Genomic DNA, 112,863 nt, shown 5'->3' with positions numbered 1-112,863 from the left:
GGCCCGCGGGCGCATACATCGCCCAGGACAGGCTGCGGTCGAATGCCACGCCCTGTTCCTTGTAACTGGCGATATCAGGCAGGCTCGGCGAACGCTCGCCGCAGGCGGCCAGCGCCTTGATCGAGCCGTCCTTCACCAGCGGCGTTGCGGTGGCGACGTCGAGCGTTGCCAGCGAGATGTGGCCGCCGAGCAGGTCGCCGGCGAGCTTCGCGATGCCGTTGAACGGCACATGGTCCATCTTGATGCCGGTCTGCTGCATCAGGATTTCGGCGCAGAATTGCCCGGTCGAGCCGACGCCCCAGCTGCCGTACTGGATCGGCTCGCCCTTCCTGGCCAGCGCGATCAGGCCCTTGATGTCATTGGCAGCAAAGTCCTTGGTTGCCACCAGCATGATCGAGGAGGTCCCGATGCGCCCGATTGTCGTAAAATCCTTGATCGAATTGTAGGGCAGCTTCGGATAGATCGCCGGCGCCAGCACATGCGTGGTCATGCCGCCGACGGTGATGGTGTAGCCGTCATTGGCAGACGTCGCCACCATCTGCGTGCCGAGCGTGCCGGCCGCGCCCGTGTGGTTCTCGATATAGATGCTCTGTCCGAGCGTTTTGCTCATCCTCTCCGCAAGCAGCCGGCCGACCACGTCGCCGCCGCCGCCGGCCGCATAGGGTAGGAGCATCTTGATCTTGCGCGTGGGGTAGGCAGCCGGGTCCTCGGCGCGTGCCGGTAGCGCGGCCGACAGCAATGTGAGCAATGAAAGCGTGACGGTCCTGAACTTCATGATGGTTTCCCCCTAATCCTCGAAACGAAATCGATAGGCCTCGCCGTGCCTGATCACGCGCCCCGCGGTCGGCGCCGGAAAATGACCGGTCAGCAGATAGCTCGACGTGTCTGCGAGCTCTTCCAGCAGCGCCATTCGCGTCGCGACCGCCGCGGCCGGATCGACGTCGGCGGCATTGGTCAGCCACGGCGCCGCGCACTGGATCGGATGATGGATGACGTCGCCCGACATCACCGCGTGATCGTGGCCGCCATTGAGGTGGATCTGCATGTTGCCGGCGGTGTGGCCCGGCGCCGGCGCGAAGCGTAAGGCGGCGTCGCGATCGTCGGACAAGCGGTGATCGGTCTCGACGAACTCGGCAAGACCCGCGGCGACCACCGGCAGCACAGAATCCACGAACGAGCCGTGGTTCACCGGGCTCTTTGGTCCGGCATTGTGCGCGGCCTCGAAATGCCGGTACTCCTCGCGTCCCATCAGATAGCGCGCGTTGGGGAAGGCCGGCACCCAGCGACCATCGAGGAGACGTGTGTTCCAGCCAACGTGATCGACATGCAGATGTGTGCACATCACGAAATCGACCTGTTCGGGCGCGACACCCAGCGCTTGCATGTTTTCGAGATACGGCTGATTGAGATCGTTCCAGGCCGGCACCCGCGGCCGCTTCTTATGGTTGCCGCAGCAGGTGTCGACAATGGCGGTCCAGCGCGGCGTGCGCACGAGATAGGAGTGGTGGCTGAGGATGAAGCGGCCGGTCTCCGGCTCGATATAGCGGTGATCGAGCCAGCTGCGGTTCTCCGCGATGTCAGCGTCCGTGACGTTGGCGAACAGCCAGGTCTTGTCGAAGGCGAGCGCGGGGATCTCGCTGACGAGATCGACCCGCATGCTGCCGATCTTGATCTGCCGCATGCTTCAGTTCTTCAGGAGATCGCCGAACGGCACCCAGCGCGTGCCGTCGAAACGGATCAATTGAAGGCTCGTCATCGGCGTGTACCGCTCGGGTGAATTGTTCACCGCGGTGCCATTGATCAGCATCGGCAGGCGCACGTCCTTCAGTGTGGTCGCCTGCTTCATGATGTTGGCGCGGGTGAGGTCGTTGCCTGATGCCTTCAGCACCGCCATCAGCGTCTGCGCGATGGTGTATCCGTAGACGTTGAGCCAGTCGCTTTTGTTGGCCTCGGGCAGGTACTTGTCCATGAACGCCAGCCATTCCTTGTAGCCGGCATCGTCCTTCAGCGCCGGGTCGGTGGCATCCTTCAGATACTGGCTGGAGATGACGCCGGTGGAATTGTCCTTGCCGGCCGGCTCCAGCACGCCGCTGATCGAGGCCGAGACGTTGGAGATGATGGTGACCGGCTTCCAGCCGATCTCGCCGATCTTGCGGATCGCCTGCGCCGCGAATTTCGGCGTCGCCGCGACCAGCACGACATCCGCGCCTGCAGTCTTTAATTGCAGGATCTGGGTGTCGACCGTGGGTGCCGAGGTCTCGTAAGCCGCCCGCGCGACGATGGCTTCGCCGCTGCCGAGTCCTTCCTCCAGCGCCTTCAGATAGTCCTTGCCGAGATCGTCGTTCTGGTAGAGCACGCCGACCCTGGCATTGGCGTGGCTGGCCTTGATGTATTTGGCGTAGGCGATCGCCTCGTCGCGATAGGTCGGTTGCCAGCCGACGGTCCACGGAAAGTTCTTGGGGTCGTCCCACTTCGCCGCGCCCGAGCCCAGGAACAGCTGCGGCACCTTGCGGTCGTTGAGATATTTGTGGACGGCGCTGTTGGTCGGCGTGCCGACGCCGCCGAAGATCAGCAGCACTTCCTCGCTCTCGACCAGCCGCCGCGTCTGCTCCACCGTCTTGGGCGGACTGTAGGCATCGTCGGCAATGATCATCTGGATGCGCCGTCCGTTGATGCCTCCCTCGTCGTTCACCTTGCGAAAGTAAGCCTCCGCCGATTTCGCGATCTGCGCGAACGCCGATACCGGGCCGCTGAGCGGCGCGGTGGTGCCGATCTTGATGGTCTTGTCGTCGGCGCCGGGATCGTATTTCGTGCTTTGAGCAGAGGCGGTGCTGGCCACGAGCAGCGGCAACAGGATGCAAGCCGCGGCCAGGCGAGGGCGGGCAAAGCGCGCCATAACGTCGTCTCCCTAAATTGCTCTCCGCCTCTCGATGGAGCGGAGTTGAAACGCGAGAACAGCGCCCGAAAGCGATCTTGCGGGCCGCGATCATTGCCGCCAGATCGGCGAAACGAACGATCGTTCGCCTGGTTGACTATCGAACGATCGTTCGTTAGTCAAGGCGCATGGCTGTCCACACCTCCAGCGCGGCGGAAGCGGCTGCGCCTACCACCCGCGAGCGCATCCTCACCGAGGCGCTCAATCTGTTCGCGCAGAGCGGTTATGGCGGCGCCTCGATGCGCGAGCTCGCGCGCCGCGTCGGCATCCGCGAGAGCAGCCTCTACAATCACTTCCCCGGCAAGGCCGCGATCCTGGAAGCGATCGTGAGCGAGCACGGTCCGGCAAGCTCGGCGAGCCGACTGGAGGAGCCGCGCTACAGGGAGCTCGCGCGCCAGCCCGCCGCATTCTGCCGGCAGTTTGCGCTCGACCTCGTCGAGCAATGGTCCGATCCGCGCGAGCACCAATTCCAGAAGGTCATCACCGCCGAGCGCAACCGCGTGCCCGGTATCCGCGCCAAATTCGCCGACCACTTTTACGCGCGTGAGCAGAGCATGATGACGGATTATTTCCGCGGCTTTGCGCTCGCGGGCCTGATCTCGACCACTGATCCGCGCGAGACCGCGCGGCTGTTCGCCGCCGGGCTGATCTACATCCGCCTCGAGCATTACGTGATGGGCGCGGTGCCGTCGCCGCGGCCGAAGGTGATCGAGGCGATCGACCGCTATCTCGCCTTTTTCCTGTCGCTGATCGCGGCGGGCAACGATACCGACAACAAGAAACGAAAGCCCAAGGGAGAGACGCGTGGCAAGGCTGCCCCTGATTGATCCGGAGACGACGAGCGGCGACATCCGCGCCTCGTTCGACCGCATGCCGGTCAAGCTCAACATCTTCCGCATGATGGCCCACGCCGAGGCCAACATGATCCCGGCGATGCGGCTCGGCAATTCGATCCTGCACAAGCAGAAGCTCTCTGCCGTCAACCGCGAGCTTTTGATCTTGCAAGCCGCCCAGCTCGAAGGCGGCGCCTATGAATGGCGCCAGCACGTGCCGATCGCGCTTGGCGTCGGCTGCACGCAAGCGCAGATCGATGCGGTGGAGCGCGCAGACTACGATGCCGTCGGCTTGAGCGATGCCGAGCGCGCGCTGCTGAAGTTCGGCCGCGAGGTGGTTGAGAACGTCCGCGTCCCCGAAGCGACCTTCGCGGTTGCTCGCGCGCATTTCAGCGATCAGGAGATCGTCGAATCCATTGTCGCCCTCGGCTTCTACATGATGATGGCGCGGCTCACCGAGGCGACCGAGACCGATCTCGATCCCGCCGCCGGCATGAAGGTCTATGACGGCGGCAAGAAGCAGGGCGGCTGAGATGACGGATACCGAGACCAAGCCGGAGCGCTACGTCCGTCCGCTGAGCGCGGAGTCCTCGGGCGAAGCGCCGGGCAGAGGACGCCTGAAGGGCCGCCGCATCCTGATCGTCGGCGGCGGCCAGCGCGTGTTCGATGCCGCGACCGACCCGATCGGCAACGGCCGCGCCATGAGCATTTTGTGCGCGCGCGAGGGCGCCAAGGTCGCGGTCGCCGATCTCAACCGCAGCTCCGCCGAACAGACCGTCAAGCGCATCACCGACGAAGGCGGCGAGGGCTTTGCCATCGCGGCCGACGTCACCTCGGAGGCCGATGTCGTCCGCATGATCGACGAAGCGCACCGCGCCATGGGCGGGCTTGACGGCATGGTGCTGAACATCGGTACCTTCGGCAAGACCGGGCTCGATGCCGTCAGCCCCGATGAGTGGAACAAGATCTACGACGTCAACGTCCGCGGCCCCATGCTGTGCTGCCGCGCCGCGATGCCCAGGTTCGACAATGGCGGCGCCATCGTCTTCATCTCATCCATCGCCGCGCTGAAAGCGGGATCGCAGATGGCGGTGTACGATTCCTCAAAGGCCGCGCTCGGCGGCCTGATGCGCAACATCGCCCATCTCGGATCGCACCGTGGCATCCGCGCCAACCTCGTCTATCCCGGCCTCGTCGATACCCCCAATGGCCGCGAAGCCGGCGCCGGCCGCCCCAACCGCGGCAAGGGCCACATCCCGTTCGGCCGCCAGGCCACCGCGTGGGAGATCGCCTATGCGGTGCTGTTCTTCCTCTCGGACGAAAGCGTCTACGTCACCGCGCAGACCCTCGCGGTCGATAGCGGCCTCAGCGGGATGTAGGATTTAGCTCGTAGCCCGGATGAGCGAAGCGATATCCGGGGCGACCGCTCCCGCATGTCGCTTCGCTCATGCGGGCTACGACCGGTGCGCTCCGGGCTACTGCAAACTACACCCACTGACGTCATCCTGAGGTGCTCACCTTGCGATGCATCGCATCGCAAGGTGAGCCTCGAAGGATGGGCCACAAGCGCCCGCGGCCCATCCTTCGAGGCGCGCAAGGGCGCGCACCTCAGGATGACGGTCGTGCGTGTGGATGCACGAAATCGCGCGCGTTCATCGCCCGTGCGACCGCGCGCGACAAATGAGATGGTCGAGCGAGATGTGCCCGGGCCCGTAAGCCATGAGGGCAAGTGCCATCGCCACCCAAGTGAGGTGGATCGGCCAGCCGTCGGGCACCGTGAGCTCGACGATCACAGTCATGACCAGCAGCCCGAGCGCTGCGAACCGAGTGCCCAGTCCCAGCACCAGCAGGATCGGGAACATGATCTCGCCGGAGCCCGACAGGAAGGCCATCACTGTCGGTGCCGGAAAGTGATAGGGGCCGCCAGGCAGATGCAGCATGAATTCGTCGCTGAACAGCGTCACCGCGGTGTCGTTGAGCTTGAGGAAGCCGTCCCATTTGAGCAGGCCCGAGCGCCAGAACGGCACGGCCAGCGCGAGGCGCAGCACGAGCTGGACCAGCGATGGCATCGCGAGCGCCTGCACCAGATGATTGGCCCTGTCGAGGAGCGCGCCGGGCGAGGGCAGGCCGCTAGCGGGCGTCATGTGATGGTCCGTGATCATGCTGGGTCTCCGCAACAGAGCGAGGTGAAGGCGCCGGCTTCGACCAGCCCGGCGATGTTCGCGGCGATGTCGAATTCGCTTGCAGCCTCCAGCGCCGCCGCCGCGGCCTCGCCGAGCGGCCGGCCCGACATGAGATGGTGCGCGAAGACCGCGCCGCCGGGTGGAAGGCGGCGCACGGCGACGTCGAATTCGCCTCGTGTGATCAGGGCATCCTCCGGCGTGGAAGCATCGATCCGCATGCCCGGTGCATCGTCGCGGTTCGCTGCAAAGATCGTCACGGCGGCGTAGTCCGAACGCAGGCATCGCGCGGCCGGGTGCGGAATGAACACCAGATCGGCCAAACAGTCGGGCGTCACCGCCGAGAGCCGGGCCGGCGACAGCGGGGCGGCGTCGGCGGCGTGATAGGCATCGAGCCAGGCCTGCTCGAGACGCGCGACGTCGGCGAGCCAGGGCATATCTCGCGCATGCTCATACTGCGCAATGAATTCCGGGAAATCGCGGCCGTATTCGAACAGCAGCGGCGATGTCGGCGGATTGCTGCGCACATGGAAGCGCGCCATCGCGCGGAAGAAGTCGGTGCCGGTGATGCGCTGCACCGCCGGATAGATCGCGGCGAGTGCGTCGATCAGGCTGACCGTCACGTTGTTGCGGTAGACGTCGTAGCGCCGGCTCGCGGCCTTGCCGTTTGGGCCGGTCACGATCTCGGGCGTGCTGCGTGCAGGATCCAGCAGCGGCGGCGCGAACGAAGCGGCGAAGGACAAGCCGGGTTCAGGCAGCATGACGGCCTCCTGCCGGCTCGGTGGACTGATGACGGTCGAGGATCACCTGGGCGGCGGAGGCCTCCGTTTGCAGCACCGGCCAGTCCGGAATCTTGCTGTCCCATTCGATCAGCGTCGGCACCGCGCCGCGGCGCCGGATCACGATCTCGTAGAGCTTCCAGACGGCGTCGGCGACCGGGCCGTCGTGGCTGTCGATCAACAGCAGGTCACCTTCGTCGTCGGCCTGCTCGGCATGCCCGGCGAGATGAATTTCCTCGACGCGCGACAGCGGGAAATCAGCGAGGTAGTCGAGCGCCGAGTATCCATGGTTGGTCGCGGAGACGAACACGTTGTTGACGTCGAGCAGCAGGCCGCAGCCGGTGCGCTCCGCAACCGCGCGGATGAATTCGGTCTCGCGCATCGAGGATTCGCGGAAGGCGAGATAGGTCGACGGGTTTTCCAGCAGCAGCGGCCGGCGGATCGCCTCCTGCACCTGGTCGATGTGATCGCAGACGCAGGCCAGCGTCGCCGCGGTATAGGGCAGGGGCAATAGATCGTTGAAGAAGCTGGTCTCATGCGTCGACCAGGCGAGATGCTCGGAGACCAGCGCGGGCTGATAGCGCGCGACCAGGCCACGGAAGCGCGCCAGATGCGCCTTGTCGAGCGGCCGGGGCGCGCCGATCGACATGCAGACGCCGTGCAGCGAGAGCGGATGATCGCGGCGGATCGCCTCCAGCGCGCGATGCGGCGGCCCTCCGGCGCCCATGTAGTTCTCGGCGTGGACCTCGAAGAAGCCGCGCCGAGGCTTTGCCTCGAGGATTCCGGGGAGGTGCTCGGGCTTGAAGCTCGTCCCGGCAACGCCGCCGATTGGCGTTACGAAGCGGAGCGGCAGCACTGCTGGTCGGACCGGCTTGATTGTGCTCATCGTGCTGCTCCGCTCGCGCTTCCCGTTGCGCCGGCCGTTACACCGGCTTCAGCGAACCCTTCTTGCCGCCCGGCAGTTCGATGCTGGTGCAGGTGCCGCCCTGCACGAATTTCCAGGCGTTGCCTTGGTAGTCGACGGTCGAGGTGCCCTGGCAGGTCGTGCCCGGTCCCGCCGCGCAATCGTTCTGGCCCTTCAGCGCGACGCCGAAGCACTTCTCTTTCTTGGCAGCGACAGCGGCATCGGCTTCGGCCTTGGTCAGGGGGCCGGCGGAGGCAAGGGTCGCGAGCGCGGTCGACACCGCACCGGCGAGGACGAGGGAGGTGACGGCATGTTTGGCAGACATGGAGGTTCTCCTGTTCGAGGTGGCATCGCGGGGATGCGCGCATGGTCTCCTTCGCTCCGCGCGCCGCCCGCGTTACCGGCGGGCTGTTCACGACTCCGTGAGACCGATTGGATCGGGCGCACGGGCGGTGCGCTTGGGTGGGGATTTAGCGGGCAAGTGGCGGCGTAAAGCCAATGCCTTGGCGCTATCGACACGTTAGCGCACACGCCGGTTTACCGACGCGCTCGCCGATTTCGAGGCCGTGTTGAAGCAGCGCAGCCACGATCGCCCGGCCGAGCTGATGCGGGACCGCTGCCGGCAGCTCGCTGAAGCCGCGCCTGATGCGGCCTGGCAAGCCGGTGGCGGCGTTGGCGTCGAAATAGCGGGTCATCGAGAAAAGGCGTGGAACAGCACGAGAAGCCCTACGATAAGCAGTATGCTCATAACTGAAGAGAACATGGATAATGCGTTGTCGTCTTGAGGGCTTTGCAACGGTCGCGCTGCCATAGCAGGGGGTTCATCTTGAGCGGCTTGCGACGGTCGCGCTGCTACAGCAGGAGGTTCATCCTCCGAAGCTGGTGATGCCACTAAAATGGGTGATGCAAACCGCTCAAGGGGAGGTAACAGATAATCTCGTCGACTCGCGACTTCGGCGGCAAACTCCCTCCGGACGACCAAGATCATGAAAACCACGCTGCTCAATCCTGAAAACTATACCCGCTCGCCCTGGAAGAACGGCGGCGGCATCTTCACCGACATCGCCGACGCTCATCGGGCCAATGCGCCGAAGGACTGGGACAGCCTGCTCTGGCGCTTTGCGTCGACGCCGATCGTCGCGCCCGGTCCCTTCTCCCATATGCCGGGCATCGATCGCTTGCAGATGGTCGTCGAGGGGCGCGGGCTGGTGCTGAAGGCGCCCACGCAGGAATTCGACGAACGTGAAGCTTTTACGACCGTGCGCTTCACCGGCGAGCTCGAGATCGTGACCGAGCTCGAGGCCGGTCCCGTCGAGGTCGTGAACCTCATGGCGCGTCGCGGTGCGGCGGAGATCGATCTCCTCGCACTGAAGGAGCCCGGCGACAGGCGGCTCGCCGCCGGCACGCATCTGGTCTACGCCCCGCGCGGCGCATGCCGCAGCCGCCTCGACAATGAGGATTTTGCGATTCCCCGCACCGGCACGCTGAAGGTCGAACTGGCCGGGCCATCGCAGCTTGCGCTCGTGTCGGGTCTGGCGGTGCTGGGGTCGATCCGGCTTCCCGGCTAGTCCCCAAACCGATGCGCACAATCCGTGCAACTGGCTAGGTTGACGCCGCGCGGCCGGCGCACGATATCTGCTTCGCAAAAGACCGCAGCTCGAGGGGCAGGATATGAACGCGCCACACAACCATGTCCCCACGCCGGCCGACGGCGTCATCGACTGGCTGACCAACGGCACGCGCGATGAGCGCTTCATCGATAATATCTTCGCGCAGATGTGCATCCGCCTGCAGCAGGCGGGCATTCCGGTGCAGCGTGCGACGCTCCACGTCCTGATCAATCACCCGCAGTGGCTGGGAGCCCGCATGATGTGGTCCGACGGGATGCGCGAGGCGGAGATTGCGCTGGTCGACTATGACGTTCGCGAGCGGTCCGAATATATCGGCAGCTCTGCCAGCGAAATCCATGACGGCGCCGCCGAGGTGCGTGAGCGGCTCGAGCAGGATTCCTCGCTCGGTCGCAAGCACGCCCTCTATGACGAGATGCGGGCCAAGGGCCTCACCGACTATGTCGCCTGGCCGCTCTACCATACCCTCGGCAAGCGGCACATCGTCACGTTCGCGACCGATCGGCCCGGCGGTTTCGACGATGCGCATATCGCCGGCCTCAAGAAGCTGTTGCCGGTGCTGTCGCTGGTCAGCGAAATCCGCATCAAGAACCGCCTGGCACGGACGCTGCTGGAGACCTATGTCGGCTCCCATGCCGGCGAGCTGATCCTTGCCGGCGCCACAAGGCGGGGCAGCGGCACGACGGTGCGCGCCGCGATCATGATCTGCGACCTCAGGGATTTCACCAAGATTTCCGACAACTGGCCGCGCGACGATGTCATCGACCTGCTCAACGACTATTTCGACGCGATGTCGGAGCCGATTGCGCGGCACGGCGGCGAGATCCTGAAATTCATCGGCGACGGACTGCTCGCCATCTTCCCGCTGAGCGCGCCGAACGCCTGCGCCAATCTGCTGCATGCCGTGGCCGAGGCCCGGCAAGCGATGGCCGCGCTGAACGAACGGAACAGCGCGACGGGCCGCGCGCCGCTGAACTACGGCATCGGCGTCCATGTCGGAGACGTCATGTACGGCAATATCGGATCATCGAGCCGGCTCGACTTCACCGTGATCGGCCCGGCCGTCAACATGGCCTCCCGCCTCGAAGCGCTGACCAAGAAGGTCGGCAAGAACGTGCTGCTGTCACGCGATTTCGCCGAGCTGGTGGAGAAGCAGTTCGAGCTGGAGCATGTCGGCAGCCACGAGGTGCGCGGCTTCAGCGATCCGATCGAGCTGTTTGCGTATCCGGGGTGAGGCATGGCTAATGCGCCTCACTATGTTTCAAGTCCGGAAAACACGCGTGACGGCCGATCGTTGCTAGGAAGATGAAGTCCCGGTCGATGGGGCAAGGTCAAGCGCCGCCAATGGCCCGAGTGATGGTGCCACTCCCGCCGCAGGTGACGCAGGGGGCGCCGTCGATGCGCCCCTTGCCATGACAGTCGGGACAGACGTCTTCGCCCGTACCCATGGTTCCGGGTGCCGCTTCATCGCCAGGATTGAGCGTTGGCCGGATCCCGGTCTTTGCGTCCTGCGCGTGGGAAGACTTGGTCTTGGTCATTTGCGCCTCCTCGAAAGGAGCGCAACGCGCCTTGCCGCAGGAAGTGCCAATCGGAGCCCGCGGCGCCACAGTCAACGGAACCGCGCGGCCTGTTCCTCCTATTTTTCGACCGCCCCCGACCAATCCTTGAAGCCGCCGACATTGTAGACCTTCTCGTACCCCATATCCTTCAGCACCTTCCCGGCCAGCGCCGATCTGCCACCGGACGCGCAGTAGAGGATGACGGTCTTGGTCTTGTCGAACGCCTTGTCGTGATAGGGCGATTCCGGATCGGCGCGAAATTCCAGCATCCCGCGCGAGACATGCACGGCGCCCGCAATCTTGCCGCTGGCGGCGACTTCCGGCGCATCGCGAACGTCGACGACCAGCGTGTTGCCGCTTCCGATCATCTCGGCCGCCTGCTCCGACGTGATCTTCGGCACTGCCGCGTTCGCAGCTTCCAGCATTTGCTTGACACTCGTTGCCATCGGTTCTCTCTCCTGTCGCCCCACGGGAGCATAGCACATCGATTTGGGCTGCGCCTCCTCCGGTCGATGGATGCCACGCCGCGCAAACGGGCGTTCGCCGGCCCCTCCATGTGCCGGGCCGCGCGTCGTGCGGATGCGCAATTGAGGGCGCCTTGGTGAAAGAGATCGCCGCGCAAGACTCGTAGGCTGGTTTCGTTGGCGGCTCGGACGACGAATGCCGCCCGCTTCATCGGAAGGCGAGGCAAGCCCCGATGCAACAGAAGAGGTGATCGGCGACATCAGGCGCGACAACGAGAGGAGACGTCAATGCCAACCTGCTCTGGAAGTTATCATGGTCGACCCGGGCGCTGTGCCGTCTGCGACGGCGGGTTCGGTCTCGTCAGGTATTACGCGTGGCGCAAGCCTCTCTGCTCGAGGAAGTGCGTCGAACGTTTCGCGACGCGCCGCCAGGACGACCGCGACTGGGTCGGCCATTTCCCGATCGCCTTCGACCTGCCCCCAGAGAACCGCGCGAGGATCCCATGACCCTGCAGATGTCACGACGAGGCAAGCAATATATGGAAACGGCGCAGAGCCTGCTGCGCGCGGCGCGGAGCATGACCGACGAGGTGGTTGCGACGCGGCTGAAGCTGCTGGCCGATGATTATCAGCGGCGCGCCGAAAAGGCCTCGAGCGCCGATGCCGCCAAATCGGTGACGCGCTCGGCCGCAAGGGCGGAATACGACTGGTCGAAGGAGCTCGCGTGAGATGATCAGGATCATTGCCGTGCTCTGCAGCCTCTCGTCGCCGACGAACTGTCGTGAACAAATCGTCACGACCTCGGACTTCGCCGACGTGACGATGCAGTCCTGCCTGATGGGCGCGCCGCAGCTCGCCGAATGGATGGCGCAGCATCCGGCCGAACGTCTGGCCGCATGGCGCTGCACGATCGGCAAGCAGGGCGGCGGCAGAGGAATCTAGGATGCGAGCTTAGGGTACGCAGGCAGAGCAGGCCAATCGCAATGGCATCTCCTCAGTGCGGGGCCAAGCGGCATCGGAGCCCGTTGAAACTGCTGAGTCCTGTTGCCAACGCCGGGTTGTCCGACTACGCTTTGCGACAAGCTACGCCCAAACGGTCTTTGGCCGCACGTTCATGCCGAAATTCCTTCGCATCGGGGTCCATCAGTCCAACGTCTCCGGGTACACGTCGAAGGCGTGGTGCGTCAGGCGCGTTGGCTCGGCAGTTTTCCTGAAGTGGGGCGCCGTGGAGGTGCACGGCGCCGGCGATGGGCGCAAGGTCTACTGGTCGCGTCTGCCGCAGGAGAAGACCGTTCGTTGCGGCACCGCGCAGCGCGCGCAGGACTACACGAAAGCCGCGATCGCCCGGCGCCGCAATCATCGCTACGAGCCGCTGACCGGCCCCATCGCGAACCGGCGCCCATCGGCCGCACGCAGCGCCGAGCTCAAGCAGGCACTCGCCACCATCCTGATCGTCGACATCGTCGGCTCCACCGCGAAGGCCGCCAAGCTCGGCGATGCGCGCTGGACCAAGGTGATGGGCCATTATTACGCCGCCGTCCGCAAGGAGCTGAAGAGCGCGCGCGGCAAGGAGGTCGTGACCACCGGCGATGGCGTGTTGGCGACGTTCAAGAGACCTGTAGCCGGCATCGCTTGCGCGACCGCGATTCGGAAAGCCGTGCGCACGCTCGGCCTCGAGATCAGGGTCGGCCTGCACGCCGGCGAATACACCATCAGCGGCGGCGAGATGGTCGGCCTCGCCTTCCACATCGGCACCCGCGTCGCCGCCAAGGCGCGCGCCGGCGAGGTGCTGGTGTCGAGCGCGGTGAAGGAGCTGATGAAAGCGCAGTCAGCGGTGAGCCTGAGGGATCACGGCGTGCACCGGCTGAAGGGCGTGCCGGAAAGGTGGAGGTTGTGGCGGGTGGAAGGGTGAGACGGCGTGCGGCAGCCTGCAGCGCCTTCAGCTTTCGAAAGGCCGCGGCGTGGCCAGGATCAGAAACACCGGGACCGAGCCTTCATGTGACATTGCCTATCATGGCCGCCCGGCTACCGACTGAGCGCGTTGGAAGCGACGCCATATGTCGGACTTGGGAATGATCGCTCAGAATGGAATCGTCGCGGTTGCATTCTGGGCCGCCATGGCTGCAGGCTTCGATGCCGTCGCGGTGGCATCCGCCTTGCGCCGTACCAATTCGTCTGCGAAGCGGGGCCCCTGGTGGAATTGCCGCTCGCTGATGAGGCGTTTCTGATTGCCGGCCCATCCGAACTCGCGCAGTCCTCGGCGGAACGCCTCCAGGGTGCGCCAGCTAACGGTCCCCCGGGCGTCCTCCTGGGCGCGCACACTCACCGGCAGTGCAACGGCCGGCTGCGGCCTGGGCTTGTTCTTGATCAAGTTCAGCAGCGTCGCCGTCATGATCATCGTCAGGACGCCACCAACGCTGAGCGTGATCTGCATCGCAAGCCCCGCCGATATGTCGAGCAGCGCCAGGAGGCTGACGAGCGTAAGCAGGACACCGAGGCAGAAGATTGGCAACGAGTGCTTGCCACAGAGGATGGCGCCGCGCATTACCGCAGTCGTCAATGCTTGTCGATTGGGCGGCACAAACCATACCGCCACAACCGCAAGGGCCAAGAAATGCAATAGACGCAACGGATCGAGATTCGATTTGTCCATCTGGTAGGCCAACTTCGTCAGCCCCTGCGGGATCAACGCTTCCAGAGGCTTGATTCTCCAGCTCAATACGATGACGAGGCTGAAGACCAGATAGAGAACGGCAGGCACGAGCGCCATGCGTGACGTTAGCCAGGGCCGCACTCTTTCGCCCTCGATTATGACCCACGCGCCAAGGACCACCAGCAGCTGCCAGGCCAGTGGATTGAAAGCCCAGTTGCCGTTTGGCCACGCCGGCAAGGACCAGCCGAACATGTGCACCAGCGCATAAAGCGCCAGCGAGGCGCCGAGCGTCACGTTCGGCAGTCGGAGCAGCAACCACAGCAACGGCGCGAACAAGAGGTGGAGAAGCACGAAGATCGGCAACACGTCGGTATTAACCGGGCGGTACTGCAGAATCGCCGCATGCGCGAGCGTCGCGCCCGGCTGGTCCAGCAGAATGCGCGTATTGCTCTCGTCAGCAAGGCGTTCCACGCCAGCGATGTGGACGAGCAGGGCACAGGCGAGCGTGAGCAGCAGAAATGCGACATAAATGTCCCAGCTGCGCTGGAGCGTCCGGCGGATCACGCTGGTCCATCCCTCGCACCTCCATACCTTGCCGTAGGCCAGTGCGCAGGTGACGCCCGAGACAAACATGAACACTTCCGCGGCATCGCTGAAGCCGTAGTTCCGCAGCGTCAGCCAACTTCCAATGTTATTCGGGACATGATCAAGAAAGATGCACCAGAGCGCGATGCCGCGGCAGGCGTCAATGCGCGGGTCGCGGCTGTTGGCTTTCAGCTCCGGCGCCACGTCCACGGATGGCTTTAGGGTGGCGGTTCGATCATGCATTGGCTTGCCTCGTCCAGCGTGCGCGCACGCTTAAAGAGGAACGATCGAGACGGATCGAATTTGAAAAAAGCGCGGCCCTGCGGGTCGTGACAGCGCCGCAGTTCAGGGTTGCTTCACATCGACCTGGCCACGACAGCAATTGCGACAATGATCGTATGGCCGCGCCGAGTAAAACGCTGGTGGAGAGGCTGACTGTCGGCATCATCGTTCAAGCGGCGCAGTGTGTAAATCGACCGCAGGTCGTTACAGAGACATGCCTAGGTCCTATGACCAAGGTACCGTCCGGGCCGCGGTATCTATTTGATACCTTCAGCCACGCGATGAGCAATTCATCGCTCGCGTGGACGGAGGCCAGCGAGGACCGCGCTTCACGTAGTCCGCGCTCCTTACGATCGTGCGCCGATTGCAACCATAGCACACAGCAGTGCTCGGCTCCTACTTTGAGTGCCCGACGGCGAACCGCTGGACCAGAGATAGAAGGTGGACGGTTTCGAAGGTGGGTGTATGATTTTTCATTGATCTCCGGGCGGTCAGAGAACGGAGAGCATTTTTATGAAGGTTCTTGTTGTTGACGATCACACATTGATCCGCGAGGCGTTGCACGGCGTCCTCAAGCAATTGAAGCGAGAAGCCGTGATATTCGAAGCTTCGAGCAGTCGAGAGGCCATGCACGTCGTCGAGCAGCATCCCGATATCAGCCTCATTTTGCTCGATATCAATTTGCCTGACCGCGACGGCTTCTCTGTCCTTTGCGAACTGCGCCATCGCTATGCGACGATTGCTATCATCATTCTCTCGTCCTCCGATGATCAGGAAACGGTCAGGCGCGCTTTCAAACTTGGCGCGCTGGGTTTCATCCCGAAAACCACGGAACGTGAAGTGATGCTCAACGCAATTGAGTTGGTGTTCTCCGGTGGAGTTTACATTCCCTCGGAGATTCTGGAGGAAACAGCGGGTTCGCGTTTTGCGGATAAACCATTGGCTCGCAACTCGCTCAAGGGACTCGGATTGACCGATCGTCAGATCGACGTACTGGCGCTCCTGATGAAGGGAAAAAGCAACAAGGTCATTGCCAGGACGCTCAATATGGCAGTGCCGACAGTGAAGAATCACATCACGGTCGTTCTCAAGGCGCTCGGCGTAGCGACGCGCACTGAGGCTGTCATAAAGGTCGGAAAAATGGGCTGGGAGTTGCCGCCGAAATCTGATTCATGAAACCGCCCCGGTGCCTCTCCCACCATCATGATCCCTAAGGAGCTCATGCATGACAGCGCGGAGCTGCATCGGATCGACGGGCTTGTGCAGCAAAATGTACCCTCTGTCCCTAGCCTCCCGCAGAGGTTCAGCTGCGGTATCGCCGCTGATGAGAATAGCGGGAATTGACGAGCCAAACGCCGCATTGACTTGTTCAATTGCCCGGATTCCGGTCTTACCGCTTGCGAGATGATAGTCCGAGATTATGAGATCGGGACGCTGTTCGCGCTCGGCAAGTCGGACAAGTGCAGCTTCGTCGGACCCGGCGGCAAGAACCGAGTATCCCCATTTGCTAAGCAATCCGCCCGTTCCCTCCTGCACGATCGGAGTATCGGCAATGACAAGAATTGCCTTGCCGTCGACCGCCAAGGCGCCGGGGTGGGGTAAGTCGGCGGGCGCCGCGGACCTGACGCATTGATCGACTTTCGGAACCAGGATCGCAAATCGCGAACCTCGGCCCACAGTCGAAGCCAGGTCGATTTGATGATTGAGAAGCAGACGAAGCCTGTCGACAATGGCGAGGCCGAGGCCCAGTCCGCCGGACCGGTTCTGTTCTAAGGTGGGAACTTGAAAAAATTCGCGAAAGATATTCTGCTTTTGATCCTCGGGAATGCCAGGACCGGTATCGCATACTTCGATACGCAACATTTCACCGCGCCGACGACATCCGACCAGGATACCGCCCTGCAACGTATAGCGCACCGCATTTGACACAAGATTCAGCATGATGCGCTCGAGCAGCATCGCGTCGCTTCGGACCCAGGCGTCACTTGGCCTGACGCGTAGCCGCAGCCCCTTTTTTTGCGTGGCCTGGTCAAACGCCGTCTCGATTTTCTGCAACAGGCGCTCGATCGGGAATTCGGTGATCTTGGGGGTAAGCATTCCGGCATCCAGCCTGGAAATGTCCAGGAGCGAATTGAACATTTCATCCATTTCCTTGCGGGTTGCGTCGATCCGTTCGATCGTACTTGTCCTTTCCTCCGGTTTGAGCGGGGTCCGCAGCTGGGCGACGAACAACCCCAGCGCATGCAAGGGCTGCCGCAAGTCATGGCTTGCCATGGCGAGAAAACGCGATTTCGCTGCGTTGGCGAGCTCCAGTTCCTGTGTACGCTCGGCGACCTTCTGCTCGAGTTCGACGTGCGCGCGGCGCAGGCTTCCTTCCGCTTTCTCGCGGACCTCGACATCCGCGCTCAGCAGCAAGCTTGGAACGGTAATGCTGATCAAGAACATCAACACGAGCAGGAATGACGCATTGGGATCCGGAGTCGCGAAGGGTCCGCCGCCCGCGTGCGTTCCCCAAATCGTGATGCTCGCAAGCACGAGAGCAACCGTTGCGGTATCGCGTGGACCGCGACGAAGCGCCGCCCATAGCATGGGCAGGATGGCCAGAAAGCCGAGTGGATCTCGGCCGGGCGTCTGCTTGATCAGGGGGCTGAAAGCAATGAGACCGACAACCGCTGCTGTCGCGAGGACCCCTGCCGTCTCCACAAAATCGTGCCAGTTGAAGGCTTGATGGTGGTTTGACACCCACAGCACGATTACGGGGGCAATGACCAGTGCGCCGGTCACGTCGCCCAGCCACCAGGTGATCCACGCGTCCGCGAAATTCTTTGGCTCGATGTATCCGAAGAGTGCCAGGCTGGTCAGTCCAATGCTGGCGCTGATCGGTGCCGCGATCACGACGCAGATCAAGGTAAACTTTGCGACAGAATTTGGCGTGGAAAACGTTTCACACCCGCCTGACCACTTATTAACGAGATACGCGCCGGCAATCGCCTCGAGAGTGTTACCGGTTGCGATCGCAATTGCGGTGGCAACCGAGCCTGCCGTCGTCGCATTGGCGATCATCGCCGCGGCAAAAATTGCGGGCCAAGTTCGATATCCCCGCAACAGCACTGCCGCCAGCGCGACGCCTGTCGGCGGCCAAATTGGTGTTGCGCTGGGATGAATAGAGGCGAGGGCAAGGCCACCCTTTGCCGAGGCGAAATAGATCAGTCCAATCACGACGAGACCACCGACGTAGCTGACGCCGCGGTATGAATCTAGGTCGGGTGATCGTCGATCGGACATCGTCGGCGCCGGGACTAGGCAATTGGGGCGTTCACCACGGCTGAATTTTGAAATCTTGGTCGAAGATCAAAGATCGCTAGCTCGATATGGCAGATGCCCTCAGATCGAATTGATCACCGCAGTCTGCTGGCGGACTAACGAGACGACGCGTGCGTTCGAGGAGCCTGTGGCCGACTTTGTGTCAGTCCCTCCTCTCTGCACCAGTGGGAGACGAACAGGCCGCCGTGGCGCCCGGAGGAATTCGCGCCGTCTCGTGTTCACCCGACTTTTCGGGGGAGGCATCGTACGACGAAGATAGGCTCTCCGAAAGGCTGGATTTGAACTCGGACAAGCTCGCTGTGTGCGACAAAGGCCCTATCTCTCGTTGGAGCCTCGGGGCTAAACCACCTGCACGATAGGTTGCTGTGGCAGACGAGAAAGAGCAAGCTTGACTCAAGAATAGAAGCATCGCCATGACCGACGGGACGCTGAGTCCGTTTGCCTCGACAGTGACGTTTGGGATGAGCGGCGCAATTCTCCCTTGACAGAACGATCGCCAACTCGAGCTCGTCTTTAAGGGGATCACGCTCGGCCTCTCGACCGCGCCGCGCAGGATGCGCTGCGTGTGCGGGCTCCTCAGGATGAGGACGGAGTATGCGGCAGCAGTTTCAGCGGGCCCAATGCTGATTGGCCTCATCCTGAGGAGACCGCCACCGGGTCCGCGCGAAGCGCGGCCCGATGACAGGCTCCGCGGTCGCCTCGAAGGACGAGGCGCTTGCTCAGACTGCTCCAACGCATCGATTGCCCTGCGCCCGCAGGGGAGGTAGCGACCGCTTTTGTCGCGTTGACTGTGTCTCGCTCGCTTTCGACCGCGTTTGCCGTGCTTCGTTCCAGTCGTTTCTGGTACGAAACTGGTGCGGTGCCTTCGGAGCGCTGAAAGTCCAAACCCTTGCATTCACATGGCTTCCCGGCCGAATGGCAGGCGCCTTGCCGGGACGCGGTTGCTTCTTAGCATTTGCAGTAAGTCGTAGGTGATGCTACAGAATAAAGCATAGGGCATGACGTGAGCTGAAAGAGCGCCTCCGATGCAATTTCGTACACTCCCGCGCGGTCGCTTCGGTTCGACCGGTCAGGCAGCCTCCTGCGTCCCGATGGTGGTCACGGCTTGCTTGATCGCCGCGATGAGGCCTGCACTCGCGCAACAGGGTTCCGAGACCGCGGCAGTGGCTGCCGCGACACTTCCTCGCGATCTCAGTCCCTGGGGCATGTTCATGCAGGCCGACGTCATCGTGAAGGCCGTCATGGTCGGGCTTGCCTTCGCCACGCTGGTGACCTGCACGGTTTGCCTGTCCAAGACGATCGAGCTGCTCAATGCGCGCCGCAACGTACGGCGTGCCCTGCGCGAGCTTGCGGTGGCGCGGAGCCTGGACGAGGCGGTGCAAGCCGTCCGCGAGGGGCCCGTGGCACGGTTGCTCGAGGGCACCGTCGCCGAACTCGATCTGAGCACCGATCGGATGGACAAGGAAGGAATCAAGACGCGGATCGCTTCCCGGCTGCAGCAGATCGAGGCGGCCGCAAGCCGGCGCATCGCGTTCGGCACCGGCGTGCTGGCGACCATCGGAGCGACCGGCCCCTTCGTGGGCCTGTTCGGCACGGTCTGGGGCATCATGAACAGCTTTGTCGGCATCTCGAAATCCCAGACCACGAACCTCGCCGTCGTCGCGCCCGGTATCGCGGAGGCGCTGCTGGCCACCGCGCTCGGGCTCGTGGCCGCCATCCCGGCGGTGGTGATCTACAACCTGTTCGCCCGCCAGATCGGGACGTATCGCGCTCTGCTCGGCGAGAGCTCGTCGGAGATCGCGCGCCTGGCGGGCCGGGATCTCGACGGCGGCGCCATCGGCGCCAGGCGGCTGCGGCTCGCCGCGGCGGAGTAAGCCGATGGCGATCAACCTCGATCAGGCCGGCGGCGACCTCGCGGAGGTCAACGACATCAACGTGACGCCGTTCATCGATGTCATCCTCGTGCTCCTCATCATCTTCATGGTCGCCGCGCCGCTTGCGACCGTCGACATCGCCGTCGACCTGCCGGCTTCGAATGCGCAGCCGCATCCGCGTCCGGACAAGCCGGTCTATCTCACGGTCAAGCCCGATCTCTCCTTGTCGGTCGGGGACGAGACGGTCAGCCGTGCCGCGCTCGCCGGCGTGCTCGATGCGGCCACCAACGGCCAGAAGGACGCGCGGATTTTTCTGCGTGGCGACAAGATAGTGCCCTATGGCGAAATCATGCGGGTCATGAACGGGCTGCGGGCGGCCGGCTATCTGAAGGTGGCGCTGGTCGGACTGGAGCAGACGACCGAACCATGAAGCGTCTCGCCGCAGAAGACGCGTCGGACCTGAAGCGCTGGACGTTCAGCAGCCTCGCCGTCCTGACCATGTACAGTGCACTCGCCGCTTCGCTCGCGACGTGGCAACGCTCCGACGATCTCGATCCGGCCGAGCCGGCTGGCGCCGTCGTTGTCGACCTTGCGCCGCTGCCTGCCGCGCCATCGACCACGCCGACTGACATTCCGCCTGGGCCGGAGCAGGCGGTGTCGGAGGCGCGCCCCGAGGCAAAGCCCGAGGTTGCGCAGCCCGACGATGCGCCCGAGCTTCCGCAGGCCGCCAATCCGGAGGCCGTCGTCGATGCGCGGACCAAGGCGCAGCCGGACGCCGCGCCGGAGCAACAGGCCGCAGCCGCGACGTCGGCGCCGCAGGCCTTGTCGGACCGCGTCGCGCCGGTGGCGGTGGCGCCGACGCAGGGACTGCCGGCTCAGAAGGAGTCGCAGGTGCTTGCGACCTGGCGCTCGCAGATCCAGGCTCTGGTCGAACGCAACAAGCGCTATCCGGAAGCCGCGCGGTCGCGGCGTGAGCAGGGCATCACGCAGGTCCGCTTCACGCTGGATCGCCGCGGCATGGTCGGCGATGCACGCGTGATCCAGAGTTCGGGCTCGGACGCGCTGGACGGCGAAGCTCTCGCCCTGCTGAAGCGCGCGCAGCCGTTTCCTGCGCCGCCCGATACGTTTGCCGGCAACGTCGTCATGGTCAGGTTGCCAATCCGTTTCACCGTCAAGTAGGGCTTCGCCCTAATCCCTTTCGATCGTCGTTCCGAACTTGTAGTTCACGCCGACGCGGACGGTGTCGGTCCGGACCCGGGCGTCGGAATCGAACGATGTCGCCATGCCGGCGGCCATGTTCGGCGTGGCGCGGAATGAGCCGAGATCGGCGTGGAGATACTCGATCCGTCCGGTCCAGTTGCCGAACAGCCGGCTTTCCAGTCCGGCGCCCACGGCCCAGCCGAAGCGGAAGGTAGCGACGTTGAAGGGCGTCGTCGTCGCAGCACCGGTCGTGGTGAAGCCCGACACCGTTCCCGACGAGGTCACGGTCCCGAACGGCACGCCGGCCGTGACATAGGCGAGGGTCGCAGGCATGACCGCGACGCCGACCCGGCCGCGCAACGAGGCCATCCAGTCGAGCCGATAGGTCATGCTGGCGGTCATCGGAGCATCGAGCGGGAGCAGCGCTGCATTGCAGGCCGCTGTCGGGCACGTGGTCGACGACTGGCCGTGCTGGTTGGCGTAAATGAAATCGCCTTCGACGCCTGCTACCATGCGCCCCATCGTCCAGTTGTAACCGGCCTGGACGCCGAGGCCCGCATGATCGAGCGCGGCGCGCGGACGGTCGCCGTCGAGCGGCGTCTGGCTCGCATTGTCGATGAAGCCGGCATAGGTTTTGGCAGTGCCCCATGAATATCCGACGTTACCGCCGGCATAGAACCCGCTCCAGTCCCACGACGCGTGGGACGGCGCTTTGTGGAAGATCGACGGCGTGTCTTGTTCGCGCACGGCGCCAATTCGCGTATTCGCCGGCGCGTCCGCCCCGTATTTGACGTTGAGGAACGCCTTGAAGGTCCGGCCCGGCTGCAGGATCTCGTCCTTGTGAAACTGCACGGAGTTGCGGATGTCCGCATTGAGAAGATTGTCGCCGATCAGGCCGGTTGCCAGTTCCACCGCGCCCCAGGGCGAATCCATCCAGCGCTGCCGGTGCTCGATCTGGAGCTTGAGCAGATTGTAGCCGTCGGTCGGCGTGTCGAATTGCGCGAAATCGTTCTGCCTGAAGGCGTGCAGCAGGTTCAGCCGCGCATACCAGGCGTCGCTGCGCCAGTACACGCCGCCGCCGAGCCGCATCGGCGGGATGCGCGGCACGTTGCTGCCGTCGGTGAAGGTGGCGCGCACCATATCGAACTGGCCTTCCAGTCCGAAGGTGCCGGCGGAGAGCGGCGCCACATCCCATTGCCACGACAATTCGCCGCCGCGGAAGATGGCGTCGCGCTGGGAGTAGGCGACCTGGATGTAGTCGCCGGTGCCGCCGGCCACGCAGGTCGCAAACGTCGCCCCGCAGAAATTGCCGGTCGCCTGACCGAAGATGAACTTGTCGTAGCGGGTGTAATAGAGGCTGGCATCGAACCTGACATCGCCGCGGGTCCGCTTCAGGCCGATCTCGGCGGTGTTGGCGGTCTCGAGCGTCAGGTCGGGATTGCCGATCTTGAAGGTTTTTTCCGAGTCGTCGGGACCGCTCGCGAACAGTTCGAGCGCGCGCGGCGCGCGCTGGATCCGTTGCAACGTCAGGCTCGCCTGCAGATACGACGGCAGGTCCTTGATGACCCCGAGGCTCAGGCTCGTCGGCAGGAAGTCCGAGCGGGACGGTGAGCTGCTCGGCAGGTTCGGCGGCGGCAGGTAGCTCGATGGAAATTCGAACGAGGTGCCGGCAACGTCGACGGACTCGATGCGGGCGGCGAACTGGGTTCGCAGCGTATCGGTGTGCTGCAACTCCTCGAAGACGTATCCGGCGGCCGTCGTGGTCTGCGCCGGTAGCAGGATGGCCTGGCCGATCGTGTCGAGGCGCTGGTATGCGCCCTGCACGCCGACGATGCTGGTCAGTGCGCCGAGCGGCGTCGCTACGGGCCGGCTTTCCACTTCGACTTTGCCTTCGGTCTGGCGGTTCTTGAACGTCGCACCGATGGTCTGGAAGTTTCCGAAAGCGGTCTGGTTGAGATCGACCTCGTCGTGCCGGTAATCCGAGTAACCGAGCCAGTAGCGAACGGCCGCGATGGCCATTGCGTCCGGACGATACTCGCCCTTGCTCATGATCTTGGTTTGCTCGAGATCGTTGTGCTGCTGGCTCTCCGCCGACGCGATGCCCGGGACATGGTAATCGCTGGTGAAGCGGGAGATCGACAGGCCGGCATATCCGCCGTCGAACAGATAGGAGCCGCCGATCGCGGCGCCCGCGCTCTGCATCGCCGAGTTCGGCTGTCGCCCGTTGAAGGCCGGCGCCGGGGTGGGTGGAGCGAGATAGGGGTAGCTTGGGATGCGATAGTCCTGGGCGCCGCGGCCATAGACGTCGGCGTGCACGGCGGCGTTGCCGGCGCCGGCGTCGAGCAACAGGCCGCTCTCCCAGCCGCTGTCGACCGAGGTGACGGCAGACCGCAACTCCGCGGCCATTCCGCCGATTGGTGCAGCAATGGGAATCCGGTTGTTGGTGACGTCGACGATGCCGCCGACCGCCTGCGAGCCGAAGCGCAGGGCGCCCGGCCCGCGAAACACCTCGGTTTTCTGTAGCGCCAGTGGATCGAGCGGAACGCCATGATCCTGCGCGATGTCGGAGACGTCGACGCTGCCGATGCCGTTTTCCTGGATCCTGACCTTGGCGTCGGACAGGCCGCGCAGAACAGGGCGCGATGACTGGGTTGACAGGCCAGCCGAGGTCGCTCCGGGGGCGGTGAAGAACAGATTTCCGAAGCTCGGGCTCGCGCTCGCCTGAATCTGGTCGCCGGTCAGCGCCGATGGCGCGAAGGACGGGGCGGCGGATGCGACCGCGGGCGGCGTCGGCGCGGGGCGCGATGCGGCTGGCCGGCCCGTCGGCTCGTTGCGAGTGGTGCGGCGTGTCGCCCTTGGCTGCCGGCCCTCGACCGTCACCTGGGGAATTTCGATTTCTGCCGCACTGTTGGCCTGTGCCGGCGATGATGGCGCGGGCGGTGACGGCTGCGTCGCAGTGCCGGGAGAGGGGGAAACGGACGTCGCGGAGGTCGGCGCGGGAACTGTGGACGGCCGCGCGCTCGATGCATCCGGCGCGGCGGGCGGCTCGGACCGGGCTGCGGGTGACCCGGGCGGGCTGTCGATCGAGGAAGGTGTGGCCTGCTGGGCTGCCGCGATCCCGTTCAAGCAGATCAAGGCGACCGACGTCGTACCCAACAGGGTTCGACGAGCAACGCAAACACGCATCCCCAATCTCCAACACGCTTTCAACGGGCTTAGCAAAGACACCAACATGTAGCTAAAGCTACAATTGCGAGGCATCGGCTACGATGTCAAGGCGGGGCTGTTGCAATTGCGAAGCTGTTGCAGGAAGGCGACAGGATAAATCGCCAGCTTGCAATGTCCTGCCAGGGAGCCCATGGTCCGTCTGCCATGAATGCGGATTCTCCCATGAGCCGGAAGGCTTCACCTGCTCGCAAGGTCTCGCTGCATGCCCTCCCGACGGAACAGGCGCAGGCGCGACGCTTTGGGAAGGCCCGTACCGCGCGGTCGACGGCGATCCTGGAGGACTATGTCGAGTTGATCGCCGATCTGATCGAGTCGACGGGTGAGGCACGTGCCACCGACATCGCGCGACGACTAGGGGTGTCGCATCCCACCGCGATCAATACGATCGCGCGGCTGAAGCGCGAGGATCTTGCTACGGCGCGCCCCTACCGGGGCATTTTCCTGACCGAGAAGGGCGAAGCGCTCGCAAGACGAGTGCGCGCGCGCCACCGTCTTGTTCTCGAAGTGCTGCTCGCGCTCGGCGTGCCAAGGGAGGCCGCCGAAGCGGATGCCGAAGGCATCGAGCACCATGTCTCGGAAGCGACCCTCAAGGCCTTCTCGGATTTCCTCAAGGGATCGCGGATCAAGAAGGCGAGCTGAGAGAGTCCTCTTGCCGCAAGATATTTGCGTGGCTGCGGCTCGCCATGGATGCAGCTCTAGCAGCCGTCCGCTTCGCCGCCGTTGGCGGGCAGCCGCTCGAGCGTGAAACGGGTTTGCCTGGATCCCATCGTGACGCAACTGCTCATCAATCCCGATCGTCCGAAGGCACGCAAGCTCTTGCGGATCGTCGCCCGCGAGAGAAGCTGAGGCTCAACTTCCCCCGTTTCCCCGGCTGTCCCGAAATTCTCGCGGGGTGAGTCCGGAGATTCGACGAAAGGCACGAGTAAAGTGGGCAGGGTCGGCATAGCCCGATGAGAATGCCACGTCGATGATCTTGATCTTGTTCTCGGTATCGCTCAGGAGCTTTATCGCATTGTTGAAGCGGACCTGCTCCAGCAGGCTCGAGTATGTCAGTCCAGCCAGCGAAAGCTTCCTCTGCAGGCTCCGAATGCTCAGTCCTACCATCTCGGCCGCCTCGACGATCGCAGGGCCTCCTTGGTCAAGGTACGATGGCAGGGTCAACTTGAGTACGCTGACAACGTCGTTGCCGAAAGGGTGCCGCTCGGTCTCGGGCAAATTCGACGGGACGACATCTGTGAGATTGGGATGGCTCAAGAACTGCAGCGGCACCTCGATCCATGAGGCCTTCTGACCTGACATGAAGCGGGTATTCGGCCAATGTGATTGAACTTCAATGCTTGGCGTATAGTTTGCTTCAAACGCGATGACTTTCGGAGTCCAGTTCGCGCCAGCGAATTGACGGACAATGTGCACAACGAAAATGTTCTGCAGCCATTGGGACATCTCAAGATCGGGGATGCCTTTCGTTCCCATGAGCGTGCTGCAGATTCTTACGCCTTCACCGTTCGACTCTAGCCATAGTCGGAGATTTGTATCTTCGACGGGAGCCCACTTGCGCATGTGCTGAAGCGCCACCAGCAGGGTAGGCGAATGCCGGATTCGGGCCCGCATGTCCTCGCTCAAATGATCGAATGAGAGTTTTTGGGCTGCTCGAAAGGCGAGCTCTGACAAGCCTTGCCTTTCCTGCGCGGCCCTCGCGAACCGAACGGCCGGCAGCAGCGGCACGTAGTGATCCGCTTTTTCTTCCAACGAGGTAGGTAGCCGAAACTTGGCGAGAAGCGACGCGGTAGGGCCGCCTATCTCTGAATGGATCTCGGCGAATGGGATGAGAAATTGACAACGGGTCAACGGAATGACGGTCATAACTGCCTGCCTAACAAGTTTGCCGCGATCCCAGACTAGCAGGCTGCCACCCCTCTTGCTCTATTTCATGGTCACGTCATGCCTGGGAATAGACTGAAGGCGCCCGACCAACTCGATTTGGCGAACATTCTGGCGGCGGATGGCCAGATTGGCCCCCGAAATGCCTGTAGCCTCGAAGGTTGGTTTTCTCTTGAGGGAGCATGGGCTTCGCGCCTCAGACGAACCGATGAGAGCTGTCCGTTTGCCTTCATCCCGGGCGGTCCGCGCCGTCATGGTCGCGTTGCTGCGACACGGTGACGCAACTCTCGATAGTACTGCCCGCGCCCTCAAGATCAGCTCGCGCACGTTGCAGCGTCATCTAGGTCGCCTGGGCACAAGTCATAGCGAAATGCTCGCGGAGGTTCGCTTGAACATCGCGTGCCGCCTGCTCGCGGACTCAAGCAAGCCCTTGTCGGACATCGCCAAATCCCTCGGCTACACCAACGCAAGCAGCTTCAGCCGCTCTTTCGCGCGTTTGATGAAAATTCAACCCATCGTTTATAGGCGGCAGCAACTTGCCCATAAGCATGATCTGGCGCGCCCTCGCAGCCGACTTCAGGCGATTGGCCCCTGAGCTATTCCCGACGATTGGCGCGAAATGGCAAGACGCGCAATCTGAATTGGCGCGAAATGCTTAGCGACGTTGCTTACCAGGATTGCCGGACTCTGAAGGAGCCACCTGCTTATTTGACGAAGCGAGGACGATGCGTGGGGCGTTTTTTCGAAAGCCATGCGAGCCGGCCGAAAAGAAAAACAACCCGCTTTCGAGGGAGAGAACAACCATGACACTTCGCGCTGCTCTGATCGCATTTTGCGCCGGCGGATTGCTGGTGTGCCCCCAGAATCTTTCTGCTCAATCGGCATCTGAACATAAACCGCACATGCCGCTTGAGAAATCCATCGGCCAGGCAAAGCCGGAAGTCGTACCGTCCCTCTTCGTCCTCAATTCGCGCGGTGCGAGCCTGAACGACGGAAAGCTTGTGCTGACGGGAGTTGCACCGAATGCGATCGTGTTTGCCGACCGACCTGTTCGGGCGGCCGGTCACGATCTCACGGCGCGTATTGTCGAGGATTGGGGCAATGGCAGCGACAATTTCGCCAAAGATCCTCCAAACGCCACCGTGTCGGGTTTCAAGAAGGACGGTTCTTCGGTGCTCGACGCCGTCGTCGTATTGAAATCGCCCAGACTTGAGGGCGACAGGCTGACTTTCGACGTCGATATCCTGGAAGGCGATCTTGCGGGAGCTGATGGGCCGGCATCGGTCTTCATCGACATCATTGGACGGCCGTTCACGCCGCTGTCATTTGCCGGCGTCGCCCGCCGAACGGCTTGGCGGGGTGCCTTCTACCGAGGCGCTGCCGTTGCGGGTGCGGCAGCCGTGGCCGGAGCTGCGGCCTATCCGTATTACGCGCCCCGGTGCGGATACTATCCTTATCCGCCTTGCTATTGAGCAGCGCCGACTGGCGGCACCGTAGCCGCCGCTCCGCGCAATTCATCCTGACTGCCTCGTCCCGCAGGGCTTGAGCCTCACATCTACTCGTCATTGTATTCGTATCAGGAAGGAGATAGCGATGAACATCACCCGTCGATCCCTTGCATTTGGTGGAATGGGGCTGCTGGCAGGAGCTGCCGCAACACGATCGGCCCTTGCCCAGGATTCATTCGTCGGGGTGGGGCAAGGCCTGGAGGATTTCTGGCTCGCCAGCGACGCCTACATATTCGGCTACCCCTTGGTGACGATGGAGATGACCCGCCGGATCATCACCAACGTCGCCGAGCCCGTGGGCACACGCGGCCCGATGGGCCAGATCATCAAGTTGCGCCAGTATCCCGACGCCTCGTTCAGGGATGTCACCGCGCCGAACGCGGACACGCTGTACACGACTTCCTTCTTCGATGTCGGGAAAGAACCGTGGGTCCTGAGCATCCCGGACATGAAGGGGCGCTACTTCCTGATGCCGATGCTGGACGGCTGGACCACGGTGTTTCAGGTGCCTGGCAAGCGCACCACCGGCACCGGTGCGCAAACCTACGCGATCACGGGGCCCGGGTGGAAAGGCACGCTGCCGGCCGGTGTGAAGGAGTACAAATCGCCCACCAACATCGTGTGGCTGCTCGGCCGCATCTATTGCACCGGCACGCCGGAGGACTACGCCGCCGTCCACAAGCTGCAGGATGAGTGCAAGCTCGTACCGCTCAGTGCTTACGGCAAGCCGTACACGCCGCCTGCGGGAAAAGTCGATCCGTCGATCGACATGAAGACGGCTGTCCGCGAGCAGGTCAACCGCATGGACGCGGTGTCGTATTTCAAGCTGCTGTGCGAGCTCATGAAGACCAATCCGCCATACGCAGCCGACGCGCCTCAGCTTGCCAAATTTGCCCGCATTGGCATCGTTTCCGGACAGGATTTTGATGAGAGCAAGCTGAAGGCGGACTTCCTGAAGCGCGTGCCTGAGGTGTCGTTCGACAGGATCATGCTCCAGTTCAAGATCAACAAGGCCATCAAGGACGAGAATGGCTTTGCTTTTACGACGAAAACCGGCATCTATGGCACCGACTATCTGATGCGGGCTTTGGTGACCGCGATCGGACTCGGCGCCAACCGTCCGCAGGACGCGGTCTATCCGACCTCGCAAAAGGACGCCGATGGCCACAAGTACAATGGCGCGAACAAATACGTCATGCGGTTTCCCAAGGGGCATCTGCCTCCTGCGGAAGGATTTTGGTCGCTTACGATGTACGACAGCGGCTACTTCTTTGTGAAGAATCCGCTCAACCGCTACTCGATCAGCGCTCGTGAAGATTTGAAGGAGAATCCGGACGGCTCAACCGATCTCTACATCCAGAAGGATTCTCCGGGCAAGGACAAGGAGTCCAACTGGCTCCCCGCGCCTTCGGGAGATTTCATACTGATGTTGCGCATGTATTGGCCGCAGGAAACGGACCCGTCGATCATCAACGGCACATGGACGGTTCCTGCCGCCAGGAAGGTCGAGGCTTGAGAAGTTGGACCCATGCCGGGGCCACAGCGCCGGCATGAGTCCAAGTGTTCCGGATTTGCGCTGTACCGCGCGAGATGAACGATCATTGTGGGCAGCAAAGGTTCGTTCCTCGAAAATGCAGGGGGGGGGGGGTGATGTGCCGCGTTGATCTTCGAACAAGGGGACAGCCCATTCGACGAATCGAGACAAAGCGACGTATCTGTTTCCCGGTCAGACATGCGGCCATGGCGATGGTGATCGTGATGGCATCAATCTCGGCGGCAACTGTCCATGCCGACGAAGGTGGAGTTTCATACTGGCTTCCCGGCCGCTTCAGCAGCCTTGCGGCGACTCCTCAGGTCCCCGGCTGGTCGATGGCGGAAGTTTACTATCACACCAGCGTAAGTGCTTTCGGCAATGCAGCGGCAGCCAGGGAAATCCACGTCGGCAGAATCCCTGCAACAGTGAACGTCGACCTGAACCTGCGGCTGAATGCGCAGGCGGATCTCGTCCTCCTCAACCCCACTTACACGTTCGCAACGCCGGTGCTTGGCGGACAACTCGCCATCGGCGTGACCGGACTGTTCGGACGCTCGAGCGCAGATCTTGCCGGAACGCTGACAACGGCAATCGGCCCGCTGGCGGTAACGCGCACCGGCGGCTTCGGCGATTCGATCACATCGGTTGGCGACCTCTACCCGCTGGCAACGCTCAAGTGGAACGCCGGCGTGCACAACTTCATGACTTACGTAACGGGAGACATTCCGGTCGGGGCTTACAGTCCAACCCGCCTCGCCAATCTCGGCATCGGTCACGCCGCCATCGACGCCGGTGGCGGCTACACGTATTTCAATCCGCAGGCCGGCCACGAGTTTTCGGCTGTCGCAGGCGTCACCTATAATTTCAAGAACCAGGACACCCAGTACCAGAACGGCATCGACCTCCACGTGGATTGGGGTGCCTCCCAGTTTCTATCAAAGCAGGCTTTCATCGGTCTTGTGGGTTATGCCTATCAGCAGATCACCGATGACTTCGGCCAGCACCCCGCCTTGGGCGGCTTTCGGTCCCGGGTATTGGCGGTCGGACCGCAAATCGGCTTTCTGTTTCCCGTAGGCGACATGCAGGGCTATCTGAACCTTAAAGGGTACGGGGAGTTCGCCGCAGAGAATCGGCCGCCCGGCTGGAATACGTGGCTGACGTTTTCGGTCTCGCCGATGGCGCCGACCAGCACCGTGACGCCAACGCGCCGAATAACCACGAAATAGCGGCGCTGGGGCAGCAGCAGCCACTATTGCCAGTCGCGCCATCGATCAGTCAGCATGACTTCGCGGGCGGCCCGTCTTGCTGAGCAGGAAAAGGCTCGCCTTGCGATGGCTCGATTCGATCGCGAGCCTCGCCCATCACAAACGCCAAGAGAAGGTGGGAGTGAAACGACGCTTACCGTTCAAGCGCAATTTGCACGGTTGTGAAAACAGGTTGCAAATCCTGACGGCTCACTGGAGAAGTTACTCAAGAGGCCGGCTTGGTCTCCGGTCAGTTGGACCTCTTCACTAGGCCGTGTGCCTATAAAGCGATGAAGGTTGCGTCCGCTTCCTCCCGTTGGCGACCAAGCTCGTGCGGCGGCGCAAATATGCCGCGAAGGGCCAAGAGAAGGGCCAAGAGAAGGGCCAAGAGCTGACGTGGCGCCGATTGCTACCGGTGAGGAAATGCCATCGCGAGATTTCGGCAGTCATGCTGTCTTGTAATGGATCCGGATCCGAAGGAAGTTCTCATTGTTTTGTCATGCACTCGTGGGTTTGCGCGTGTCTCGCGCGGCAGACTGAAGGTGTGTCGCCCGCCCGTGCGGTCATAGCGGCGGCGATCTCGCACACGAACATTGACCGCACAGAACTTGCCCTTTTTTGCAGACCCCTTCCAACGCGCATGAGGCAGCGGGCCGGCGCGAATGCACGGGCTCCGTTGCAGTCCGTCAGCGGCCGCCTGTAGGCCGTCAACGCTAACCGATGGAGGATGGCGTCATGCTGATCGACAACACAGACATATCCATGCCTCGATCCATGCATCGACGGGATGTTGTTTGCGGAGGTGGTGCTGCCGTCTTCAGCGCGATCGTTGCCTCGCTGCTCGGCGGTGCGAGGCCGGCGCGGGCCGAGCCGATTTCTGGTCCCGTGCCCGAGGTCGACCGTGTTGCGGTGCGCGTCGTCATCGACAGCTATCAGATCGCGGTGGCGCCCAGCACGAAGACCGGTAACGTCGATATTCAGCGGTTTGGGTGGGGCATCGGTGGTGGCAAACCGCCGCGCAAGACGCTGATCAGCGAGTTTGGTCTTTCAATGCACGTCGAATCCCAACTCGGAAACGACCGACGCCAAATTCTGGTAGATTTCGGCTTCACGCCGGAAGCGCTCGACAACAACATTGAATTATTGGGAATCGACCCTGCGGCGATTGACGCCCTCGTCCTGAGTCATGGTCATTACGATCATTTCGGTGGGTTGGTCGGCTTCATGAAGCAAAACAGCGGCAAGCTGAAAACGAGGCTTCCATTCTATGTTGGCGGCGAGGATTGCTTCTGCTCGCGCGAGTGGACGGCGCCACCGGTGCGGGGAGACTTCGGCGCGCTCGACCGCAAGGCACTGAACGATGCCAACGTGACCGTCACCTACGCCGAGGGACCGGCGCTGGTCGCCGACCACGGGTTTACGAGCGGCCAAATCCGGCTGACCAGCTTCGAGAAATTGCTGTCCCCAAGCGCAATGAAGGTCGGCGTCGAACAGGGATTTGGCTGCTATCCCCAGCGGGTCTCGGCAGAGGATCGCGCCAAGGGTGTCGTCCCCGACGAATTCCGTCACGAGATCGCAACCACTTTCAATCTGAAAGGACGCGGGCTGGTGGTGCTGACGTCGTGCAGCCACCGCGGCGTCGTGAATGCAGTCAAGCAGGCTCAGGTGGCCTCAGGGGTGAAAAAGGTTCATGCGGTAATGGGCGGATTCCATCTCGCGCCGTACAAGGAGGACTATGTGCGGGAAACGATCACGTCACTCAAGGAGATCGACCCCGATTACGTCATTCCGATGCACTGCACGGGAGAACCCTTCTGGGAGATCGCCAGAACCGAGATGCCGTCCAAGCTGCTCCGGGCCTATACCGGCACACGCTTCGTCTTTGAGGCGTGAGTCGCGCGAATACTGCACTCGCAGCGACTCCGCCGGCTCACCGCCTGCTTTTCTTCAGGGGTGGACGGCAACATACGGAACAAGGGGTGCAGTCCAGCACTGTCACCGTATCTTCACCGATGCTTTCCGCTCTTCACCTGGATATTCCCTATCGCAGCGGACAATTGTAAGTCGTGACGATATAGATTCCACGACGCATCCGCTTCGAAGCAACGATTTCGCAACTTGATCCGACGTGGCGGAGCCATTCCGAAGCTCCGGCGTCCTGAGTCAGGTTATCGCTCGGGTTCGAGACGAGGTAAGCGTCGTTCTCTATACCTGCCATCCCCCAGCTTTCCCAATCCAGCATAACCGAGTCCCTGTCCGCGAACCCTCGCAGTGCGTCGCTGTGAGTGAGAGACCAAGTCAGAAACCGAAGTTCATCCTTCGCCGGCGGCACTGCCCAGAATGTTCCGCCGATCAGCGTGAGCATGACCACCAGCGAGACTACGATCGAACGGGCTCGGGGTGATTTCCTCTCAACTCCTGCCCAGATGCAGAGGCCGAGGCCAACTAATGCCACCGCGGGCAAGTAGACTGAGATGACAAGCAGAAACGTGCCAAAGTTCTTACTGTCCCACGCAAGGGGAGTCGCAGTCGTAACCGTGGCAATAGCTGCAACAAGGGGTAGCCACCGGAGCCTACGAGCCTCTTTCTCCGGGGCTTGAGCAAAGGTGGTCATGGTCGCAAATTTATCGAAAAGGTCCTTGGAGTTGCAAGCACGAACTGCTTCGACCGTCAGTCCGGGGCGGCTGCCTTCGCATGCTTACTTTGATGTGTGGCGTTGGCCTGCTTAGCCGAACTCGCTGCAGAAGTCCGTCGTCGCTTCCGCTGCGCGCCAGCAATGCCGGACACACTTCGCCCTTCGGGCCCCTGCTTGGCTGCGCCATGCGTAGCCCGAAGGGCGAAGGCTGGTGGGCCCGGCAGGACTCGAACCTGCAACCAGACCGTTATGAGCGGCCGGCTCTAACCATTGAGCTACAGGCCCCGCCGCGAGGCGGCCGCGGCTAAGCGCGGCCGGCAACGGTGCGCGGTTCGTTTACAGGGCCTGAGGCGGGGGTGCAATGCTGGCTCTGGCGGATGGGAACGCCGGCACGGCATCATGGGTCATTTTGAATACCCGAAATTTGCGATGATGCCTGTATAACCCTGTTTTGCCCGACGAAGCAAACCGCCTTTTCGCAGGTTTTTTCGAGGTGGGCCGTAACCCATTGAAATAACTGGCCTCGTCTACTGTGCATGGGGTTGTTTTCGCAACTTTGTTTGAGGGGGCCTGTTGGCCCCCTCAAATGCGGTGCGGCCGGGCTCGGCGGCGGAGCGCCGCCTAGTCCACCGACGCCCCGGCGAACTCGACCACCTTGCGCCACTTCTCGGTTTCATCCGCGACCAGCTTGCCGAACTCGGCGGGCGTCATCGGCTTGGGGATGCCGCCGGTCTCGGCAAGACGGGCGATCAGCTTCGGATCCTTCAGCGCTTCGCCGACCGCCTTGTTGAGGATCTCGATCACCTCGGGCGGGGTGCCCTTCGGCGCGGAGATGCCGTAGAAGCCGACCGATTCGAAGCCCGGCACGGTCTCGGCGATCGCGGGCACGTCGGGCACGCTCGGCCAGCGCTGCGGCGAGGTCACGCCAAGCGCGCGGACGTTGCCGCCTTTCACCTGCTCCATGGCCGAGGGCAGATTGTCGAAGATCAGCTGCACCTTGTTGGAGATGATGTCGGGGAAGGCGATGGCCGAGCCGCGATAGGGCACGTGCACCATGTCGCACTTCGTCATCACCTTGAACAGCTCGGCCGACATGTGCACCGAGGTGCCGTTGCCGGACGAGGCAAAGGAGATCTTGCCCGGGTTGGCCTTGCAATAGTCGATGAACTCCTGAACCGTCTTCGGCGGAAACGCGTTGGAGACGACCAGCATGTTGGTGAGCTGCATGATGCTGGCCACCGGCACGGTGTCACGCAAAAAGTCGAACGGCAGCTTCTTGTAGAGCGAGGTCGAGATCGCGTTGTTGGGCGCGACGAACAGCAGCGTGTAGCCGTCCGGCGGCGAATTGATCGCGGCGGCGGCGGCGATGTTGCCGCCGGAGCCGGTGCGGTTTTCGACGATGAATTGCTGGCCGAGACGATCCGACAGCCACTGCGCCATGATCCGCGCCACGATATCGACCGGGCCGCCGGCGGAAAAGCCGATCAGCCAGTGCACGGGACGGTCGGGGTAGCCGGCGGCGGCGGGAGAGGTGGCGCTGAAAAGACCTAAGAGGACTGCGAGCCCGAAAACACGCTGACGCAAAATTCGCAACATGACACCTCCCATTGTTCTATTGTCGTTGGCTGCATGCTTTCACAAAATCGGGTCGCTGCCTACATCGTCTCCGAGCCGGTGTTGACGCAGGTCCGCCAGGAGCGACCATGAGATTCGCGATGATCCTCATCAGTGCGGCGCTGCTCGCAAGCCCCGCCGCCGCCCAAACCGGAGGCACGGCCATTCCGACCACGACACTCAGCCTCGGCACCGCGACACCCGGCGGCGGCTTCCCGCTCTATGGCAACGCCTTCGCCGAGGTGATGAACGCGGCCGATCCGCAAATGTCCATCGTCCCCCGCAACACCAAGGGCAGCAACGAGAACATCCCGCTGCTGGAGAAGGGCGAGCTCGATCTCGCGCTGGTCGCGGGCGAGCCGGCCTATGAGGCCTTTGCCGGCATCGGCCGTGCGAAGGTAGCGCTGAAGATCCTCACCGCGATCTATTCCAATCCCGGCATGTTCGTGGTGCGCGCCGACAGTCCCTACAAGACGATTGCCGATCTCGTCGGCCAGCCCGTCGCGTTCGGCGCCAAAGGCTCCGGCCTGCCGATCCTGGCGCGCTATGTGCTGGACGGACTCGGCTTGAAGCAGGACGAGGACTTCAAGGCCGTCTATCTCGATCGCGCCGGCGACGGCCCGGCGATGGTCGAGGACGGCCGCGTCGCTGCGCTCTGGGGCGCCGGCATCGGCTGGCCCGGTTTTGCCGCAGTGGCCTCGAGCGCATCAGGCGCGCGCTTCATCGCGCCAAGCACGGAAGAGATCACCCGCATCCGCGCCAAGCATGCGTTCCTGAAGCCGCTCACCGTGCCGGCCGGCTCCTATCCGAAGCAGATCGAGCCGATCGCCTCGCTCGGCTCCTGGAGCTTTGTGCTGACGCGCGAGGATCTGCCTGACGATGTCGCCTATCGGCTCGCAAAGACGCTGCACGGCGTCGAGGCGACGTTCTGCAAGAGGCTCGCGCAGGCCTGCGAGACCACGGCCGCGAACACGGTCGCGGCCGCGCCGAAGCCGGAGCTGATCCATCCCGGCGTGATGAAGTATTTTCGCGAGATCGGCGTGGTGAAATGACACCGCAGTCTCGTGTCCCGGATGCTGCGCAGCGCGCCGCGCTTGCGGCGTGATGCGCTACTGATCCGGGGCCCAGCGTGCACGGGCGGAGTTGTGGGTCCCGGCTCTGCGCAGCGGCACTTCGCGCCGCAGCGCGTCCGGGACACAGAGATCGAGTCACTTCTTCACCAGCGAACACGCCGGGTCCGGCGGACCGAACGCCTTGTCGCCGGAGATGGTCGTGAGGATCTTGTAATAGTCCCACGGATATTTGCTCTCCTCCGGCGTCTTCACCTGCACCAGCCAGAGGTCGTGCACCATCAGATTGTCCTCGCGCAGTTTGCCGTTGCGCGCGAAGAAATCCTCGATCGGCTTCTCCCGCATCTTGGCCGCGACCTTGAGCGGATCGTCGGTGCCGGTCTCCTTGATGGCGTTGAGATAGTGCATCACGCTGGAATAGACGCCGGCCTGCCACATCGACGGCATCTTGTTCATCTTGGTGAAATAGCGCTTCGACCATTCGCGCGTCTTGTCGTCCATGTCCCAGTAGAACGACGTGGTCAGGAGCAGGCCTTGCGCGGCCTGCAGGCCGAGGCCGTGGATGTCGGTGATCAGCGCCAGCAGCGCCGCCATCTGCTGGCCGCCCTTGAACACGCCGAACTCGGCGCCGGTCTTGATCTCGTTCATGTTGTTGGGGGGACCGGCGGCGATGCCGATGATCTTGGCCTTGGAGGCCTGCGCCTGCAGCACGAAGGAGGAGAGGTCGGGCGTTGCCAGCGGCGGCCGCACCGAGCCCAGCACCTTGCCGCCATTGGCGGTGACGACGGCGGAGGCATCGCGCTCCAGCGAATGGCCGAAGGCGTAATCGTCGGTGATGAAGAACCAGCTGTCGCCGCCGCGCTTGACCACGGCATCCGCGGTGCCGACCGCGAGCGCGCGGGTGTCGAACACCCATTGGATCGCGTAAGGCGAGCAGAACTTGCCGTGGAAGTCCGCGGTGCCGGTGGAGTGGGTGATGAACAGCCGCTTCTTCTCGTTGGCGATGTTCTGCACCGCGAGTCCGACCGCCGAGACCGGCACGTCGACGATCAGATCGACCTGGTCGACGTCGTACCAGCGCCGCGCGATGGCGCCGCCGACATCGGCCTTGAGCTGGTGGTCGCCGATCACGACGCTGATCGGCTTGCCGAGCACGGTGCCGCCGAAATCGTCGATCGCCATCTGCGCCGCCGTCACCGAGCCTTGTCCGGTCGGCGCGGAGGCGGGGCCGTTCATGTCGGTGAGCACGCCGATCTTGACGGCGTCGTCGGAAACCTGCGCCATTGCCGTGGTCGGCAGCAAGAGCATCGCGACAAAGGCGGCCGCGACCGGCCGTCCAAATCTGATTGGATTCACGCTTGTCCTCCCGTGAGCCGGCTCGTTGGCCGGTGTTGCGTCCGGGTATGCCCGGCTGAATTGGTTTCTTTTGCAACTATTTGGGGGCGGGCGTCAACGTCAGGCCGCGAAGCGGATCAGTCCTGCGGGCGAGGGATCGTAGCCGGTCAGCTCCTCGGCTCGCTGGCGCAGCCGCCGTTCGTTCAGGAAGCGGAGCAAGGCCTGCATGCCAGGGCGGAAATAGCTGCGCTGCCGCATCGCAAGATCGAAGTTCTCCCAGACCAGCGGCAGGAAATCGAGACCGGCCGAGCGTGCCGCGGCGCGCGTCGCGACGCCGCAATCGGCCTGGCCGGCGCGGACCAGTTCGGCAAGATCCGGGCCGGTCAGCGCCGGCGTCTCGATGCGGCGCAAATCCCGCGTCGAGGCGCCCGCGCGCTTCAGGAGCACGTCGAGCAGCATTTGCGCACCCGTGCCCTGTTGTCGCATCGCCATCCGGGCGCCAGTTGCGAGCACGTCGGTCAGGCCGTGCAGGTGCTTGGGATTGCCGTGTGGCAGCACCAGGCCCGCTTCGCGGCGTACGAACGCGACCAGCACCGCATCGTGCAGGTCGGGAGCTGCCCGCACGGCTTCGACACTGGCATCGCTGGCGAGATTGTCGGAGGCGTCCAGGGCGTGGAAGTGCACCGCCGCAGCCATCACCTCGTTGCGCTGCAAGCGCTCGAGCCCGCGCGCGCTGCCCTCGCTCATCGATCCGAGCCCTGAGCCGGATTCGCGCAAGCTCCAATCCAACAGTTCGTCCTGGCTACCGCCGACGACCGGCGGTGGCTCGGTGCTCAACATGCCGGCCGGACGCGCGAGGCCCGACAGGACCCAGAGGTCGAGTTCGTGCCGCGGGAAGAGCCATTTCCCCGTCACCTTGCTGCAGGGGATCGCACCGGTGGTGACGAGTTCGTAAAGCTTGCGTTCGCCGAGCCGAAGGTAATCGGCGGCTTCGCTGGTCGTCAGGAATTCCATCCTGCATTCCTATGCAAATTCTTGCTTCTTTTTGACGTCCGACGCAGGTGGAATTCTGCATTTCAGATTTTGGTCCGCGGGAACCATGCCCGATCATCTCGCTGCTTTGCAACACATCCGCACGCGCGATTTCTGCTTTGGTGAACGATCCTGAAGAGATCGCTCGCGCGGCGCGCCTCGGCGGCGTTGCCGAAATTTCCCGGCTGGGCAGCGTGAAAACGCGTCACGAGTGCGGCGCAATCGATCATCATCATGATCGCGTCACAGCTAAGGGGAACCCCGGTCATGGGCCGCCTGTCCGTTGCATTTGCGCTTCTCTGCGGCCTTGCCGCGGGCGTTGCGGCATCGTCCGCGGAGGAGCGCGGCATCGTCCTCGCCTCGACGACGGCGACGCAGGAGTCCGGCCTGCTCGACTATCTGCTGCCGATCTTCCGCGAGAAGACCGGCGTCGCCGTAACCGTGATCGCACGGCGCGCCGACGAAGTGCTCGATGGGGCGCGACGGGGCGAGGTCGACGTCGTGCTGATGCACGCGCGGCCTCAGGAGGAGAAATTCGTCGCCGACGGTTTTGGCGTGAAGCGCTACGACGTGATGTACACCGACTATGTGCTGATCGGGCCGAAGAGCGATCCCGCGGGCGTGAAAGGCAAGGACATCGCGACGGCGCTGAAGGCGATCGAAGCCAAGGGCGCGCCGTTCGTGACGCGTGGCGATCGGTCGGGCACCCACGCCGCGGAGCTCGCGCTCTGGATCGTCGCCGGCATCGACATCGCCGGCGCCAAGGGCGCCTGGTATCGCGAGGCCGGGCCGGGCATGGCCTCGGCGCTCGACGCCGCGCGCGCCGCGAATGCCTATGTGCTGTCGGATCGCGGGAGCTGGATCGCCTTCAGGGATCGCGGCGATCTCGACATCGTCGTCGAAGGCGACAGGCGGCTGCTCAACCAGTATGGCGTGATGCTGGTGAATCCTGCGAAGTTCCCGAACGTGAAGAAGGACCTCGCGCAGAACTTCATCGACTGGCTGACGTCGCCGGAGGGGCAGACGGCGATCGCCGGCTACAAGGTCGACGGGCAGCAGCTGTTCTTTCCCAATTCGGACAGGTCGGGCGGCTGAGGCCGGCATCGTCGGCGGTTGCCAAACCGGCCGATGCATGGTCCATCATGGCGCATGACCCAGCGCCTGCCGTCCTCGCTCACGCCGCTCGACACCGCGCTCGCATTGTTGCGAGGCGTTGATCCCGTCGCGCCGGTGGAGGTGCCGCTGGCGGACGCGATCGGCTGCATCGCGGCGGGCACTCCGCTGCTTGCCGCCTATCCTTCGCGCGACATCGCGGCCGCAGACGGTTGGGCGCTATCGGCAAATGATCTCGTCGGTGCGTCCGCTTACGCGCCGCTGCCTTTGGTAGAAGTGCCGGCGTGGGTCGAGGCCGGTGACGCGATGCCGGCGGGATGCGACTGTGTGCTCGATGCCGACGCGGTGGAGGTGTCGGGGCCGCTTGCCCAGGTGCTGGCGGAGGGCGTGCCCGGACAGGGCGTCCGGCGCGCCGGCAGCGACATCGTGGAACGAACGCCTGCCGGCGCCGAGGGCCATCCCGTCGGTGCGGCCGATCTGCTGCTCGCGCGCGTCGCGGGCCTGGAGCAAATCGGCGTGCGGCGGCCGCGGATGCACATCGTGAACGTGCCGGGCGCAACGGCAACGATGCATCTGATCGCCGGGATCGCGCGCGCAGCGGGATTGGACGTAGAAACGCGTCAAGCTCGTGCACGCGATGAAGCGTCGGTTGCCGATGTGCTCGATGCGTCCTCTTGCGATGTTCTGCTGACCATCGGCGGTAGCGGCGTCGGCCGCCAGGATACTGCCATCGCGGCCCTGGCCCAGCGCGGCGAGGTGATGGCGCACGGCCTTGCGCTCCAGCCCGGACGCACCGCCGCGATCGGGCGGGTGGGACGAGTTCCCGTGGTCGCGTTGCCCGGGTCGCCCGACCAAGCGTTTGCGGCGTGGCTCGCGCTCGTGCTGCCGCTCGTCGACCGTTTGTCGGCGCGCCGGCCGCGCCTGAAAGTGTCCCTGCCGCTCGCGCGAAAAATCGCATCCAGTGTCGGCATCACTGAGATGGCTTTGCTGGCCGAGGAACATCGTGCCTGGCTGCCGCTTGCCGTGGGCGAATGGCCGCTTCAGGCAATCGCCCGTGCGGACGCATGGCTGCTCATTCCCGCCAGTCACGAGGGATTTGCGGCAGGTACGCCGGTCGATGCGCATCTGATGCGGGAGTGATATGGGTCCTGGCATGACGATGATCCCGAAATCACCAGACCGCAGCGCGCTCGAACAGGAGCAGTTCCTCAAGATCCTCTCGCGCGAGGAGGCCCTGGCGCGCTTCGAGGCGGCCTTGTTCCCGCGCGCGCCTGGAAGCGAATTGCGCAAGCTCGCTGCTGCGCTCGGCGCGGCGCTCGCCGAAGACATCACCGCACCGATCGACGTGCCGCCGTTCGACCGCTCCAATGTCGACGGCTTTGCCGTGCGCTCTGCCGACCTTGCGACGGCCGGCGAGGGCGCGCCCGTGCGCCTCGCGCTCAATGGCGAGACCATTCATTGCGGCACGGCGCCGACGCTGCAGGTGGCGGCCCGGACCGCGACGCCGATTGCCACCGGCGGTCCGCTGCCGCGCGGCGCCGATGCCGTGGTCATGGTCGAGCACACCCAGCCGGCCGGCCTCGATGCGATCGAAGTCCGTCGCGCCGCCTCACCGGGGCAATTCGTCTCGTACGCCGGATCCGACATCGCGCGCGGCGAGGCGCTGCTGCGCGCCGGCACCATCATCGGCTCGCGCGAGATCGGCATGCTGGCGGCTTGCGGCATTGCCGAGGTGCGTGTCGCGCGCAGGCCGCGGGTTGCCGTGATCTCCACCGGCGACGAGCTGGTTCAGCCCGGCCGGCCGCTCGGGCCTGCCGAGATCTACGATACCAACGGCGCCATCGTCACGGCCGCGGTCGACGAGAACGGCGGCGAGGCGGTCTTCCTCGGTGCCATTCCCGATGATGAAGCCAGGCTCGAAGCCGCGATGCGGCGCGCGCTTGAAGACGCCGACATGCTGGTGCTGTCGGGCGGCACGTCGAAAGGCGCGGGCGATCTCTCCCATCGCATCATCGGCCGACTCGGCGCGCCCGGCATCATTGCGCATGGCGTTGCGCTCAAGCCCGGCAAGCCGCTGTGCCTTGCGGTGTGCGACGGCAAGCCGGTGGTGATCCTGCCGGGCTTTCCAACCTCGGCGATGTTTACCTTCCACGACTTGATCGTGCCGGTGCTGCGCAGGATGGCCGGCCTGCCGCCGCGCTCCGATGCCAAGGTGAACGCGACCGTGCCGGTGCGCATCGCCTCCGAGCTCGGCCGCACCGAATTCGTGATGGTCTCGCTGGTCCAGGGCAGGGATGGCCTGATCGCCTATCCCTCCGGCAAGGGCTCTGGTGCGATCACGTCGTTTGCGCAGGCCGACGGTTTTCTGCGCATCGACGCACTCGCCGACCAGATGTCGGCCGGGACTAAGGCCGAAGTGACGTTGTTCACGCCGCATGTGCGCGTACCCGATCTCGTCATTGTCGGCAGCCATTGCACCGGCCTCGACCGCGTCACCGCAGCGCTCGCGCATGCCGGCCTGACCGTGCGTTCCATTTCGGTCGGCAGCCTGGGCGGCCTCGCAGCGGCCAAGCGTGGCGAGTGCGACCTCGCGCCGATCCATCTGTTCGACGATCGAAGCGAGACCTACAACACGACCTATCTCGTCGAGGGGCTCGAGCTCGTCCCCGGCTGGCGGCGGATGCAGGGCATTGTCTTTCGCAAGGGCGACACGCGCTTCGAGGGCCTGAACGCGAAGGAGGCGGTCGCTGCCGCGCTCGCGGACCCCACCTGCATCATGGTCAACCGCAACCAGGGCGCCGGCACGCGCATCCTGATCGACCGGCTGCTCGGCGGCGTGCGGCCGGAAGGTTATTGGAACCAGCCGCGTTCGCACAACGCGGTTGCGGCGGCCGTGGCGCAGCATCGGGCCGACTGGGGCATGACGATTGCGCCGGTCGCCGATGCGGCCAGCCTTGGTTTCATTCCGCTGGCGGAAGAGCATTATGACTTCGCGCTGGTGACGGCGCGCAAGGACCGGCCGGCAGTGCAGGCCTTTCTCGACGCGCTCGGCTCGGACGAGGCGCGTGCGGCGCTGAAGCGAGCAGGCTTCCGCCCCGCGTAGATACCAGCTGGGTCTATGGCTACGATGTCTGGTCGATGCCGCTGGCGGCCTGATCGGACTGGTCGCGCTTGCGCTCCCGTTCCTCGGCTTCGGCCAGCACACGCCGCGCGGCGGTCGGCAGCGGCTTTGGGTCCGGCGGGACCTCGACGATGTCAGGCTTGCTTAGCTGTTTCGTGCGATCGATCGTGTCCGAGACATCGAACGCGAGATCGACGACATCGAATATGACGTCCAAGAGAGAGTTGGCCATGGCTCATCCGGGGCAACGTCCGGCTATTGGTCGTTCCCTTGCTCGGTCCGGTTCATGGCCAGGAGCTCAATGCACCGCCTTAGGACGCGTCATCCAGCGCTGCCAGCCGTTCGGCCTCGGCGATATCCTCGACCGTGTTGGCATTGAAGAACGGATCGAGCGGTTCGGTTGACCACGTCACCGTTGCGAGCGGATAGCGCGCGGTCCAGCGGTCGATCTTGCGGAGGTCTTCGACCACCAGCGCGTGGCGGAGCTCCTCGCGCAAGGCGACGCGCCACAGCCCGATCACCGGATGCGACTGGTCGCCTGACGCAGCGACCGCAAGCTGTGCGTTCTCACGCGCGCGTGCGTCATGCAGCCGTGCGACGAGATCGCGCGGCAGGAACGGGCAGTCGCCGGCGGCGCTGAGCACCCATTCGATCTCCGGCCGGTTCGCCGCGGTCCAGTCGAGCGCGGCGAGGATGCCGGCGAGCGGGCCGGGAAAGCCGGGCACGTCGTCGGCGACGACTTGCAAGCCGAACCCAGCAAAGCGAGCGGGGTCGCCGTTTGCGTTGAGAATCAGCCCGTTGCACTGGGGCGAAAGGCGCGCGATCACGCGCTGCAAAATGGTGCGCCCGCCGATGGTGCGCATCGGCTTGTCGCCGCCGCCCATGCGCCGTGCGAGCCCGCCGGCGAGCAGCACGCCAAGAGTCGACGGAACACTTGTCATCGGAGTCCTAGTCGTCACCACCTTCGCCCTTGCGCTTGTGCTTGGCCGACTCCTCCTCGACGTAAGCGAGGTTCTGGTCGTAGACGATGCGCTCCTCGCCCGCAAGCGCGATGAAACGCTTGCCGCGGGTGCGGCCGACCAGCGTCAGCCCGACCTGCCTTGCGAGATCGACGCCCCAGGCGGTGAAGCCGGAGCGCGACACCAGGATCGGAATGCCCATGCGGACGGTCTTGATCACCATCTCCGAGGTGAGACGTCCGGTGGTGTAGAGGATCTTGTCGGAGGGATCGACCCCGTGGCGGTATATCCAGCCTGCGATCTTGTCGACGGCGTTGTGCCGGCCGACGTCCTCGGTGTAGCAGAGCGGGGTGCCCTCCTTGCACAGTACGCAGCCATGGATCGCGCCGGCCTCGAGGTAGAGCGAGGGCATGGTGTTGATGGTCTGCGTCATCTGATAGAGCCAGGAGGTGCGCAGCTCGGCCTTCGGCAGCGCGACGCTCTCGACTGCCTCCAGGAGGTCGCCGAAGGCGGTGCCCTGCGCGCAGCCCGAGGTCTGCGTGCGCTTCTTCAGCTTGGCCTCGAAATTGGTGTGGTGCTCGGTGCGCACCACGACCACCTGGAGGTCGTCGTCGTATTCGACCTCGGTGACCACGTCGTTATATTTCAGCATGTTCTGGTTCAGCAGGTAGCCGAGCGCCAGATATTCGGGGTAGTCGCCGATCGTCATCATGGTGACGATCTCCTGGGCGTTCAGGTAGAGCGTCAGCGGCCGCTCCATCGGGACCTTGATCTCGACCCTGGCGCCGGTCTGGTCGGTGCCGGTCACGCTCTGGGTCAGGCGCGGGTCGTCCGGATTGGGGACGATCAGGGGCACCGGGGCTTTGTCGATCTTCATCATGGCCCGCGAGGTTAGCATGACATTCGGGTCAAGCCGATATAAGCATGCTCGGGAATGGGCAAAATGCCTCCGCTCGTCATTGCGAGCGGAGCGAAGCAATCCAGAATCTTTCCGCGGCGGCAGTCTGGATTGCTTCGCTTCGCTCGCAATGACGGGGATAGGCCGGCGGGTTCCATCGGCTGGCGAGCCATTGGCGGAGATCGAACGGTTATGAAAGTCATCGGCCTTGCAGGCTGGAGCGGTGCGGGCAAGACAACGTTGTTGACGCGGCTGATCCCGCATTTCAGCGCGCAAGGCCTGCGCGTCTCCGTGATCAAGCATGCGCATCACCAGTTCGACGTCGATGTGCCCGGCAAGGATTCCTGGCGGCATCGCGAGGCCGGCGCGGCCGAGGTGCTGGTGGCCTCGTCGAATCGCTGGGCCTTGATGCATGAATTGCGCGGCGCGGCAGAGCCGCGACTGCCGGAACTATTGAGCAAGCTCTCCGCGGTCGACCTCGTCGTGGTCGAGGGCTTCAAGCGCGAGCCGCATCGCAAGATCGAGGTGCATCGTGCCGCCAACGGCAAACCGCTGCTGTTTCCGGACGATCCAGGGATTGCCGGGATTGCGACCGACACCGCGGTTGAAACCCGGCTGCCGACCGTCCATCTCGATGATATCCCCGCCGTAGCCGCGTTGCTGCTGCGGGCAGCGATGCCGGTCGAGGAAGCGGTGGCAAGAAGCACCGCGATACGCTGACGAGGCACCATGGCGCAACTGTCGGACGATTGCTTTGCCTTCGGCGGACCGATGATGTCGGTCGACGAGGCCGTTCGCCTCATCACGACGCGCGTCAACGCGATTGCCGATCTCGAGACTGTGGCGCTGGTCGATGCCGACGGGCGCGTGCTCGCGCGCGATCTGGCCGCACCTTTGCCGCTGCCGCCCTTCACCAACTCCGCGGTCGACGGTTACGCCGTGCGCAACGCCGACCTTCTGGCAAGCGCAGAGCAGGCGTTCCCGCTCGACGGTCGCATCCAGGCCGGCGGCGTTGCGCAAGCGCCAATCAAGCCCGGTCACACCGCGCGCATCTTCACCGGCGCGCCGATGCCGCCGGATGCAGGGACCGTCTTCATGCAGGAGGACGTCCGCATCGATGAGTCCGGCAAGATCGTGTTGCCGCCGGGCCTGAAGCCCGGCGCCAATGTCCGTCCCGCAGGCGAGGACATCCCGCAAGGTCACGTCGCGCTCCGCGGCGGCCAGCGCTTGCGGCCGCAGCATGTCGCCCTTGCCGCCGCGTTCGGCCTGACGCACCTCGACGTCGTCAGGCGCATCCGTGTCGCCGTGTTCTCGACCGGCGACGAGCTGGCCTCGCCCGGCGAGCCGCGCGCCGCCTCGCAGCTGTTCGATTCCAACCGCTTCATGCTGATGGCGATGCTGCGGCGGCTCGGCTGCGAGGTCAGCGATCTCGGCATTCTGCGCGATGAGCGAACGTCGCTTGCAAACGGCTTGAAGCAGGTTGCAGGTCACCATGACCTGATCCTCACCACCGGCGGCGTCTCGACTGGAGAGGAGGATCATGTCAAGGCGGCGGTGGAGAGCATCGGCTCGCTGGTGCTGTGGCGGATGGCGATCAAGCCCGGCCGTCCCGTGGCGATGGGCATCATTGACGGCGTGCCGCTGATTGGATTGCCCGGCAATCCCGTCGCGAGCTTCGTGACGTTTGTCCATGTGGTGCGACCGACGGCGTTGGCGCTGGCGGGGGGCCTGCCGGAGCCGCTGACGCCCATCCCGCTGCGGGCGGCGTTCACTTACAAGAAGAAGGCAGGCCGGCGCGAATATGTGCGCGCCTCGCTGCGGCGCGCACAGGACGGCGGGCTCGAGGCGATCAAATTCCCGCGCGAAGGGGCCGGGCTGCTGTCCTCGCTGGTCGACACCGACGGCCTCGTCGAACTCGGCGAGGACATTACGAATGTCGAGCCGGGCCAGGACGTGGGCTTCCTGTCCTACGCCGATCTGCTCTAGAGGCCTTCCGTTGACGCCATCGCTTCGTCCCGCCATGTTGCGGCCATGACCAGAACGACGCTCGATCTCACCGGGCTGAAATGCCCGCTGCCCGCCCTCAAGACGCGCAAGGCGCTCAAGCCTTTGCGGCCGGGTGATCAACTCGAGGTTCACTGCACCGATCCCTTGTCGGTGATTGACATTCCGAACCTGATTCGCGAGACCGGCGACAAGGTCGAGATCACCGAGCGCAACGAGGCGCGCATCGTGTTCCTGGTCGAGAAGAGCGACGCCCCTTAGAAAGGCGAATGTTCACGGCGGCGACGTTTGACTATGCTGCGCCTGCGGGGAAACGACCGGAGCTTCGCTGCAATGCGAAAGGCGCCGATTATTGCGGTGGATGGAGCTCAAACCCAAGACTCTCAAACCCAAGACTCTCAAACCCAAGACTCTCAAACCTAAGACATCGGGCATGACTTTCTCAACATCGAGGGCGAGTGCAGCCGCAAGTCCCGCGGTGGGGCGCGAGCCTGCCGTCAAGCTCGGCAAGACGGCTGCAGGGCCGGAGTTCGGCGCGCTGGCGCAGGCCTCCATCCTGATCGTCGACGACGAGCCGGGCATGCGCAATTTCCTGGTGCGCACGCTTGCGCCGCGCTGCAAGCTGGTGGACGAGGCGGCCGACACCGACCAGGCTTCGCGCAAGCTCGATTCCAACCGCTACGACGTCGTCATTCTCGATAACATCATGCCGGGCAAAAATGGCGTCGATTGGCTCGCCGAGCAGCGCGCCGTCGGCTTTTTCGCCGACGCCATCCTGATCACCGCCTATGCCGACCTCGACACCGCGATCCAGGCCCTGCGCGCCGGTGCGGCCGATTTCGTGCTCAAGCCGTTCCGCTCCAACCAGATCCTCAACGCGGTGGCACGATGCCTCGACCGTGTCCGCCTGCAGCGCGAGAATTATGTCCTGCGCTATGCCTTGCGTGCCTCATCCGACCGCACCTTCCTGCGTGACAATCTGATCGGACAATCGGCAGCGACGCTGCGCGTGCGCGAGACCATCGCACGCGTCGCGCGCCTGCCGACCTCGGTTCTTCTCACCGGCGAATCCGGCACCGGCAAGGAAGTGGCAGCGCGCTCGATCCACTCGCTGTCCGATCGCGCCGACAAGCCCTTCGTGCCCGTGAATTGCGCGGCGATCCCGCCCGAGATGATCGAGGCCGAGCTGTTCGGACACATCAAGGGCGCCTTCACCGGCGCCGATTCGGGGCGCGAGGGCTTATTCCTGTATGCGCATGGCGGCACGCTGTTCCTCGACGAGATCGGCGAACTGCCGCTGCCGATGCAGAGCAAGCTGCTCCGCGTGCTCGAAGACCGCCGCGTCCGTCCGGTTGGCTCAGAGCGTGAAGTTCCGGTCGATCTGCGCTTCATCTTCGCGACCAATGCCGAGCTTCAGAAGGAGGTCGAGAAGGGCCGTTTCCGAGCCGATCTGTTCTACCGGCTCAACGTGATGCAGATCCGCCTGCCGCTCCTGAAGGATCGCGGCGACGACGTGCAGGAGCTTGCCGCCATCTTCATGAGCAAGCTGTCGGTTCAGCTCGGCATGCCGCCGGTGCCGATCGACGCCTCGGTGCGGGCGGCGCTCGCAAGCTACGACTGGCCGGGCAATGTGCGCGAGCTGCGTAACCTGATCGAGCGCACGCTGATCCTCGGCGCCTTCCCCGACGATTTCGCCGGTCCCCGCAACGACGGTCAGTCGGCGCCTGCCGACAGTCTCGCGGAGCTCGAGCGCCGTCACATTCTCGGCGTGCTGAAGGAAGTCAACGGCAATCGCGAGGAGGCGGCGCGGCGCCTCGGGATCTCGCGCAAGACCATCGACCGCAAATGCGCGTTGTGGGATGTCTGATGCTGCCGGCAGCGGCGAGCCGGTGCGGGGACGCTCCGTCCGCTTCCGGCTGCTCGCGATCGCGCTGCTGCCGATGCTGGTTATCCTGCCCCTCCTGCTCGGCGTTGCGATCTATCGCTGGAACGCGAAATTCGACGCGACTCTGATCTCCAAGGTGAACGGCGATCTCACCATCGCTCACCAATATCTTGCCCGCATCCTGGAAAAGACCGGCGTCCAGCTGCGGGCGCTCAGCCTGTCGGCCCGCTTCCACGAGGTGCTGGCGCCGGATGCGCGCGGCTCCCTGCAGGATCTGCTCGACGAGACCCGCAAGGAAATCGGTCTCGATTTCCTGTATCTGACCAACGGTCGCGGCGACGTTCTGGCCTCATCGCCGCCGCTGCAGCATCGGCCGAGAAGCGACTGGCCGATCATCGCCTCGGCACTGTCGGACCAGGTCCCTGCAACGGGCATCGACATTTTCGGCAATGACGAGCTGACCGCAATTTCGCCGGCCCTGGCCGAGCGCGCGCGATTGGACCTCGTGCCGACCCCGAACGCGGTGCCGACCGACCGCAGCGCGGAGACGCGCGGCATGGTCGTGCACGCGGCGAGCCGGGCGATGCTGCCTGACGGGGGTGCCGCTGCGCTGGTCGGAGGCACCCTGCTCAACCAGAATCTCGAGTTCATCGACACGATCAACGATCTCGTCTATCGCGCGGCGAGCCTGCCGGAGGGCAGCCAGGGCACCGCGACGCTGTTCCTGGACGACGTGCGGATATCGACCAACGTCCGCCTTTTCGAGGGGCGGCGCGCGCTGGGCACGCGCGTATCGGCGGCGGTGCGCTCGGCCGTGCTGGGCGAGGGGCGCACCTGGCTCGACAGCGCTTTCGTGGTCAATGACTGGTACATCTCCGCCTACGAGCCGCTGGTCGACAGTTACGGCAAGCGGGTCGGCATGCTCTATGTCGGCTTCCTGGAGAAGCCGTTCAGCGAAGCCAAATACCAGACATTGCTGATCATCATCGCAGCGTTCATCATCATCACCGCCGCGACGGTACCGATCTTCCTGCGCTGGGCGAGCTCCATCTTCATGCCGCTGGAGCGCGTCACGGCGACGATCACCGAGGTGGAGCGCGGGAACCTCTCCGCCCGCACCAAGATGCCGGTGCTGGGCGACGAGATCGGCCGCGTCGCGGTTCATCTCGACAGCCTGCTCGACCAGATCCAGGAACGCGACCGACAGCTCCGCGAATGGAATGAGGAACTGAACGTCCGCGTGCGGGAGCGCACCCGAGACCTGGAGCACGCCAATCTCAAGCTCGAGGCAACCACCAAGCAGCTCATCATGTCGGAGAAGCTGGCTGCGATTGGCGAGATCACCGCCGGCGTTGCCCACGAGATCAACAATCCGATCGCGGTGATGCAGGGCAATCTCGACGTCATCCGCAGCGTGTTCGGAGCCGATGCCGACAAGGCGAAGGTCGAGTTTCGCCTGCTCGACGAGCAGATTCACCGCATCAGCCAGATCGTGACCAAGCTGTTGCAGTTTGCAAGGCCGGAGGAATATGCGGGCTATGTCGAGCGCCATGCGCCGGCCAGCATCATCTCCGACTGTCTGCCGCTGGTACAGCACCTTCTCAACAAGACCGAGATCACTGTAGTCAGGGACGACCGCGCCAACCGGCTCGTGCTGATGAACCGCAACGAGCTGCAGCAGGTCCTGGTCAATCTCATCGTCAACGCGATCCACGCCATGCCGGAAGGCGGAACCCTGACGCTCCGCTCCTTCGATGCCGAGCGCGACGGCCAACAAGGTGTCGCCATCGAGGTCACTGATACCGGCATCGGCATGAGCACTGAGGTGATCGAAAAGATATTCGACCCCTTCTACACCACGAAACGGCGGCAAGGCACGGGGCTCGGCCTCTCCATCAGCCAGACGCTGATCAAGCGCCAGGGCGGACAGATCACGGCCGAAAGCCGCGTCGGTTCCGGGAGCACATTCACGGTGTGGCTGCCGGAAGCGACCTGATTGGACATTTTGTCCGAGGATCTCGGGACATTCTGTCCGGCGCAGCACATTGCGCTGCGGGAAGTCGTTGAAACATCACGATGCGGCTTCTGGCACGTGCGTTGCTCATCTCAAGACAGGGTGTTGAGGGGGATGAGGGCGCGCTAGCCGTCACTGCAACGCTGCTTGCGAGGCGATGGGACATCGTCGGCGATCAGCAGCTTGCGGCGCACATGAAGCGATGCGCACCGGATAATTCCGCTTCGACATGAAGTCCGACCTGTCATGCGCGGCTGCCAAGCACGCACACGACCGGTCTCAAACTGATGTGCCGGCAAGGCCGCGCCTGGGAGGGAATGCTTATGACGACAGCCGATACCGTTCTTGCACCGGTTGGTGCTTCCGGCTTGCTCGATCGTGAACGCACGATCGCGACGGCCGGTTTCAATCGCTGGCTGGTGCCGCCGGCGGCGCTGTGCATCCATCTGTGCATCGGCATGGCCTACGGCTTTTCGGTGTTCTGGCTGCCGCTGTCGCGCGCGATCGGCATCGCGGCGCCGAAGGCCTGCCCGGACATGTCGCTGTGGCAGGAGCTGTTCACGACGAGCTGTGACTGGAAGGTCGCCAGCCTCGGGTGGATGTACACGCTGTTCTTTGTCCTGCTAGGCGTCTCCGCCGCGATCTGGGGCGGCTGGCTCGAGCGCGCCGGTCCGCGCAAGGCGGGCGTCGTCGCCGCCTGCTGCTGGGGCGGCGGGCTCTTGATCGGTGCCTTCGGCGTCTACGTCCACCAGCTCTGGATCATGTGGCTTGGTTGTGGCGTGATCGGCGGCGTCGGACTGGGGCTCGGCTACATCTCACCGGTGTCGACCTTGATCAAATGGTTTCCGGACCGCCGCGGCATGGCGACCGGCATGGCCATCATGGGATTTGGAGGCGGCGCCATGATCGGTGCGCCCCTGGCCAATCTCTTGATCAACTACTTCAAGACGGCCGCTTCCGTCGGTGTCTGGGAGACCTTCGTCACGATGGGGGTGGTCTATTTCGTCTTCATGATGATCGGCGCCTTCGCCTATCGCGTGACGCCGGCCGGCTGGCGGCCCGAGGGCTGGACGCCGCCGAGTGAGAAGAAGTCGATGATCACCGAGCATCATGTGCACCTCAACAACGCGCACAAGACCCCGCAATTCTGGCTGATCTGGTGGGTGCTCTGCTTGAACGTCTCGGCGGGCATCGGCGTGATCGGCATGGCTTCGCCCATGCTGCAGGAGATCTTCGCAGGCAAGCTGATCGGGCATCCGGAGCTGACCTTCAGCCAGCTTTCGGTTGAACAGAAAGCAGCGATCGCAGCGATCGCTGCGGGCTTCGCCGGTCTCTTGTCATTGTTCAACATCGGCGGCCGTTTCTTCTGGGCCTCGATGTCGGACCTCATGGGCCGCAAGAACACCTACTACACGTTCTTCGTCCTCGGCATCGCGCTCTATGCGCTGGCGCCGACCTTCGCGGCGATGGGCTCGAAGCTGCTGTTCGTGGTCGGCTTCGGCATCATCCTGTCGATGTATGGCGGCGGCTTCGCGACCGTGCCGGCCTATCTTGCCGACATGTTCGGCACCCAGTTCGTCGGCGCCATCCACGGCCGGCTGCTGACGGCATGGTCGACGGCGGGCATCATCGGCCCCGTCGTGGTCAACTACATCCGCGAGTTCCAGCTCGCGGCCGGCGTGCCGCGCGACCAGCTCTACAACACCACCATGTACATCCTGTGCGCGATGCTGATCGCGGGCCTGGTCTGCAACTATCTGATCAAGCCGGTCGATTCGAAGTGGCACATGAAGGACGCCGATGTCGCCAAGTTGCAGGCGGCGAGCGCCAGCGCTGCAGCCGCGGGGCCGCACGGCTCCTACGGCATCGGCTTTGGCGGGCTCGACGGCAAGGCGGCGCTGTTCTGGGCCTTCGTCGGCGTTCCCTTGGCTTGGGGTGTGTGGAAGACGCTGGAGAGCGCGGTCAAGATTTTCTGATCGCACATTCGTCGCGAGCGGGAGCGCACCTTGCGCGCTCCCGCCGTAGCCTCGGAGCCGAGCTCGATACGATTTCGCTATCGCAGCATGGGAAGCCTTTATTGATTCTCCAGACCAATTCAGGCTTCGTTCTATCAGTTGGCGCGTTGGACAAACGCAAGGCCGTGTCCGGGCAGCGATCCAGGGCTGCCCTTTGGGTCGCCCCTTGGGCTGCGCTTAACTGCTTCCGTGAGCGTGACAATTTGCTTGGCATCTGGCATGCCAGAAGCTAGAACTGGAGCCGTTCTAAGAGACGAGATCGAGACGAATCGATGAGCCACGACGTGCATGAGGTCCGCTCCTTCGAGCATCCCGGTGAGGGACGCCGACGCGCCAAGGCGACGCCCAAGGGGCGGCAGGTCGATCCCACGGCCGCGCACGAGATCGAGCTGTTGCTTGGAGACAGGCCGCGGCGGCGCGATCTCTTGATCGAATATCTGCACCTGGTCCAGGACAAGTACCACCAGATCTCGGCTGCGCATCTGGCCGCGCTCGCCGACGAGATGAAGCTCGCCTTCGCCGAGGTGTTCGAGACGGCGACCTTCTACGCGCATTTCGACGTGGTGAAGGAAGGTGAACCGGACATCGCGCCGCTGACGATCCGCGTCTGCGATTCGCTGACCTGCGCCATGCTCGGCGGCGAGAAGCTGCTCGAGGATCTGCAGAGCGCGTCAGGTCCCGGCATCCGCGTCGTGCGCGCGCCTTGCGTCGGCCGTTGTGATACTGCGCCCGCCGCGGAAGTCGGTCACAACTTCGTCGATCACGCCACCGTCGCCAATGTGATGGCGGCGGCCAGGGCCGGCGACACTCACGCGCATCTGCCCAAATATGTCGACTACGAGACCTATGTTGCCGGCGGCGGTTACAAGCTGCTGGGCCGCCTGCGCTCGGGCGAACTGTCGAAGGACGATCTCCTGAAAGCGCTCGACGACGCTTCGCTGCGCGGCCTCGGCGGCGCCGGCTTCCCCACGGGGCGGAAATGGCGCGCGGTGCTGGGCGAGCCCGGGCCGCGGCTGATGGCGATCAACGGCGATGAGGGCGAGCCCGGCACGTTCAAGGACCGCTATTACCTCGAAACCGATCCGCACCGGTTCATCGAGGGCATGCTGATCGGCGCGCACGTGGTGCAGGCCACCGACGTCTATGTCTATCTGCGCGACGAATATCCGGCCTCGCGCGAAATCCTGGAGCGCGAGATCGCGAACCTCCCGCCGGGCGGCCCGACGCTGCACATGCGGCGCGGCGCCGGCGCTTACATCTGCGGCGAGGAATCCTCACTGCTGGAAAGCATCGAAGGCAAGCGCGGCCTGCCCAGGCACAAACCGCCGTACCCGTTCCAGGTCGGCCTGTTCGGGCTGCCGACGCTGATCAACAACATCGAGACGCTGTGGTGGGTGCGCGACATCGTCGAGAAGGGCGCCGACTGGTGGAAGGGCCATGGCCGCCACGAGCGTCACGGCCTGCGCAGCTTCTCGGTCTCGGGACGCGTGAAGAATCCCGGCATGAAGCTCGCGCCATCAGGCATCACCGTGCGCGAATTGATCAACGAATATTGCGGCGGCATGGCCGACGGTCATCAGTTCTACGCCTATCTTCCGGGCGGTGCGTCAGGCGGCATCCTGCCGGCATCGATGGACGACATCCCGCTCGATTTCGGCACGCTGGAGAAATACGGCTGCTTCATCGGCTCGGCTGCGATCGTGATCCTGTCGCAAAAGGACAGCGTGCGCGCGGCGGCGCTGAACCTGATGAAGTTCTTCGAGGACGAGAGCTGCGGCCAGTGCACGCCGTGCCGCGTCGGAACCCAGAAGGCGGCGCTGCTGATGCAGAAGCCGGTCTGGAACCGTGCCCTACTGGAAGAATTGAGCCAGGCGATGCGCGATGCCTCGATCTGCGGGCTCGGACAGGCGGCATCGAATCCGCTCTCTTCCGTGATCAAATATTTCCCTGACGAGTTCAAGGAAGCGGCCGAATGACGAAGATTACGTTCGAGCTCGACGGCAAGCAGGTCGAGGCCAATCCCGGCGAGACGATCTGGCAGGTCGCCAAACGTCAGGGCCGCGACATCCCGCATCTGTGCTATTCGCCGGCGCCGGACTATCGCCCCGACGGCAATTGCCGCGCCTGCATGGTCGAGATCGAGGGTGAGCGCGTGCTGGCGGCGTCCTGCAAGCGCACGCCGTCGGTCGGCATGAAGGTGAAGACGGAATCCGCGCGTGCGACTGCGGCACAAAAAATGGTGATGGAGCTGCTGGTCGCCGACCAGCCGGCGCGCGAAACCTCGCACGATCCGGACTCCAAATTCTGGCACTGGGCCGAGACCACAGGCGTCACCGAGAGCCGCTTCCCTGCCGCCGAGCGCTGGGCGACCGACGCCAGCCATCCGGCGATGCGCGTCAACCTCGATGCCTGCATCCAGTGCGGCCTCTGCGTGCGCGCCTGCCGCGAGGTTCAGGTCAACGACGTCATCGGCATGGCCTATCGCAATGCCGGCGCCAAGATCGTGTTCGACTTCGACGATCCCATGGGCGAATCCACCTGCGTCGCCTGCGGCGAATGCGTGCAGGCCTGCCCGACCGGTGCATTGATGCCGGCCGTGATGCTCGACGACAAGCAGACCCGCGTGACTTACGCGGACAAGAAGGTGGATTCGCTCTGTCCGTTCTGCGGCGTCGGCTGCCAGGTGACCTATGAGGTCAAGGACGAGAAGGTAATCTACGCGGAAGGCCGCGACGGGCCCGCCAATCACAACCGTCTTTGTGTGAAGGGCCGCTTCGGCTTCGACTACATCCACCATCCGCATCGCCTGACCAAGCCGCTGGTACGGCTGCCGAATGCGAAGAAGGATGCCAACGACCAGGTCGATCCGGCCAATCCCTTCACCCATTTCCGCGAAGCGAGCTGGGAAGAAGCGCTCGACATCGCCGCCAAGGGCCTCGTCAAGATCCGCGACGAGAAGGGCGTGAAGGCGCTGGCCGGCTTCGGTTCGGCCAAGGGCTCGAACGAAGAGGCCTATCTGTTCCAGAAGCTGGTGCGCACCGGTTTCGGCTCGAACAACGTCGACCATTGCACCCGCCTGTGCCACGCCTCGTCGGTGGCAGCGCTGTTCGAGGGCCTGAGCTCGGGCGCGGTGTCGGCACCATTCTCCGCCGCGATGGATGCCGAAGTTATCGTCGTGATCGGCGCCAACCCGACCGTGAACCATCCGGTCGCCGCGACCTTCATCAAGAACGCGGTCAAGCAGAACGGCGCAAAACTGTTCGTGATGGATCCGCGCCGGCAGGCGCTGTCGCGCCATGCGACCAAGCATCTGCAGTTCAAGCCGGGCTCCGACGTCGCCATGTTGAACGCGATGATCAACACGATCATCACCGAGGGTCTCACCGACGACCAGTACATCGCCGGCTACACCGAGGGTTTCGAGGAGCTCAAGGAAAAGATCAAGGAGTTCACGCCGGAGAAGATGGAGCCGATCTGCGGCATCCCTGCGCAGACGCTGCGCGAGGTGGCGCGAACCTATGCGCGGGCAAAATCGTCGATCATCTTCTGGGGCATGGGCATCAGCCAGCACGTCCATGGCACCGACAATGCGCGCTGCCTGATCGCGCTCGCGCTGATCACCGGCCAGGTCGGCCGTCCCGGCACCGGCCTGCATCCGCTGCGCGGTCAGAACAACGTGCAAGGCGCCTCCGACGCCGGCCTGATCCCGATGTTCCTGCCGGACTACCAGCCGGTCGGGCGCGACGATCTGCGCGGTGCCTTCGAAAAGCTCTGGCAGCAGGATCTCGATCCCGTCCGCGGCCTGACCGTGGTCGAGATCATGAACGCGATCCATGCCGGCGAGATCAAGGGCATGTATATCGAGGGCGAGAATCCCGCGATGTCCGATCCCGATCTCCAGCACGCGCGCCACGCGCTCGCGATGCTCGATCATCTCGTGGTGCAGGATCTCTTCGTCACCGAGACCGCGTTCCATGCCGACGTCATCCTGCCGGCCTCGGCATTCGCGGAGAAGGACGGCTCCTTCACCAATACCGATCGCCGCGTGCAGCTGGCGCGTCAGGTGATCAAGCCGCCGGGCGATGCGCGGCAGGATCTCTGGATCATCCAGGAGATCGGCAAGCGCATGGGGCTGCCGTGGAATTATTCCGGTCCCGGCGATGTCTTCACCGAGATGGCGGAACTGATGCCGTCGCTGAAGAATATCACCTGGGAGCGGCTGGTGCGCGAAGGCGCGGTCACCTATCCCGTCGACGATCCGAACAAGCCCGGCAATGAGATCATCTTCACCACGGGCTTTCCGACCGCGAGCGGCCGCGGCAAGATCGTGCCGGCCAAGGTCATCCCGCCGGACGAGATTCCCGACGACGCATATCCGATGGTGCTGTCGACCGGCCGCGTGCTGGAGCACTGGCACACCGGCTCGATGACGCGCCGCGCCCAGGTGCTCGATCAGATCGAGCCGGAGGCGGTCGCCTTCATGTCGCCGAAGGACATGCGCCGGAAGAAGCTCGCGCCCGGCGATTTCATCCGTCTGGAGACCCGCCGCGGCGCCGTCGAGGTCAAGGTGCGCTCCGACCGCGACGTGCCCGAGAATATGGTGTTCATGCCGTTCTGCTACGCGGAAGCGGCGGCGAACCTGCTCACCAATCCGGCGCTCGACCCGTTCGGCAAGATTCCGGAGTTCAAGTTCTGCGCAGCGCGGGCCGAGCGCGCCGAGATGCGGGACGCGGCGGAGTAGGAGCGGCCGTCGTTGCGTGGCGCCAGCCAGGACGACGGCTGAGTATGTGGCGGGCCATCATGCCCACAATCGTCATTGCGAGCGAAGCGAAGCAATCCAGACTGCCTCCGGAGAGACAGTCTGGATTGCTTCGTCGCTTCGCTCCTCGCAATGACGGTGGTAAATGTGGCCCATGTCCAAGGTCACCCCAGCCACACGCGCGCTCACGGCCGCCGGAGTTGCGTTCACTGTTCACACCTACGACTACGATCCTGACGCCGAGAGCATCGGCCTGCAGGCGGCCGCCGCCCTCGGCGAGGACCCGGCGCGCGTCCTGAAGACGTTGATGGCGATGGTGGACGGCAAGCCGGTCTGCGTGGTCGTGCCGTCCGACCAGGAAGTCTCGATGAAGAAGCTGGCGGCGGCGACAAGCGGCAAGTCGGCGCAGATGATGAAGCCCACCGAGGCCGAACGCGTCACCGGCTACAAGGTCGGCGGCATCAGCCCGTTCGGGCAGCGCAAGCAGGTCGGCACCGTGATCGAGCAGAGCGCGCTCGCGCATGACTTGGTCTATCTCAACGGCGGCCAGCGCGGCTTGCAGGTCCGGCTGAAGCCGGCAGATGTGCGGGATGTCCTCAAGGCGATCGTTGCGGATGTGCTGGCGTGAGGGCGGCGGGGTGGGATCATGAGGCGGCCGCTTCTGCTGTGGCTTGCGGTTCTGCTCGGCATCGGCCTTCCGGCTGAGGCGCATCAAGTCAATCTCGTAACCGCGCGCGTGGCGCTGACCCCCGATCGCATGGTGACCGTCGAGCTCGGATTGAAGGGCGGCGATGTCGATCGTCTGATCGGTTCGAAGATCTATGATGCGGGGCAGGACGCGGTCGATCCGGTCAGGGTCGAAGCGGCCAAGACCGCAATCGTCGCGTATGTGAGCACGTATCTGGTCGTCACAGGCGGTGCCAGAGCCTGTTCGGCCGGAGATGCAGCGATCCTGGCCGACGGCGACGGCATCATCTATCGCAACAGCTTTGCCTGCGCCAACGCCGCCGGCGACATCATCTATCGCTCCACCGTGCTGACCGAGAAGGATCCGGCCGCACGACAGGTCGTTCTGATCGCGCAGGGCCGATCGGAGGCGCAGGCCCTGCTCGACGCCGGCAATACGACGGTCACGCTTTCAAGTGCGGCACCGCCGCTATGGTCGACGATGCAGCGCTATCTGCTCACCGGCGTCGAGCACATCTTCCTCGGCTTCGACCACATCGCATTCCTGATTGCCGTTGTGCTGTGGGCGAGACGGCTCATTCCCGTCGTCAAGATCGTGACGGCTTTCACCATCGCCCATTCCATCACCTTGTCGCTGGCCGCGCTGAACGTCCTCGTCGTCCCGAGCAGCATTGTCGAGCCTGCGATCGCGGCCTCGATCGTCTTCGTCGCCGTGGAGAACTTCTTCTCGCGCGATGTCGACAAGCGCTGGCGCATGACCTTTCTGTTCGGGCTGATCCACGGTTTCGGCTTCGCCGGTGCGCTTCGTGAGATCGGGCTGCCACCGAACGCACTGGTGCCGGCGCTCGCCGCCTTCAACGTCGGCGTCGAAATCGGGCAGATTGCGATCGTCGCGCTGGCGTTGCCTTTGCTCGGCCTGATGGACCGGCTGACCCTGGCCGGCCCGATCGCACCCGAGCGGTCGTCAAGACTGGTCTACACCATGTCCGCGGTCATCGGCCTGCTCGGCAGCTATTGGCTGCTGACGCGTGTGCTCCAGGCGTGATGAAGCCGCCTATTGCTTCTGCGATAGCTTGAGCCGGCAACGCAGCGCCTCGCGGATATGCGCCCGCGCGAGCTGCTCGGCCTTGTCGCCGTCGCGCGCGGCGATCGCGTCAACGATCGCCTGATGCTCGTCGTGGCTGGTCGATGGGCGGCCTGTGACCGTGAAGGTGGTCGGGCCGAGCAGGGCGATCCAGTCCTGCAATTCCCGCGAGGCGTTGTCGAGATAGCGGTTGCGTGCGGCGCGGCAGATCGCCTCATGGAAGGTCCGATTGAGCCGCGCCATCTCGGCTGCGCCGGTCGCTGGCGTCTCGACAAAGGCCTGCTCGATATCCCTAAGCGCGTCGATCTCCGGCACCGAGGCGTGCTCGGCCGCGAGGCGCGCGGCGGCGCCTTCCATGATCTCGCGCATGGCGTAGAGCTCGAGCACCTCGGAAATGTCGAGATTGCGCACAATCAGCCCGCGGCCGCCCGCGGGTTCGACGAAGCCGCGCGCCGCGAGCCGGCCCAGCGCTTCCCGCACCGGCGTGCGGCTGACCCTGAGCCGCTGCGCCACTTCCTCCTCGCGCAGGCGGTCGCCGGGCGCGGTAGCTGCCGGCCTGGAGTGCCTCGCACAGGGAGCGGAACACGGCTTCGCCCAGCGCAACGCCGCCGCCGCGCGTGATCGATCCGCCTGTTTTTGGGCGTTTGGCCATTACCCCTCGATGAGCAACCAGCTGACACACACCGCTTGCGCCAGCCATGTATATCTTTGTATACAAAGGTACGCAATGGTGGTCATGATTGAACATGGTCGCTGACGGACAGAATGTCTCTACCTCGCGTGCCTCGGGTAACGGAATGGGCAGCAAATACGACGTGCTGGTGATCGGCGGGGGCAACGCGGCCCTTTGCGCAGCGATCAGCGCGCGGCGCGGCGGTGCCTCGGTGCTCGTGCTCGAAGGCGCGCCAAAATTCTATCGCGGCGGCAACACCCGCCACACCCGCAACATGCGCTGCGCCCATGATGCGGCGACCGAAATCCTGACCGGCCCCTATACCGAAGAGGAGTTTTGGGAGGACCTGCTGCGCGTCACCGGCGGGCAGACCGACGAGGTGCTGGCCCGTCACATGATTCGCGAATCCAAGGACATCCTGAACTGGATCGTGGAGCAGGGCGTGCGCTGGCAGCCCTCGCTCGGCGGCACGCTGAGCCTCGGCCGCACCAACTCCTTCTTCCTCGGCGGCGGCCGGGCCATGCTCAACGCGCTGTATCTCACCGCCGAACGGCTCGGCGTCGATGTCGAGTACGACGCCGAGGTTACCGACCTCGTGATCGAGGACGGCATGTTCCTCGCCGCGCGCCTCAAGCGTCCGGTCAAAGGCGAGATCGAGATCCGCGCCACGTCGCTGGTTGCCGCCGCCGGCGGCTTCGAGGCCAACATCGAATGGCTGAAGCAATATTGGGGCGAGGCCGCCGACAATTTCCTGATCCGCGGCACGCCCTACAACCGTGGCTCGATCCTGAAGATGCTGCTCGACAAGGGCGTGCAGGAGGTCGGCGATCCCACCCAGTGCCATGCCGTCGCGATCGACGCCCGCGCGCCGAAATTCGACGGCGGCATCATCACCCGTCATGACTCGGTCGTGTTCGGTATCGTCGTCAACAAGCACGCCCAGCGCTTCTATGACGAGGGCGAGGACATCTGGCCAAAGCGCTACGCGATCTGGGGCCGGCTGGTCGCGGCCCAGCCCGACCAGATCGCCTACATCATCTTCGACTCGACTGTCGTCACCAGTTTCATGCCGACGCTGTTTCCGCCGATCGCGGGGCAGACCGTGGCCGAGCTCGCCGGCAAGCTGGAGCTCGACCCGGCGGCGCTGGAAAAGACCATCGCCGAATTCAACGCCGCGGTGCTATCAGGCACCTTCGACCACACCATCCTGGACGACTGCCGCACCGAGGGCATCACGCCGCCGAAGACCCACTGGGCACGGCGGATCGAGACGCCGCCTTATCTCGCCTATCCGGTGCGGCCCGGCATCACCTTCACCTATCTCGGCACGCGCGTGAACAGGGAGGCGCGGATGCTGATGAAGGGCGGCAAGCCGTCCGCCAACATGTTCGCCGCCGGCGAGATCATGGCGGGCAACGTGCTCGGCAAGGGCTATGCGGCGGGCATGGGCATGACCATCGGCAGCGTGTTCGGGCGGATCGCGGGACGGGAAGCGGCGAAACATGCACGGAACTAGGATTCTCGACGAGGCCGACCGTCTGATGACGGTCTGCAATTCCTGCCGCTACTGTGAGGGATTGTGCGCGGTGTTTCCTGCGATGGAGATGCGGCGCGCCTTCTCCGACGGCGACCTCAACTATCTCGCCAATCTCTGCCATTCCTGCGGCGCCTGCTATGTCGACTGCCAGTTCTCGCCGCCGCACGAATTCAACGTCAACGTGCCCAAGACTCTGGCGGTGGCGCGCGCCGAGTCTTATGCGGCCTATGCCTGGCCGCAGGCGCTGTCCGGCGCCTTCGCCCGCAACGGCCTCCTCATCAGCATCGCCGCCGCGCTCAGCATGGCCGTCTTCATCCTCGGCTTCGCCGCACTCAACGATCGCAACGTGCTGTTCGGCGTCCACACCGGACCCGGCGCGTTCTACAAGCTGATGCCGCACAATGCGATGGCTGCGCTGTTCAGCGCCGCCTTCATCTATGCGATCTTCGCCCTGTTCATGAGCCTGCGCGCCTTCTGGCGCGACATCGGTGCGCCGATTGGCAGCCGCGCCGATGGCGGCTCGATGTTCCAGGCGATCCGCGATGCCGGCGAGCTGCGCTATCTCCATGGCGGCGGCGTCGGCTGCTACAACGAGGACGACAAGCCCACCGACCGGCGCAAGCTCTATCACCACCTGACCTTCTACGGCTTCCTGCTGTGCTTTGCCGCGACGTCGGTGGCGACACTCTATCACTATCTGCTGGGGCGCGAGGCGCCATATCCGTGGTGGGACCTGCCGGTCGTGCTCGGCACGCTGGGCGGCATCGGTCTGATCGTCGGGCCGATCGGCCTGTTCACGGCCAAGATGCGGCGCGATCCGGCATTGCTCGACGAGTTCAGTTACGGCATGGACGTCGGCTTCATCGCCATGCTGTTCCTGACCGGTCTCACCGGCATGCTGCTGCTGGTCCTGCGCGAGACTGCCGCGATGGGACCGCTGCTCGCGCTGCATCTCGGCGCCGTGTTCGCGCTGTTCATCACCATGCCCTACGGCAAGTTCGTGCACGGCGTCTATCGCTTCGCCGCACTGGTGCGCTATGCGCAGGAGCGGCGGACGGTGGCGTGACCGGCGAACCCGGTCGCCGTCCTTACGCCACCTCGCGCTCCGGCGAGGATGCCTGCTCGCGGGCCATCGTCGTCGCCGTGACATAGTCGGTCTTGCCGGTGCCGAGCAGCGGCACCTTGTCGACCACCATGATCGTTGCGGGCACGGTGAGCTCGGACGCGCCAATCGCCTTGGCTTGGCCCTGCATTGCGCTGCGCTCGGCGTTCTTCTCCGTGGTCAGCAGCACGATGCGCTCGCCCTTGCGCGGGTCCGGGATCGAGACGGCGACCGACGCGGCCTGCGGCCACAGCGACGTCGCGATGGCTTCAACCGCCGACAGCGAGACCATTTCGCCCGCGATCTTGGCAAAGCGCTTGGCGCGGCCCTTGATGGTGATGAAGCCGGCGGAGTCGATCGACACGATGTCGCCGGTGTCGTGCCAACCCTCGGCGAGAACTTCGAGCACGCCGGGATTTTCGGCCCTGAGGTAGCCGAGCATCACGTTCGGCCCGCGCACCGACAGGCGTCCACCTTCCTCGATGCCGGGGACCGGATCGAGGCGGCTTTCCATCAGCGGCGACAGACGGCCGACGGTGCCGGGACGGTTGGCCATCGGCGTGTTCATCGCCAGCACCGGTGCCGTCTCGGTGACGCCATAGCCTTCGAGGATGCGGATGCCGTAGCGTTCCATGAACACCTGCCGCGTGCGGTCCTTGACCGCCTCGGCGCCGGCGATCACAAGGCGCAAGGTGCGGAAGTCGTAAGGGTGCGCCGAGCGGGCATAGCCGGTGAGGAACGTATCGGTGCCGAACAGGATGGTGGCGCCGGTCTGATAGATCAGCTCCGGCACGATCCGGTAGTGCAGCGGCGAGGGATACATGTAGATCGGAATGCCCGCGAGCATCGGCATCATCATCCCGCCGGTCAGCCCGAAGGAGTGGAACACCGGCAGCACGTTGAACACCTTGTCATTGGCATTGGCGTCGACCCGCGCCAGCGCCTGCGCCGCATTGGCGAGGATGTTGCGGTGGGACAGCACGACGCCCTTGGGCGTTCCTTCCGAGCCCGAGGTGAACAGCACGACGGCCGGATCGTTGGCCTGGCGGGACACGCGCGGCGTGGTGCCCGCGAGCAGGCCCTTGATCTTGTCGGCGAGGCCGATCGAGGCGCGGACGTCCTCGAGATAGACGATTCGGGCTTCCGCGGAGATTGCGGCCATCAGCTTGTCGAGCTTGCCCTTCTCGATGAAGGCCTTCGAGGTCAGCACGGTCTTGACCTGCGCGGCCTTCATGGCGGCGAGCACGTTGACCGGACCGGCCGAGAAGTTGAGCATCGCCGGCACGCGGCCGATGTTCTGCAGCGCCATGAAGACGACGGCAACGCCCGCCGAGTTCGGCAGCAGCACGCCGACATTCTCGCCGGTGGCGGTGCCGGTCTCCAGCTTCCGGCTCAGGACCTGCGCGCTGAGGATCAGCTTGCGATAGGTCAACTTGGTGCCGAGCGCATCCTCAATGATGACCTTGCCGGTGTCGCGGTCGCGATAGGCGTGGCCGAGTGCTTCGAACAGCGTGTGATCGAGCATGGCGTTTTTCACCAGGGCGTCGATCATGACGTCCTGCAGCGCGGCGCCGGCGGCATTGCGGCGGGCCTTGCCCTTGAGCGTTTCATCGACCGGGAGCTTGACCGGCGGCAGGATGGTGACCGTCACGCGCGGAAACCACGAGCGCTTGATCTGGCTAGAGTTGAGATAGCTGAGATACGAGCGCTGCGCACCTTCGATGCGAACCGGGACGACCACAGCATCGGCCTTGTCCGCGATCATCGCGGTGCCGTCATAGACCTTCATCAGCGAGCCGGAGACGGTGATCCGCCCTTCCGGGAAGATCACGACAGGCTCGCCGGCGGCGACGAGCTTGATCAGGTCGCGCGCGGCCAGCGGCTTGGTCGGGTCCATGGTGTAGTGCTTGACGACGCGCAGGAACGGCTTGGCCCACCAGGCCTTGGCGATGCCAGTATCGACCGCAAAGCTCGCGTCGATCGGCAGCACGGCGTGCAGCAGCGGGCCGTCGATCAGGCTGACATGGTTCGGCGCGATCAGCATGCGCGTGCCGGGAGGCGGCAGGTTTTCGAGCCCGCGAATCTCGGTGCGGAACAGGGCGCGGAACAGAAGCCCACCGAAATCGCGCACGCCTTCCTTGCCCCACTTGGTGAGGACGAACCACACCGCGCCGAAGCTGGCGACGCCGAGGCCGAAGAAGATCCAGCCGATATGCAGCCCGGCGGCCTGCAACAGCGCGACGAACAGCGAGCCGACCACCATGAAGGCGGCCTGCAGCACGTTGCCGGCGGCGATGATGCGGGCGCGCTCGGAAGGTTCCGACCAGGCCTGGACCGCGGCAAAGGATGGGACCACGAACAAGCCGCCGCCGAATGCGAAGGCGACGAAGTCGGCCAGCATGCGCAGCCCTGCGAACGACGTCGCAAAGTCGACCGCGGCGATGTCCTGTCCTTTGCTGGTCACGGCGATGGCCCAGGCGAGATCGAGGCCGGCAAACCCCATGATGATGGCGCCGATCGGCACCAGCGCGAGGTTGGGGCGGACGTGGCTCAGGCTTGCGGCAAACAGCGAGCCGATGGCGATGCCGATCGCGAAGATCGCAAGGCACAGCGTCACCACGCCCTCGGTACCGCCGACGACCTCCTTGATCAGCGCCGGCAGCAGCGACAGCACGATGGCGCCGACCAGCCAGAACCAGGAGACGATCACCGTGCCGTCCCAGAGACGATGGTCGGCGTAGAGCGTCCTGAGCAGGCTGAGCGTCGAGGTCCAGGGATTGGCATCGACGGGCAGGTCAGGCGCGGACGGCGTTGTCCGTGGAATGCGGGAGGCGAAGGCCCAGGACAGCAGGGCCAGCACGACCACGGCGGATGCCACCCAGCCCACATGCGCGGAGCCGGCCACGAACTGGCCGCCGGCGACGGTGCCGAGCAGGATCGCCATGAAGGTCGCGCCTTCCACCAGCGCGTTGCCGGTCGCGAGCTCGCCGAGCTCGAGCTGGTCCGGCAGCATGGCGTATTTCACCGGGCCGAACAGCGCGGCTATGGTGCCGAACAGCGCGAGCGCTGCGAACAGGAGCGGCACCGAATGCAGGAAGAAGCCGGCGGCGGCAAAGCCTGCGGCAAAGATCTCGGCGAATTTGAGCCGCCTTGCGACGACGGATTTGACGTATTTGTCGGCGAGCTGGCCGCCGAGCCCGGACAGGATGAAATAGGGGAAGATGAAGACGGCGCCTGCGACCGTCACCAGGGCATCGCCGTGGCCGGTCGCCGCGCTGTAAAGCAGGATGATGACGAGTGCGTTCTTGAGCACGTTGTCATTGAGCGCCGAGAAGAATTGCGCCCAGAACAGCGGCGCGAAGCGGCGTGACGACATCAATTCCCTGATCATGACTAGTCCTGTTTTGGAAAGGCAGCCTGAGGTTGTTACATTGACGGTGAGACGTCACGACCGGAAGGCATTTGGGACGAGCGCGTGCAGGATGACGATATCGCCGGCCTGCTCGATCCCTTCAGTTCTCTGGTCCTGTTGGTCTCCAAGTGGTCTCGTTAGGTTCGCAAATATCTGGCCGCGGCCGCGGCGAGCTCGGGCGGAGGGGCCCCGCTCGCCCGGGTATGGCGCCGGGCGATGAAGGAAAAGCTGAACCGCATCGCTGAAATCAGCCGGATCGGCCGCGCACGTCCAGACATGGTGAGTCCATCCTTGCAGCCGGCTCTTGCATTCGAACCGACCCGCGTGTGCGGGCCTCAGGTGAGATGGGAGAGGTGACGAAAGGGCGAGAGGCGGCCGAGCAGGCTGAACCGCCGGCCCTCGTGACGCGCACCGGCGCGATTGGCCCGCCACATCCGGAAGGTCGCCCGGCGTTCCGCGAGCACGCCCGCAACGTCGCAGGCATTAGCGATGCGATTGATCGGCGCCATCATCACCTTAAGGGCGGCCCGGCCGAAGCCGGTCACGAGAGCGGCGGCGTCATCGACGAAGGTGGCGGCGATATCAACAGCGAGCGTTTGCATTTTGAAGGTCTCCGGGTTAATTTGAACAATGTTCACATGAGTAGCTTGAAAATGAACAATGTTCAAGAAGAATCGCCTCGCGACCAAAAAAAATATCGGCGCCGGCTCCAGATCGTGGAGATCGCCCGCGGCATTATCTCAGCTAAAGGGCTGAGATCATTGAAGGTTCGGGACGTCGCCGAGGCGGCCGGCTGCTCGGTCGGCAGCGTCTATAATGAGTTCGGGGACTTCGACGGGGTCATCCTGACCGTCAATCGGGAGACGGTTCAGGCCCTTACGGCGCGGCTTCGAGGGGTTCCTGCCGAGGACCCGGTTCGCCAGCTCTATGGGCTTGCCGAGACCTATCTCGACTTCTTTGCGGGACACGCCAACCTGCTGCGCTCCTTGTTCGAGCATCGGATGGAGGACGATCGACCTTATCCGGACGATATCCTTCAGATGGTGATGGACGCTTTCGCGCTGATGCATCCGCCCCTGGTGCGGCTATTGCCGGATGCGGATGACGTGAAGATCGCGCTGCTGTCGCGCACGCTGTTTTCCGCTGTGCATGGCATCATCTCGCTCGGCCTCGAGGAGCGCATGGTGGCCGTGCCGCCGCAGATGCTGCGGCAGCAGATCGAACAGTTCGTCGAAACCCATCTCGCCGGCCTCGGCATTTTGCCGGTCGGCGCGCGGCTATCCTGATGGGGCGACGCCGCTACCAGGCGTATCGCAGGCTCGCGGTGCCGGAATAAGTCGTGCTGTGGGCCGCGAACTCGCCGTCGAACTTGGCCGACAGGGCAACACCGTTCGAGAACTTCAGCTCGGCGCCGGCGGATGCGAGCGCGGCGTCTTTCGCCGGCGTCGCGCCATTGACGATGAAGCTGGCGCCGGGCAGCGCCTGGAAGGCGGCGACGAGAGTGGGATCGCTCACCCAGTCATGGGCCCAGGCCGCGCGACCGCGCAACGTCAGGACCGCATTCGGCGAGACCAGCGTCGCTCGATCGAAGCGCGCGCCGAGCTCGCTCCGCGTGTCGGAGGCCGTGCGTCCTTGATAGGTCAGTCCAAAACCGCTGCCGGCCAGATCGGCCTCGGTATAAGTCGGCGTGCGAAACGCCTGCGCCTGCACCGCGGCGTATGGCGTGAAGCCGCCGATCGGCGTGGCGAAGCGATAACCACCCTCGATGCGGCCGCCGACGGTTTGAGCGTTGAACTTCGCGGTGAGCTGGTTGCTGAACGGTGCGAGGCGGTCCGTCGACATCCAGTGGTTGGCCACAGCGAGCGAGGCGGCGAAATAGGCCGGGCCCGTGCGCACCGCGGTGTAGACGCCGGCCTGCATGGCATCGCTCTTGCCGCCGCCGATTGCCTGCGCGAGGTCCCATCTGGTGCCGCCACCGGAGAGCGCAAAGCCGACGATCGCGTCGCGGCTGAAATGATAGTCGGCTCCGGCCGCGACGCCGCCGGCACGCGCGCTGAGGTCGTGGCTGCCGATCGCGACGGGGTCGCCGCTCGTGCGGTTGGTGCCGCCGAACGCCGCGCCCCAGGCCGTCCAGCGCTCTGCAAAGGCAGACGCCTTCGCCGCCGGTGCGCCCAAGGCCTTTTTGTAGGCGAGCGCGATATCATCCGGCAACGCGGCGCGCTCGGGGCTGAAGCCGAGCACGGCGTCGCCAGTGGCGTTGCCCACGCTCCCGCGTCCGCTGACGAAGGGATCGAGCATGAGGCCGAGGAACTGGCTCGTGAACTGGAAGGCGCCCTGCTGGGCTCCCGTCGCGGCTTCCCCTGAAAGTTGGTCCAGACTGTAGCGGAGCTGGGCGTCGCTCTGGCTTGCAAACGATGCGAGGAAGGGCAGGTTGGGGCCGAACGCGCTCAGCGCGCCGGCCACGGCCTTCTGGTTCTGCGTCTGGGCGACGACGGGGAAGGCGCCGTTGTTGTAGTTGAGGGTCAGGACAACGGAGAACCCGTCATAGCTGAGGGCTGAGGTGAAGAACTGCGGATTGTATCCGCTGAGCGTTACGGCGGAGAAGGTGCCGGTGAGGCCGCCCGGCGTGGTGAGGATGGTATATTGGGTCGAGGGGTTGTAGGCGCCGGCAAGCGTGGTGACGGCGACGGTGCCGCCGGTCAGCGTCGCGTTCATGGCGGCAATCTTGTCGGATTGTCCGGCCGCGTTGACCGAGATCGCGTAGGTCGACCCCGCATTGAACGCCGCATTGCCGTTGACCACGAGCTGGCCGAGATTGCCGGGCGCGACCCTGCCGCCCGACATCACGGTGAGAGTTGCGATCAAGCCGCTGCCACTGAGCGTGCCGCCGCTGACGATCGTCGCGATGTTGGCCATCGTGCCGTTGACGATGAGGGTGCCGGCCTGGACGATCATGGTGACCGCGTCCATCGTGTTTCCCGTCAGCGTCCAGGTGGAGCTGCCCGTCTTTTCCAGCGCCTCGAATTCCCGGAACTGGTTCGCCGCGCCGAATGCGCCGAGGTCGAACGTGCTATTGACCGTTCCGCCGAAGCGCAGCGTGTCCAACCCGTTGCCGCCCTGGACCCAGCCCGTGATGATCGAGCCTGCACGCAGCTCAAAGACGTCGCTGCCGTCTTTGAGATCGACGGCGCGGTTGGCGAAATTGCCGCTGATCGTGCCGGAGTTGATGACGGTGTCCTGGTTGGCTGAACCGAAGATCGCATAATTCGAAGCGCTCGAGATCGTGCCGGCATTGTTGATGACGTTTCCGTCGCCTGCGCCGTTGAGGTTGAGGGCGTTGTTGTTGCTCGCCTGGACGACGCCGCCCGCCAGAATGTTCACCTGATTGTTGGTCGACGCGTTGGAGATACCGAGACCCATCGTGCCGGAAGTGAGATTTCCGGCAGTCCCTCCGATGACAATGATGTTGTTACTCGAACCACTTATATCGACCGCGACCGAGCCCTGGCTCGTAGTGCCAATGATCGCCCCGGCCTCAACAGTGACGTTGTTGTTGTTGCCACCAGAGAGGTGGATGCCCGAATTGGCAGAGGTGATTGCCGCGTTGTTGCGAATATTGATCGCGCTGTTTGATGCGGTGTCGAAGGCGATGCCAGAAAGGGCTGCACCGTCCAGCGATGTCGCGGTACCGTCGCCGATATTGACCGTGACACCACTGACAGCCGGGTTGGTCCGAACGGTGGTATTGCCCGCGCCGGTACAGGTAATGAGGTCGCCCGACTGGAGTCCGAGTTGCGTGCCGCTTCCGGTGATCACGCACGCAGCCTCGGCCGACGCGGCGAGCCATGGCAGTGCGCTGCCTATGGCAAGAGCGCCGATCGCGGCGTTCGAGAGAAGCCCGCGACGTCGACACATCGTCGCGCGACGGATCTCCGGTAGGGCCAGCAAATCAGTCCAAAGCACCTGCAAACTCCTATTGCGGTCCGATTCGGATTCGGGTCAGCAACGTTGGCTGGTGCTATGCTTAGCGAGGCAGGCTCCGGCTATCGTGGACCAGGGCGCAAGTTGGTGTGGCGAAATGCGAAAGACGCAGCCATTTTGGGAGCCATGTGGCTGCGACGTCACATCATTGCGCGTCTCGAGACCCTTGGGCGATGCCTGCGATCGGATGCCGGCCGGTTGCGATGGCGCGGACGGCGATCAGCCCCGTGCCGCGACGGCTTCACGCGCCCGGGCTGCAACGACGACGTCCGGTCTCGCGCTCTCGACCTGGACCCGGTTGCGTCCCTTTTCCTTGGCGCGGTAGCAGGCGGCATCCGCGCGCCGCATTGCATCCTCCAGCGTGATGTTGCGGTCCGCGATGCAGGCGACACCGATGCTGGCGGTCACCGCATAGCAACGATCGTCCCAGGCGAAATTGAACAGCTCGAGTGACCGGCGCAGCCGTTCGGCGATATCCACGGCATCGAACGGCGAGCACTGCGGCAGGATCAGCCCGAACTCGTCGCCGCCGAGCCGGGCCACCAGATCATACGACTGCCTGTGGTGTTGCAACAGGCGCGCGACCTGGCAGAGCAGACGGTCGCCCGCGAGATGGCCGCAGCTGTCGTTGACGTTCTTGAACTGGTCGAGGTCGAGCAGGATCAGGGTGAGCGGACCTGCCGCGGCATTGTCCAGCTCGCCTTGCAGGCGCGCCTCGAAGGCGCGGCGATTGGCAAGACCGGTCAGCCAATCGTGCGATGCCTGCCAGGCGAGGCGCTCCTTCTCGGCATGCAGGGCGTCTTCGAAAGTCTGTCGCTGCAGCACCAATCGGCGCGTGTGCCAGGTCAGGAGCAGGATCAGCGTTGCGGCGGTGACGACGTTGATGAACGTCAGCGTCAGCTTGATGGCACGGGAGCCTTCACCGAGGACGGTGGAGAACCGGTTGGCATGAACAGTGAATTGCGTGTTGAGCTCCGAGAGCCGCGACGACAGGAATTGCAGGCGGCCGTCGTCCTGAATGGGGCCGTTCTCCAGCTCGGACCGGATGACTTCGCCGAACATGCTGAGCTCCAGCAGCATGGGATCGGTGGCGGCCCACTCGCGGATCGCGTCCTGAAGGAAGCTGACGCGGTTGAAGTAGCGAAACAGCCAGATCAGTCCCGGTACGTCATCGGGATGGTTGCCGCCTTGCAGAAAGCCGATGCGGGCGGCCTCGATGTCGACCGGATCGCGCTCGAGCGCCCAGCGCGCGAACTCGTCCCCGATGGGAACGGCGAGCGAGACCTGATATTGCGCGAACTGGCTCGGCTCGCCCGAATGCAGATAGCGATTGAGGAAATAGACGGCGTTCTTCTGCGAGCGCGACCACAACGCTTCGCCGGCGACATAGGCGCGGACCGAGGACATCACCTCGAGGCTGAATCCCGCGACTGCCGCCTGGAGCACGACGACCATCACGAAAGGCGAGACGAGCTTGATGACGTGAAGGAAGTTGCCGCCCCCCGCCGACGCCGCTGTTCTGCGAAACACACTAGTCCCCAAGTCGATCGAGCGCCCTACAGGCGTTGCGCCTGCAACGCAAAGTAGACGAGATGGTTGCTTAACTCGACCTGAAAAGCGCGGAGGACTCCATCGAAAGGTGAAGCCGTTGTGAAGCAGGCGCCCGCAAATCGCTTCAAATGCCGGCGAACAGGCAACTGGCGCGGCATCGAGGAACGATGCCGCGCATTCGTCGTGTGCGATTTACCCGATGGAGAGAGTTTGGCGAGGTGTTACACCAGCACCGGCTTGCGCACGCGGCCGGCGTCGCCGAACACGCGCAGGTAACGCTCGATCTCCGAGGGAAGGCCGGTCGCCTTCTCCGGATTGTCGGAGAGCTTGACGGCCGGACGGCCGTCGACCGACGAGACCTTGCAGACCAGCGAGATCGGATCGAGATTGAATGAGCCGTCCGGCGTGCAGCCGACGAAGTCGTTGGTGAGGTTGGTACCCCAGCCGAAGGAGAGCCGCACGCGCCCCGCGAAGTGGTGATAGGTCTCCTCGATCGAGCCGACGTCCATAGCGTCGGAAAAGACGAGCAGCTTGTCCTTGGGGTTGCGGCCCTTCTTCTGCCACCAGGCGACGATCTCCTCGCCGGCCTGGATCGGCGGCGCGCTGTCGGGGCGAAAGCCGGTCCAGTCGGCGACCCATTCCGGCGCATCGCGCAGGAAGGCCTTGGTGCCGAAGGCGTCAGGCAGCGCGATCAGGAGGTTGCCGCCATAGGTCTGCCGCCACTGGTCGAGAATGCGGTAGGGCGCCCAGCGCAATTCCTCGTCGTCCCTGGCGAGCGCGGCTGCGACCATTGGCAGCTCATGCGCGTTGGTGCCGATGGCTTCGAGATCGTTGTCCATGGCGAGCAGCACGTTGGAGGTGCCGATGAAGGAAGAGCCGAGGCCCTCCTTCACCGCCTCGACGCACCAGCGCTGCCAGAGGAAGCCGTGACGGCGGCGCGTGCCGAAGTCGGAGAGCCGCAAGTTATCGAGCTTCCGCAGCCGTTCGACCTTGGTCCACAGCTTGGCCTTGGCGCGGGCGTAGAGCACGTCGAGCTCGAAGCGGCCGCGGCCCTTCATTGCTGCACGCGAACGCAGCTCATTGAGGATCGCAAGCGCCGGAATCTCCCACATCGTCGTATGGGTCCAGGGGCCGTGGAAATGCAGCTCGTACTGGCCCTGGACCTTGCGCAGCTCGTATTCGGGCAGGCGGAATTCGGCTAGCCAGCGGATGAAGTCCGCCGAGAACATGTGGGTCTTGCCGTAGAAGGTGTTACCGGCCAGCCAGATCAGCTCTTTCTTGCTGAAGCGGATGGTGCGGGCGTGGTCGAGCTGGGCGCGCAGCTCGCCCTCGTCGATGGTCTCGGCGAGCCGCACATGGCGCGAGCGGTTGATGACCGAGAAGGTCACCTGCTGAGTCGGGTAATCCTCCCGAATCATCTGTAACATCAACAGCTTGTAGAAGTCGGTATCAAGCAGGCTGCGGATGATGGGATCCAGCCGCCAGCTGTGATTGTAGGTTCGGCTCGCAATGTCGGTCACTGTCATGGGGGGATTTTAGCGCGGCTCCCCTTGCGCAACCAGTGGGTTTGGGAAGGGCAGTCTTGCGGAGGCCGGCACCTGATATCAGGACTCGATATCAGGATTTGGCGGCCGTCGCCGCCACGGCCTCGAGCTGGCTCCTGACCCAGCGATGGGCCGGATCCTTCTGGTAGCGCTGGTGCCAGACCATGAACATCGGCAGCTCGGCCAAGGTTCGCGCGCGAGACGCCAGCGGTATCGGCGTTTGCGCAAAACCGCGCATCACGCCGGATGCGAGCAGGCTCGGCATGCTCGCAAGCATCTGCGAGCCGCGCAGGAAGGACGGCACGCCCGAGAAGCTCGGCACGGAGATCGCGATGTCGCGGTGGAGTCCGTTCGCTGCCAGCCGGCGGTCGAAGTCGAGCCGCTCATTATCGGTATAGACCACGGTGATGTGACGCGCCGCAAGATAAGCGTTGCGGCTGGCCGGCGCGGCACGTGCCTCTGCGTCGTAATAGCAGACGTAGTGATCCCTCAGCAGCCGCTTCTGCACGATGTCGACACCGGATGGCGGCAGCGGCGTGATCAGGAGATCGCAGCGGTTCTCGCGCAGCATCGCTGGCGAAGGCGATTGCGAGGGGATCACGCGCAGGTTCAGGCTCTTCACTTGTGCGGCGACGTGATCGAAGAACCGCGGCAGCAGCAGGTCGCGCTGGAGGTCGTTGGCGGCGATCGTCAGCGACAGCTGGGCCAGGGCCGGCGCGAAGCTGACGCCGCCGGCAAAGCTGCGCATCTCGTCGATCAGCGCGCGTGCCTTGCCGGCCAGCGCCTCGGCGTGGGCCGTCGCAACGATGCCGCGGCCGGATTTGGCGAACAGCGGATCGCCTGCGATCCGCCGCAGCTTGTTCAGGGCGTGGCTGACGGCGGATTGCGTCAGGCCCAGACGTGTAGCCGCCGCCGTGACCGAGCCTTCCTCCAGCACGGCGAGGAATAGTTGGAGGGCATGGCCGTCGAGGGCCAAATGATCGATTTCCTTCATGCAATTCATTATAATTCATCTATTTATCTGTGGAATAGTCCAGCCCATGATCTCCCGATAAGCCGTGCCCGACCCCCCGGGCTCCCAGGGAGAGACAACGCCGATGAATGCCCAGGCGCCAGCCTTGCGGGATCCCCGCCTCAATCGTCCCGAGCCCTTGACGCCGCCGCTCGGCGACGGCGGCTTCTTCCAGCGCGACCGCTCGATCCATCCGCCGGCGCATGCGCCCGGTTACAAGTCCTCGGTGCTGCGCTCGCCGCGCCAGTCACTGCTGTCGCTGGAGAACTCGATCTCGGAGATCACGGGGCCGGTGTTCGGGCACAACGATCTCGGCCCGCTCGACAATGATTTGATCCGCAATTACGCCAAGGACGGCGATCCCGTCGGCGAGCGCATCATCGTCCACGGCCGCGTGCTGGACGAGACCGGCCGCGGCGTTCCCAACACGCTTGTCGAGTTCTGGCAGGCTAATGCCGGCGGCCGCTACCGGCACAAGAAGGACACATATCTGGCGCCGATCGATCCCAATTTCGGCGGCTGCGGCCGCGCGCTGACTGACGATACCGGCTACTATTACTTTCGCACCGTGAAGCCGGGCCCCTATCCCTGGCGCAACTACGTCAACAGCTGGCGCCCCGCCCACATCCACTTCTCGGTGTTCGGCTCGGGCTTTGCCCAGCGCTTGATCACGCAGATGTATTTCGAGGGCGATCCCTTGATCCCGGTCTGCCCGATCCTGACGACGATCCCGGACAAGGATGCGCTCGACCGCCTTGTCGCGCCGCTCGACCTCAACGCCTCGACGCCGTTCGACTCGCTCGCCTACCGCTTCGACATCGTGCTGCGCGGCCAGCGCTCCACCTATTTCGAAAATCGCACCGCGGGGAACTAAGTCCATGCCGCAGCCGCTCAACTACCTCAAGGAAACCGCCTCGCAGACCGCCGGGCCCTACGTCCATATCGGCCTGATCCCGGCGATGGCCGGCTTCGACATCTTCGAGAAGAACTTTTCCAACGTGCTGGTGACGCCGAACACCAAAGGCGAGCGCATCACGCTGGAAGGCAAGGTGCTCGACGGCACCGGCTCGCCGCTGCGCGACGTGCTGCTGGAGATCTGGCAGGCCAATGCGGCCGGCCGCTACAACCATCCGGCCGACCGCTCGGCCGGTGCGCCGGAGGAAGAGTTCCGTGGTTGGGGCCGCGCCGGCTCCGACTTTGACAGCGGCCTCGTCACCTTCGAGACCATCAAGCCGGGCGCGATCACCGACAAGGCGGGCCGCAAATGCGCTCCGCATATCAATGTCTGGATCGTTGCGCGCGGCATCAACATCGGCCTCAACACGCGGCTCTACTTCTCGGACGAAGAGGCGGCCAACGCCGCCGACCCTGTGCTCAACCTGATCGAGCAGCCGGTTCGCCGCAAGACCTTGATCGCAACGCGCAGCGAGCGCGCCGGCAAGGTCGTGTACTCCTTCACGATCAATTTGCAGGGGCCGGAGGAGACGGTGTTCTTCGACGTGTGAATATTCGGCGGTCGTCTCGCAGGGTCACTCGACCTGGTCGTCGCGTTTGATCGTTCCGCGCGCGAGGAATTGCGGTGGTTGCCGCAGCTCGCGCGATGCCGGGCGCTCGATCGGATCGCGCCCCAATTTTTGTCTCAGTTCTGCCAAGTCGATGAAGGCGTCCGCCTGCCGGCGCAGGTCGTCGGCGATCATGGGTGGCTGAGTGGAGAGTGTGGAGACGACCGTCACGCGGACACCGCGGCGCTGCAAGGCTTCCACCAGCGAGCGGAAATCCCCATCGCCCGAGAGCAACACGATCTGCTCGACGTGCTGGGCGAGCTCCATCGCGCTCACGGCGAGGTCCACATCCATGCTGCCCTTTACCTTGCGGCGGCCGGTGGCGGGGTTGATGAACTCCTTGGTCAGCTTGGTGACGACGGTGTATCCGTTGTAGTCGAGCCAATCGATCAAGGGGCGGATTGACGAATATTCCTGATCCTCGATGACGGTCGTATAGTAGAAGGCCCGGAGCAGCGTACCTCGGCTTTGAAACTCGCCGAGCAGGCGCCTGTAGTCGATGTCGAAGCCGAGCGCCTTGGCGGTGGCATAGAGATTGGAGCCGTCGATAAAGAGCGCGATCTTCCCAAACGAAGACATTATGCACAAATCCCCAGTTCGACACGAAAGCCGACGATCCAGCCGAATGGCGCGGTGTGTCGGCCGGAAAATACTGAAGACGCCGATGGCTTGCTGAAAAAGCGGCGCAGACGACCGGACAGGGGTGGCCGCCTTGCGCCGAGGTTAGGGAGGTTCCATGCCACCAGCGCCAGGGCGCCGAATGCAGCGACGCTAAGGCGTGCGCAGCCCCTGCTCAATTGTACGGAGGTAAAGGGCCTCTATCCAAAGGATGGGACGCCATATACGAAGGTAAGTGGCAATGAGCGCCATCGCGGTTTGCAGCGTGGGCGTCGACCACATGTCGCCTGGGTCTTCGTCCGATGCGTCAGCCTTCGTCGCCATGGAGCTGCGCGCGAAACGCGCGCGGCGATACGCCCGTGGCTGCGGCGTAGACCCGGCTGAAATAGGCGGGATCATCGAAGCCGAGCGCATAGGCAATCGTCGAGACCGGCAGGTTGGTGTAGACGAGGTTGCGCCGTGCCTCGCGGATCAGGCGATTGAGGATGAGATGCGAGGCGGTGTCGCCGGTCGCCGCCCGCGTGATCCGGTTGAGATGCGTCGGTGTCACCGACAGCGACTTGGCATAGTCGGCGACGCTCCAGCGCTGCAGATGATGCTGCTCCAGCATTGCCTCGAATCGGCGGAACAATCCGCTTTCCGCCGTACCGCTGCCGCCGCTCTCGCCCGCGAGCGCGCGCGCCACGAGCCCGATCATGGCCGACGACAAGGCGCGAAGCACATGCGCACGGCCGAAGTCGCGCGCGGCGTGCTCGGCGAAGATCTGCTTCATCGTGGCGCGGATCTGCGGCGTGCCGCGCACCACGGCCGACCGCGACAGAACACCGCGCAGGCCCTCGGCCGAGAGCAACGCCTCATCCAGAATCTCCGCCGCGATGGTCAGGACCCAGCCCTGGGTATCCGGCACGAACCGGAAGCCATGGACATGACCGACCGGCACGTTGACGATCTGCATCGGTTTCAACGGCACCACCCGCCCGTCGAGCGTTGCCTCGCCGCCGCCGCGCTCGATCAGCAGCACCTGATGCAGCCGGGCATGGCGGTGCACGGCCAGCGTCCAGTCGTGCAGCACCGAGCGCGAGGCGATCGTCTCGCAATGCACGACATCGGGCAGATCGCCGGATTCGCCGAACAAATTGTAGACCCGGATCGCCGGGGCAGCGTTCTTCATGTTCGAATAGTACAAGACAATGGCGAAACCCTCCATCGGTTTGCAGTGCTGATTCTGCAAAAAAGTGCCGACGGGAGGACGCAAAAATGAAAGTTCAGGTCTGTATCATCGGCGGCGGGCCTTCCGGGCTGCTGTTGTCGCAGCTCCTGCACCTCAAGGGCATCGATACGGTCGTGCTGGAGAAATACAGCCGCGACCACGTGCTCGCCCGCATCCGCGCCGGCGTGCTCGAGCACGGCTTTGCCAAGCTGATGCGCGAGGCGCAATGCGGCGAGCGGATGGACCGCGAGGGCGAAATCCATAACGGGTTCGAGATCGCCCATGACGGCGTGCTGTCCCATATCGACCTGCACAAGCATTCGGGCGGCAATTCGGTACTGGTCTACGGCCAGACCGAGCTGACGCGCGACCTCTACGAGGCCCGCGATCGGCTCGGCGGCAAGGTCGTGCACGCTGCCGAGGATGTGACGCCGCACGATCTGACATCGGACCGGCCCTACGTCACCTATCGCTCGAACGGTGAAACGATCCGCGTCGATTGCGACTACATCGTCGGCGCCGACGGCTTTCACGGCGTCAGCCGCAAGTCGATCCCGAAGGACGTGCTGCGTGAATATGAGAAAGTCTATCCGTTCGGCTGGCTCGGGGTGCTGTCGCGCACCAAGCCAGTGTCGCCCGAGCTGATCTATGTGAAGCACGCGCGCGGCTTTGCGCTGTGTTCGCTGCGTTCGCAGGTGCTCAGCCGCTATTACATCCAGGTGCCGTTGACCGACAAGGTGGAGGACTGGAGCGACGATGCGTTCTGGGCCGAGCTGAAGCGCCGCCTGCCGGAAGAGGCCGCCGGCCGCCTGATCACGGGACCCTCGATCGAGAAAAAGCATCGCGCCGTTGCGCAGCTTCGTCGCCGAGCCGATGAGTTACGGCCGGCTGTTCCTCGCCGGCGATGCAGCTCACATCGTGCCGCCGACCGGCGCGCGCGGGCTGAACAGCGCCGCTTCCGATATCTACTATCTCTACCACGCCTTGCTGGCGCATTATCAGGGCGGCGACGATTCCGGTCTGAAAGGCTATTCTGCCAAGGCGCTGGCGCGGATCTGGAAGGCACAACGCTTCTCCTGGTGGATGACGATGCTGCTGCATCGTTTTCCCGACCGGCTCGAATATGAGGATCGGCTGCAACAGACGGAGCTGGACTATCTGCTCTCGTCCGAGACGGCGCAGCGCCTGCTCGCGGAGAATTACGTGGGGCTGCCGTTTTAGCGCGGCCTCTCTTCACCCTCCCCTGGAGGGGTCCGGGACGAGCGTAGCTCGCCCGTGGTCGATCGCGCGCAGCGCGAGCGGGGTGGGGTGATCTCTCCCCACGGGCAGCGCTCAATGCGGAGAGACTGTCACCCCACCCCGTCTCACATTTCGCTGCGCTCCATGTGAGCCGACCCACGGGCGAGCTACGCTCGTCCCGGACCCCTCTAGGGGAGGGTAAGAGGCCGCTACTTCCCTTCCAGGATATTGACCGGCGTCCAATCCGACGACGGTGGATTTGCCGCAAGCGCTCTCGCGCGCTTCGCAAACAGCGCCGACGCTGGATCGCTCTCCGCCATTCGCCCGAACGCATCGGCCGCGTTCGCAAACTCCCTTGCCCGCCAGCAGGCCAGCCCCTCAGCATACGCCACGGCGACCTTCGCCTGCGCGGCGCTCTCCGCGCCGACCTCCGCGAGCGGCTCGAACACCCTGATCGCCTCGCCGCGCCCCATCACCCTGATCGCATCGAGCTCGCGCCAGGCGAACGTGTCGCTGGTCTGCGCGACCGTCGCTTCCGACGCCATGATCGCGGTGCCGTAATATTTGTTGGCGCCTTCGAGCCGCGAGGCGACGTTCACGGTGTCGCTCATCACGGTGTAGTTGAAGCGACGGCGGGAGCCGATATTGCCGACCACGGCTTCGCCGCTGTTGAGCCCGATGCGATGCGACAGGCCGTGGCCGGCGAAGGCGGCATTGTTGGCGTTGAGCTCCGCCAGCTTCTCGTGGCATTTCAGCGCGGCACGCACCGCGTTGCGCGCATGTGCGGGATCGTCGGCCGGCGCGCCGAACATGGCGACGATGGAATCGCCGATATATTTGTCGACGTAACCGCCATGGCCTTCGATGATGTCGGTCATGGCGGAGAGATATTCGTTCATCAGCGTGACCAGCTCCCCCGGTGTCATCGTCTCTGCGATCGAGGAGAAGCCACTGAGGTCGGAGAAGAACATGGTGACGTTGCGCATCTCGCCGCCGAGCGCCGGCATCTTGCCGGAGGCGACCATGGTCTCGATCACCTCGGGCGCAAGATAGAGCGCAAAGCTCTTGCGCAGGAAACGCTCGTCGCGGTCGGCCAGCACGAAGCGATAGCCGATCATCATGGCGAGCGCTGCGAGGCTTGCGAGCGCAGGTTCGGTCAAGGGCAACGCCAACGCATGCACGAACGCGCCGACGGCGACGGTTGCGTAAACGGCGGTAAGGGCGGACCAGGCGATCACCGCGCCGACAGGTGCGAGCATGCAGGCCGCGCAGGCGATGATCGCGGCGAGCGCAATCGTGAGAATGCTCCGCATGGGAAAGCCGAGCTCGGTCACCGCGTCCTGCTCGATCAGGTTTCGGACCACGGTGGCATGCACGAACACGCCTGCGATGTCGCTGCGGACCCTCTGCGCGGTGCTGGCAGGGGCGGGCAGGGCGCATCGTGACCCCGGCGAGCCGTCATATCCACCCGACAATCGCAGCGAGGTGAGCTTGCGATCCTCGAAATTGAGGATGGTGCCGAGCAGCACGACCTTGCCTTCGAACGCGCGGCGGAAGAAATCGCGGTCGCCCTTCTCGGTGCAGGCGCGCAGGTCGGCGAAAGAATAGGCTGGGACGTCGCGGCCGAGGCCGCGGAAGTTGAGCGTGAGCGTGTTGGGTACCGCGCTCGGGACGGCATAGTCGGACAATTTCGTCGCACCCGACGGCGCGATGTCGGGCCTGGTACCGAGGGCCCGCGCGGCGAGCTCGACTGCCATTGCCGGAACCGGCTTGCCGTCGATGGAGAAGCTCAGCGGCATCCGCCGGATCACGTCATCGGGGTCGGTGTGGACGTTGAGTGCGCGGATATTGCCCTTCACCGCCAGCTGCTGCGCGCGGTAGGGCCTGTCCGGGTGGTCGTTGCTCAGAATTTCGCCGAGCACGAGCTTGCCACTGTCGGAGAGTTGTCGCAGCGCGATCAGGTAGTCCCGATCGAACCCCCTCATGCGCGTGCCGAGCGGCGCTTCGCCAAAGGGAATCTCGGACTGCTCGATCGAGCTCGGAAAGATGACGTCGAAGCCGATCACCTTGGCGCCGCCCTCGGCGATGCTCCCGAGCACCCGGCCGATCTCGCGCGTCCAGGTCTGCGTCGGCGATCCCTTGAAGGGCGGGGTCTCGTACGTCTCCCCGTCGATCGCGACCACGACGACCGGCGACGTCGCAGGATCACGGCGATCGCCAATGATCTTGCCCCGCAGCGCCGTGAGGATGTCGAGGGAGAGACCCTGCAGCGTCTGAAGCGGTGGTGACGTGAAGACCGCGCCCGCAAGGAGCGCGATCAGGATCGCCGCAACGATGTCCCGCCTGCCGATCCGCCGCATCGCGCCTTCGCTAGGCTTCCTATTCGAGCCGCAGCAGGCGGCCGATGATCGGGGTCGGCGACGAGGTGGCGCTGGCGTCGATCTGGAAGGTGTAACGTTTGGCACCGAGAACGGCGAGATAGCTGCCGCCGGGGGTCAGTGACTTCCCGGCCTTGGCAAAATCATAGAACTTGCCGCCGATCATGGCATCGCCCTTGAGCGGCACGCTGATCGTGGGTTCCTTGCCGTCGGTGCGCTCGATCACCAGCGTACTGCCGGCTTTGGCCTGCACCAGCGGCGAGACGCCGTAGAGCGTCGGCAGCTTGGTCGGCGCGCCCTTCGCGTCCGACCGCATGGTGCGGAAGGTCGTTGCGGCACTCTGGTTCGCCTCGCGCTCGGACAGTTTGGCCGCGTTGGTATCGCAGGGCACCTTCTCGCGCTTGACCTCGCCCAGCTGCACGGTGCTCTGTTCGGCGCCGACCAGAACAACACCTTCGCTGATGGTCTCGCGCTGGCAGGATTTGAGGTAGCTGAGCGTGATGCTGGCCTTTGGCCCGAGCTTGATGATCTTGCCCGGCGCCACATAGTCCATGAACGCGATGCCATCGACCTTGCCCTGGACATCCTCGACGATCGCGGCAGGAGTCTCCGCCAAAGCGGGGGCCGCAAGGCAGAACGCGCCGACACAGGCGCCGATCAGGCTTTTCATGGGAATTCTCATCCAATTCGACGATGCTCTGGTGCCCCGTCCCGGTTCGATGCCTAGCAGCAGGGCGCCCGGGCAAGTGTGACCAGAATCACTCTCAGTTATTGGTGCCACATTAGCAGGAACAGGTTCAAACCGGCGACCGCAGAAAAATGGAGCCGCGGCAAGATGTTGGCGGATTGATCATGTCAGTGGCGGGACGGCCTCGGCCGAATGGTGCGGTCGTTCGGCTTGCGTACGGCTGCACCAAGCTGAATCAAATTCCGCAGGCGCACCGTCATCTCGACGCTCTGCGGCTGCTTGGGCAGGAAATCGGTTGCACCGGCCTGCAGCGCTTCCATCGTCACGTCATCGGTCTGGCGCGAGGTGATCATCGCGATCGGGATGTCAGCCGCGGTCGCAAGCGCAGGACGAAGCGATGCTCGACGCGCTGTTTGCGCGTTACACGATGGAGCGTGAGCGGGATGTCCACCGCCAATTCCTGCAAACGCTCGGGCTGACGTCGATCGCGACCACGCGCCGGCTCGAGGCAGTCGAGACTGCGGACGACGGCATAGAATTGTTTTGATGTCGCTGCGGGCATCGCCCCGCGCGCCCGCAGAAATTTGACGGATTGACTTTGCAGGGTGTTAACCGTGGCGGAATGCTCGCTGCGTCGGTCATTGTCGCGCCCCAAGCTTCGTTGCAAATACGCATGGAATTCATGGGTGGATGTTTCCATGCTGAAAGAGGGCAAATACGCGGCGTGGTTCAGAACCGCACAAGCGCAAGGCACCGGTATCGTGCATCTGGCCCAGGGGCGAATCTCGGGCAGCGACAGCTTCTTCAGCTACGGCGGCTCCTATCAGTTCGATGACGACCAGCATTTCACGGCCGTCCTGACCACACGGCGACATGCCGACGGGCCGCCGACGGTGTTCGGGCTCGACGAGGTCGAGGTCGAGCTCTCCGGCGTCTATAGCGGTGCGATGGCGACCTGCTCGGGAACGGCCCGCGAAGCGCCCGACGTGAGTTTCGAAGTGACGCTGATCTACAGCCAGGAAGAGGCGCCGGCTCCCGACGCCCGGGGTGCGGTCGTGAAGCTCAAGGCCGACAAGCTGCCCAAGAGGCTCGACAGCCGTTCACGGCCGCGGCATCCGTTCCCGGCTGGCTCGCCCAAGTAGGAGCCAGATCGACAACAATCCGCGCAGCTCCATCCGCGCTCGCGCCCAATGCCACGATTAGCATTGCGTTGACATTGTTGTCTCGAATTCGCGCTGCAGCAACTCCGCTTTTAGCAAGCGAGAGCTAGTCTGCGGCAGCGCTAGCGTGGTGGAAGAACATGCCTCAAATCTGGATGACATACGACGAACTCGGCGCGCTTTGCGGCTGCGGTGCAACGGAGGCCCGGGACCGTGCCATCCATTTGTCGCTCGATCGTCGCAAGAGCCGCGACGGCGCGACGCGCGTCAAACTCGATCTGGCACTCACGGCCAAGTTCTTTGCATCGGTTCGTGAGGCGGATTTCGATCTCGATTGCGCCATCGAAGCGCTGCACAACACCCACCGCCAGATGGCCGAGCTCCTGGCGCCCACCGAGCGCCACACCAGGCGTGGAGTGGCTTGAGCCGGCGCGTGACCGGCCATCTCGCTGAGAGGGATGGCGGCCGCTTCAGGAAGGTGGTCTGGGCAGGAACGCCAAGATCATCTGGGCGAGCATGACACCTACGGTGCCACCTGCCGCCTTCTGCAGCACGTCGAGGAAGCCAGGGTCACGGTCGGGTATGAACGACTGCATGAACTCCAGCCCCATGGCGACCGCTATGACGAGAGAGCAAGCCAAGCCGAACCGTCCGGGCAGCAGGAAGGAAAGCAGGAAGCCGAGCAGGCCATAGGCGCTGAAGCGCTCGATCACGACGACCCAATACGCCTCGTGATGCCCCATGAGCGCGGGTCTTCCCGCCAGCTTCGCCAGGGTGGCGTAGACGATCAGGGCAAGACAGATGCTCGCGGCTGCAATGAGGTGGTTCCTGCGCATGGCGCCAACATACAAGGTCGGTCGCGCGCCTGGTTCGAAAGCCGAAAATATCGTTAAAGGCCCCTGCCGCCGTCGAAGGCCTTGCTCGCCCGAGTCTGTTTTCAAGGTGAATACGTTCGGGCGGCTCAGCCTCTCATCAGGTCAGGACAAACGGATATGGGCGCGATTTCTCTGTGGCCATTCTTCGAGACGCCCGCCGTTGGCGGGCCCTCAGGATGAGGAACGAGTGTGCAGCAGCAGTCTCATCCGGTTCAGGCGAAATCAGGCGAGGCTTCGAGCAAGGTTTCGAGCAAGACTTCGAGCAAGACTTCGAGCAAGACTTGGAGATTGATCCTAGCCAGCGGGGGCCAAGATAGGGTTTAACGGAGACCGGCCCGGAAGGCCCACCCGAGCGATGGCCTGACCAATGGTCCGGCGGCCCGGGGATAGAAACAAGCATGGAAAGTTGAGCCGTATGATCAGGACGTTAAGCCTCCTCCTCCTGGCGTTAGCTGTCGGGAGCTCTGTGGCCTCGGCGCAGGGGACCAAAGACACGCCATCGGGCACGCAGCCCACCGCGACCCGCAGCGGCACGGGCACCAATTCCGGTTCTGACAGCATGGGTGGCGCGTTCAAGGGAACGGGGACACCGAATTACGGCACCAGCCCGGGGATGGGCTCCCAGAAGAAGTCGCAGAACTAGCTGAGCAGGCTAGACCACCGGACGGGATGCTCAATCAATGCTCGCCGCCCGCGTGCGGCGAGCGCAGCCGTCTTCGCGGGTCAGGTTTTCTTCGCCGCCTTCGACTTCAACGAAAGACCAAGGCGCAACGCCATGCGCTTGATCGCATCAGGCGAGCGCCCGAGAACTTTTACCGCTTGCTCCAGCGAGGCTGAAGACTTGGCCAACTCCATGAGCCGGCGATCTTCCTTGAACGACCAGGGCCTGCGCGCCATAACCGAAATGATCCTCTCGTCGACACAACGACAAAGCCGCCAAGCGGACCCATGTTCGCTCGACGGCTTTGCTTGGGTGGGGCCGGGCTTGGGGGAGCCCGGTGCGAGAGATGGATAAGCAAAACGCGAGAGTTCGCAACAAACACCGCGGATTAAGCTAACCGCTCAACCTTACCGGGATGAAGTTGGTGCAGGACGCTCCGTATAACCACGGATGTCTCATCAGCAGTGTCGTTCGCGACGGCCGACGGATGCGCTCGAGAACGTGTCAGAGCATTTCGTGCAGATCGCAGCTGTGCCCGACCACAGCGCGTTCAGGCCGTGTTCGAGACTGCTTGCCGCAGTGAACAGGGGTTAACATCGCGGGCTGGATATCGCCCTCGAACGATGAGAGATTTCGTCATCCTCTGGGCTCGTGGTCTTCGCGACGACCAAACTTCAAGCACCACGTTGCACAAACTTCATGTTCCTCTGACAAAAGTTTCAGCGCCGATGATCTTGAAGTCGTCACAGCATCACGTTGAAATGTACCGGGAGGAGCGTTCCGAAAATTGGGAACATTCCAAATGCTTGCAGTTCTGGTTTTGATTTCGATTTTTGCGGCTGGCTTTTGCGCTGGCTATGGTATGCGGGCGTGGCGCTCGCGTAGGCGATCGGCACGATATCGTCTCTATGCGCCCTACACGCCGGCATCGATGGGACCCAGGCAAAGCGAGCATCCATCGTAATGGCAGAGCCATGGGTGCGATGTTTAGCTGGAGTTGATCTTGCCTCGCGGCCAGGTCGGATAACCATGTGCGGTTAGGTTAACATGGTGCGGACCTTGAGAGCTTGGGAAAGGCAACCTAAAACGTATCAGTTCATGGCGAGAGTTTAGCCGCCTCGATATTTTTCGCGGCTCGCATAGGGTGGGCGTGAATGGCGTATTTGATTGCGTTGCTGGGCGCGACTTGCGTCCTCATTTTGGTCGCGTTTGTTCGTAGCTTCGATCGGCGGCTCAAAGATCTTCCGGGTCCCTGGATCCTGAACGAGGGTCATTCGAATGATTGATCAAAGGAACAACGCGCCCCGCAGATATTTCGTCGACGCCCAAGGGCATCGTGTTCTGATCGGCCTGTCTCGCGAAGAGACGGCGGAGTTCGAGGCGCTCGATCTTGCACCGAACGAGACGGCGCAATTCGCATCCGAGATCTGCGTGAGCGAAGGAGCTGCTGGCACGCACGAAATACGCTGGCTCGAGCTCTATTCCAAGCACGAAGGAGCTTGGCGGGCGTGGATCGCACAAAGCCAGGCAGGACGGGCGCAGGATTTAGGCTTTGTTAACTATGTCTGACCGATGGTAGCCGCCTGAATCTCGAATGTGGGATGGCCCGGATGTTTCAGCTGTTCCTGAGAGCGCGCGCACACAATCTTCTCGGCTCCCGCCGCGAGGACAAGGGCTTTAAAGCCCGCTCCGTCGAGCGCGATGCGGAGACCGACCGCGTGCGGATCGGCGCCGTCCTGGCAGCGATCGAAACGGCATTGCAGGATGCGGAGAGGGAGCAGGCCGGGCTCAACCGCCGTGTCGACGATGCCCTCGCGCGCGCATCCGTCACCTTCGGAAACGGCACCGATGAATATCTCGAGCGGGAAGCGCTCGACAATTATCATCAGGATCTCTTCGCGGCCGACATCTCGAACGGCCAGCGGCGGCTCAAGGAATTGGCCAGCACCATTGCCCACTTGAAGTTCGTCAAGACCGCAGTGCTCACGCGTTTCCCGGATTTCAAGCCGCCGCAGCTCAACAGCTAGTAGCGGGGATCTTGCTGCGCGCTCTGCGGCCATCCTTCGAGACGCCCGCTTTCGGCGGGCTCCTCAGGATGAGGACGAAGCGCAGTTTCAACGGGCGCTGACGCCGACTAGCCTCATCCTGAGGAGGCGCGTAAGCGCCGTCTCGAAGGACGAGGCGTGCGCGCAGGCCGCCGCCAAGAGTCATACGAGCTAGCCCTGCGGCACGCAGGGCAGACCGCGTGACCATCCAGCACCGCTTTGCCGTTTGGCGCTTCGTTTCTTTTTGGTATGGTTCCGGCAAGCATTCACGGACTGAAGGAGCGAAGAGGTGCCGGTCAAAAATCTACGAACGTTGGTTGGATTGGCAGGTGTCTTGACGCTGGCTGCGCCGGCGACGGCTTCTGCCATCACCGTCGAAGTGGCGCGCGCATGCGATGCGGCGGTCGCCAAGGCCTTTCCCCCCAGACAAATCGGCAACCCCGCGGCCGGGAGCGCCAAGGGAACGGGCAAGGATCAGCGCGAATACTTCAAGAAATGTGTCGCCAACAACGGCAAGGTCGACGATATGCCGGCGGATGCGCCGAAGAACAACAAGCCGGCCAAATAGGAAACGGGGAGGCTGCGGGCGGAGCACGATGAGATGAGGCCAAATCGCCGCAACGAAGGAGGTGCACTCCCTCTCCCGCTTGCGGGAGAGGGTCGGGGAGAGGGTGTTTCCGCAATGGGATTATCCCCCAGAGGAAAAAGCCCTCACCCGGCGCTTCGCGCCGACCTCTCCCGCAAGCGGGAGAGGTGAACGAGCCGCGGCAATCGATTCAACCTAAAGCCATTCCGCTTTTGAGCGTTTCGAGCGAGTTGGATACCGGTTCGCGTGACGAAACGCGTCAAGATGAGAATCGAGAGCTTCTGTTCTGATTCAATCAGAACCGATCATGCCTCTATCGTCGGGGCGGCGGGCAGGGCGAGTAGAACGCGCCGTTGGTCGCATTGATGCGTTCGACGCATTGATTGGGATCGGTGATCGTTCCAGCCACGGTGAAGTCGTAGCCCATGCCCTTGACCACGACGATGTAGCGGCCGGGCGCGAGCGTAAAGCCGTCTTGCTCCGGTTGCAGCAGCAGCATTCTCGACTGGTCGTCGATCGGACCTACCTTGTAGAGGTAGGACATGCTGCGGATGACCCAGGAATCGCCGGCGCTGACCATGGCGGCTTTCCCGGTGGCATCGACGCCCATTGCCCGGGAGACTTTCGCGACCACCCGAACTTCGGTCCCGCTTGCATCGACACCCCCGTCGGGCCTGAACACGATGAATTTGATATCGCCGTCCGGCAATGTGGTCACGCTCGGCGAGTTGATGGCGGCGGAGATCGCGACGCGCCGGTCCGGGATTTTTCCAGGTACCGGCTTGAGCTCATGGAGCTGGCCCTCGCTCAAGGCGTAGACGCCGAACGTCGTCGGTAGTGGCATCGAGGGGTGCGCAGCTGGGGCCGGCTCCCTTGAGCTGTCAGATGTTCGTTCCACGGTCTCGCCCACCGAGGGGGTCGGGATCGCGGTTGGTTGAGGCTCCGGACTCTTCGGCGCAGGCTCGGACGGCGGCGCCACTTGCGACAATGCGGCCAGTTGTGTCTTCAGCCGTGGCCAATAGACGACCGCGGTCCCGGCGCCTGCAACGAGCAGGAGGATGGCGGTCAATCGAACGAGAGAATTGAAGGCCCCGCTCCGTTTGGGCCGGTCGAGCGATCTTGGCGGTGCGGCAGGATGGCGCGGCGTCTCGGCAGCCGTCGGAATGGCTGGTGAAGCCGAGCCTGCCGGCGTCGGAATGGGCGGGGGAACAGGGACGCTGACCGGCGGAGAATTCGCCGCAAGGCCTGCGGCAGCCTTTGGCGGTGGGGATGTTCCGCCTCGTTCTAAGGACCCCTCGACCTCCCGAATGGCGCGTTCGAGGACTTGCTGGAGCGCACGCGCTTCCCGCGCGTCGGCGTGGGTGAATTGTTCCAGGAGCTTGATACGCGCCAACTCGTACACGACGTCCCGCATCTGCCTGGGGTCGTCGGAGATTTCGCGGATCCGCTCCGTTAACAAGCGGACAAGTCCGGCCTTGATCTCTTGCGCCTGCGAGGCGTTGGCTGCTGTGTCGCCGGGCTCCGTCATCAAGGTCGATCAACTAGCCCGGATAGTGCTGTTTCGCTAGGCTTTTTCACCGGGATCCCGTTGGCCAAACGGCGGAGCGCTCCGATGGGTCCGACCTGCAAAGGTCCTGCGCGATCGTCTCGAAGAGCTTGCTTTTGGTCAGAAACCTGTGACATTTCGCCCAGCTCCTCTTTCCGGTGTTTGACCATGCGCGGCGTTTTGACAGCAATCGTGTTTGTGGCCTTTCTGGTTCAGCCTGCTTCTGCACAGGGGACCAAGGATCAGGCCAACACCACCAGCTCCAGCATCGTGACGACACCCGATAAAAAGAAACAGACCACCCAGGCTGCCTCGCGGCCCACCGCTGTCCGGAATGTGACGGGGAGCCTTCCTGCCGGACGGGCGGCCCAAGGCGTCTGGAGGGATGGCAAGCTGATCGCGGTGCCTCGCTGAGGTCACCCGTGCCTCGGTGAGGTCACGCAACCAACCGTGATGCCGCCGTGAAGGAACGGTGATCGCCTCCCTGACGTTCTTGCTCGGGAGATCTCGCATGAAACGATTAGTCTTGATCACATTCGCGCTTGTCGTGCCTGTCGGCGCCTGGGCCCAGGGCGTCAATGACCCCTCGACGCCCAATCGCAACGTGATCATCGTCAACCCGTCGCAGCCCGCGCCCCCCAACGCGACGCCGAATATCCCGAGCCGAATCGAGCCGCCCGTGACGACTTACGGACGGGCCCGGCCCTATCGCGGGAACACAACGCGGGGCAGCGGGTCGAGCCGTCGCTATTAGCTCGCTATTAGAGCGTGCTCCGCCCGACGACGATTTTATCCCGACCCCATCGCACCTTAGCCGCCGCGGCCTCTCTTCGGCGGCGGCGTCGGCCGAACTATTGCGGGTTGACCTCGACCTCCAGCGTCGACGTCCCGGGATCATGACGGTTCTTGCCCGAGATCAGCAGCGTGAACTTGTCGCTGCCGCGCGCCTCTCTTTCTGCCGAATAGCGGAAGCCGGACCCGACCACCGCCAATTGTCCCCGTGATGGCCCGCTCACGACCGATACCTTGAAGATCTGCATGTACGACCAACGCAGTCCCTGGATGCAGTCGGCTCCAGGCGCGATCGACATCGTCCATTTCACCGTATCGTGCGACAACGCGAACGGCGTACGTTCCTTGATGCAGAGGGGACTGGCGTGAGCCACGAATCCAGGCGTGGCGAACGCCACAACGGCAACACCTGACAGCAATACCGGTCTTGCACGCATTCTCGGTAACTCCACGAGCGGATGCCGAAACTTAGCAGCATGACCTAATGCGGTCTTAGAACGGAGCTGTGTGCCCTTAAGGGCGATCATACGACGTGGATCTCGGGTACACCAATCTCCGGTCGGCCTCTCTCCAGATCATGCCATCCTACCCCTGTTTTGCCCGACGGATCAAATCGAATTTCGGGAAAGGCGTAACCCATTGATTTGGCTGATGCCGGCTACTGTGCATGGGGTTGTTTTTTCGGTTTTTGGTTGGATAGCCCCCGCGCTCGTAAAATGTTGCAATTGGCAACCGCATAAGCTGAAGTTGCGGCGGCCTCGCTGCTGCTCGGCCCACTTTGGAGTCATCGGAGTGCGATCCACTCGCCGCAAGTCCGTATCAGATCGCTGGATGGTGAGGCGCGCACCGGTTAAGGCGACCGTGGCCGCCGCTGTCGGACTGGCCCTCTATGCCTGTACGCTCCCATGTCTTGCTCAGAGCGAGCCGGAGCCGTCCGTCAACGACTATCTCCCACCAAGCGAGCCGGAAGTCTCGCGCGACGAATGGCGGCAGCGGATCGAGGACGCACGGCGTCGCGCCAAGGAGATCTCGCGTGAGCGGCGGGAGCATCCGGAGCTCTACAAGCCGATTCCGGAGGATCCGGACCGTGTCGCAACCGAACGCCTCCTTCGCGACGACAGCCTGCAACGAGGCGACATCGTCGCGACCAAGAAGGGCATGTTCGTCTACCAGGGGCAATCCGACCAACCGCGCCGCGATCAGGACTTCGTGCCGGTGAACCCGAAATCGGTACGCTGAATTAGTACCGCCGCAAGATCTCGTTGAATTTGGGATCGGTCACTTTCGTGGTCTCGAGCAGCAGCGACTTGCCTTGCGGCGTTGCCTGCACATAGGCCGCGATCAGCAGGGGCTCGTAACGCGAGCGATTGGCCAGCGCCGACCGGATGTCGGATTGCGCCAGCAGCTTGATCTCTTCGTCGGTTGCAGCGGCGCTAGAGGTCACGGTCTGGACGCGAGAGAAGGCAACGTCGATCGGCACCGATCCGGTCAAGTAGGACATCTTCACCGCAGGCGTGACCGCTTCGCCGGCCTGAGCCTGTAGCGTGCCGAGCGTGAGCCACAGCGCGGGCCTGATCGGTGAGACTTTCAAGGCAGCTACGACCGCGGCTTGGACCGTCTTGTTCTCGCTGGCCCTTCCGCCTGCGTCGGTCGACGGGCGGTGAAGAACGTTAGCGGCCATCGCCGCCGCGTAATTCGCCAGCAGGTCGCCATCCCATGAGAAGGATGCCAGGCCGCCGGCGGCCGCGAGCTTGGCCTTGTCCGGCGGAATCTCGCCCGAGAACAAGTCGCTGGCGCGAAAGTTCGGTCGTACAAGATCGCCATAGAACGCCATGCCGGCGTGAAGCGCCAGCACGATTGCGGTCAAGATGCCGATGACGCGAAGCAGGTTGATGCGGGTCATGGAGAGGAATTGACGAGGCCTGTGCGGGCGAGCCGACGACGGGATTGAGGTTCAGCCGGAGCCCTCAAATTGCGAGCAGACTATCGCCTTGGATCGTGAGCAGCGTCAAGTTTCCGGTCGCATATGCGCCGGTGTCGATGTTGATGCGGTTCGGGCGGATATCGGGCGCGCTGACCGGCGTATGACCGTGAACGACGTATTTGCCGAAGCGCTCCTCGGATGCCAGGAATTCCTCGCGGATCCAGAGCAGGTCCTCATCCTTCTGGCGATCGAGCGGGATGCCCGGCTTGACGCCGGCATGGACGAAAAAGTAGTCGCCGCAGGTGAAGGACGAGGGCAATTGCCGGAGGAAGGCCAAGTGCTCCGGCGGCAGCGCGCGTTTCAATCCCTCGATCAGCTCGACCTGCTGCTCCGCCGACGGATTCATGGTCGGCGTGATGCCGTAGGAGACCAGCGTCAAGAGGCCGCCATAGTGGCGCCACTCCTGCAGGCGGGCCGGGTCCTTGAGCACCTCGAGCAGGAAGACCTCGTGGTTGCCCTTCAGACAAACCGTCTCGTGCGATTTCGAGCGTTCGATCAAGAGATCAAGAACGGCGCGTGAGTCCGGGCCGCGGTCGACATAGTCACCGAGGAAGACCTGAATGGCGCGTTCGGGGGCCGAGCGGGCAAGATCGACGTCGATGACGGTTAACAGCGATTGAAGCAAATCGGCGCGGCCATGCACATCGCCGATCGCATAGATGCGAACGCCGTCGGGAAGCCGAGGCTTGGTCTTCTTGCGAAAGCGGCTGGAAAGGCCCATCAGGTCGGTCGAATCGCTTCTGGCGTCACGAGCGGAACGTCGTGATCGCTCTTAGCAGAACAAGTCACACATCGGTATTCTTAATTGTTTCCGACCGATGAGCCCGCATTTTGATTAAAGCATCGCGCAGCCTTTGAGCCGTATTTCAAGACGTCTCGCGTAGCGTCTCCCCAACAAGAACGGGGAGCGCGACATGCGCAAAGTTGTAAAGTTCCTGGCGGCCGTGGCCGCCATCGTCGTTGCTGCCGGGGCGCAGCAGAGCGCGGAAGCCGCCTTTGTCGGCGCGCCCATGGGGCTGCGCGGTGCCATCCAGTACATCAGGTTCGACCAGCCGACGCTGGCGCCGATGGCGTTCACGCTCTTTTGCCTGAAGTACAAGGACGAGTGCAAGCCGCGGCCGCAGCAGATTGTCTTCCGGGGCGGCCGCCTGAAGCTCACGGCCGAGCGCATGGCGCAGATGCAAGAGGTCAACCAGCGGGTCAATACCGCGATCCGTTCCGAGCCCAATCTGGAAGGGCTGCGCGGCGAGAAGTGGCTGCTGCATCCCGCAAGCGGCGACTGCAACGACTACGCCGTGACAAAACGCCACGATTTGATCGCCAAGGGCTTTCCGGCGCGCTCGGTGCTCTTGAGCGAGGTCGTGACCACCTGGGGCGAGCATCATCTCGTCGTCGTGGTGCGCACCTTCTCGGGCGATCTCGTGCTGGACAATCTCTCCGGCCACATCATGCCATGGTCGAAGAAACCCTATCGCTGGGTCCGCATCCAGTCGCCCAAGAACCCGAACTACTGGGCCTCGCTCGTCGATCGCGCGGTCTGATAACCGGCGCTCTATCGCGATGACGATTGGCTGACGCTCTGCGACAGCCCCAGTCCCACGATCACCGAAAGACACAGGATTGCTGCGGGGCGCAGCAATCCCGGTCCCGCAAAGCTCTGGACGAGCGCAAAGAGAACACAGGCCGCGGCCGCCGCCGGAAAGAACGAGTCGCGTCCGCGCTGCAGGGCGCCGAAGAACAGGCGCAGCAAAGCGATCAGGCTTACCGCGATCGTGGCGGCCAAGCCGATCCATCCCATCCCCGCAAACACGGAGGTGGCGGCCGAGGGCGCGGTCAAGACAGCTCCGGCATCGCTCTGATAGATCCTGCCCACCGCAGCAAAGGTCCCGGCGCCGGCGCCGAACCAGCGTGTGTCGGTCAACATGCGCTCGAGGGCGGCCTTGGTCTCGGCTCCCATCTCCGGGACGAGCCGCAGGAGGATCGGTCCGGAGCTCTTCTCGAACATGAAGGTCAGCACGATCGCCGCGCCGATCAGGGCTGCCACCGACAATGCGCTCGCGGCCAATGGCGACAGGTCCAGTCGGCGGATGACGAGGATCAGCAGGATCAGCACAACGCCAAAGGCCGCTGCGATCGCGCTGTTCGTTCCGGACAACCCAAAGATCGCGGCGGCGCTGGCCAAAGCCCCGACAAGACCGCAAAGGCCGATCGCGACCGAGCGAAGGACCGAATGGTGCGTTTCGGCCCGTTCGGCTGCGAGCTGCATAACCGCCAAATTGAGCATGAGGCCGAAGCCGGCCAAGGTCGTCGTGAGGTCATGGGGTACGCTTGCAGCAAGCGCCGGTGAGAGCCGATGCAGGTCTAACATCAAGGCGGAGACCGCGGTTACTCCGCTCAGCACGAAGAGAACCAGCTCGGCCCGGCCGCGATTGCGGACCACCAGGATCGCGACGCTGAGCGACGAGATCGCCGCAAGCGCCAGCAGCAGCGCGTTCATCGTCAAGCCGATATCGGCTGTGATCGGTCCGAGCGACAGGCCACCCAGGACGTCGTGCGCGCTGGCCCAGATCGGATGCGCCCAGCCTAGCGGAAGCGGGGCGAACTGGGCCGCGATGCACAGCGGAATGGCGACCAGGATCCAGCGGCCCCAGGAGATCGCGCGGACATAGTGCTCGTAATCGGCCTTTCGCGTGCTCAAGGCGGCGGCCAGCAGGCTTAGCGCCGCGGCCATCGACCCCAGCTGTGCACCGAACTTGGCGCCGGCGATTTCGAGAGCGGAAGCGGAAACGATGGAAACGATGAGGGCAAAATAAGCGAGGGACAAACGGCGCTCGATGCGGAATCCTGAAACGATCAGGTCACCATACAAGCGGGCAGTTGGTTTTCAAACAGAGGCCTGCGTCACGATCAGCGGGTGGCCTTGACCGGTCGACCGAAGACGCGGGTGGCGCGTGCGGTGGCAAGGGCAAAGCGCGCCCCCGAACCGAAGAGGTAACCGCCCTGGAGCGCGATGGCGGCGAACGCCGCAGCTTTCATGCCGTCAAGGAAGCCAAGGCTGGTCATCATGCTAACCGGCAGCATGGTGAGCACCAGTGCAAATGTTACCGGCAGGAGCACGAACACGCGAAAGCGTTGGCCCAGCACGGCACCTACGAGAAAGCTGAAAATCAAAAAGGCAGTCATCCGAAACACTCTCCGTGCTCCGGACCCTAGGTTCCCCACCCTAAAAAGACCCTTAAGTTGTATGGCTAAATTTGGTCTATTGGCCGCAATTTGCCAGCAGCGAATTGTACGCCTCCCGCAGCCCGTTCAGGGCTACCGTACCCTTGATCTCGCTGTCGCTCTCCCTCACGACCACGGACAACGAGGGCGTCGTCTGCCACTTGCCGGCGGCAAAGGCGGAGACCTCATCGGGCAACAGCACGGCTGCGCCCGCGGCCGCCATGCTGGCGTCGAACGTCAGCGTGCCGCCGCCGCTCGCGGCGATCGTGACCTTGGGGTGGCTCCGGGGCGGGAAGGGCCGGATCAGGGCCACCAGCACATCAACCTTGCCCTTCGGTGCGCAGCGGACGATCAGGCCGGCGAAGTCGGGGTCGGACTGGGTCGTGTCCGCCGTCTTCATGATCGCGGCGAAGCTCTCGCCGTCCTTGGTCCCTTGCGTCCGGGTGAATTTCCAGACGGAAGAGGAGGCAGGGGCGGCCACCGCAACAGCAGGCGCGTCGTGACACGGGAATCCCGCGCTACCAGGGCAGGGGGGGATGCCCCATGGGCGTTCAGGAGCACCAAGGAGGGAACCTGCCAGCAGCGGGATCAGAAGGAGGCCAGACACGGGGTTCCTGCTCTTAACGGACCAGCATTAGCAGACGGCGGCGGGGCCAAGAAGCCTTGCGCTCGACATACTGAGCCCTTGAGTTGGGCGATTTGCTCGCCGACCGGGCACAGGAAATACAACAAATAGTCACAAAGGGTTAAACTAAGCTCCAAAGAGTGGCCCACACGCAACAGTGGCCGACCGATCGCACCGTTAACCACTCGGGAACCCTTGTCGCACCGCCCGCGCCGCCGTACCAATCGAGGCTAATTGGGGTCTCTTGGGGCGCGATTCATGCATTCCTTTGCCAAGTCATATCTTTTCAAGCCAGCGTTTCTGGCAGCCGCTTTAGCGCTCGGGGCCTGCTCGACCAATCCCGGCTCGGGTCCGCTGACGGACGACGTCAATAACAAGATCCAGACTGAAAACGCGCCGGCCTATGAGCTGGTGCCGCTCAATCCGGCCACCGTAAAAATCCTGCATACCCATGAGCCCAAGGGGCTCGCCGGTGTGTTCACTGACCGCCGTCCGCCCGCCAGCATCGTGTTCGGCATCGGCGACGTCGTCAGCGTCACCATCTTCGAAGCCGCGGCAGGCGGTCTGTTCATCCCCGCGGAAGCCGGCGTCCGTCCGGGTAACTATGTGACGATCCCGGATCAGTCGGTCGACAATGACGGCTTCATCACCGTGCCGTATGCCGGCCAGATCAAGGCCGCGGGTCTGACGGCGGTCCAAATTCAGCGCGCGATCGTCGAGAAGATCGGCAACCGCGCCATCGAGCCGCAGGCGGTCGTTGCGATGTCCTCGCAGCGCACCCAGCTCATCAGCGTGCTCGGCGAAGTCAATTCGCCGGCGCGTTATCCGGCGAGCGCGGCGGGTGCGAAGGACCGTGTGCTCGATGCGATCACTCGCGCCGGCGGCATCAAGGGCCAGGGCTTCGAGACCTGGGTCATGCTTGAGCGTGGCGGACGGCGGGCCACCGTGCCGTTCGAAAATCTCGTGATGGCGCCCGAGAACAACGTCTATGTGCGCCCCGACGACAGCATCTATGTCTATCGCGAGCAGCAGAAGTTCATGGCGTTCGGCGCCAGCGGCCAGAGCGGCGAGTTCAACTTCGATGCCTGGCGCATCAACCTCGGCGAAGCCGTCGGCAAGGCTGGCGGTCTCCTGGACGGCCAGGCCGATCCGGCTGCCGTGTACCTGTATCGCCGCGAGCCGCGCGAGGTCGCGGCCCAGCTCGGCATCGACGTGAGCAAGTACACCTCAGAGACGATCCCGGTCATCTTCAACGTGAACTTCCGCGATCCCGGCGGCTTCTTCCTGGCCACCAAGGTCATGATGAAGAATGGCGACATCATCTACGTCTCGAACTCGCGCAACGTCGAAGTTGCCAAGTTCCTGCAGTACATGCGTGTGATCATGGCGACCGGCAGCGATGCCGTGAACCTCTCCAACGACGCCCTGATCTTCCGCAACAACATCAAGCTGGCGCCGTAAGACGCCACCTTGACCGACCAAAGACGATGGCACCGGGGCTTTGTCCCGGTGCTATTTTCGTTTAGCAATCAGTTCTGCTGCGGCTACGAGTTCGGGATTTGGACCAAGGCGCCACTCGGCACGGCGTGTCGGTCATCGGTCACCCCGCATTGTTGCAAGGGGCTTCATGCGCTTTCGAACATTTTGCCGTCTTCTGGCTCTGGTCCCCGCCTTCGGGCTTGCGCCGGTCGGGCCGGCTCTGGCCGCTGCCGCAGAGCTCGGCGTCCGCCACCGCATCGATGTGATGGTTTTTGCCGAGCCTGATGCTCCCGTCTTGTCGCGCCTCAAGGGAGCCAAGGGCGAACTGTCCTTCACCGTCCGCCTCTCGGCGAACTCCAAGGAGAGCAAGTTCTTCGGGATGCTGCGCCCGTCCTTCCCCGATATCGTCGTGCCCGATGGCCCGGGCAGGCCGCTGGTGCAGCAGACCAAGCTCTGGGAGGAGGATGTCTGCCATCAGCGCCGCGGCCTGCCGAAAGTCACGGTGACCCAGCTCGGCGGGCATTTTGCGGAGGGCGAAGGGCGGATCGAGATCTCCGCCATCAACCGGCACATCGGCCTTCTGGTCCCACCGGACGAATTAACCCCCGGAATAAAACTCGATCAGGGGAGCGATAGCTTTGGGGTATTCTATGCTTTCCGGGCGCAGAGCCGGAACAGCCGCCTTAACGTGGATCTGAAGATCTATCCGATCGATTGCTTCCTCTAAGCTCAAGCAAAGCCCGCCCGAACAAAGCTCGCTCCAGAACGACGATGCGCCTTTGGCCTCCCAACATAAGCTGGTCCAGGATTCGCTGGTTGTGGAGCCTGCCCGCGACCTTCATCCTGTTCTTCGCGGCCGCCGGCGCGCCGTTCCCGTTCGGCTCGACCAACGATCTGTCGATCGCGTTCTGGTGCCTGTGTCTCGGGACCGCGGTGATCTTCGCGCCGACGCGCGATTTGCGCCTCCCGCATTTGTGGCTGCTCGCCGGCATCGCGGTGATCGTCGCTGCTTACGCCTTCGTGCTGCATGAGCAGCTTTCCGACCATCCCTTCCTCGCGCCATTCCAGCCGATCTGGAAGCAGGCCTCGGATCTGCTCGGCGTGCCGATCGCCCCGTCCGCTTCCATCGTAAAAAACGAGGCGTTCTTCGCGCTCGGCGCGCCGCTTGCCAACATCCTCGCCATCGTGCTCGGCATCACCGTCGGCGCCGATCGGATGCGTGCGCGCCGCCTGCTCTGGGTCATCGCGATCTCGGGCGCGGCCTACGCGCTCTACGGCGTGCTCTCGTTCCTGATCGAGCCCACCATGATCCTGTGGCGGGACAAGACGGCCTATCTCGGCAGCGTCACCGGCACCTTCATCAACCGCAACACGGCGGCGGCCTATTTCGGCTCGGCTGCGGTGATCTGGATGCTCTTGATCCTGGAGGACGTCCGCCGCCGCTTGCCCGAGCGGCATATCGAATGGCGGCGTCTGTCGCTCGACCTGCGCGCGATCCCGCCGAAACAGATCCTGCCGCAGCTTGGCTGCCTCCTGATCTGCCTGATGGCGATGTTCATGACGACCTCGCGCGCCGGCGTCGGCCTGTCGCTGCTGGCGATGATCGTCGCCTTCACGCTCTTCCTCCGCAAGGACCTGCCGCCGCGCACCGGCATCTGGATCTCGCTGGGCGCGGGGCTTGCGGTCGCGCTCGGCCTGTTGCAGCTGCTCGGCGGCCGCGTCTCCAGTCGCTTCGACAGCCAGGGCCTGGTCGACGAGGGCCGCATCGAGGCCTGGAAATCCACGCTTCGGATCATCGCCGACAACCCCTGGTTCGGCACCGGCATGGGCACCTTCCAATGGGCCTTCCCGCCGTACCGCAGCCCCAACATCTCGATTCGCGGCGTCTGGGATGCCGCGCATTCGACGCCGCTGGAGCTTGCCTCCGAGGTAGGCATTCCCATGGCGCTGCTGGTGGCGCTCGGCTGGGCGATCATGCTGCTGGTGCTGGCGCGGGGCGTGTTCGGACGGCGGCGCGATGTCATCATCCCGCTGGCGGCCGCGGCGACCGCGACGCTGTCGCTGCTGCATTCGTGCCTCGACTTCACGCTGCAGGTGCCGGGCTACAGCATTCCGTTCTTTGCGCTTTTCGGCGCGGGCCTGGCGCAATCCTTCTCGAGCCGGGAGGGCCGGCCCGCGGCAGATGCCGTCTCCACCGCACCGCGAGGCGAGGGCCGCATCGCAACCGCAGGCACAGCGCCGCGCGCGCGGCCCGAGCTTCACAAAACTGTCTAGATTTGAAGCAGTTGCGCCGTTTACGAAGTCTTTAGAATAAGTGGACAGCTCCCGCCTGTTCCGATAGGTTCCGCAACTACCACAGCCATTTGCCCGGGCCGAGGAAGCAATCGGGGCAGCTGATTTTTTGGAGGTTGATTTATGAGCGTTATCCGAATCGCGCTTCGCATGGCTGCCGCCGCGGCCCTCGCCGCGACGATTTCGTCGGCCGCCAGCGCCGCCATTTACCCGCCGCAGCGTCAGCTGCCGGCCACCGTCATTACCGAGTTCAAGGCCGCTCCCAACAGCCTGCTGCAGCAATATCCGACCGGCGGCCCGCAGCTGATCTCGCGCGTGCGCGATCTCGGCGCCTCCGATCCGACCACGCTGCCGGGCCTGATCGCGCTGCTGAAGGATCCCGCGACCACCAAGGACCAGATGCGCGCGATCGTCGGCGGCCTCGCCCAGGTCGCCCGCATGGCCGCGCAGTCCGACCAGGCCTTCGCCAATGAGATCCAGGCCGCGATCGCCAATACCGGCAACGCCGACGTGATCGCCGCCTACCAGGCCGCGACCGGCGACGTCCAGATCGCCGCGACCGGCGGCGGCGGAGGCGGCGGCAGCTCCGGCGCAGGCGGCCCGACCGGCAACAACTTCCCCAATGGCGGCACGGGCGGTGGCGCCGTTAGGTTCGGCAATAACAACAACGCCAACAATCCGCCCAACACCGCCGGTGGCGGCGTCAACGGCTCCACCAACAGCGTCAGCCCGCGCTGATCGGCACCGGCGCTTCGGCCGGCCCATGACACCTCACGGCAGCGGCGCCAGCGGGCGCCGCTTTGCTTTTGCGCCGTTAAGCTTTCTGCAAAAAGTCGCGCAAGGCGCGCTGTGCACTGCGTCGAGCGCGTTCAATTGCAGGCAAGCTTGTGCTAGTGTTGCGCGCAGCGCGGGTTTTGGCATCGGGTTTGCTCCGGACGCCATCAGGCTTTTGGCCAGCATTGATCCCAAGAACACACATCGATCCATTTTCAGGAATTGCTAGATGTTGCAGGTGAACAAGCCGACCTCGGAGATCAACCGTGATTTCCCCGAGGCCGACGGCTCTCCGTCGCAGACGCTGACCTCCTATCTCGACATCATCCGCCGCCAGTTCCCGACCATGATCGCGATCGTCTCGGCCTGCGTGATCCTGGCGCTGCTCTATCTCTTCACCGCCGCGCCGCAATTCACCTCCACCGCCTCGATGGTGATCGACACCCGCAAGGTGCAGCTGTTCCAGCAACAATCCGTACTCGGCGACATCGCGGTGGATTCCGCGACGGTTGAAACCCAGGTCGAGATCCTGAAGTCCGAGAACATCAGCCTCGCCGTGATCCGGGACTTGCGTCTGACCGATGATCCCGAATTCACCGGGAGCGGCGGCGGCGTGCTTGGCGCGTTGGTAGATGTCATCGCGAGTCTATTTTCAGACGGTCATCCGCCCACAGAGTTCGAACTGACGCGCAAGGCCTTGGAGCGCTTCGAAAAGAATCGCACCATCAAACGTCTCGGCTTTACCTACGTCATGGAGATCAACTTCACCTCGCTGGATCCAGCGAAGGCGGCTCGGATCGCTAACGCCATTGCAGACGCCTATATTGTTGACCAGCTTGAGGCGAAGTACCAAGCCACTAAACGAGCTAGTGTCTGGCTGCAGGACCGTATCAAAGAGCTGCGCACCCAAGCCTCCGCGGCGCAGAGGGCGGTGGTGGATTTCAAGTCCGCCAACAATATCGTCGACACCGGCGGCCGGCTGATGAACGAGCAGCAGCTTGCCGAGGTGAACAGTCAGCTCGTGATGGCGCACGCAGCCACCGCCGAAGCCAAGGCGCGGATGGACCGCATCAACGATATCCTGAAGCAGGAGATCCCGGACGCCAGCGTCGCCGACGCGCTGAAGAACGACACCATCGTCAAGCTGCGCGGCCAGTATGTCGACATGGCCTCGAAGGAATCGATCTGGGCCATGAAATACGGCTCGGATCACTTGGCCGCGGTCAACCTCCGCCGGCAGATGGCCGAAATCAAAAAGAACATCATTGACGAGCTCAGGCGCATCCAGGAGTCCTACAAGAGCGATTACGACATCGCTCAGACCCGCGAGGAGGCGATCAAGTCGAGCCTTGCCAACGTCGTCTCGGAATCGCAGCTCACCAATCAGGCACAGGTGGCTCTCCGCGAACTTGAGAGTAACGCGCAAAGTTATCAGGCGATGTATGACAACTTCCTGCAGCGCTACATGGAGAGCGTCCAGCAGCAGTCGTTCCCGATCACCGAGGCCCGCGTAATCAGTGCGGCGACCACACCGTTGAAGAAGAGTTACCCCAAAACACTGATCATCTTGGCAGGGGGCGTGTTCGGCGGAATGATGTTGGCCTTTGGTGCAGCAATGATGCGGGAACTCGCAGACAAGGTCTTTCGCACCACCGGCCAAGTTGAAGAAGAACTGGGCGCGAATTGCATTGCCATCTTGCCGGCGCTTGGCATGGGAGCGGGGCTCCGCGACAATGTCCTTCGTGGCAAGCTCGTCAGGACGAACAATCCAGAACCTGACCTGCTGCGGTACGTTGTCGACAACCCCCTATCGCGCTTCTCGGAGGCGGTGCGGTCCGTGAAGGTGGCCGTGGACCTCAACGCAATCGTACGCGAGAACCGAGTGCTAGCGACCACCTCGACCCTGCCGAATGAGGGCAAGAGCACGCTTTCGACCAATCTCGCCCAGATTATGGCGCATGGAGGCGCGCGCGTTATCCTTGTCGATGCCGATCTGCGCAATCCTTCACTGTCGCGTGCGTTGGTGCCAGATGCCAAGATCGGCTTAGTCGAAGTCGTCGCTCAGAAAGCAAAACTGGAAGACGCACTAGTCGTCGATCCTCAAACCAAGCTTTCAATCCTCGCGGCCGGAACGACCTCGAAGCTGCTGCACACCAACGAAATCCTCGCATCGAAGGCAATGCACGCGCTGGTCACTCAGCTTCGCTCGAACTTTGACTATGTCGTTTTGGACATGCCACCGATGGCACCAGTGGTCGACGTTCGCGTCACCTCGTCATTTGTTGATTCCTATGTCTTTGTGGTGGAGTGGGGCAAAACTAAAATTGATGTTGTGAAGCACAACTTGCGCGGCTCGCCGGAAATCCAAGACAAGCTGCTTGGGGTGGTATTGAACAAAGCCGATACCAAGGCTCTCGCAAGATATGAGTCCTATCACGGGCGCTACTATTATCAGAAATACTATGCCCGCTATGGGTATGTCGAATAGATTGCCAATCACCGCTCAGATGCTGGCGCGCGGGCCGGTCTTGGTGTTCGGCTTTGCAAGCGCAATCTGGTCGATTGTCGTCCTGCCATCTTTCTTGCGATTGGTCCCAGCCACTGCTGCCGCAGCTCGCGTCATCGAAGACGATAGCTTCAGGCGAGGTGCCGCTCCGAATCTGTTAGCCATCATCGAAGGCGGACGCATTCCGATATTGCCTCACCCCGACTTCGCGCGTGCTAGCGCACTTGTTCGGGTGCGACTAGCGAAAGATGCGATAATGCGCAGAAGCTCAGCGGAAGCCGATAGCGAGTTCGCGGCTGCGGAGGCAAGTTTGAGATTTGCCCTTATTGCAAGTCCCGGCGACTCTTTCCTTTGGCTGACGCTTTATTCAATCAAGACGACTCGTGCTGGATTCAGCCCAGCAGACGTCGGATATCTTGAAGAATCCTATAATAGAGGTCCGCTAGAGGGTTGGATTGCATTGCGCCGCAACAAGTTGGGCTTGGCTGCATTTCGAGATTTAAGCGAACCGCTACAGGACAAGGTAGTCACGGAATTTGCCACGTTGGTTGAGAGCGGGTTCACTGAACATGCAGCGATTAATCTGACAGGAATTGGCTGGGCTCAAAGGGATCGGCTGTTGACGGGGCTCACCGAAGTGTACGTCGTTTCGCGGGAGGCCCTTGCTAAGCGACTTGCGCGAGACGGGGTTCAGGTCACGATACCAGGAGTGTCCTTGGATGAAAGGCTGTTGCAACGATGATCAAATGTCCTCTGGTTGCTCGGCCGAGGTGTGTCGTTGCCTTGTTCCTCACATCGCAACTGATCTCTTGCGACCCGGCTCGCGCGCAGGCTTCATCCAATCTCACGCTGCAAGGCCCCCCTGAGCGCTCAAACTCCGCAGCCATCAAAGATCCGCTAGGACGTCCGTGCTTGGACGTTGAGGCGGCCGCCAGGGCTCAAGCTATAAACCCGGCTATGTTGGACCATGTTGTTAGTATCAAGAACAACTGTTCACGCTTCATGAGGGTAAGTGTTTGCTATGCCAACTCTGGCCATTGTAACAACCTGGACATTCAACCCTATAGGCGAGTGGATACGATATTAGGATCCATGAAGGGCATACAATTCTTCAAGTACACCATCTCCCAACGCTGATCTGCAGCACTGAGTTGTAACGCCCATGAAAGTTTTGGTTATTAATTCCTTCTATAAGCCTGACGTTGGGGGAGGGGCAGAGGTCACAATTGAATCTATTTATAGACCACTCGCTGCAGCGGGTGTGGACGTAGTTCTCCTCGCCACAACTGGCTCTTCGGAACGAAAAATAGATCTTATCGACGGAATCAGGGTTATTCGGATCCCTATTGCCAACATCTATTGGCATCTAAAGCCCAGAAAAGCGGCTGGACCCATACGCGCAATTTGGCACTTGCTGGATATTTATAATCCCTGGATGTCGCGGCACGTCCGGGAAGTAATTCGTACTGAACAGCCTGACGTTGTTGTTTGTCACAACCTCTCAGGCTGGTCGATCTCCGCTTGTGTTGCTGCTATTCGTGCCGGTTTGCCCACGATCGCAGTCCTTCATGACTCTTATATGCTTTGCCGGTCCGCGCTTATGTTCAGGAACGGGCAGGCGTGTGTTCAACGTTGCGCAACCTGTCGCCTAGCTCGTTTGCCGCACCGGTTCGCCTCCAATCGAGTTAATGGTGTCGTTGGTGTTAGCGCCTACATGTTGGAGCGTTTCCGCCAAGAAGGTTATTTCAGCCGCGCTAAAGCACGTACCATCCGCAATGCACGCGCGATTGCGGAAGAGCGGCGCTCCCAAAAGAAAATCAAGTCAAACGATCTAACGTTTGGCTTCATTGGAACGATTATACCCGCGAAGGGAGTGTCGTGGTTGTTAAATCAGTTCATTCGGCACCGGATCACGAATCGGCTGTTAATCGCCGGCGATGGTGATCCCGAATACCTCAAGCACCTGAAGCAAAAAAGTGGAGGGCTGAACGTTGAGTTCTTAGGATATTGTGACTCATCCTCGTTCTACGCAAAAATTGATATATGTGTCGTTCCTTCGATTTGGCCGGAAGCGCTTGGTAATGTGGCGTACGAAGCCTGCGCACGCCACATACCCGTTATCGCCTCAAATCGGGGTGGTCTCCCTGAGATCATCCAAGACGGGGGCAATGGGTTGCTCTGCAATCCCGATGAACCCGACTCTCTCGGTCTTGCGATGCGCCAGTTGTTGGATGATGAGAGCTTATATGAAATGCTCGCATCCAATGCTCGTCAATCTGTTCGCGAAATGCTTGATCCAGACAGAGTGGCCAATGCCTATACTAGTTTCATTTGCGAGATCGCTGGCAATCGCGTCTGAGACGTCTCCCGCCGATCGAGTGGCTATCAAGCTTGGCGCCTCATGTCTTGCATCAGAGCAATAGTTCTCATCGATGAGAGCTTGTGAGAGATGATGCCCCAAATCAGGAGAGCTTTCGATCAGGCCCCATCATTGATAAATGCTGGGTTGCGGGCCTGTGCGATCGTGCTCCGATTTTCGTTGATTATTTTTATTACTCGTGAGGCAGGCCTTGAAGGAATCGGTGTTTACGGCGTGGTGCAGTCTTTAATCGCCCCCTCTCCAGCGGCATTGGGGCTTGGAATCAACTATTTTTGGGGACGCAACCTAGTTCATGCCTCGTTGAGCGAAGCTAGCTTAGCAATCCGAGATCGGATGATCCTTTCGTTGCTCGTATGCTCTGTGATTTCCTTGATTGTATTCTCGTCGGCGTCCTGGATCGATGTGCGCTTCAGCGGCTTGTTGCCGGAGATAATTGGACTGTGTTTTCTTGAAGTGATCGGGAAAGATATCCACGTCGGGCTTAATGCAGTTCGACATTCTCGCACTGCAAATCTTCTGTACTTTATCCGGTCGTCTGCTTGGGTGCCCCTGGTGCTTGCCGGCCATTTTGGATTTGGCTGGTTCTTCTCGCTCAAAATCATCTTTGATCTATGGATTGGTTGCACCATCGCCAGTTACCTTGGCGTTCTGGCCCTCCTTCTAAACTGGAACTCAGACCTCATTCGGACCCGACCTAGGCTTGGTAGCTACTTAACTATCGCGCGGAAGGGGTGGTACATCTACCTCAACGAGGTCGTTCATGCGATAGCCTCGAATCTTGACCGTTACATCATCGCCAGCGTTCTCGGGCTCCGGGAGGTTGGGATCTACAGTTTCTTTTGGGCCTTTTCGAACACGGTGCTTACTTTGGTAGATGCCGGAGTAGTACAAACTGAATGGCCTGAGCTAGTTCGAGCGCGCCGCAGCGCCGGTAGCCACTCGGATTGGAGCAAGCTTGCGAGAAGGTATGTCTGCCGAGTGGCCGTCTTCGCGTTTTGTCTTTGTTCATTAGCTACAATTGCAGCCTACTTTTCGGCGCTATCGGTCAAAGGGAATGAAGTGCGCCCTTATCTTTGGTTGTCCGTTGCAATGGCATCTTGTCAGTGGGTCGCTGTACTTTCCGTTGCAATGAACGCTGTCCTGGCAAGCGCTCGGGACGACAAATTTGTCGCTGCTAGTAACCTGACTTTCTTCCCAATCTACATCGCGTTTCTGCCGGTGGCTGCAGTATTCGGCAGTCTTCCTGGGGTAATGATTTTTATTTCTGCGCTGACCGTTGTCTTTCTTTTGATTAGAACAAAGCGGGTTGTGTTACTCATCCGTGCAGCCAGCAGCTCTGCTGCACCCCAGCGAGCGTAGTAGATGAGCAAAATGAAACCAAGCCCTCATGCATCTCGGGGTCGAAGGTCAAGCACAATCTTCGGGTTGGCGCTGTTCTTTTTCCTTTTTACCTGGGGGATCAAGTTTGATTTTGTACTGGGTACAACTCCGCTCTGGTTCTATGTTTCGATCCCACTATTCCTGATCTGCATTGGGCGTATCGGGGCATTGACTGGATTTGTACTTGTTGCCGCCACAACGTTCGCCTTGTTGCTGTCGCACCTCTACGTCGCAACGGAGCTTACTGGCATGTCATCTGCCGGAGCGGGAGTCGATGTCAGGCACATCGGAATAGCAGTCTTTGCATCCGTAACGGTTGCATGTTTGGCGAAGGGTGTCCTCTCAGTCAGTTCCTTCGAAGAAGCAATACTGCTTGCGGTAAGGATATTCTTGCCGGTCCAATTGGCGGTAATGATTGCCCAAACTGCCTTAGGTTATTCATCCGGTAATTCTCAGTATCAGCACTACTTTTTGCCGATCGAGCGACAGGGAGGAATCCTGCGAGAGCCCTCTCACGTTGGTATCATGTTGTCGATTCCGATCTCGATCCTTCTGCAGTTTCCTCGCCGATGGATTGCTGAGATGGGATGGTTGCAATCAGCCATTCTCTTCATGATTGTGGTGCTTTGCCCTTCAGCCACACTAATTGTCAGCGTCTTCTTAAATATTGTAGTTCTGCTCGCGCGAAGCAATCGCGGGCGGATGGTTCTGCTTGCAGCCATGATTGTTGCTCCTTCCCTTCTGTCGATTGCATATGTGTTAAGGGATCAGAATCCTATCTTCGAGCGGATCATCGACCTCTTGGATATTCTTTCAGGGAGGATCAATGGGCATCAGAACGTATCTTCGATTGTATATGCTAAGAGTGTGTACGTGCTCCAGCGGGTGATGGAGAGCTATCCCTTTGGATTTGGGCTGGACAACTATATCTTTGCGAATTGGACGTACGGCTTTCAACTAACGACGGCTTTCGGCAATATAAATGAGAGAGATGGATCAAGCGCGGTTCTGAAATTCTTAACAGAGTTTGGTGGGGCGGGTTTGCTTTTGTTCTTGATCGTTTTGGTGAAGCACACAAGGGATGCATTCGGGAGTGGCCCGCGCAAGATGATTGGTGCCATCTTCTTGAACCTGCTTATTGGCAATGTGATCCGTGGTGCTGGATACTTCGATGGTGGGTTTTTGCTTGCGTTTGCCGGAGCATTGACAGGAAACCTCCCGTCGCTCCATCGCAGACCTAGAAAGATGATTAGGATGAAGACCGCAGTTCAGGTCGGCGCAACACCAAGCTGACTGACTGAGCTTGCGACGGATACGCAGTGAGATGACTTTGGTTCTTGGTGGCAGAGCGAGCCTCACCGTAGTTTTCACCTTGTTTTGGGTGGTTGCGCAAGCAGCTGAACCGAATCCGCCCGGTCAGGTGTGCGCGCACTCCCTATTTGTCTCACCTCTGGGGTCAGATGAGTGGTCGGGAACATTGGCTGAGCCGAATGCTGGCCTAAACGATGGACCTTTTCGTTCACCCAAGAAAGCGCTGGAACGCATGGCGTCGTGCTCAGGGCGCTGGATGCCCGCGGCTCAATCCAGGCGAATTGTTCTGCGCGGCGGCCTCTATCTACTCCCGGAGCCATTGGCAATAACACCAGCTATTGCAGGCGCAGGAGCGCCGCCACTTCGAATCGAGGCGTACGATGGAGAACGGCCGATTCTCAGTGGAGGGCGCATCCTTGATAATTGGAAGGTAGGAGCTGACGGGTTTTGGCGCACGAGACTTGAGGATGTAGTCCAGGGCAAGTGGAAGTTTTCGCAGTTGTTTGTTGATGGTCAGAGAAGAACGCGTCCTCGCTATCCGGCTAAAGGGTATCTAAGCGCGGTCGGTCCCATCGATCCAACCGAAGCGGCTAGGGCACTTGGGCACAATCGGTTCAAGTTCAATCCGATCGGTTTCCCAAGCGACGCACTTCTGGGCCAGCACGCGGAGCTGCTTGTTTTTCACAGTTGGACGACGTCAAGGCTTCCTGTCGCCCAGATTGATCGGACTTCTTCCATTTTGACTACGCGCGGGCACACGTTCACATCTAACAACAATGGAAGAATTAGAGCCGGCGCGCGATATTTCTTTGATAATGTCGCTGCCTCCGAGTTGCAGGCGGGACAATGGCATCTAGACCATTCAACCGGCGAGTTGACCTATGCGCCTTTTCCTGGCGAAACGCCGCTAACTACACAGATTGTAGCGCCGCTGCTGCCCACGCTGCTGCGCATTGGTAATGCCTATGGTGCAAAGGAGTTAGTTGGGCGCATTGAGTTTCGTGACCTAGTTTTCGCGCACACTAACTGGAACATGCCAACCAACGGCCGTAGCGCTCCACAGGCGGAGGTGGGCCTGCCTGCCGCCGTTGAAGTTGGCGCCGCTCAGGACATTACCTTGGATCATGTCGGCGTCATCCATACAGGAGCTCATGCCATTTCGATTGGCTCGTCTAGTTCTCGTATTCGGATTCAGAATTGTGAGTTGAGGGATCTTGGCGCCGGCGGGCTCCAAATCGGAACCCCTAACGTCGGGGCTGCGGTGCCGCTCCCTCAAGATGCTTCGCCTGCGATCGACCGAGATAGGGTTTTTATCTCCCACAATCTGATCTCGGCCGGCGGTCGCAGCTCACCAGGCGCAGTAGCAATTTGGGTCGGCAACATGGACAACGTGACCATCAAGGAAAATGAGATCCTCGACTTCTATTATTCCGGGATTTCTGTTGGCTGGACATGGGGATATGGAAAGAGTGGAGCCCATCACAACTCTATCATCGGAAACTATGTTCATCAGATTGGCAAAGGCGTGCTAAGCGACCTGGGCGGAATTTATCTACTCGGCTCGAGTCCTGGTACTGTCGTCTCGAAGAACGTGATTCATGATGTGGATGCGCACCAGTATGGTGGTTGGGGCATCTACGCTGATCAAGGAGCTTCGTTCCTAGATATACATGACAACCTAGTCTTTCGTACGCGTGATGGCGGTTTTCATATTCACTTCGGTTTTGCTAACGAGTTTCATAACAATATCATTGCGCTTGGTGAGCGATCGGAAGTCCGCTGCTCGCGTCAAGAGCAACACTTATCAGTTCGATTTAGTGCTAACGTCTTTTATCACGAAGGAACTTTTCCTGTCTTCGTGGGGGAATGCAACCGGGGCAGTTTTGCATTTGAGCATAATGTCTATTGGAGGACCAGCAACGTCAGCCAATTGTATCCAGGGCTTCCGGCCTTGGCGAATTGGTCGAGGGGGGACACGTTCCGGGATCGAGATTCGATTGAGGTAGATCCCAAGTTTAAGAATCCGACCAATGGCGATTTTCGCCTTGAGAGCGATTCGCCGCTGCTGGGACGAAAGTTCGGTCCAGCCGAGTTGCTTCCCCCAATAGTGATGGCTCCTCAAATAACATCCAGGTTGCCTCAAGTACCAGATACCTTTGAGGGGCGTATTAGTCAGCCAAGACAGTGAACTAATAAAAAGCGACTTCGGAAAACTTCCCACTTGCAAAGACGGCCTGACACTTTGCTGCCGAAACACGGGTATACTGAAAGCTGATTTTTTCGCGTAAGAGCCAGTCTCTGATCCTTTCCACTAACGCGCTTTCGCCTTCCCGCTCCGCATCGTCCACCACAATAACAAAACCCTCTCGATCAAGCCGATCGAGAAGGGGCAGGGCTCCGTGGCGCGAGTAGCGGCGGTCCTTCTGCCACGCGACAGGTCCATCGATCAGCAGCAAATCTATCAGGTCAGGGATTGCAGCAGCTCTAAGATCGTACCCCTTATACCGATATGGCCCATCTGTGCGTTCGACAAGAGGCAGGCACTGAACCTTATGGGTTACCAGGTTGCCGACGCTATTGCCCCAAAGAGTATCATGTTCAATGGTGTTGATCTCACCACTGACGACCCCCGCCGCCCGCAGTGCATTCAACAGTAGCGTAGTCTGCCCAGCGCCCAACTCAAGAATCGATTGGAACTTCAAGGATCGCGTCGCACGCAGGATCAAATACAGAAAGCTATAGTTTGCTGCAGCGCCAACCGGATAAAATTCATCTTGAATGCCAATCCGCGCAACATCCCTCGTGAAGATATGTTGATAGACCGCCTCTAGCTCAGGCCGCGTCGTACCTCTTAAGGCGCCTCCGAAATATGATAAGTATTTGCGTGTAAGGGCGATGACTGCTTGTTTCAGTTTGGACAAACTACTCTCCTGCAGCAGCGGACGATCCGTCAACCGGCGCTCACTTCTTCGAAAAAATGCTTGTAATTGCGCGCGACTACCTCTGGCTCTGTAGCCTCGCAGAACTCCCACCGAGGCTTCAGTTTGAAGTCACTCAGATATGCTCGAAACTGCTCCCATGGGAAGTCAGCAGTCTTTGGGTCTACCAGCAGAGCGTAGTTTTTAAACAGCTCTCGATGAACGGGAATGTCTGACAGAATAAGAGGCTTTCCAAGCTTGGCCGCTTCCGCTGCCGCCATATTGAATCCTTCAAAAAGTGACAGAGACATAAAGAATTCTGCATCAGCCACTAATTGGAGCACCATTCTTTTAGGTATAAAGCCTGTTGAGATAATCGCCTCTGTGGTTAGCCCATAGCTGCGCAGCAATGGATCGATTTGGGAGTGCCGACCAGTCAAAACCAACTTAAGATCTGGAATGCGGCGCCGCATTTGGCTGAACATCGAGAATGCTTTGTCGATGTTCTTATGCGGATAGGAATGGAAGTTCGCAATCGCGTAAGGAGATGAGCCGATCGCCTTTGTGATTGTTGAGTCGACAGGAGATCTATCCACTATGACGGGGTTGAAGATGACCCTGTGAAAAGCAGGCTCTCCGAAAAGGCGGACAAAGTCGGTTTGAGTCGACTGGCTAATAAAGACAATTCCAGCGGCACGTCGCCGAGCGATTCGGTAGGAGCATTCGAGCAGGAGGCGTTTGGAAGCCGAATGAAAATGAGGATAAGCTCGATACTGCAAGTCGTGGACAAGAACCACATTACGCGTCGAGGAGCCTGGGAGCGGGAGAGTAAAATAGTTCGGAAAGAACAGAATAACATCTTTTTGAAAGTACTTCAGCTCTAAAGAGATTTCTTCCGAGAATCTCCGTAGCACTCTCGCATTCAGATGAGTTGTAGCTGGGAAAGCTTCACTAAAGTGGGGCAGCCCTGCTCGGAAAGCCTCGGAGAGGTTATGCGCCACATCAGCAACTCCGCCGGGATTTTTAGTGTAGGTGAAGTTATGAGACATAATCACGTGTGCAGTCATAGATTGCAGCGTACAGGCATTTGCATGGCGCGAAGGAGTTCGCGCCTCCTTAACTGTTAATAGGCCGTTGGTTTGGTGAAGGTAACAGCGATGGTTCGCACCAAAATCATAAGATCTATCGCCAAGCTCCAATTATTGATGTACCACAGATCACACTCCACGCGCTTCTGCATCAGGTCGAGCGTGCGGGTTTCTCCGCGATAACCATTAACCTGGGCCCAGCCGGTGATGCCGGGCTTGACGTGGTGGCGGAAGGCGTAGTTGCCGATGATCTGCTCATATTCGGTGTTGTGGGCGGCCGCGTGCGGGCGGGGGCCGACCAGCGACATGTCGCCCTTGAGCACGTTGAGCAGCTGCGGCAGCTCGTCGATCGAGGTCTTGCGCAGCCATTTGCCGATTCCCGTGACGCGCGGGTCGTTCTTCTCCGCCTGCCTGATCGTCGGGCCGTCCTCGAGCACGCGCATGGTGCGGAACTTGAAGATCCTGAACGCGCGCCCGCCGAAGCCGTGGCGGGTCTGGCGGAAGAACACCGGCCCCGGCGAGGTCAGCTTGATCAGCACCGCCGTCACCAGCATCACCGGCGCGAACACGAACAGCGCAAGGCTGGCGCCGGCGAGGTCCAGCGCGCGCTTGAGCGCGCGTTCGCGATGAGAGAGCGGGGCGCGGCGCAGCTCGGCGGTGAAGGTGTTGCCGGTGCCGGAAAGCGGATAGCGCAGGAAGCGCGCCGTGTTGGGGTCCGGCACCAGATGCACCGGCAAAGGCAGGATCTTCAGCACGTCCAGAATGCTGTCGATCGCATGCTGCCGGCTCCAGTTGATCAAGAGGAAGACGTGCTCGATCCGCTGCTCGCGCGCGTAGGCGATCAGCTCCTCGAAGCGCGGCGCCAGCGATGAGAGCAGCAGGGGCGATGCCAGCTCCTTGGCCGGGATCTCCATCAGGCGCATCAGGCGGTAGCCGTGCTGGCCGAGGTCGTCGACCGCATTGGACGAGGTGGCAAGCCCGAACTCGGCAATCATGATCGCCCGGCCGTTGGCGAAGGCGCCGGTGCGCAAGGCATGCGCGGTCCAGCGCGCCGCCGCCGTCTTCCAGGCGAGCAGGGCGGCGAGGCCGACCAGATAGAACGAGATCGTGGTGCCGCGCGAGAACTCGTCGCTGACCTTCATCGTGAAGGCGATCGCCAGCAGCGCGCCGAACAGGAAGGTCCACGTCGTCAGCGTCATCCGGAAGATGCGCGGCAGGTTGGTGACGGTCTTGAGGCGATAGCCCTGCTGCACGATCGTCAGCAGGATGAAGTTGATTGCCACCAGCACGCTCGCGGCCGCATAGACATCCGCCTTGCCGAGCGTGCCCGCGGTGATGACGTGATACCCGACCGCGCAAGCCATCCCGCTGACCACGATCAGCCCCGCATCGGCCACCGCCATCAGCCGCTCCACAACCACAGGTCGCAGCCAGCTCGGCGCAAATCCTGCAGCTGTTTCCGCGACCGGCTCGACCACACGAATTTCCGCCGTCGAATCAGCGACGGGCACTGGCCGCGTGGAAAGAATTGTCATCCTGCCAAACCCATTGACGCAAAATTCATTGACCCGAACAAGCCGTGCTATCGGGCGAAATCGCTGCTAAAACAAGGCGAAGGAAGAATTAACCTTACCCCACAAGCGTACATTGTACCCCATCTCGCCTCGACTGATATGTTAAATTTCACAACCCGTTAGGAAGTCCTCGTTGCCTCGCACCCAGTCCCGGCGGCGGACCCGGCCGAGAGGGAAGCGGTACCTCGCCATTGGTCTTGCGGCCGTCGCTTTGGTGGGACTCGTGCTTCTGCTTCTTCGTCCCGATGCGGCCCCCATCCGTGCTCCGACGGCTTTTAGGCCCGTCGCAATCAAGCTCCTCCTTGATGGGCCATATGGCGCGCGGTTTGCCGGCGAGC

102 protein-coding genes, 1 tRNA gene and 3 pseudogenes (2 of these 106 cut by a window edge) are annotated in these 112,863 nt (G+C 62.9%); 60 read left to right on the top strand and 46 right to left on the bottom strand.

Annotated elements, in window-relative coordinates:
- The 3 genes in view from ACVIIV_RS36050 to ACVIIV_RS36040 are tightly spaced (at most 12 nt apart) and all read right to left on the bottom strand, a layout consistent with a single transcriptional unit that may run on beyond the window.
- Window positions 1-775 carry the 5' portion of a Bug family tripartite tricarboxylate transporter substrate binding protein gene (locus tag ACVIIV_RS36050; protein WP_456748447.1) on the bottom strand. The gene continues 194 nt to the left of window position 1, outside the view, so the window shows 775 of its 969 coding nt (coding positions 1-775); it begins with the start codon at window positions 773-775; the stop codon falls past the left edge of the window.
- A gap of 12 nt (window positions 776-787) precedes the next feature.
- Window positions 788-1,681: an MBL fold metallo-hydrolase gene (locus ACVIIV_RS36045; RefSeq protein ID WP_456748446.1), complete on the bottom strand. Its 894-nt coding sequence runs from the start codon at window positions 1,679-1,681 to the stop codon at window positions 788-790.
- A 3-nt stretch (window positions 1,682-1,684) separates the two neighbouring features.
- Window positions 1,685-2,896, bottom strand: a complete 1,212-nt coding sequence (locus ACVIIV_RS36040) for an ABC transporter substrate-binding protein (RefSeq protein WP_456748445.1) — start codon at window positions 2,894-2,896, stop codon at window positions 1,685-1,687.
- Between the two features lie 167 nt (window positions 2,897-3,063).
- On the opposite strand from ACVIIV_RS36040, the gene ACVIIV_RS36035 reads away from it, so the two are divergent.
- The 3 genes from ACVIIV_RS36035 to ACVIIV_RS36025 are packed head-to-tail and all read left to right on the top strand — an operon-like array spanning window position 3,064 to window position 5,147.
- On the top strand, window positions 3,064-3,762 hold the full coding sequence (locus ACVIIV_RS36035; protein WP_456748444.1) for a TetR/AcrR family transcriptional regulator: 699 nt from the start codon (window positions 3,064-3,066) through the stop codon (window positions 3,760-3,762).
- Window positions 3,740-4,300 (top strand): carboxymuconolactone decarboxylase family protein, encoded by a 561-nt coding sequence (locus ACVIIV_RS36030; RefSeq protein WP_456748443.1) that lies wholly within the window; start codon window positions 3,740-3,742, stop codon window positions 4,298-4,300. Before ACVIIV_RS36035 ends, ACVIIV_RS36030 begins: the two co-directional genes overlap by 23 nt.
- A gap of 1 nt (window position 4,301) precedes the next feature.
- A complete protein-coding gene (locus ACVIIV_RS36025) occupies window positions 4,302-5,147 on the top strand; it encodes an SDR family NAD(P)-dependent oxidoreductase (RefSeq protein WP_456748442.1) in 846 nt (281 codons plus the stop codon).
- A gap of 273 nt (window positions 5,148-5,420) precedes the next feature.
- On the opposite strand, the gene ACVIIV_RS36020 is transcribed toward ACVIIV_RS36025, so the two are convergent.
- From ACVIIV_RS36020 to ACVIIV_RS36000, 5 genes are all read right to left on the bottom strand, one after another.
- Entirely contained in the window at window positions 5,421-5,930 is a 510-nt protein-coding gene (locus tag ACVIIV_RS36020) for a DoxX family protein (protein WP_456748441.1), read from the bottom strand.
- Entirely contained in the window at window positions 5,927-6,709 is a 783-nt protein-coding gene (locus ACVIIV_RS36015; protein ID WP_456748440.1) for an HvfC/BufC N-terminal domain-containing protein, read from the bottom strand. The genes ACVIIV_RS36020 and ACVIIV_RS36015 overlap by 4 nt, the downstream gene beginning before the upstream one ends.
- Entirely contained in the window at window positions 6,699-7,613 is a 915-nt protein-coding gene (gene bufB / locus ACVIIV_RS36010) for an MNIO family bufferin maturase (RefSeq protein ID WP_456748439.1), read from the bottom strand. The genes ACVIIV_RS36015 and bufB overlap by 11 nt, the downstream gene beginning before the upstream one ends.
- Before the next feature lie 37 nt (window positions 7,614-7,650).
- On the bottom strand, window positions 7,651-7,956 hold the full coding sequence (locus ACVIIV_RS36005; protein WP_456748438.1) for a BufA1 family periplasmic bufferin-type metallophore: 306 nt from the start codon (window positions 7,954-7,956) through the stop codon (window positions 7,651-7,653).
- Window positions 7,957-8,140: 184 nt separating this feature from the next.
- Window positions 8,141-8,326 (bottom strand): hypothetical protein, encoded by a 186-nt coding sequence (locus tag ACVIIV_RS36000; RefSeq protein ID WP_456748437.1) that lies wholly within the window; start codon window positions 8,324-8,326, stop codon window positions 8,141-8,143.
- A 291-nt stretch (window positions 8,327-8,617) separates the two neighbouring features.
- Here ACVIIV_RS36000 and ACVIIV_RS35995 point away from each other — a divergent pair, with 291 nt between their 5' ends.
- Together ACVIIV_RS35995 and ACVIIV_RS35990 are read left to right on the top strand one after the other, a co-directional pair.
- Entirely contained in the window at window positions 8,618-9,199 is a 582-nt protein-coding gene (locus ACVIIV_RS35995) for a HutD/Ves family protein (protein ID WP_456748436.1), read from the top strand.
- Between the two features lie 103 nt (window positions 9,200-9,302).
- On the top strand, window positions 9,303-10,493 hold the full coding sequence (locus ACVIIV_RS35990) for an adenylate/guanylate cyclase domain-containing protein (RefSeq protein ID WP_456748435.1): 1,191 nt from the start codon (window positions 9,303-9,305) through the stop codon (window positions 10,491-10,493).
- 97 nt (window positions 10,494-10,590) lie between these two features.
- Here the strand turns inward: ACVIIV_RS35990 and ACVIIV_RS35985 are convergent, their stop codons facing one another.
- Together ACVIIV_RS35985 and ACVIIV_RS35980 are read right to left on the bottom strand one after the other, a co-directional pair.
- Complete coding sequence (locus tag ACVIIV_RS35985; protein ID WP_456748434.1) at window positions 10,591-10,797, bottom strand: hypothetical protein; 207 nt, start codon at window positions 10,795-10,797, stop codon at window positions 10,591-10,593.
- A 98-nt stretch (window positions 10,798-10,895) separates the two neighbouring features.
- Window positions 10,896-11,264, bottom strand: coding sequence for a rhodanese-like domain-containing protein (locus tag ACVIIV_RS35980; RefSeq protein WP_212371646.1), 369 nt, complete (start codon window positions 11,262-11,264; stop codon window positions 10,896-10,898).
- Between the two features lie 521 nt (window positions 11,265-11,785).
- Here ACVIIV_RS35980 and ACVIIV_RS35975 point away from each other — a divergent pair.
- The 3 genes from ACVIIV_RS35975 to ACVIIV_RS35965 all read left to right on the top strand — a co-directional run bounded on the left by ACVIIV_RS35975 (window position 11,786) and on the right by ACVIIV_RS35965 (window position 13,194).
- Complete coding sequence (locus ACVIIV_RS35975; protein ID WP_456748433.1) at window positions 11,786-12,010, top strand: hypothetical protein; 225 nt, start codon at window positions 11,786-11,788, stop codon at window positions 12,008-12,010.
- 1 nt (window position 12,011) lies between these two features.
- Window positions 12,012-12,224 (top strand): hypothetical protein, encoded by a 213-nt coding sequence (locus tag ACVIIV_RS35970; RefSeq protein ID WP_456748432.1) that lies wholly within the window; start codon window positions 12,012-12,014, stop codon window positions 12,222-12,224.
- Between the two features lie 172 nt (window positions 12,225-12,396).
- Complete coding sequence (locus ACVIIV_RS35965; protein WP_456748431.1) at window positions 12,397-13,194, top strand: adenylate/guanylate cyclase domain-containing protein; 798 nt, start codon at window positions 12,397-12,399, stop codon at window positions 13,192-13,194.
- A gap of 168 nt (window positions 13,195-13,362) precedes the next feature.
- On the opposite strand, the gene ACVIIV_RS35960 is transcribed toward ACVIIV_RS35965, so the two are convergent.
- A complete protein-coding gene (locus ACVIIV_RS35960) occupies window positions 13,363-14,763 on the bottom strand; it encodes an OpgC domain-containing protein (protein ID WP_456748430.1) in 1,401 nt (466 codons plus the stop codon).
- A gap of 552 nt (window positions 14,764-15,315) precedes the next feature.
- Between ACVIIV_RS35960 and ACVIIV_RS35955 the strand changes: the two genes are divergently transcribed.
- The gene (locus ACVIIV_RS35955) at window positions 15,316-15,978 is read left to right on the top strand and encodes a response regulator (RefSeq protein WP_456748429.1); all 663 of its coding nucleotides are present in this window, start codon (window positions 15,316-15,318) and stop codon (window positions 15,976-15,978) included.
- Here ACVIIV_RS35955 and ACVIIV_RS35950 read toward each other — a convergent pair.
- Entirely contained in the window at window positions 15,973-18,087 is a 2,115-nt protein-coding gene (locus tag ACVIIV_RS35950) for an MASE1 domain-containing protein (protein WP_456748428.1), read from the bottom strand. The genes ACVIIV_RS35955 and ACVIIV_RS35950 overlap by 6 nt on opposite strands.
- Window positions 18,088-19,151: 1,064 nt before the next feature.
- Between ACVIIV_RS35950 and exbB the strand changes: the two genes are divergently transcribed.
- From exbB to ACVIIV_RS35935, 3 genes are read left to right on the top strand one after another with little or no spacing between them, the layout of a single operon-like run.
- Window positions 19,152-20,000 (top strand): tonB-system energizer ExbB, encoded by an 849-nt coding sequence (gene exbB, locus ACVIIV_RS35945; RefSeq protein ID WP_456748427.1) that lies wholly within the window; start codon window positions 19,152-19,154, stop codon window positions 19,998-20,000.
- Window positions 20,001-20,004: 4 nt separating this feature from the next.
- Window positions 20,005-20,430, top strand: a complete 426-nt coding sequence (exbD, locus tag ACVIIV_RS35940; RefSeq protein ID WP_456748426.1) for a TonB system transport protein ExbD — start codon at window positions 20,005-20,007, stop codon at window positions 20,428-20,430.
- Window positions 20,427-21,179 carry a TonB family protein gene (locus ACVIIV_RS35935; protein WP_456748425.1) on the top strand — a complete coding sequence of 251 codons (753 nt, stop codon included), beginning with the start codon at window positions 20,427-20,429 and terminating at the stop codon, window positions 21,177-21,179. The genes exbD and ACVIIV_RS35935 overlap by 4 nt, the downstream gene beginning before the upstream one ends.
- A gap of 9 nt (window positions 21,180-21,188) precedes the next feature.
- Here the strand turns inward: ACVIIV_RS35935 and ACVIIV_RS35930 are convergent, their stop codons facing one another.
- A complete protein-coding gene (locus ACVIIV_RS35930; protein WP_456748424.1) occupies window positions 21,189-24,080 on the bottom strand; it encodes a TonB-dependent receptor domain-containing protein in 2,892 nt (963 codons plus the stop codon).
- 28 nt (window positions 24,081-24,108) lie between these two features.
- Between ACVIIV_RS35930 and ACVIIV_RS35925 the strand changes: the two genes are divergently transcribed.
- Window positions 24,109-24,438 carry a hypothetical protein gene (locus ACVIIV_RS35925; protein ID WP_456748423.1) on the top strand — a complete coding sequence of 110 codons (330 nt, stop codon included), beginning with the start codon at window positions 24,109-24,111 and terminating at the stop codon, window positions 24,436-24,438.
- Window positions 24,439-24,590: 152 nt separating this feature from the next.
- A complete protein-coding gene (gene mntR / locus ACVIIV_RS35920) occupies window positions 24,591-25,067 on the top strand; it encodes a manganese-binding transcriptional regulator MntR (RefSeq protein WP_456748422.1) in 477 nt (158 codons plus the stop codon).
- A gap of 210 nt (window positions 25,068-25,277) precedes the next feature.
- On the opposite strand, the gene ACVIIV_RS35915 is transcribed toward mntR, so the two are convergent.
- Entirely contained in the window at window positions 25,278-26,291 is a 1,014-nt protein-coding gene (locus ACVIIV_RS35915; RefSeq protein ID WP_456748421.1) for a helix-turn-helix domain-containing protein, read from the bottom strand.
- Window positions 26,292-26,430: 139 nt separating this feature from the next.
- Here ACVIIV_RS35915 and ACVIIV_RS35910 point away from each other — a divergent pair, with 139 nt between their 5' ends.
- From ACVIIV_RS35910 to ACVIIV_RS35890, 5 genes are all read left to right on the top strand, one after another.
- The gene (locus ACVIIV_RS35910) at window positions 26,431-26,904 is read left to right on the top strand and encodes a helix-turn-helix transcriptional regulator (RefSeq protein ID WP_456748420.1); all 474 of its coding nucleotides are present in this window, start codon (window positions 26,431-26,433) and stop codon (window positions 26,902-26,904) included.
- Window positions 26,905-27,112: 208 nt separating this feature from the next.
- A complete protein-coding gene (locus tag ACVIIV_RS35905; RefSeq protein WP_456748419.1) occupies window positions 27,113-27,781 on the top strand; it encodes a hypothetical protein in 669 nt (222 codons plus the stop codon).
- Between the two features lie 121 nt (window positions 27,782-27,902).
- On the top strand, window positions 27,903-29,333 hold the full coding sequence (locus ACVIIV_RS35900) for a DUF1254 domain-containing protein (protein ID WP_456748418.1): 1,431 nt from the start codon (window positions 27,903-27,905) through the stop codon (window positions 29,331-29,333).
- A gap of 224 nt (window positions 29,334-29,557) precedes the next feature.
- Window positions 29,558-30,577: a SphA family protein gene (locus ACVIIV_RS35895; protein WP_456748417.1), complete on the top strand. Its 1,020-nt coding sequence runs from the start codon at window positions 29,558-29,560 to the stop codon at window positions 30,575-30,577.
- 753 nt (window positions 30,578-31,330) lie between these two features.
- Window positions 31,331-32,488, top strand: a complete 1,158-nt coding sequence (locus tag ACVIIV_RS35890; protein ID WP_456748416.1) for an MBL fold metallo-hydrolase — start codon at window positions 31,331-31,333, stop codon at window positions 32,486-32,488.
- A 951-nt stretch (window positions 32,489-33,439) separates the two neighbouring features.
- Here ACVIIV_RS35890 and ACVIIV_RS35885 read toward each other — a convergent pair.
- A tRNA-Ile gene (locus ACVIIV_RS35885) sits at window positions 33,440-33,515 on the bottom strand.
- A gap of 336 nt (window positions 33,516-33,851) precedes the next feature.
- Entirely contained in the window at window positions 33,852-34,826 is a 975-nt protein-coding gene (locus ACVIIV_RS35880) for a Bug family tripartite tricarboxylate transporter substrate binding protein (RefSeq protein ID WP_456748415.1), read from the bottom strand.
- 107 nt (window positions 34,827-34,933) lie between these two features.
- On the opposite strand from ACVIIV_RS35880, the gene ACVIIV_RS35875 reads away from it, so the two are divergent.
- Window positions 34,934-35,896: a TAXI family TRAP transporter solute-binding subunit gene (locus tag ACVIIV_RS35875; RefSeq protein ID WP_456748414.1), complete on the top strand. Its 963-nt coding sequence runs from the start codon at window positions 34,934-34,936 to the stop codon at window positions 35,894-35,896.
- Window positions 35,897-36,052: 156 nt separating this feature from the next.
- Here the strand turns inward: ACVIIV_RS35875 and ACVIIV_RS35870 are convergent, their stop codons facing one another.
- From ACVIIV_RS35870 to ACVIIV_RS35860, 3 genes are all read right to left on the bottom strand, one after another.
- Window positions 36,053-37,270 carry an ABC transporter substrate-binding protein gene (locus ACVIIV_RS35870; RefSeq protein ID WP_456748413.1) on the bottom strand — a complete coding sequence of 406 codons (1,218 nt, stop codon included), beginning with the start codon at window positions 37,268-37,270 and terminating at the stop codon, window positions 36,053-36,055.
- A 99-nt stretch (window positions 37,271-37,369) separates the two neighbouring features.
- Window positions 37,370-38,263 (bottom strand): substrate-binding domain-containing protein, encoded by an 894-nt coding sequence (locus ACVIIV_RS35865; RefSeq protein ID WP_456748412.1) that lies wholly within the window; start codon window positions 38,261-38,263, stop codon window positions 37,370-37,372.
- A 62-nt stretch (window positions 38,264-38,325) separates the two neighbouring features.
- Complete coding sequence (locus ACVIIV_RS35860) at window positions 38,326-38,550, bottom strand: hypothetical protein (RefSeq protein WP_456748411.1); 225 nt, start codon at window positions 38,548-38,550, stop codon at window positions 38,326-38,328.
- On the opposite strand from ACVIIV_RS35860, the gene ACVIIV_RS35855 reads away from it, so the two are divergent.
- From ACVIIV_RS35855 to ACVIIV_RS35845, 3 genes are read left to right on the top strand one after another with little or no spacing between them, the layout of a single operon-like run.
- Window positions 38,549-39,376: a substrate-binding domain-containing protein gene (locus ACVIIV_RS35855; RefSeq protein WP_456748410.1), complete on the top strand. Its 828-nt coding sequence runs from the start codon at window positions 38,549-38,551 to the stop codon at window positions 39,374-39,376. The genes ACVIIV_RS35860 and ACVIIV_RS35855 overlap by 2 nt on opposite strands.
- 54 nt (window positions 39,377-39,430) lie before the next feature.
- Window positions 39,431-40,534: a molybdopterin-binding protein gene (locus ACVIIV_RS35850; RefSeq protein WP_456748409.1), complete on the top strand. Its 1,104-nt coding sequence runs from the start codon at window positions 39,431-39,433 to the stop codon at window positions 40,532-40,534.
- Between the two features lie 13 nt (window positions 40,535-40,547).
- Window positions 40,548-42,497, top strand: coding sequence for a molybdopterin biosynthesis protein (locus tag ACVIIV_RS35845; RefSeq protein ID WP_456748408.1), 1,950 nt, complete (start codon window positions 40,548-40,550; stop codon window positions 42,495-42,497).
- A 19-nt stretch (window positions 42,498-42,516) separates the two neighbouring features.
- Here the strand turns inward: ACVIIV_RS35845 and ACVIIV_RS35840 are convergent, their stop codons facing one another.
- The 3 genes from ACVIIV_RS35840 to ACVIIV_RS35830 all read right to left on the bottom strand — a co-directional run bounded on the left by ACVIIV_RS35840 (window position 42,517) and on the right by ACVIIV_RS35830 (window position 44,354).
- Window positions 42,517-42,747, bottom strand: a complete 231-nt coding sequence (locus tag ACVIIV_RS35840) for a hypothetical protein (RefSeq protein ID WP_456748407.1) — start codon at window positions 42,745-42,747, stop codon at window positions 42,517-42,519.
- A gap of 79 nt (window positions 42,748-42,826) precedes the next feature.
- Entirely contained in the window at window positions 42,827-43,456 is a 630-nt protein-coding gene (gene mobA / locus ACVIIV_RS35835) for a molybdenum cofactor guanylyltransferase MobA (RefSeq protein WP_456748406.1), read from the bottom strand.
- 7 nt (window positions 43,457-43,463) lie between these two features.
- Window positions 43,464-44,354 (bottom strand): formate dehydrogenase accessory sulfurtransferase FdhD, encoded by an 891-nt coding sequence (locus tag ACVIIV_RS35830; protein ID WP_456748405.1) that lies wholly within the window; start codon window positions 44,352-44,354, stop codon window positions 43,464-43,466.
- 210 nt (window positions 44,355-44,564) lie between these two features.
- Here ACVIIV_RS35830 and mobB point away from each other — a divergent pair, with 210 nt between their 5' ends.
- The 10 genes from mobB (at window position 44,565) to ACVIIV_RS35780 (ending at window position 58,781) form a co-directional block, all read left to right on the top strand.
- The gene (gene mobB / locus ACVIIV_RS35825) at window positions 44,565-45,092 is read left to right on the top strand and encodes a molybdopterin-guanine dinucleotide biosynthesis protein B (protein WP_456748404.1); all 528 of its coding nucleotides are present in this window, start codon (window positions 44,565-44,567) and stop codon (window positions 45,090-45,092) included.
- A 9-nt stretch (window positions 45,093-45,101) separates the two neighbouring features.
- Complete coding sequence (locus ACVIIV_RS35820) at window positions 45,102-46,358, top strand: molybdopterin molybdotransferase MoeA (RefSeq protein WP_456748403.1); 1,257 nt, start codon at window positions 45,102-45,104, stop codon at window positions 46,356-46,358.
- Between the two features lie 45 nt (window positions 46,359-46,403).
- Entirely contained in the window at window positions 46,404-46,637 is a 234-nt protein-coding gene (locus ACVIIV_RS35815) for a sulfurtransferase TusA family protein (protein WP_183710984.1), read from the top strand.
- Window positions 46,638-46,809: 172 nt separating this feature from the next.
- A complete protein-coding gene (locus ACVIIV_RS35810; protein ID WP_456748402.1) occupies window positions 46,810-48,243 on the top strand; it encodes a sigma-54-dependent transcriptional regulator in 1,434 nt (477 codons plus the stop codon).
- Window positions 48,236-50,257 carry a sensor histidine kinase gene (locus ACVIIV_RS35805; protein WP_456748401.1) on the top strand — a complete coding sequence of 674 codons (2,022 nt, stop codon included), beginning with the start codon at window positions 48,236-48,238 and terminating at the stop codon, window positions 50,255-50,257. The genes ACVIIV_RS35810 and ACVIIV_RS35805 overlap by 8 nt, the downstream gene beginning before the upstream one ends.
- Before the next feature lie 341 nt (window positions 50,258-50,598).
- The gene (locus ACVIIV_RS35800; protein ID WP_456748400.1) at window positions 50,599-52,251 is read left to right on the top strand and encodes an OFA family MFS transporter; all 1,653 of its coding nucleotides are present in this window, start codon (window positions 50,599-50,601) and stop codon (window positions 52,249-52,251) included.
- A gap of 311 nt (window positions 52,252-52,562) precedes the next feature.
- Complete coding sequence (locus ACVIIV_RS35795; protein WP_456748399.1) at window positions 52,563-54,266, top strand: NADH-ubiquinone oxidoreductase-F iron-sulfur binding region domain-containing protein; 1,704 nt, start codon at window positions 52,563-52,565, stop codon at window positions 54,264-54,266.
- Window positions 54,263-57,031 carry a formate dehydrogenase subunit alpha gene (fdhF, locus tag ACVIIV_RS35790; protein WP_456748398.1) on the top strand — a complete coding sequence of 923 codons (2,769 nt, stop codon included), beginning with the start codon at window positions 54,263-54,265 and terminating at the stop codon, window positions 57,029-57,031. Before ACVIIV_RS35795 ends, fdhF begins: the two co-directional genes overlap by 4 nt.
- A gap of 172 nt (window positions 57,032-57,203) precedes the next feature.
- A complete protein-coding gene (gene ybaK / locus ACVIIV_RS35785; protein ID WP_456748397.1) occupies window positions 57,204-57,677 on the top strand; it encodes a Cys-tRNA(Pro) deacylase in 474 nt (157 codons plus the stop codon).
- Window positions 57,678-57,695: 18 nt separating this feature from the next.
- A complete protein-coding gene (locus tag ACVIIV_RS35780) occupies window positions 57,696-58,781 on the top strand; it encodes a HupE/UreJ family protein (protein ID WP_456748396.1) in 1,086 nt (361 codons plus the stop codon).
- Between the two features lie 9 nt (window positions 58,782-58,790).
- Here the strand turns inward: ACVIIV_RS35780 and ACVIIV_RS35775 are convergent.
- Window positions 58,791-59,472 (bottom strand): annotated as a pseudogene (locus tag ACVIIV_RS35775) (GntR family transcriptional regulator).
- Between the two features lie 145 nt (window positions 59,473-59,617).
- Between ACVIIV_RS35775 and tcuA the strand changes: the two are divergent.
- Both tcuA and tcuB read left to right on the top strand, forming a co-directional pair.
- Complete coding sequence (tcuA, locus tag ACVIIV_RS35770; RefSeq protein WP_456748395.1) at window positions 59,618-61,009, top strand: FAD-dependent tricarballylate dehydrogenase TcuA; 1,392 nt, start codon at window positions 59,618-59,620, stop codon at window positions 61,007-61,009.
- Window positions 60,996-62,096 (top strand): tricarballylate utilization 4Fe-4S protein TcuB, encoded by a 1,101-nt coding sequence (gene tcuB / locus ACVIIV_RS35765; RefSeq protein WP_456748394.1) that lies wholly within the window; start codon window positions 60,996-60,998, stop codon window positions 62,094-62,096. The genes tcuA and tcuB overlap by 14 nt, the downstream gene beginning before the upstream one ends.
- A 22-nt stretch (window positions 62,097-62,118) precedes the next feature.
- Here the strand turns inward: tcuB and ACVIIV_RS35760 are convergent, their stop codons facing one another.
- Complete coding sequence (locus ACVIIV_RS35760) at window positions 62,119-65,523, bottom strand: acyl-[ACP]--phospholipid O-acyltransferase (protein ID WP_456748393.1); 3,405 nt, start codon at window positions 65,521-65,523, stop codon at window positions 62,119-62,121.
- Window positions 65,524-66,197: 674 nt separating this feature from the next.
- Here ACVIIV_RS35760 and ACVIIV_RS35755 point away from each other — a divergent pair.
- Window positions 66,198-66,830 carry a TetR/AcrR family transcriptional regulator gene (locus tag ACVIIV_RS35755; protein WP_456748912.1) on the top strand — a complete coding sequence of 211 codons (633 nt, stop codon included), beginning with the start codon at window positions 66,198-66,200 and terminating at the stop codon, window positions 66,828-66,830.
- 13 nt (window positions 66,831-66,843) lie between these two features.
- On the opposite strand, the gene ACVIIV_RS35750 is transcribed toward ACVIIV_RS35755, so the two are convergent.
- The 4 genes from ACVIIV_RS35750 to ACVIIV_RS35735 all read right to left on the bottom strand — a co-directional run bounded on the left by ACVIIV_RS35750 (window position 66,844) and on the right by ACVIIV_RS35735 (window position 73,623).
- A complete protein-coding gene (locus ACVIIV_RS35750) occupies window positions 66,844-69,507 on the bottom strand; it encodes an autotransporter outer membrane beta-barrel domain-containing protein (protein ID WP_456748392.1) in 2,664 nt (887 codons plus the stop codon).
- 237 nt (window positions 69,508-69,744) lie between these two features.
- On the bottom strand, window positions 69,745-71,055 hold the full coding sequence (locus ACVIIV_RS35745; RefSeq protein ID WP_456748391.1) for a GGDEF domain-containing protein: 1,311 nt from the start codon (window positions 71,053-71,055) through the stop codon (window positions 69,745-69,747).
- A gap of 242 nt (window positions 71,056-71,297) precedes the next feature.
- Window positions 71,298-72,602, bottom strand: coding sequence for a nicotinate phosphoribosyltransferase (gene pncB / locus ACVIIV_RS35740; protein WP_456748390.1), 1,305 nt, complete (start codon window positions 72,600-72,602; stop codon window positions 71,298-71,300).
- A gap of 91 nt (window positions 72,603-72,693) precedes the next feature.
- Complete coding sequence (locus ACVIIV_RS35735; RefSeq protein WP_456748389.1) at window positions 72,694-73,623, bottom strand: LysR family transcriptional regulator; 930 nt, start codon at window positions 73,621-73,623, stop codon at window positions 72,694-72,696.
- A 94-nt stretch (window positions 73,624-73,717) separates the two neighbouring features.
- On the opposite strand from ACVIIV_RS35735, the gene pcaH reads away from it, so the two are divergent.
- Window positions 73,718-74,506: a protocatechuate 3,4-dioxygenase subunit beta gene (pcaH, locus tag ACVIIV_RS35730; RefSeq protein ID WP_456748388.1), complete on the top strand. Its 789-nt coding sequence runs from the start codon at window positions 73,718-73,720 to the stop codon at window positions 74,504-74,506.
- A gap of 4 nt (window positions 74,507-74,510) precedes the next feature.
- Window positions 74,511-75,137, top strand: a complete 627-nt coding sequence (gene pcaG / locus ACVIIV_RS35725; protein WP_456748387.1) for a protocatechuate 3,4-dioxygenase subunit alpha — start codon at window positions 74,511-74,513, stop codon at window positions 75,135-75,137.
- 24 nt (window positions 75,138-75,161) lie between these two features.
- Here pcaG and ACVIIV_RS35720 read toward each other — a convergent pair whose 3' ends face one another.
- Both ACVIIV_RS35720 and ACVIIV_RS35715 read right to left on the bottom strand, forming a co-directional pair.
- Window positions 75,162-75,773: a LabA-like NYN domain-containing protein gene (locus ACVIIV_RS35720; RefSeq protein WP_456748386.1), complete on the bottom strand. Its 612-nt coding sequence runs from the start codon at window positions 75,771-75,773 to the stop codon at window positions 75,162-75,164.
- A gap of 346 nt (window positions 75,774-76,119) precedes the next feature.
- Window positions 76,120-77,019, bottom strand: coding sequence for a helix-turn-helix domain-containing protein (locus ACVIIV_RS35715; RefSeq protein ID WP_456748385.1), 900 nt, complete (start codon window positions 77,017-77,019; stop codon window positions 76,120-76,122).
- Window positions 77,020-77,069: 50 nt separating this feature from the next.
- Here ACVIIV_RS35715 and pobA point away from each other — a divergent pair.
- Window positions 77,070-78,243: pseudogene (gene pobA / locus ACVIIV_RS35710) on the top strand (4-hydroxybenzoate 3-monooxygenase).
- Window positions 78,244-78,470: 227 nt separating this feature from the next.
- On the opposite strand, the gene ACVIIV_RS35705 reads toward pobA, so the two are convergent.
- From ACVIIV_RS35705 to ACVIIV_RS35695, 3 genes and pseudogenes are all read right to left on the bottom strand, one after another.
- Complete coding sequence (locus ACVIIV_RS35705) at window positions 78,471-80,621, bottom strand: CHASE2 domain-containing protein (protein ID WP_456748384.1); 2,151 nt, start codon at window positions 80,619-80,621, stop codon at window positions 78,471-78,473.
- Between the two features lie 19 nt (window positions 80,622-80,640).
- A complete protein-coding gene (locus tag ACVIIV_RS35700; protein ID WP_456748383.1) occupies window positions 80,641-81,309 on the bottom strand; it encodes a hypothetical protein in 669 nt (222 codons plus the stop codon).
- Window positions 81,310-81,524: 215 nt separating this feature from the next.
- Window positions 81,525-81,710 (bottom strand): annotated as a pseudogene (locus ACVIIV_RS35695) (two-component system response regulator); the annotation flags it as partial.
- A gap of 14 nt (window positions 81,711-81,724) precedes the next feature.
- Between ACVIIV_RS35695 and ACVIIV_RS35690 the strand changes: the two are divergent.
- From ACVIIV_RS35690 to ACVIIV_RS35680, 3 genes are all read left to right on the top strand, one after another.
- Entirely contained in the window at window positions 81,725-81,874 is a 150-nt protein-coding gene (locus ACVIIV_RS35690; protein ID WP_456748382.1) for a hypothetical protein, read from the top strand.
- Window positions 81,875-82,025: 151 nt separating this feature from the next.
- Entirely contained in the window at window positions 82,026-82,469 is a 444-nt protein-coding gene (locus ACVIIV_RS35685; RefSeq protein ID WP_456748381.1) for a hypothetical protein, read from the top strand.
- 158 nt (window positions 82,470-82,627) lie between these two features.
- Window positions 82,628-82,912 carry a hypothetical protein gene (locus tag ACVIIV_RS35680; RefSeq protein ID WP_456748380.1) on the top strand — a complete coding sequence of 95 codons (285 nt, stop codon included), beginning with the start codon at window positions 82,628-82,630 and terminating at the stop codon, window positions 82,910-82,912.
- Window positions 82,913-82,957: 45 nt separating this feature from the next.
- Here the strand turns inward: ACVIIV_RS35680 and ACVIIV_RS35675 are convergent, their stop codons facing one another.
- The 3 genes from ACVIIV_RS35675 to ACVIIV_RS35665 form a co-directional block, all read right to left on the bottom strand.
- Window positions 82,958-83,323, bottom strand: a complete 366-nt coding sequence (locus tag ACVIIV_RS35675; protein WP_456748379.1) for a VanZ family protein — start codon at window positions 83,321-83,323, stop codon at window positions 82,958-82,960.
- Window positions 83,324-84,085: 762 nt separating this feature from the next.
- Entirely contained in the window at window positions 84,086-84,259 is a 174-nt protein-coding gene (locus ACVIIV_RS35670) for a hypothetical protein (protein ID WP_456748378.1), read from the bottom strand.
- 507 nt (window positions 84,260-84,766) lie between these two features.
- Window positions 84,767-84,919 (bottom strand): hypothetical protein, encoded by a 153-nt coding sequence (locus tag ACVIIV_RS35665; protein ID WP_456748377.1) that lies wholly within the window; start codon window positions 84,917-84,919, stop codon window positions 84,767-84,769.
- A gap of 382 nt (window positions 84,920-85,301) precedes the next feature.
- On the opposite strand from ACVIIV_RS35665, the gene ACVIIV_RS35660 reads away from it, so the two are divergent.
- The 3 genes from ACVIIV_RS35660 (at window position 85,302) to ACVIIV_RS35650 (ending at window position 86,636) form a co-directional block, all read left to right on the top strand.
- Entirely contained in the window at window positions 85,302-85,592 is a 291-nt protein-coding gene (locus ACVIIV_RS35660; RefSeq protein ID WP_456748376.1) for a hypothetical protein, read from the top strand.
- A gap of 41 nt (window positions 85,593-85,633) precedes the next feature.
- On the top strand, window positions 85,634-86,050 hold the full coding sequence (locus ACVIIV_RS35655; protein WP_456748375.1) for a hypothetical protein: 417 nt from the start codon (window positions 85,634-85,636) through the stop codon (window positions 86,048-86,050).
- A gap of 307 nt (window positions 86,051-86,357) precedes the next feature.
- Window positions 86,358-86,636, top strand: a complete 279-nt coding sequence (locus tag ACVIIV_RS35650; RefSeq protein ID WP_456748374.1) for a hypothetical protein — start codon at window positions 86,358-86,360, stop codon at window positions 86,634-86,636.
- A 331-nt stretch (window positions 86,637-86,967) separates the two neighbouring features.
- Here ACVIIV_RS35650 and ACVIIV_RS35645 read toward each other — a convergent pair whose 3' ends face one another.
- Window positions 86,968-87,498: a hypothetical protein gene (locus ACVIIV_RS35645; RefSeq protein WP_456748373.1), complete on the bottom strand. Its 531-nt coding sequence runs from the start codon at window positions 87,496-87,498 to the stop codon at window positions 86,968-86,970.
- An 870-nt stretch (window positions 87,499-88,368) separates the two neighbouring features.
- Here ACVIIV_RS35645 and ACVIIV_RS35640 point away from each other — a divergent pair.
- Window positions 88,369-88,614 (top strand): hypothetical protein, encoded by a 246-nt coding sequence (locus ACVIIV_RS35640; RefSeq protein ID WP_456748372.1) that lies wholly within the window; start codon window positions 88,369-88,371, stop codon window positions 88,612-88,614.
- Window positions 88,615-88,711: 97 nt separating this feature from the next.
- Entirely contained in the window at window positions 88,712-88,954 is a 243-nt protein-coding gene (locus tag ACVIIV_RS35635; protein ID WP_456748371.1) for a hypothetical protein, read from the top strand.
- Window positions 88,955-89,051: 97 nt separating this feature from the next.
- Here the strand turns inward: ACVIIV_RS35635 and ACVIIV_RS35630 are convergent, their stop codons facing one another.
- Complete coding sequence (locus ACVIIV_RS35630) at window positions 89,052-89,429, bottom strand: hypothetical protein (protein WP_456748370.1); 378 nt, start codon at window positions 89,427-89,429, stop codon at window positions 89,052-89,054.
- Between the two features lie 355 nt (window positions 89,430-89,784).
- Between ACVIIV_RS35630 and ACVIIV_RS35625 the strand changes: the two genes are divergently transcribed.
- Window positions 89,785-90,231: a hypothetical protein gene (locus ACVIIV_RS35625; RefSeq protein WP_456748369.1), complete on the top strand. Its 447-nt coding sequence runs from the start codon at window positions 89,785-89,787 to the stop codon at window positions 90,229-90,231.
- Window position 90,232: 1 nt separating this feature from the next.
- On the opposite strand, the gene ACVIIV_RS35620 is transcribed toward ACVIIV_RS35625, so the two are convergent.
- Both ACVIIV_RS35620 and ACVIIV_RS35615 read right to left on the bottom strand, forming a co-directional pair.
- Complete coding sequence (locus tag ACVIIV_RS35620) at window positions 90,233-90,895, bottom strand: hypothetical protein (protein WP_456748368.1); 663 nt, start codon at window positions 90,893-90,895, stop codon at window positions 90,233-90,235.
- A 64-nt stretch (window positions 90,896-90,959) separates the two neighbouring features.
- Entirely contained in the window at window positions 90,960-91,697 is a 738-nt protein-coding gene (locus ACVIIV_RS35615; RefSeq protein ID WP_456748367.1) for a metallophosphoesterase family protein, read from the bottom strand.
- Between the two features lie 193 nt (window positions 91,698-91,890).
- On the opposite strand from ACVIIV_RS35615, the gene ACVIIV_RS35610 reads away from it, so the two are divergent.
- Window positions 91,891-92,517 (top strand): transglutaminase-like cysteine peptidase, encoded by a 627-nt coding sequence (locus ACVIIV_RS35610; RefSeq protein WP_456748366.1) that lies wholly within the window; start codon window positions 91,891-91,893, stop codon window positions 92,515-92,517.
- 11 nt (window positions 92,518-92,528) lie between these two features.
- Here the strand turns inward: ACVIIV_RS35610 and ACVIIV_RS35605 are convergent, their stop codons facing one another.
- The 3 genes from ACVIIV_RS35605 to ACVIIV_RS35595 form a co-directional block, all read right to left on the bottom strand.
- Window positions 92,529-93,800: a hypothetical protein gene (locus ACVIIV_RS35605; RefSeq protein WP_456748365.1), complete on the bottom strand. Its 1,272-nt coding sequence runs from the start codon at window positions 93,798-93,800 to the stop codon at window positions 92,529-92,531.
- 83 nt (window positions 93,801-93,883) lie between these two features.
- Entirely contained in the window at window positions 93,884-94,159 is a 276-nt protein-coding gene (locus tag ACVIIV_RS35600) for a hypothetical protein (RefSeq protein WP_456748364.1), read from the bottom strand.
- 76 nt (window positions 94,160-94,235) lie between these two features.
- Window positions 94,236-94,679, bottom strand: a complete 444-nt coding sequence (locus tag ACVIIV_RS35595; RefSeq protein WP_456748363.1) for a hypothetical protein — start codon at window positions 94,677-94,679, stop codon at window positions 94,236-94,238.
- Between the two features lie 402 nt (window positions 94,680-95,081).
- On the opposite strand from ACVIIV_RS35595, the gene ACVIIV_RS35590 reads away from it, so the two are divergent.
- From ACVIIV_RS35590 to ACVIIV_RS35545, 10 genes are all read left to right on the top strand, one after another.
- The gene (locus tag ACVIIV_RS35590; protein ID WP_456748362.1) at window positions 95,082-96,284 is read left to right on the top strand and encodes a polysaccharide biosynthesis/export family protein; all 1,203 of its coding nucleotides are present in this window, start codon (window positions 95,082-95,084) and stop codon (window positions 96,282-96,284) included.
- Between the two features lie 166 nt (window positions 96,285-96,450).
- Window positions 96,451-97,029, top strand: a complete 579-nt coding sequence (locus ACVIIV_RS35585) for a hypothetical protein (RefSeq protein WP_456748361.1) — start codon at window positions 96,451-96,453, stop codon at window positions 97,027-97,029.
- An 89-nt stretch (window positions 97,030-97,118) separates the two neighbouring features.
- Window positions 97,119-98,576, top strand: a complete 1,458-nt coding sequence (locus ACVIIV_RS35580; RefSeq protein WP_456748360.1) for an O-antigen ligase family protein — start codon at window positions 97,119-97,121, stop codon at window positions 98,574-98,576.
- A 141-nt stretch (window positions 98,577-98,717) separates the two neighbouring features.
- Window positions 98,718-99,332 carry a hypothetical protein gene (locus ACVIIV_RS35575; RefSeq protein WP_456748359.1) on the top strand — a complete coding sequence of 205 codons (615 nt, stop codon included), beginning with the start codon at window positions 98,718-98,720 and terminating at the stop codon, window positions 99,330-99,332.
- Between the two features lie 265 nt (window positions 99,333-99,597).
- Window positions 99,598-101,856 carry a polysaccharide biosynthesis tyrosine autokinase gene (locus ACVIIV_RS35570; protein WP_456748358.1) on the top strand — a complete coding sequence of 753 codons (2,259 nt, stop codon included), beginning with the start codon at window positions 99,598-99,600 and terminating at the stop codon, window positions 101,854-101,856.
- 1 nt (window position 101,857) lies between these two features.
- Entirely contained in the window at window positions 101,858-102,616 is a 759-nt protein-coding gene (locus ACVIIV_RS35565) for a hypothetical protein (protein ID WP_456748357.1), read from the top strand.
- Between the two features lie 420 nt (window positions 102,617-103,036).
- Window positions 103,037-104,233, top strand: coding sequence for a glycosyltransferase family 4 protein (locus tag ACVIIV_RS35560; protein ID WP_456748356.1), 1,197 nt, complete (start codon window positions 103,037-103,039; stop codon window positions 104,231-104,233).
- Window positions 104,234-104,323: 90 nt separating this feature from the next.
- On the top strand, window positions 104,324-105,613 hold the full coding sequence (locus ACVIIV_RS35555; RefSeq protein ID WP_456748355.1) for a lipopolysaccharide biosynthesis protein: 1,290 nt from the start codon (window positions 104,324-104,326) through the stop codon (window positions 105,611-105,613).
- 66 nt (window positions 105,614-105,679) lie between these two features.
- Window positions 105,680-106,927, top strand: a complete 1,248-nt coding sequence (locus tag ACVIIV_RS35550; RefSeq protein WP_456748354.1) for a hypothetical protein — start codon at window positions 105,680-105,682, stop codon at window positions 106,925-106,927.
- Between the two features lie 31 nt (window positions 106,928-106,958).
- Window positions 106,959-109,133, top strand: a complete 2,175-nt coding sequence (locus ACVIIV_RS35545) for a right-handed parallel beta-helix repeat-containing protein (protein WP_456748353.1) — start codon at window positions 106,959-106,961, stop codon at window positions 109,131-109,133.
- A 1-nt stretch (window position 109,134) separates the two neighbouring features.
- Here ACVIIV_RS35545 and ACVIIV_RS35540 read toward each other — a convergent pair whose 3' ends face one another.
- Genes ACVIIV_RS35540 through ACVIIV_RS35530 form a run of 3 tightly spaced genes read right to left on the bottom strand, consistent with a single transcriptional unit; the run spans window position 109,135 to window position 112,486 of the window.
- On the bottom strand, window positions 109,135-109,866 hold the full coding sequence (locus ACVIIV_RS35540) for a hypothetical protein (RefSeq protein ID WP_456748352.1): 732 nt from the start codon (window positions 109,864-109,866) through the stop codon (window positions 109,135-109,137).
- 29 nt (window positions 109,867-109,895) lie between these two features.
- Window positions 109,896-110,930, bottom strand: coding sequence for a glycosyltransferase (locus tag ACVIIV_RS35535; RefSeq protein WP_456748351.1), 1,035 nt, complete (start codon window positions 110,928-110,930; stop codon window positions 109,896-109,898).
- Between the two features lie 56 nt (window positions 110,931-110,986).
- Entirely contained in the window at window positions 110,987-112,486 is a 1,500-nt protein-coding gene (locus ACVIIV_RS35530) for an undecaprenyl-phosphate glucose phosphotransferase (RefSeq protein WP_456748350.1), read from the bottom strand.
- A gap of 262 nt (window positions 112,487-112,748) precedes the next feature.
- On the opposite strand from ACVIIV_RS35530, the gene ACVIIV_RS35525 reads away from it, so the two are divergent.
- Window positions 112,749-112,863, top strand: the beginning of a protein-coding gene (locus ACVIIV_RS35525) for an ABC transporter substrate-binding protein (RefSeq protein WP_456748349.1). The gene runs 878 nt beyond the window's last position; 115 of the gene's 993 nt are visible here — the first part of the coding sequence; the start codon lies at window positions 112,749-112,751; its stop codon lies off the right edge, out of view.

Source organism: Bradyrhizobium sp. USDA 4354, from assembly GCF_054060315.1.
The sequence above is the reverse complement of the archived record's forward strand: the minus strand, read 5'-3'. Positions and strand labels throughout refer to the sequence as shown.

Bases quoted from the DNA above. Each gene is read 5' to 3' on its own strand.
- ACVIIV_RS35950 (WP_456748428.1), bottom strand. From the start codon at position 18,087: ATGTCCGATCGACGATCACCCGACCTAGATTCATACCGCGGCGTCAGC.
- ACVIIV_RS35865 (WP_456748412.1), bottom strand. From the start codon at position 38,263: ATGGAATTCCTGACGACCAGCGAAGCCGCCGATTACCTTCGGCTCGGC.
- ACVIIV_RS36045 (WP_456748446.1), bottom strand. From the start codon at position 1,681: ATGCGGCAGATCAAGATCGGCAGCATGCGGGTCGATCTCGTCAGCGAG.
- ACVIIV_RS35915 (WP_456748421.1), bottom strand. From the start codon at position 26,291: ATGACCGTCATTCCGTTGACCCGTTGTCAATTTCTCATCCCATTCGCC.
- ACVIIV_RS35575 (WP_456748359.1), top strand. From the start codon at position 98,718: ATGAGCGTTATCCGAATCGCGCTTCGCATGGCTGCCGCCGCGGCCCTC.
- ACVIIV_RS35690 (WP_456748382.1), top strand. From the start codon at position 81,725: ATGCTCGACGCGCTGTTTGCGCGTTACACGATGGAGCGTGAGCGGGAT.
- mobA (WP_456748406.1), bottom strand. From the start codon at position 43,456: ATGACAAGTGTTCCGTCGACTCTTGGCGTGCTGCTCGCCGGCGGGCTC.
- ACVIIV_RS35910 (WP_456748420.1), top strand. From the start codon at position 26,431: ATGGCCAGATTGGCCCCCGAAATGCCTGTAGCCTCGAAGGTTGGTTTT.
- ACVIIV_RS35860 (WP_456748411.1), bottom strand. From the start codon at position 38,550: ATGACCGGGGTTCCCCTTAGCTGTGACGCGATCATGATGATGATCGAT.
- ACVIIV_RS35880 (WP_456748415.1), bottom strand. From the start codon at position 34,826: ATGTTGCGAATTTTGCGTCAGCGTGTTTTCGGGCTCGCAGTCCTCTTA.
- ACVIIV_RS35800 (WP_456748400.1), top strand. From the start codon at position 50,599: ATGACGACAGCCGATACCGTTCTTGCACCGGTTGGTGCTTCCGGCTTG.
- ACVIIV_RS35585 (WP_456748361.1), top strand. From the start codon at position 96,451: ATGCGCTTTCGAACATTTTGCCGTCTTCTGGCTCTGGTCCCCGCCTTC.
- ACVIIV_RS35600 (WP_456748364.1), bottom strand. From the start codon at position 94,159: ATGACTGCCTTTTTGATTTTCAGCTTTCTCGTAGGTGCCGTGCTGGGC.
- ACVIIV_RS35705 (WP_456748384.1), bottom strand. From the start codon at position 80,621: ATGCGGCGGATCGGCAGGCGGGACATCGTTGCGGCGATCCTGATCGCG.
- ACVIIV_RS35655 (WP_456748375.1), top strand. From the start codon at position 85,634: ATGTTTCAGCTGTTCCTGAGAGCGCGCGCACACAATCTTCTCGGCTCC.
- ACVIIV_RS36015 (WP_456748440.1), bottom strand. From the start codon at position 6,709: ATGCTGCCTGAACCCGGCTTGTCCTTCGCCGCTTCGTTCGCGCCGCCG.
- ACVIIV_RS35965 (WP_456748431.1), top strand. From the start codon at position 12,397: ATGCCGAAATTCCTTCGCATCGGGGTCCATCAGTCCAACGTCTCCGGG.
- ACVIIV_RS35630 (WP_456748370.1), bottom strand. From the start codon at position 89,429: ATGCGTGCAAGACCGGTATTGCTGTCAGGTGTTGCCGTTGTGGCGTTC.
- tcuB (WP_456748394.1), top strand. From the start codon at position 60,996: ATGCACGGAACTAGGATTCTCGACGAGGCCGACCGTCTGATGACGGTC.
- ACVIIV_RS35615 (WP_456748367.1), bottom strand. From the start codon at position 91,697: ATGGGCCTTTCCAGCCGCTTTCGCAAGAAGACCAAGCCTCGGCTTCCC.
- fdhF (WP_456748398.1), top strand. From the start codon at position 54,263: ATGACGAAGATTACGTTCGAGCTCGACGGCAAGCAGGTCGAGGCCAAT.
- ACVIIV_RS36020 (WP_456748441.1), bottom strand. From the start codon at position 5,930: ATGATCACGGACCATCACATGACGCCCGCTAGCGGCCTGCCCTCGCCC.
- ACVIIV_RS35810 (WP_456748402.1), top strand. From the start codon at position 46,810: ATGACTTTCTCAACATCGAGGGCGAGTGCAGCCGCAAGTCCCGCGGTG.
- ACVIIV_RS35840 (WP_456748407.1), bottom strand. From the start codon at position 42,747: ATGGCCAACTCTCTCTTGGACGTCATATTCGATGTCGTCGATCTCGCG.
- ACVIIV_RS35985 (WP_456748434.1), bottom strand. From the start codon at position 10,797: ATGACCAAGACCAAGTCTTCCCACGCGCAGGACGCAAAGACCGGGATC.
- pncB (WP_456748390.1), bottom strand. From the start codon at position 72,602: ATGACAGTGACCGACATTGCGAGCCGAACCTACAATCACAGCTGGCGG.
- ACVIIV_RS35720 (WP_456748386.1), bottom strand. From the start codon at position 75,773: ATGTCTTCGTTTGGGAAGATCGCGCTCTTTATCGACGGCTCCAATCTC.
- ACVIIV_RS36035 (WP_456748444.1), top strand. From the start codon at position 3,064: ATGGCTGTCCACACCTCCAGCGCGGCGGAAGCGGCTGCGCCTACCACC.
- ACVIIV_RS35820 (WP_456748403.1), top strand. From the start codon at position 45,102: ATGGCGCAACTGTCGGACGATTGCTTTGCCTTCGGCGGACCGATGATG.
- ACVIIV_RS35960 (WP_456748430.1), bottom strand. From the start codon at position 14,763: ATGCATGATCGAACCGCCACCCTAAAGCCATCCGTGGACGTGGCGCCG.
- ACVIIV_RS35980 (WP_212371646.1), bottom strand. From the start codon at position 11,264: ATGGCAACGAGTGTCAAGCAAATGCTGGAAGCTGCGAACGCGGCAGTG.
- mntR (WP_456748422.1), top strand. From the start codon at position 24,591: ATGAGCCGGAAGGCTTCACCTGCTCGCAAGGTCTCGCTGCATGCCCTC.
- ACVIIV_RS35890 (WP_456748416.1), top strand. From the start codon at position 31,331: ATGCTGATCGACAACACAGACATATCCATGCCTCGATCCATGCATCGA.
- ACVIIV_RS35620 (WP_456748368.1), bottom strand. From the start codon at position 90,895: ATGACCCGCATCAACCTGCTTCGCGTCATCGGCATCTTGACCGCAATC.
- ACVIIV_RS35830 (WP_456748405.1), bottom strand. From the start codon at position 44,354: ATGATGAAGATCGACAAAGCCCCGGTGCCCCTGATCGTCCCCAATCCG.
- ACVIIV_RS35685 (WP_456748381.1), top strand. From the start codon at position 82,026: ATGCTGAAAGAGGGCAAATACGCGGCGTGGTTCAGAACCGCACAAGCG.
- ACVIIV_RS35530 (WP_456748350.1), bottom strand. From the start codon at position 112,486: ATGACAATTCTTTCCACGCGGCCAGTGCCCGTCGCTGATTCGACGGCG.
- ACVIIV_RS35990 (WP_456748435.1), top strand. From the start codon at position 9,303: ATGAACGCGCCACACAACCATGTCCCCACGCCGGCCGACGGCGTCATC.
- ACVIIV_RS36025 (WP_456748442.1), top strand. From the start codon at position 4,302: ATGACGGATACCGAGACCAAGCCGGAGCGCTACGTCCGTCCGCTGAGC.
- ACVIIV_RS35805 (WP_456748401.1), top strand. From the start codon at position 48,236: ATGTCTGATGCTGCCGGCAGCGGCGAGCCGGTGCGGGGACGCTCCGTC.
- ACVIIV_RS35975 (WP_456748433.1), top strand. From the start codon at position 11,786: ATGACCCTGCAGATGTCACGACGAGGCAAGCAATATATGGAAACGGCG.
- ACVIIV_RS35795 (WP_456748399.1), top strand. From the start codon at position 52,563: ATGAGCCACGACGTGCATGAGGTCCGCTCCTTCGAGCATCCCGGTGAG.
- ACVIIV_RS35735 (WP_456748389.1), bottom strand. From the start codon at position 73,623: ATGAATTGCATGAAGGAAATCGATCATTTGGCCCTCGACGGCCATGCC.
- ACVIIV_RS36040 (WP_456748445.1), bottom strand. From the start codon at position 2,896: ATGGCGCGCTTTGCCCGCCCTCGCCTGGCCGCGGCTTGCATCCTGTTG.
- ACVIIV_RS35845 (WP_456748408.1), top strand. From the start codon at position 40,548: ATGACGATGATCCCGAAATCACCAGACCGCAGCGCGCTCGAACAGGAG.
- bufB (WP_456748439.1), bottom strand. From the start codon at position 7,613: ATGAGCACAATCAAGCCGGTCCGACCAGCAGTGCTGCCGCTCCGCTTC.
- ACVIIV_RS35895 (WP_456748417.1), top strand. From the start codon at position 29,558: ATGGCGATGGTGATCGTGATGGCATCAATCTCGGCGGCAACTGTCCAT.
- ACVIIV_RS36000 (WP_456748437.1), bottom strand. From the start codon at position 8,326: ATGACCCGCTATTTCGACGCCAACGCCGCCACCGGCTTGCCAGGCCGC.
- ACVIIV_RS35715 (WP_456748385.1), bottom strand. From the start codon at position 77,019: ATGGAGGGTTTCGCCATTGTCTTGTACTATTCGAACATGAAGAACGCT.
- ACVIIV_RS35955 (WP_456748429.1), top strand. From the start codon at position 15,316: ATGAAGGTTCTTGTTGTTGACGATCACACATTGATCCGCGAGGCGTTG.
- ACVIIV_RS35935 (WP_456748425.1), top strand. From the start codon at position 20,427: ATGAAGCGTCTCGCCGCAGAAGACGCGTCGGACCTGAAGCGCTGGACG.
- ACVIIV_RS35640 (WP_456748372.1), top strand. From the start codon at position 88,369: ATGCGCGGCGTTTTGACAGCAATCGTGTTTGTGGCCTTTCTGGTTCAG.
- ACVIIV_RS35755 (WP_456748912.1), top strand. From the start codon at position 66,198: ATGAACAATGTTCAAGAAGAATCGCCTCGCGACCAAAAAAAATATCGG.
- ACVIIV_RS35760 (WP_456748393.1), bottom strand. From the start codon at position 65,523: ATGATCAGGGAATTGATGTCGTCACGCCGCTTCGCGCCGCTGTTCTGG.
- ACVIIV_RS35535 (WP_456748351.1), bottom strand. From the start codon at position 110,930: ATGACTGCACACGTGATTATGTCTCATAACTTCACCTACACTAAAAAT.
- ACVIIV_RS35855 (WP_456748410.1), top strand. From the start codon at position 38,549: ATGGGCCGCCTGTCCGTTGCATTTGCGCTTCTCTGCGGCCTTGCCGCG.
- ACVIIV_RS35675 (WP_456748379.1), bottom strand. From the start codon at position 83,323: ATGCGCAGGAACCACCTCATTGCAGCCGCGAGCATCTGTCTTGCCCTG.
- ACVIIV_RS35900 (WP_456748418.1), top strand. From the start codon at position 27,903: ATGAACATCACCCGTCGATCCCTTGCATTTGGTGGAATGGGGCTGCTG.
- pcaH (WP_456748388.1), top strand. From the start codon at position 73,718: ATGAATGCCCAGGCGCCAGCCTTGCGGGATCCCCGCCTCAATCGTCCC.
- ACVIIV_RS35970 (WP_456748432.1), top strand. From the start codon at position 12,012: ATGATCAGGATCATTGCCGTGCTCTGCAGCCTCTCGTCGCCGACGAAC.
- ACVIIV_RS35560 (WP_456748356.1), top strand. From the start codon at position 103,037: ATGAAAGTTTTGGTTATTAATTCCTTCTATAAGCCTGACGTTGGGGGA.
- ACVIIV_RS35850 (WP_456748409.1), top strand. From the start codon at position 39,431: ATGACCCAGCGCCTGCCGTCCTCGCTCACGCCGCTCGACACCGCGCTC.
- ACVIIV_RS35570 (WP_456748358.1), top strand. From the start codon at position 99,598: ATGTTGCAGGTGAACAAGCCGACCTCGGAGATCAACCGTGATTTCCCC.
- exbD (WP_456748426.1), top strand. From the start codon at position 20,005: ATGGCGATCAACCTCGATCAGGCCGGCGGCGACCTCGCGGAGGTCAAC.
- ACVIIV_RS35645 (WP_456748373.1), bottom strand. From the start codon at position 87,498: ATGCCACTACCGACGACGTTCGGCGTCTACGCCTTGAGCGAGGGCCAG.
- tcuA (WP_456748395.1), top strand. From the start codon at position 59,618: ATGGGCAGCAAATACGACGTGCTGGTGATCGGCGGGGGCAACGCGGCC.
- ybaK (WP_456748397.1), top strand. From the start codon at position 57,204: ATGTCCAAGGTCACCCCAGCCACACGCGCGCTCACGGCCGCCGGAGTT.
- ACVIIV_RS35660 (WP_456748376.1), top strand. From the start codon at position 85,302: ATGATTGATCAAAGGAACAACGCGCCCCGCAGATATTTCGTCGACGCC.
- ACVIIV_RS35995 (WP_456748436.1), top strand. From the start codon at position 8,618: ATGAAAACCACGCTGCTCAATCCTGAAAACTATACCCGCTCGCCCTGG.
- ACVIIV_RS35635 (WP_456748371.1), top strand. From the start codon at position 88,712: ATGAAACGATTAGTCTTGATCACATTCGCGCTTGTCGTGCCTGTCGGC.
- ACVIIV_RS36005 (WP_456748438.1), bottom strand. From the start codon at position 7,956: ATGTCTGCCAAACATGCCGTCACCTCCCTCGTCCTCGCCGGTGCGGTG.
- exbB (WP_456748427.1), top strand. From the start codon at position 19,152: ATGCAATTTCGTACACTCCCGCGCGGTCGCTTCGGTTCGACCGGTCAG.
- mobB (WP_456748404.1), top strand. From the start codon at position 44,565: ATGAAAGTCATCGGCCTTGCAGGCTGGAGCGGTGCGGGCAAGACAACG.
- ACVIIV_RS35815 (WP_183710984.1), top strand. From the start codon at position 46,404: ATGACCAGAACGACGCTCGATCTCACCGGGCTGAAATGCCCGCTGCCC.
- ACVIIV_RS35700 (WP_456748383.1), bottom strand. From the start codon at position 81,309: ATGAAAAGCCTGATCGGCGCCTGTGTCGGCGCGTTCTGCCTTGCGGCC.
- ACVIIV_RS35875 (WP_456748414.1), top strand. From the start codon at position 34,934: ATGAGATTCGCGATGATCCTCATCAGTGCGGCGCTGCTCGCAAGCCCC.
- ACVIIV_RS35780 (WP_456748396.1), top strand. From the start codon at position 57,696: ATGAGGCGGCCGCTTCTGCTGTGGCTTGCGGTTCTGCTCGGCATCGGC.
- ACVIIV_RS35610 (WP_456748366.1), top strand. From the start codon at position 91,891: ATGCGCAAAGTTGTAAAGTTCCTGGCGGCCGTGGCCGCCATCGTCGTT.
- ACVIIV_RS35680 (WP_456748380.1), top strand. From the start codon at position 82,628: ATGCCTCAAATCTGGATGACATACGACGAACTCGGCGCGCTTTGCGGC.
- ACVIIV_RS35670 (WP_456748378.1), bottom strand. From the start codon at position 84,259: ATGGCGCGCAGGCCCTGGTCGTTCAAGGAAGATCGCCGGCTCATGGAG.
- ACVIIV_RS35590 (WP_456748362.1), top strand. From the start codon at position 95,082: ATGCATTCCTTTGCCAAGTCATATCTTTTCAAGCCAGCGTTTCTGGCA.
- ACVIIV_RS35905 (WP_456748419.1), top strand. From the start codon at position 27,113: ATGACACTTCGCGCTGCTCTGATCGCATTTTGCGCCGGCGGATTGCTG.
- ACVIIV_RS35555 (WP_456748355.1), top strand. From the start codon at position 104,324: ATGATGCCCCAAATCAGGAGAGCTTTCGATCAGGCCCCATCATTGATA.
- ACVIIV_RS35545 (WP_456748353.1), top strand. From the start codon at position 106,959: ATGACTTTGGTTCTTGGTGGCAGAGCGAGCCTCACCGTAGTTTTCACC.
- pcaG (WP_456748387.1), top strand. From the start codon at position 74,511: ATGCCGCAGCCGCTCAACTACCTCAAGGAAACCGCCTCGCAGACCGCC.